Genomic DNA, 85,385 nt, shown 5'->3' with positions numbered 1-85,385 from the left:
ACTGGAACTTCTACCGCGCCCTCGCCGACTTCAAGATCGCCGTCATCGCCGAAGGGATCGCACACCGCGCCCTCACCTCCGACGACGTGGACGGCACCGCCGCGGCAGCCGCCCACGCCACAGCCGAATTCGCCGCAGCCGGGCTGCGCTCACTGGAAGGAGCGACGCTGTGACACGCAGCGCCCTGATCACAGGCGGCTCACGCGGAATCGGACTCGCGATCGGGCGACGCCTCGCGAGTGAGGGCTGGTCCATGCTCATCACCGGGCGCAAGCAGGACACCCTGGACGACGCCGCGCAGACACTCACCGACTCCGGGGCCGCACGGGTGCGCACCGTCGCCTGCGACATGGCCGATCCCGACGTGGCCGAGATCCTCATCAGCGAATACGGGAAGAGCTTCCGCGCAATCGACGCCCTGATCCTCAATGCGGGTGTGGGCACCGCCGGACCCATCGACACCTACCCGATGCGCCGGTTCGACAAGACGATCGACGTGAACCTGCGTGCTCCGTTCGCACTGCTACAGGCCGCGATGCCGTTGCTGCACAATGCAGTTGCCGCGGACCCAGCACACGGCGCGAAAGTGATCGCGCTGGCCTCACTTGCCGGGGTGTACCCGGAAGCCGGCCTCGCCGCTTACGGCGCTACCAAAGCCGCGCTGCTCTCGGTGATCGACACCCTCAACTCCGAACAGAGCGGCTCCGGCATCACGGGCACCGCCATCGCCCCTGGCTACGTCGACACCGACATGAGCGCCTGGATCACCGATCGCATCCCCGCCGACACGATGATCTCGGTCGACGACATCGTCGAACTCGTGGCCGCCCTGACACGCCTGTCGCCGCGGGCCGTCGTCTCCCGCGTCGTCGTCACCCGTGCAGGAGCGGGACTGCAGGCTTGACCGTCCGCCCAGCCCGCGGTGTTCGATACCTGCCGCTCGATCAGCCCTTCGCGAGGTGATCCGACAGGAACCCGAATTCGGTGTCGACGATCTGGGCGATCTCTCCGGACAGCGTCTTCTCCACGTCCGCGCCGAACATCGGTATCGGAACTCTGATGTCGAAGTGCACAGTCACCTTCGATCCGGTCTTGTCCGGCTCGAGGGCCATTCGCCCCTCGATGTCGCCGGGCCCCTTCAATTCGACAGCGGTCTCGCCGCTGTACCCGTTGTCGACCCGGTTCCACCGCTCGGTTCTGATCACCTCGGGCTCTCCACGCACGAAGCCACGAACTGCTTTCGGTAGCTTGCTGCGGGCCACGGTGGTGAACACGGTGATGGTCAGAGAGCCGTCGGAGACCTCGTGCTCACGAAGCTCCTTCGACGTCGCTTCGACTATGGCAAGCCGGTTCTCGACGAACATACGGTCGCAGAAGAGAGCGAAGACCGTGTCCGGATCTGCCGAGAATTTTTGTTCGAGGTCGAGTTGCATCGTGTCGTCCTTCGTCGGTGAAGTCAATAATTATTCGGTTAATATAGACACCGAAGCGATCCGCCGACAAGCTTCCGAAGGAGAACGCATGCACCGGGAGAACACCACTTTCGCCGTCGACGGCGAGACGGTCGACGGATGGTATTTCGTACCTGACGCGGCGCCGCCCCACCCCGTGGTGATCATCGCCGAGGGCCTGGGCGGGGTGAAGGAGATGTCACTCGACCGTGTCGGCCGCTCCTTCGCCGAGGCCGGTTTCGGTGTGCTGGCATTCGACTACCTGAACTTCGGCTCGTCGACCGGCCCGAGTCCCCAACTCGTCGATCCGGAACAACAGGTCCGCACATTTCGCGCCGCGATCGACGTGGCGCGAGCTCGTCCGGACGTCGACCGGTTGCGAGTCGGCGCGTGGGGTGCCAGCTTCGGCGGGGGCCACGTACTGCGCCTCGCCTCCACCGACACGACGATCGCGTCCGCAGTGGCAGTGGTGCCGCACCTGGGCGTCCCGCGTTCGGAGGCGCTGCGCAACGCCGTGAAGCCCACGACCTGGCGAGCAATGGTCACCCGTTCGCTCACGCTGGTGAGCGCGGGGCCCGCCGATCCGGCCCTCCTGCAGGACCGCGACGCGTACGAGTTTCTCACCGGTACGGCCCAGCGTCAGGCGCCGCAGTGGCGCAACGACATTGCGTCCGCATCATTGCCGCGGCTAGGTCGGTACACCCCGGTGGCGAGCGGGAGTCGGTTGCGGGTGCCGACACGAGTGATCGTCGCGACCGACGACACCCTCAATCCTGCATCCAGGACGCGGAAGGCACTCCCGACGACGGACACGATCGAGGTCCCCGGGGGCCACTTCGACATCTACGGCTCCTCGTACGAGTCGATGATCGGCGCCTCGCTCGACTGGTTCCGCACAACCATGCCCGCCTGAGCCGAACCGCCCGTTCAGTCCTCGACGTCGGCCGCGTTGTGCCGTCGGACCGCAGCTGCCGTCGTCTCCGTGTCGCCGGCAGCGATGGCCTCGATGAGGTCTGCGTGGACTCGGACGCGGCGTTCCAAGTAGTCGGGCGCTCGACCTTCTGCTGCGGTGACCGAGGTCGACAGGTCACGTATGCAGCTTACGGATCCGAGGTAGACGGCCTTGGCGACCGCGTTCGGTGTAATGGCGGCAATGCGTTCGTGCAGGGTCCAATTCGCAGCCATGAAGGTGTCTGTCGATCCGACGGAATCCGCCATCCGCTCGACACTGCGACGGAGGGCCGCGATGTCGCGGGCGGTCCGGCAGCGCGCCGCATCCCTACAGATCAGGTCTTCGAGAGCGTCACGGACTGCCATTGCGTCTGCCACGGTCGCAGAATCGTTGGGGACTGCGAGCAGAGTCTGTCGCAGGCGCACCACCGGACTGGGCCGCGCGACGAAAACCCCGCCGTTGCGGCCCGGCCGGATCTCGACAAGGCCGCGCTCGGCCAACAGCCGTAGGGCCTCGGTGATGGTCTGCTTGGCCAGGCCGGTCTGCTCACGCAGATCCGCCACTGTGGTCAGCCTGTCGCCGGGGGCCAGATTCCTGCCGGGCAGCGACGCCTCGAGGCTCCGTGCCAGCGCTTCCACGCGTGAGACGGACACGGCAGAGATGTCGGAAAACATACGAATAGTTTAACTGGTAGTTCTTGACATCGCTCGGCGGCTGAGCCAGACTTCGAATTTAATACCGGGTAGTAATTGAAGGAGTTCGCGTGGACAGTTCGCTGGAGGTGCCGCACGTCGACGTGGCCGTGGTCGGCTTCGGTCCCGGCGGTGAAGTACTCGCCTCACTGCTCGGTCAGCGTGGCCACTCGGTGGTGGTGTTCGAAAAAGCACCCGAGCCGTACGGTCTCCCCCGAATGAGCACACTCGACGGCGAGATCGCCCGTCTGCTGCAGCACACCGGCGATCCGGCGGAGGCGCTCCTCGACGCGATACCTCAGCTCGAGGTCGAGATCTACGGAGCCGACTCGCAGCGGGTAGGAACGCTGGACTGGAGCGAGCGCCACAGCGGATACCCGTCCCGGCTGTCGTTGCACCAGCCGAACATCGAGTCGGCCATGGAACGGCGCATCGCCGAATGTCCGTCGGTCGAAGTCCGTTGGGGCGCAATGGTCACCGCCGTAGAATCCGCGCAGGACGGCGGTATCGAGGTCACCTCCTTCGTGGACGGCACCGAATCCCGACTGCACGCGCGATACCTGGTGGGCATGGATGGGGCGTCCAGCACCGTCCGCTCACTTCTCGGCATCGACGTGGAAGTACTTCACGAACATGACGACCGGTGGGTACTCACCGACTACGAGGTGGTCAAGCCCCTCCCGGACGGGCTGGACCACCGCATCTACATGGACATGAACCTCGTCGAGCCGTACTTCTACGGCCCCAACGGTGCCGGACGGTGCCGCACCGATGTCAAGCTCGCACCCGACGTCGACATCGTTGCCGTTCAGGAGCCGTCGCAAGGCTTCGAGTTCCTCGAGAAGCGAGTCGGCATCCCCCGCGACCACGTGACACAGACGCGACGGGTGATCTATCGCTTCCGATCCCACATGGCGAAAGCCTTCCGGGTGGGTGACGCCTTCATCGGCGGCGACGCCGCGCACGCCATGCCCCCACACATGGGGCAAGGGGCCTGCACAGCGATGCGAGACGCCGTCAACCTCGGCTGGAAACTCGACATGGTTCTGAGCGGCACCGCTGCACCCGACCTACTGGACACCTACGAATCCGAACGCCTCGAGCACGACAGCCAGTTCGTCCACGGGTCCTTGGGGAGTTGGTCGATGGTCGTTCAACCCGACCGGGCATCCGCCGAGCAGCGCGACGAGTTCCTCCGTACCTCCGAGGACGCGTTGGGTTTCTACCTCGATCCACTGCGCGACGGTGTACTCCACCGCACCGCCGACGGGGGCTACGGCCGGGAAGCCGGGGAACTGGCCCCGCAGGGTGTGGTGCGCCGCGGAGGTGAGACCGCGCTGCTCGACCAGTTCACGGGCTTCGGCTTCCAGCTGGTGAGCACGCAGGTTCTCGACGACGCTCTGGGTGTGGACAGGATCCGGGAGCTCGATCGACTGGGTGTCCGACGTGTTGTGGTCGCGATCGACGGTTCCGGCGAGTCGGATTCCGATGCAACAGTATTCGAAGATGCCGAGGGCACGTACGGCGAGTACTTCCGCACGCAGGGTGCCACCGCTTTCATCGGGCGACCGGACTTCTACACGTTCGGTCTCGCAGACGGAGACAGCGCCACGATCGCACTCGTGGACGACCTGCTGGCACAACTCCCCGCCCCCGTTCCCACCGCCTGACGCCGATCACGGCATCCAAGGAGATATCACGTGAAACTGATCGGGATCAGCCGCGGTAACAGCCCGGAGATAGCGCGGACGGACGGGGCAGAAGTATGGCCGATAGCGGAAGTCGGCGACTTCTGGGCGGATCCGCACAGCGCCCTCGAGCGCGCGGACTCCGCGCCCGCCGTTCCGTTGCAGCGGTCGGACGTCATCGAGGTACCCCCCATTCCGTTGTCCGCCAGAGTCTTCTGCATCGGGCTGAACTTCCATGAGCACGCGGCGGAGGGCGGATTCGTAGTTCCGACTCACCCCACAGTGTTCGGCAGATGGACGGCATCCCTCAGCGTCGATGGGCGATCGGTGTCCGTTCCGCGGGATGAGGCAGGGCTGGACTGGGAGGTCGAACTCGCGGTGGTCGCCGGACGACGGGTTCACGACGCCGACGAAGACGAGTGCACCGCAGCAATATTCGGGTACGCCACTTTCAACGACCTCACCGCACGCCGCGCGCAGAAGCTCACCAGTCAGTGGACCCTGGGTAAGAACGCAGACGACAGCGGACCACTCGGGCCTCTGGTGACCGTGGACGAATCGGGGCACCCCGACAAGGGTTGGTCGTTGACGACACACGTCAACGGAAAACTCGCTCAGTCGGGAAACACCCGTGACATGATTTTCGGCCCCGCCGCCCTGCTGTCGTTCCTCAGCCGAACGATGACGATCAACCCCGGCGACATGATCGTCACCGGGACTCCCTCAGGCGTCGGCTACACCCGAACACCACCCTGGCTGCTCTCCGCAGGAGATACCGTCACCGTGGAGGTCGGCGACCTCGGAGCCGTCACCACACCGGTTGTCGCTGCAGCACAGTAGAACCGACGAGCATGCGAGCGACCCCGCCGGCGACCCCGGGCGGGGTCGCCGTCAGTCGAGTGCAGGTCCCCGAGTCAGAACGGTTGCCCGTGACACGAACGCGAGGTGGCGCACCAGCTCGTCGTCACTCAAGTGCGCGGCGGAGGCAAATCGGTCTCCGTACGCGACGTGGATGGTGACCGACGAGGTCACGAGGCGAAAGGTCAGGTCGAGTTTGCGGTCGACATCGTCGATCTGAGCGATTCCCGGGTGCTTCAGCAGTGTCGATGCGAACTGCTGTCCGAGCTTCGTCGTCCAGGCAGATCCTTTCCGTCGTATCTCGGCGTGAGACCCCGCCAGAAGAACGACCGCCTTCATCAGTCCTCGTCGGTCGAGAAAGATTCGAGCCACGACGCCGACCGCCTGATCGACCGCGTCGCCCGCCGACTCGGAATCCCAGCGCACCATCGCCGCCACTTCTACCTGACGGGACTCGATCGACTCCATCGCGTGGTCGTAGACCGCCAGAAGCAACTCGCCCTTCCCGTCGACCCGCGAGTAGATGGACGCGACCGAAATGGATGCGCGGTCGCAGACGGCCCCGATCGTGAACCCTTCCGCCCCGGACTCCTCCAGGACTTCCACGCCGGCAGCAAGTGCCCGTTCCCACGACCGCCGGGATCGCTCCTGAACGGCCGGCCGTATCCGCGGCGATTCGGTCTCGCCGCTGTCCGACTCGGGCGTGGTCACGGGTGTATTCAACCAGACCCACGGCGGGTATGTGGCCATGAACAGAATAAGAATTCTTTTTCTGTTTACCCGGCGAATCGACTCGCATCCGCCGTTCGCAGTGGCAAACTCCGCCACGTCAGCCATTCGACGAACCTCGATGCACAGGGAGCACACGATGAAGATCGACGTCGATTCCACGCGGTGTGAGGGCTACGGATTCTGCGAGGAGCGAGCCGGCGACCTCGTGCGACTCGACGAGGACGGCATCCCCGAGATACTCGTCGACTCGGTGCCCGAAGAACGTTACGATGCCGCACGTTCCGCCGTACGCAGTTGCCCGGTCGCGGCCTTGAGACTGGCGGAGTGACATGCTCACCCACGATGGCACGATCGTCATCGTCGGCGGATCGATAGCAGGCGTCACGGCCGCCGAAGAGCTCCGGTCGGCAGGTCACCTCGGCCCGATTGTGATGATCGACGAGCAGCCGCACCAGCCGTATGCCAGACCCCCACTCTCGAAAGCGGTACTGACCGGGGTGGACTCAGTGGAGTCGGTCGCTCTTTCGCCTCTGCAGGACTCGGCGCTCACGCACATGTCCGACCAACGCGTCGTCGATGTCTCGATCGAAGGATCCGCGGTGATCCTCGCCTCCGGTGACCGCATCAGGTTCGACGGCCTCGTGATCGCGTCGGGAGCACGACCCATCACCATGGCCGACCTCGGACGCAATCCGGACGGCGTTCCGGAGAAGGTACTACGCACCGTCGACGACGCCCGAGCGATTCGTGATGCCCTGGCGACCGCGTCGAGTGTCATCGTGATCGGCGGGGGGATTCTGGGCATGGAACTGGCGTCGGCGGCCGTCGAGGCCGGAGCGCGAACCGTCGTCGTCAGCAACGAACCACCGATGAGACGACAGTGTGGGCCGTTCGTCTCGGCTCTCGTCCAACGCCGAGCTGAAGCCCGTGGGGTCGAATTCCTGATCCACCCCGACGGGGCTCGCCTGGTGACGAACGGTTCGACACCTGGTGTGGACACCGGCGGGTCGACCATCACGGCCGAACTCATCGTCACCGCGGTCGGGGACTCCCCCAACGTCGACTGGCTCATCACGTCCGGGCTTGCGGACCGTCGTGGCGTGCAGGTCGACAGTCGCTGCCGGGTCACGCCGACGATCGTCGCAGCCGGCGACATCACCACTCACGGACCGAGCCGCCGACGGCATCCGCACTGGTCGGCCGCGATCGACCAAGGGAGGACCGCAGCACGCGCGCTCGTTCTCGGCGACGCAGCATCCGGGTTGCACGCTCGTCCGTACTTCTGGACCGACCAGTTCGGACTCGCCCTGAAGATGAGCGGAGACATGCCGTTCGACGGATCCTCCACCGTCATCGAAGGCTCGCTGGACGAGTTCTCCGCGCTGGTGCAATTCAGCTCCGACGACGGGCCCGTGGGCGCGCTCTCCCTCAACCGGCGCGTCCCGATGTCACGCCTACACCGGATAGCCGCCCCCTCCCGTACAACCAGCGAAGAAGTGAGGACATGACAAGCGCCGACCACGACATCGACATCACCGACATCGACCTGTTCAGTGGCGAGAACCTGACCGACCCGTACCCGATCTACCGGCGCCTGCGAGACACGGGAGCATCCGTATGGGTCTCTGCTCTGGAGTGCTGGGCCGTTCCCCGGTACGACGACGTCCGCGCGTCGCTCCAGGATTGGGAAACCTACTCCTCCGCACAGGGTGTCGGAATGAACGACGACATCAACGAACTCTCCGGCGGCACCGTGCTGGCGTCGGATCCCCCACTGCACGATCAACTTCGGGGCGTACTCGCGGACCGTCTGGGGCCGCGTGCCATTCGGTCTCTGTCCGGCCCGATCCGCGAGCAGGCAGACGCACTCGTCGAATCATTGGTCGAGCGAGGCACATTCGATGCCGTCACCGATCTCGCTCGGGTATTTCCCCCTACCATCATCGCCGACCTCGTGGGCCTGCCCGGGGAGATTCGCCCCCAGCTCCTGGAGTGGGGCGACGCCGTCTTCAATACGCTGGGACCGCTGAACGACCGGTCGATGAACGTGATGCCTGTGGTGGGTGACCAATTCCAATGGCTCTACAGCCTGGACGGCAGCGAATTGCGCGAAGGGAGTATGGGACGCGCGATCTTCGATGCTGCGGACGCCGGACTCATCTCTCGGGAATCAGCACCTGCTCTACTCTCCGCCTACACAAGCGCCTCCATGGACACGACCGTGAACGCGCTCGGCTCCGCGGTCGCGCTGTTCGCGCAACACCCCGATCAGTGGTCCGGATTGCGCGTCGACAGAACTCTCGTGCCGTCCGCGTTCGACGAGGTGCTCCGCTTCGAGAGTCCACTGCAGATGTTCACCAGGGTGGCCACGCGAGATCATCGTCTCGGCGAGCACGACATCTCGAGCGGCGATCGCTTGATCATGATGTACGGGTCCGCCAACCGCGACGAGCGCCACTTCGGCGACACGGCGGGATCATTCGACATCACTCGCGACGCGTCGGACCACGTGGCGTTCGGGTCCGGACTGCACGGTTGCGCCGGCCAGGGGTTGGCTCGACTCGAAGCGCACTCGGTGTTGAACGCCCTCGCCGATCGAGTGGTCTCGTTCGCGATCGATGGCGAACCGGTTCGTCATCTGAACAATCTGGTCCGAGGCTTCGGATCTCTCTCCGTCTCCGTCGAGCGTGCCTGACCTTCCTGACTCCGGACCGGAACAAAGTACTTCGACGTCCGCCACGATCGTGTTATAAACAACCTAACTATAGAGATAATAAGGAGACGCCATGCCGTCCGAACTCGATATCGAACATTCCTTCTCTCGACCCGCTCGCGAGGTGTACCAGCTGTTCTGTGACAAGAGCTTCGTCGAGGAGAGGCTTCAGATCCTCGACGCCACCGCAAGAGAAATCCTGTCGCACGACGTGTCCGACGACAAGCTCGAGGTGTCCGTCCGCACCGCGATGTCGCGCGACAAACTGCCCAAGAAGGTCCGGGGATTCGTACGGGGCGAGCCCACGATCACGCGCACCGAGAGTTGGCGCCCGAGCGAGTCGGGATTCATGGGTGAGTCCGACGTCAAGATGAGCGGCCCTGGCGCGATCAAGGGGCGCATGGCACTCGAAGATACCGGCGAAGGAAGCAGTCTGACCGTCCACTTCGATATCGAGGTGCCGATACCGATGTTCGGTGGCGAGGTGGAGCAGATCCTGGTGTCCGAAATCTCCGAGACCATGAACGTCGAGGCGAAGTTCACCGAACAGAGCGTCGCCGACCGGTCCAGCTGAGCTCCAGTTCTGCACTGTCGCAACACCCTTCACGCTCGCCGGACCTCAGGAGCACCATGACCACCTCGATCGACCCACTGGACAAGCTGACCGAGATCGACTTCTTCGACGAACGCCTGCTCGACGGCCGATTGCACGGCGCCCTGGCGGAGCATCGGGAAGCCGACGTCCCGATGGTGGTGGATCAGTTCCGACGCGTACACCTCCTCCGGTACGGCGACGTGCGTACCGCCTACATCGACCAGGCCGGCTACCGGAACATCGGTACCGGTTTCGTCGAGTCCTTCGGCTGCATGAGCGGCCCGCTGCACGACTGGCAGGCGAACGCCCTGCTCGTGCAGGACCCTCCGCGCCACACCGCGATGCGGCGCGCCGTGCGCCACTTCGACGCGCGACTTGCTCGTCGGCTCGAGCCGACGATACGTCGACAAGCACACGATCTCGTCGATCGGTTCCCCGAGGACGGGGTGGTGAACTTCGCGCACGAATTCGGATTTCGGCTCCCTGTGAAGATCATCATGGGGCTTCTCCGTCTGCCCGAAGAGGACGAGGAGATGATCGGCGAGTGGTCACCCCACACGCTGCCCATCGCGTGGGACGACATCGACAGGGCGGACGAAGTCAACGCGCTCTTCCGTGAGTATGTGGAGAGGAAGATTGCGGAACGCCGATCGACCCCGCTGGAGGACGACACACTCTCGGACCTCATCGACGCTGCGGATCGCGAGGGCCTCACCCACGACGAGCTCTGGGCGACGGTACAGACGGTGATTCTCGCAGGACACGAGACGACGTCCAGCGCCTTGAGCATCGGTGTGCACACCCTGCTCACGCAGGGTGACCACTGGCAGAGTCTCCGCGAGGACAGGTCGTTGCTGGCCGGTGCGAGCCATGAGATCTTGCGATACGACCCCGCAGTGATCTCGACCGCGCGAGTACTGACCGCGGACACCGAACTGCATGGTGTCGTACTGTCTGAGGGAACATCACTGGCGTTGTGCATCACCTCGGCCAACCGCGACCCGCGAGTGTTCGACTCACCTGATGTCTTCGACATCTCCCGATCGAACGCGCACGAGAATCTCACGTTCGGCGCCGGCATTCACCGCTGCGTCGGCGCGCCCCTCGCCCAACTCGAGATCCCCACAGCTCTCGACGTCCTCCTCGACCGACTGGTACACGTCGAGGTCGCGACCCCGCCGGAGTACGAGCCGGGCTTCTTCCGTCAGTTCGGCGCACTCCAGCTCGGTGTGACGACACGCCCGCGCCGAACAGGCCTGACCGCACAGGAGTAGAACATGCCCGACGAGTACCCGAACGCGTTCGAGGCTCCACTCACCGCGTCGCGACTGGTGTTCACCGCGATCGGCCTCTTGGATACATTTACCGCCGAACAGCGCAGTGCTGCAGTAATTCCCGACTTCGAAGATCCGCGCCGAACGGACTGGGACATCATCCCCAAGCCGGATCGGACGGGCGTCTCGTTACACCTGCTCGATCGCCACCAGAAGGTGCTGGCGTGGGACCTGGTGCGGATGTGTCTGCCGCTGCGCGCTTTCACCAAGGTTCTCGCGATCACTCAGCTCGAGACGGTCCTCCGTGATTTCGAGCAAGAATTGCTGGGGCCTGCATTACAGGCCTGGCGAACACCGGACTCGTACTTCCTCACGATCTTCGGCCGGCCCGGTTTCGAGGACACCTGGAGTCTCCGGTTCCTGGGCCACCATGTGTGCGTGAACATCACAGTCGTTCGTGAGCGCTGGGTGATCGCCACACCGATGGCGCTCGGAGCCCAACCTGTCCTGTACGACGGTGTTCTGCATCCGCTGCGCGACGACGAGGGCCTGGCATTCGACCTTCTGGGGGAACTGAACGACGCACAGCGATCCACGGCGATCATTCATCCGGTCGCGCCGGCCGACTTCGTGACTCGGCAGGTACCGCACATCGGGGAGGTGGAGTACGGCGACCTCTACGACCTGGGCATGCTGCAGTATCGGATCACCGATGCCGATCGCGAGGCGACGAAGTTCGAACGTGCTCGGCCGCGAGGGCTCTGCGAGACCGAGATGAATTCCGCACAGCGCGACATCCTGCGGTCGCTGCTGTCGTGTTATCTCGACCGACTGCCCGAGGAGTTCCGACCGGCCTCGGAGAACTGGCTGAAGAATCTGGCCACCGACGACGTCCATTTCGCGTGGGCCGGTGCGACAGTCCGCGGGCAGGCCCACTACTTCCGCATCCAGACGCCCCGATTCCTCATCGAGGCAGTGAACTCGGTGAACAACGGAAACCACCTACACACGGTGCTCCGTGACCTCGACAACGACTTCGGCAAGTCGATGCTGGAGCGGCCGGAGTTCGACCGCTCGGTTCTCCGCGAGCACCTGACGACACGCACCACATCCTCGATTCCGTACGAGTCGGACCACTCACAGATCCCGGAATCGTCCACGACCACCTCGAAGGAGACACGTTCATGACCCACGAAAGTCACCTCGTCGCCCGCGCCGACGACCGAGCAATGATCACCGCGGTTCTCCATCGTTACGCCCACCTGGCGCGCGAGGAGGCGGACTTCGCGCTCATCGGAACACTGTTCACACCGTCCGGCACCTTCTCGTTGCAGGACGGCACGACGTGGGGACGGGACGAGATCCACAACGTCGTACGAGGGGAAGAAGCCGCATACATCCGGCATCACGCCACGACCATCGACATCGAGTTCGTCGACGATGACACCGCGCACACGATCACGACCTTCTTCACCATCACCGACGAGGCGTCTCCCGACCACTGGGGCAACTGGGAGGACGTGCTGCGCAAGCAATCGAACGGGACGTGGCTCATCGACACCCGAGTGGTGACCGCAGAGGGCGCCGACCCGGAAGGGTGGTTGATGCGTGTGTACACAGCCGAGGCCGAAAAATCGTGACCGAGGCAGGGCCGCACCTTCTCTCTGCCGTGGAAACCGCCACGGACGACCGGACCGCGGTGACCATCGGCGGAGCGTCCCTCGGCTGGAGCGAGCTTCGCTCGGCAGCTGACGCCTCCACACCCGGGTTGGCCGGGGTGACCAGCGTGGCCGTGCGGGCGACCCCCACCGTCGAGACGGTCGTGGCCGTCGTCGCCGCACTCCGGGCCGGGGTGTCGGTCGTTCCGGTGCCTCCGGACTCCGGTCCTTCGGAATGTGCGCACATCGTGTCCGACTCCGGCGCCGAAGCGTGGTTCGGAGAGCCGGGCGACCCGTTGCTACCCCACATCGGAATCGACGGCAGCCGCACCGGCGAACCGTTGACCGCCCGGACGGGCGACAAGTCCGCCATGGTCCTCTACACCTCGGGTACCACAGGTCCACCCAAGGGAGTGCAACTGAACATGCCTGCCCTGGCGGCGTGCCTCGACGGTCTGGCCGAAGCCTGGGCCTGGACAGCCGACGATGTGGTCGCCCACGGGCTGCCGCTGTACCACGTGCACGGTCTCATCCTCGGTCTGCTCGGGCCGTTGCGCGTGGGCAGCCCGGTGATTCACACCGGCCGCCCCACCCCCGACGCGTACGCGGATGCAAGCGCATCGATGTACTTCGGGGTGCCGACGGTGTGGACGCGCGTCGTGGCAGATCCCGCTGCCGCGCGGCGACTCGGCGACGCTCGACTACTGGTCTCGGGCAGCGCCGCATTGCCGTCGCAGGTTTTCACGCAACTGCACGAACTCACCGGGCATCGACCTGTCGAGCGGTACGGAATGAGCGAAACCCTGATCACCCTCTCGACCCGCGCAGACGACCCGGACCGCATCGCCGGTACGGTCGGCCGGCCTTTACGGGGCCTGCGCACCCGGATCGTCGACCCGGCCGGAGACCGAGTGGCAGCAGACGGCACCACCGTCGGCCGACTGCACGTCCAGGGAGCCACACTCTTCGACGGATACGTGGGCGGAATACCGGGCGAGTGGACGGAGGACGGGTGGTTCGTGACCGGTGACGTTGCCACAGTGGACGCTGACGGGCTCCATCGAATCGTCGGCCGCGAGTCGACCGACCTGATCAAGTCGGGCGGGTACCGCATCGGTGCCGGGGAGATCGAGTCCTGCCTGCTCGGTCACCCGTCGGTGGCGGAGGTCGCTGTGGTCGGTGAAGCCGACGACGACCTCGGGCAACGAATCGTGGCCTTCGTCGTTTCCGAAGGTGACGTTACGAACGACACTGCGAGACAACTCATCGACCACGTGGCCACGGAACTGTCCAATCACAAGCGGCCGAGAGAGATCCGCTTCGTCGACGACTTGCCCCGAAATTCCATGGGAAAGGTCCAGAAGAAGCTTCTGCTCCGGTGAAAGAATGCTCGGCGCGGTCACGGGGCCTGTCAGCTGTAGCAGGCGCGGTTGATCGCGACGAAGAATCTCCCGTCGACAGTGCCGCCTGCCTCGATGTAGTCGCCGATACATGTCATGACGAGGTCGCGACGCTGCGGAACGCGCTCCTTCTCGGCCGCCGCCAGCCAGTGCGGCATGTCCTCACGGGTGCGGTCGGTGCAGTACACGGGCGACCCGGGCTGCTGGCGCCAGGAATCGGCGAGGACTCCGGCGTCGACCGCGTCGAAACCGGTCTCCTCGACCAGCGACATCGCGAGAGCTCGGTGGGCATCGTCGTCGGCCGCCACCGGGATCGCCACGCGATGCGGATCACCGGGCTCGGTAGCCTTGTCATCGAGGGACTGCGAGGTGATCGCATTCCACGCCTTGGCGACAGGTCGACCGAAGAGTTCGGATAGCCATACGCTTTCGGGCTGCCCGTCGTCGAAGGCCTGCATCGCGCCATCACGCACCGGGTAATAGTTGGACGTGTCGATGACGAGTGCGCCCTCGGGAGCCGCCTTCACGTGAGCCGCGATGTCGGAGTTGCGGTTCATCGGTACCGACACGATGAGCACGTCGACGTCGTGTGCAGCGTCGGCGGCGGTGACGGGGTCGGCGCCGGTACTCAGCGCCGCGGCGTCGATGGTCTCGGGGCCGCGGGAGTTCGCGATCTTCACGTCATGGCCTCGTCGGCTCAGCCGCCGGGCGATGGTAGAGCCGATCGAGCCTGCTCCGATGATGCCGATCTTCATGAACTGGTCCCCTCCGAGATGGTGTGTTCCCCCATCATGAACCTTGCCATTAGTGTGAAGGTCAAATAGTCGAGGTGAGGGGCATCATGCGGATCGGCGAGTTGGCTACGAGGACCGGAATTGCGGCGCGCATGCTCCGCTACTACGAGGAGCAAGGGCTCATCAGCCCGCGCAGGCTCGACAACGGGTACCGAGTCTACGACGAGTACCTCGTGGACCGGGTCCACAAGATTCGCGGGCTCATCGATGCGGGCATTCCCACCCGCATCGTCGCCGACATCCTGCCGTGCCTAGGCAAGCCGCAGACGATCGTCGTGGAGAACGCCGATCCGAGTCTGCATTCGAAACTGGCAGCCGAGCGCGATCGCATGAACCAGAAAATCGACTTCCTCACCCACAACCGCGACGCGATCAGCGACTACCTCGACGCACTCGACAAAGCCACCACCAGCCGCGCCGACGAGCCCTCGAACGCCGCGAATACCTGATCACACAGCCCCGGTGAACCCGGGGCGGTTCTCGAGCGCAGTTGTCGGCCATGACCACAACAGACTCTCGATGTGACGTGTACGACGTTCTTTTGCCTTCACACTGATGTGAAGGTCGGATCATCGAGGAGGTGACGACGCACTCGTCGACCAGGTCGTGCCGTTCTCACGTCGACATCTTCCACCGTTTTCACAGAAAGGGAGCCCGACCATGACTATCTCCGATCTGCTTCGCGCGCGCCCTTCGACCCGAGCATTCCTGCCCACGCCCCTACCGATGGCGGACATCACCGACATCCTCGAGGACGCACAGACGTCACCTTCCAACAGCAACACTCAGCCATGGACAGTGCACGTCGTATCCGATCCGAAACGGCGTGTCATCAGTGAGCGCATGTTGGCGCAGTTCGAGGCAGGTAGGCAATCACCCGACTTCACACTCGGGTACGGGGACGGCCGGTACTCGGATCGTGCCGGTGCCCATGGCGCAACTCTTTACGGCGCACTGGGTATCGAACGCGCCGATGCCGAGCGTCGATTGGAGTTGCAGCGCGAGAACCTCCGCTTCTACGGTGCACCTCACGTGGCGTTTTTGTTCATGCCGATGATCGGCGACGGGGTGCGCACCGCCGGCGACATAGGAATGTGCGCCCAGACCTTCTTGCTGTCGCTGGAGTCGCGGGGATACGCCGGAATTCCCCAGACGATGTTGGGAATGTACGCGGACGATGTGCGAGCCGTACTGGACGTGTCGGACGACATGAAACTTCTGTTCGGTATTTCATTCGGTACCGCAGATCCGAGCGAACCGATAAATGACCTCGACATGCACCGCCTTCCGGTGGCGGATACCGTAGTCGTCCACGACGAGAGGTCGCAAACTCGATGACATCACCCGACAACAGCTGACGCTGGCGATTCGCCGATCAGGGGCTACCGACTGCTCATCATGGCGAGAATATCGTTGTAGGAACCGTCGGACACGGCGTTCCTGAGGACGCGGGCACGCTGGACTACCACCTCGTCGGCATTCGGGTCGTTCCGCAGGAGCTCCATCGTTTCGCTGAGGAACTCGTCCAACGGCATCGCGTGGTCGTCGTCCTGTTGACCCAACAAGGTGGTTCGCACGCCCGGCGGGACCACTTCGACTACCTTCAGCGCCGACCCCGCCTCCGCCAGCTGGATGCGCAGAGTCTCGGTGAAAGAGTGCAGCGCAGCCTTCGTCGCGCTGTACGTCGGGGTGACGGGGTAGGGGACGAACGCCAGCGACGACGTGACGTTGATCAGGCTCGCGTCGTCCCGATCCTTCAACAACGGCAGGAACACGTAGGTCATCCGGATCGTACCCAGCAGGTTGGTCTCGACATGACTTTCCGCCACACCGAGGTCGCCGGTGTCGAGGATGTTCTCCCGCAGCATGATTCCCGCATTGTTGATCAGGACGTTCATATCGGGATGACTCGTACGGACGATGTCCTTCGCTCGGGAGATCGAGTCGGGGTCCGCCACGTCGAGTACCAGCGACTCCATCCCCGGATGCTCGGCAGTGATGCGATCGAGCAGGTCCACCCGACGCCCCGCGACGATGACCGTGTTGCCCGCCTCGTGAAAGCGTTCGGCCAGACCCAGGCCGATGCCGGAGGTACCGCCGGTGATCAAGATGGTGTTGCCAGTCGACTTCATTCTGTATGTCTCCACTCGTCGTGCGGTCGGTCGGTGACCCGCATCGACGAACGTAGGACGTCGCGGACGATGTCGGCAGAGAAGATCTGTCCAGGGACCGCCGGTCCCTGGATGAAACGTCGGCGACGGACGAGGATCCAGGTATGGAGAAGATGGAACTCGCGGAGTTCTTGCGTCATCGGCGCGAGGCCATGCAACCGCGTGACGTGGGGCTGATCAGTGGACCACGCAGACGGACGAGCGGGCTGCGGCGCGAGGAAGTCGCTCAGCTCGCCGGAATGTCCACCGACTACTACGCGCGGCTGGAACAACAACGTGCACCCCGGCCGTCCGTCGACATCACGACGGCGCTGGCGCGGGCCCTCCGACTGACACTCGACGAGCGAGACCACCTGTTCGTGCTGATCGGCCACAACGCACCGGCCCGGTTCCAGTGGGACGAGCACGTGAGTCCGACCCTGCTCACCGTGCTCGACCGTCTGCACGACACCCCGGCCCTCGTGCAGACCGACCTCCTGGACACGCTCGCGATGAACCCGTTGGCCATCGCCCTCCTGGGCGATCAGACCCGGCATACCGGCCTGGCCCGCAGCGGCTACTACCGATGGTTCACGGACCCATCCGAACGACTCCGCTTTCCGGAGGAGTTGCATGAACAGCACGGACGAGCGCACGCTGCGCGCCTGCGCGTCACCCTGAACGCCGGTAGCGACGTCCGCCGAGCGGCTGAGATCCTCGCAGCACTGCGACGCGACAGCGCGGAATTCGTGCGCATGTGGGAGCTGCACGAAGTGGCCCAGCGATACGACGACTGCAAGACCGTCGTTCACCCGGAACTCGGCGCCATCGATGTCGACGGACAAGTTCTGTTCACGGAAAATCGCGCCCAGACCCTCGTGGTGCTGGCGACTCGACCGGGCACCGAGAGCCACAGCAAACTGCAGCTGTTGAACGTCGTCGGTGACCAGAAGATGACTCCCGAACGACTGGTGTGACGGGGTTCCCGCCCCCGGCTCAGCCCAGACGAGCCACGATCGCGTCTCCGAGACTCGCGGACGTGGAGGTGCCACCCATGTCGGGTGTGAGGGAGTCGCCTCCGCGTGCGAGGACCTCTTCGACGGCGGTGAGAATCGCTGCGGCAGCATCCTTCTCACCGAGGTGTTCGAGCATCATCGACGCACTCCAGATCTGACCGATCGGATTGGCGATGCCACGGCCGGCGATGTCGGGAGCGGAGCCGTGCACAGGCTCGAACAGACTGGGGAATCGCCGCTCCGGGTTGATGTTTCCGCTGGGCGCGATTCCGATGGTGCCGGTGCACGCTGGTCCGAGGTCGGAGAGGATGTCGCCGAACAGGTTGCTCCCGACCACGACGTCGAACCAGTCCGGGTGGAGCACGAAGTTCGCGGTGAGAATGTCGATGTGGTACTTGTCCACGCGCACATCGTCGTAGTGAGCGGCCATGGCCTCGACCCGCTTGTCCCAGTACGGCATCGAGATCGAGATCCCGTTGCTCTTGGTGGCGGAGGTCAGGTGCTTCTTCGGGCGGGTCCGGGCCAGTTCGAAGGCGTACTTCAGAATTCGGTCGACGCCCACACGGGTCATGACCGTCTCCTGGAGAACGGTCTCCCTGTCGGTGCCCTCGAAGATCGTGCCACCGACGCTCGAGTACTCGCCCTCCGTGTTCTCCCGTACGACGTAGAAGTCGATGTCACCGGGTTCGCGCCCGGCCAGCGGACTGGTGACACCCGGAAGCAGCTTGACCGGGCGGAGACTGACGTACTGGTCGAAGTGCCGGCGGAACTGCAGCAGGCTGCCCCACAGGGAGACGTGATCGGGGACGGTGTCGGGCCATCCGACAGCACCGAAGAAGATCGAGTCGAATCCGACGAGTTCGTCGAACCAGCCGTCGGGCATCATCTTTCCGTGCCGTGTGTAGTAGTCGGCACTGGCGTAGTCGAACTGTTCGTGGTCGAGGGTGAAGTCGAATGCCTTCGCGGCTGCCTCGAGGACCTTGATGCCCTCGGGTACTACTTCCTTGCCGATTCCGTCTCCGGGAATGACGGCGATGCGATGAGTGGAACCCATGGGGTGCGTACCTTTCGGTGTGTGGGAGTCGCTGACGGAGGCGTCAGGCAGAGTCCTGATGGTGGGTGAGCTCGTCACCTTCGAGCGCGTCGATCGCTGCGGCGGTGAGGCTGTTCAGAATGTGCTTGCGTGTCAGCTCTCCCGCCGCGTGGCTGTCACCCGAGACGACGAGTTCGAGGATCTGGAAGTGCTCGTCGAGATCGATGGTGCGGGGTTCCGCGCCCGGCGGCAGTTCCAGGCCCACCCGCCGATACCTGTCGGACTTGTCCCATAGGTCTTCCAGCAGGTGAATGAGTACGTCGTTGTGGGACGCGAGGTACAGGGTGCGGTGGAACTCGCGGTGCGCGATCAGCCCCTCCTCCCCCCACTTCTGAGTCACCGGGACCAGTCGAGACGCCGCGGCCCGCATGTCGACGATGTCCCGTTCGGTGCGCCGCTGTGCAGCCAGTTCCACAGCGGTGGGGTCGAGCGACAGACGCACCTCGAAGAGCTGCCGCGCCTGAGTGGCCGACATCGGTGCGATGCGCACGTTCTTGTGACTGTCGAGTTCGATCAGCCCCTCACTGCTCAGGCGCCGCACCGCCTCCCGTAGAGGGGTGATGCTCATCTGCAGACGATCGGCCAGTTCGTACTGCGCCAGACGCGAGCCCGCGGGCAGTGTTCCCAGCAGGATCCAGCTGCGGAGCTGGGCGTAGGCGACGTCTCCCTTGCTGGAGAAGACATTCTGCGCAACGGCCACGATGGTCCGCCTCTCGACAGGGGGTTGTGCTCTCGGTCACGGCGAGTATAGCTTGGAAACATCTTATAAGACTTACAAGATGCAAGAGAGGCCCCAGCATGAAGATCACCTCCGTCCACGAGGGCACCGTTCCGATCAGCTCCTCCATCCGCAATGCCTGGATCGATTTCAGCAAGATGGACTGCTCCATCGTCGCCATCGTGAGTGACGTGGTGCGCGACGGCGAGCCCGTCGTCGGGTACGGCTTCAACTCCAACGGCCGCTACAGCGCCGGCGAGATCCTGCGGCGCCGCATCATCCCGCGCCTGCTCGACGCGACGCCGGACTCGCTCCTCGACGCAGAGGGCGAACTCGATCCCACCATCGCGTGGGACGCCATGATGAGCAACGAGAAGCCGGGCGGACACGGCGAGCGATCGGTCGCTGTCGGTGTGGTGGACATGGCGCTGTTCGACCTCGCGTCGAAGATCGCCGAGAAGCCGCTCTACCGCTGGCTCTCCGACAAGCACGGTGACGGTGCACCCGACGACTCCGTGTTCGTCTACGCCGCCGGTGGCTACTACGCCCCCGGAAAGACACTCGCGGATCTACAGGACGAGATGCGCGGATTCCTCGACCAGGGTTACCACGTGGTCAAGATGAAGATCGGCGGCGCCGACCTCGCCGAGGACCTGCGCCGCATCGAGGCAGTCCTCGAGGTGCTCGACGGTGACGGTTCACGTCTCGCAGTCGACGTCAACGGTCGTTTCGACCTGGCGACCGCCCTCGAGTACGGCAAGGCCATCGAGCCCTACGGCCTCTTCTGGTACGAAGAGGTCGGCGACCCCCTCGACTACCGACTCAATGCCGTTCTGTCCGAGAACTACTCGGGTCGCATCGCCACCGGCGAGAACCTCTTCTCGCTCCAGGACGCCCGAAACCTCGTGCGGTACGCCGGCATGCGTCCGGACCGCGACATCATCCAGGTCGACCCCGCACTGAGCTACGGCCTGACCGAGTACCTGCGCATCCAGTCGATGCTGAAGGACCACGGCTGGTCCTCCCGCCAGTGCATCCCGCACGGCGGTCACCAGTTCTCCCTGCACATCGCCGCCGCACTCAAGCTGGGCGGCAACGAGTCCTACCCCGGCGAGTTCCAACCCACCGGCGGATTCGCCGACGGCGCCGTCGTCGAACGGAGCCAGGTGGGACTCACCGAGAGCCCCGGCATCGGGTTCGAGGAGAAAGCCGCCTTCTACAAGGTGCTGCGCGAACTGCACTGACCCGCATTCCGCACGTTCTCCAGCTCCACCTGCTCCACCGATCGACAGGGCCACACCTGATGCCGACCATCCGGCGTGGCCCTGTCCGGTGCTGCGCGAACGCGTATCGCGGTCGCCCGGCTCACACCACGGCCCGGCAAGCGCCGGACCGGATCTTTCGCTACTCCTGACTCGAGGAGCACGACCATCATGGCATCCACCCCCGTCCACCCCCATGTCGATTCCCTCACTCCCCCACCGAAACGGTCCCGATTCGGCCGCCTGATCCGAGAACTCTGGTTCCAGGTCGTCATCGGAGCAATCGCCGGCATCGCCGTCGGCATCCTGCTCCCGGACGTCGGATCCGCGCTGAGCCCGCTCAACGACTGGTTCATCTCGCTGGTCAAGATGATCGTCGTCCCGGTGGTCTTCTGCGTCGTCTCGCTGAGCATCGCGTCGATGGACAACCTCCGCAAGGCCGGACGCATCGGCGTCAAGGCCATCGGCTACTTCCTTGTGCTGTCACTTCTTTCGATGCTTTTCGGGCTCGTTGTCGCCAACGTCTTCCGACCCGGCGACGGTATGAACATCGACCCGTCCGCCCTCGACCCCTCCGCGGTACCGGAATCGGCCACCGGCTCGGTGTCGGCCGTAGAGTTCATCAGCAACATCATCCCCGAATCTCTCTTCGGGGCGATCACCGGACACACGATCCTCTCCGCATTGCTCGTGTCGATCGTGTTCGGCGCAGCCCTGAACGTCAGCGGCGAAGCCGGCGTCCCGATCACCCGCGCCATCAATTCTCTCTCGACCGTCGTGTTCAAGATCGTTGCCTGGGTCATGCGGTTGGCCCCCATCGGCACCTTCGGTGCTCTCGCAGCTGTCGTCGCCAATTACGGCGCATCCACGCTCCAGCAGCTCGGGTACCTCATCCTGCTCTTCACCGCCACCTGCATCGTCTACGTCATCGTCATTCTCGGCGGCATCGCCAGGGCTTGCGGGCTGCGGCTGTGGCCACTGATGAAGTACCTCAAAGCCGAGCTTCTCGTCGCACTGAGCACGTGCTCGAGCGAAGCAATTCTGCCGCAACTGATCAAGAAGCTCGAACATCTGGGCGTCGGAAAGCCGGTCGTCGGCATCGTCATCCCCTCGGGGTTCTCGTTCAACCTCGACGGGTCGGCCGTCTACCTGACGATGGCGTCTCTCTTCCTCGCCCAGGCAGTCGGCGTCGACCTGTCCTGGCAGCAGCAGCTGATCATGGTCGGCATCATGATGCTGACGAGCAAGGGCACTGCCGGTATCGCCGGAGGTGCCTTCATCGTGCTCGCCAGCACCATCACGGCTGTCGGACACATCCCACTGGCCGCTCTGGCACTCATCGTGGGTATCGATCGCATCCTCAACGAGGGCCGCGTGTTCATCAACGTCCTCGGCAACGCCATGGCCGCCATCGTCATCGGCAAGTGGGAGAACGACTTCGACGGAGACCGTGCCCGTGACGTCCTCGCTGGGAAGGACGATGTCGATGGTGACCACCCGGTAATCTCGACCGACCAGCGTGAGATGACAGGCGCACACACCACGGCCTGATCCGCATCCACCTGCACCACCGACGAAACGTCGTCAGCACCCGTCCCGTCGGACGGGTGCTCACGACGTACCGCTGCGGTCCGACACAAAAGGAGACGACACTCATGACCACCGTCCTCATCACCACCGACTATCTCCGCCCCGGCGACGACGTCGACACCATGCTCCGCGCGCACGGTCACGAGAGCGTCCACTCCCCCGCGACCGGACCCCGCCCCGACGGTGAGATGGCCGCGCTTCTCGCCGCGTGTGACGCCGCCATCCTCGCCAGCGAACCCGTCACTGCTGCCATGCTCGACAAGTCTCCGACCCTGCGGGTGATCGCCCGCAGCGGAGTCGGATACGACTCCATCGACATCGAGGCCGCTACCCGGAACGGGGTTCTCGTCTGCAACACTCCCGGGGCCAACCGCCACGCGGTGGCCGAGATGACCATCGCTCTACTTCTGATGTGCGCGAGGCGCATCGGCGAGACCACCGACGGCGTGCGGCGCGGAGAGTGGCCACGCCACGACACCCGGCAGCTACGGGGCGCGACACTCGGCATCATCGGTCTCGGGCCCAGCGGACGGGCCGTCGCAGACCTCGCTCACGCGTTCGGCATGACTGTTCTGATCTCCACCGGTCACCCCGACCCCGAGCTCGACGTCACCTACGTCGACAAGACCACCCTGCTTCGGGAGTCCGACTTCGTCAGCCTTCACGCCCGCGCCGGCGGCGCACCCGTCATCGACGCCGCGGCACTGGCCGAGATGAAATCCACCGCCTACCTCGTCAACACCGCCCGCGGATCGATGGTCGACGAGAACGCCCTCGTCGACGCGCTCCGGGGCCACACCATCGCGGGGGCGGCCCTCGACGTCTTCGCCACCGAACCGCCCGACCCGGACAACCCGCTCCTGGCCATACCCAGGGTCGTCGCCACCTCACACCTGGCCGGTCAGACCCGCGAGGCGCGCACCGATGCGGGTACCGCCGCCGCACAGTCCGTCATCGCAGCACTGGCCGGTCGGCCGGCCGCGGGTGCGATCAATGCCGACGCGCTCGCATCGTCGATCGAGTGACGCTCGGCAGTGAGCGGCCTGATCGAGCTGTCGGCGGATGCGCTGAGGCCGGTCGCGTACTCGGAAAGCAGTGCCTCGAAGATCGCTAGAGTTTTCGTGCGCTCACTTCCACGCCTGCCGCCCGCAGTCGGGTGACGAGCGCGTCGCCGATTCCCGTTGCGGGAGTGAGCACTCCTCCGCCGATGCCGGGGAGCTCGTCGCGATTCAGAGCGAGAGCGAGAGCGGACTCGCCGAGCATGACGGCCGTCGCCTTGTATCCCGGGTCACCCTTCGCCTTGACCCGTGAGACGTAATGCTCGCCGGACGTGGTGGTGGTGTAGATGTCTATCGTGAAATGGCCCTTTCGCTGGGTCTTTTCGCTCGGCCCCTGACCCGGCTTCGGCAACAACTTGTCGAGAACGAACCGTGTCGGCTTGAAGGCCAAACCCGCGAAAACGGCCCCCAATCCCACCGCGATCCCCCCCGCCATAATTCGCGACAGCGGCGAGGATCCAACGCTCATCACCTCGCTGTACTTGAACGTCTTCCCGTACGCGTAGCCGAGAAGCGCGTTCGAGCGCCGAACGACACGAGAGTTGTAGGGAGCCATGATGAAGGGCGCCTTGTAACCCTTCAATGACGGATGAATACTCGCCCCCTTCACGATCGGCGCGTCGTTCTGCCGACCGAGATCGGGTTCGATCGAGCGGTCAGGACTCAAGGAGTACGGACTCAGAACGACCGAGCGGGCTTTCTCGTTACCAGCCATGTCATCGATCTGCGTGCGGAACGAGTCGATGGTGCCGCCGCTCATACCCCCCCTCATCGACGTGAGCACGAGAGTGGTGTCGGTGAGTTCACCGGCGCCGTCAGCGTTGACCTTCTCGTACAACGCGTATACACCGATGTCCGACGGGATCGAATCGAAGCCACACGAATGAACGATCCGGGCGCCGGTGAACCGGGCCAGTTCGTCGTTTTCGTCGGCGCTCTCGCGCGCGAACAGCACTTCACCGGTCAGGTCGACATAATCCGTCCCCGCCGCGGCACAGGCATGGGCCAGCGCCTTGCCGTACTTCGCGTAAGGACCGACAGTGGTGATCACCACATGCGCCTGTGCGGCGAGAGCGTCGAGGGCAGCCGAATCGTCCGCCTCTGCAACCAAGATCGGCCAGTCGGCAGCAGTAGCACCAAGAGTAGAACGAACGGCCACCAACTTGCTCTGCGATCGCCCGGCCAGGGCGATCCGTGTATCTGCGGGCCCGGCCACCGATAGGTGTTCGGCGACAAGTGACCCGACGAAGCCGCTGGCTCCGTAGACGATGACGTCGTAGTCACGGACACGCTGTTCTGAAGAGGTCATGCGGCGAACGTTACGTGACTAAGCGTTGTTTTGACACTGGTTCATATTATGAATGATACTTCAAATATGGTGACGGACGCTGCACAGCGTGGTGAGCGACGCCGCATGCGAACGCGTGCGAAGTTGATCGACGCGGCCGAGGAACTGCTCGCGAACGGCCCGTTCGCGGCGGTACGGATCGAGGACATCGCCGACGGCGCCGACATGTCGGTGGGCGCCGTGTACGTGCATTTCGAGAACAAGGACGGCGTGATCGCGGCCGTGGGTGAGCGCATCGCGACTCGGGCGATCGACCAGCTCACCGCCGCTCTCGAGCCCGGACAGTCACCCTACGAGCAGTTCGCCGCCGCCGGCCCGGCCTACATGCGGTTCCTCCTCGACAACCCGGCATTCCTTCGCTACCTCGCGACCGAGTCCGCCGGCCCCGAGTCGCAGGCGCTGCAGGAATCCGCGTCGCGCACCATCTCGGCGTTGCTGTCGCTGTTCGAATCAGCGATCCAGGCGTGTGTCGATGCCGGGGAGATTCGCACTCTGGATGCGCGCTTGATGGCGCACTTCCTCTTCGGCGCCTGGAACGGTGTCGCCGGGCTCGTGCTGGGCCCGACCGGAGCAACCCTCACTGCCGCGGATGTCGAGCAGTGCCTCGAACAGGCCAGACAGATCGTGCTGGCGGGGCTGGCTTCGACGCCGGCTCGAACGGAAGGACAACGCTGATGAGCCTGACCAAAGCCCGCTACCCTCTGGCCCGTTACTGGGAGTCACGACGCGTGTCCGGGGCGGAGGTGCACCGCATGATCGACTCCCTCGATCCGGTCGAGGACGACGTGGAGATCACCCATCTCAGCATGGAGGTGCTCACTCCGCCGCTGTTCGCGTACATGGGGTACGCGTCTGGTTTCGCTCGAACCCTGGGTAACCCGGCGACTGCCGACCGCGCTTGGCGCAACGGGACCGGCGATCAAATTGTGAAGTCGGCGAAGCGCGACCTCGACACCCTGACCTTTTTCGGGGAGTTCATGAGACGGGGACATCGCAGTCCCGAAGCGCAGGCGGTGTTCGACCGCATCCAGCAAATTCACGGGCAGATCGGGAAGGTGTCCAACGAGGGTCAGATCCACGTGCTCGGGATGTTGATCTTCGATCAGGAACGATTCGCCCGGTACCTCGGACACCGATGGTTCTCCGACCGCGAGAACGAAGCTCGATTCAACTTCTGGCTGGGAGTTGGCAACGGTATGCGCCTGCGCGACATGCCGCAGACGCGCGACGACTTCCTGGCATGGATCGACGACTACGAGGAACGCCTCTTCGCACCGTCGGTCGCGGCCACCGAGGTGTTCGGAGGTCAGCTGAAAGGCATCAGTGCCTACGTTCCCGCGCCGATGCGGCGACCGGTCCGCGACATGCTCATCGGCAGTCTCGAACCCCGAGTACGCGAACTCCTCGGCTTCGACAAACCCTCCGTGCCGGTCACGCCGATGGTGAAGGTGGGCACCAAGGCGCTGATGGCCGCTCGCCCCGTCGTTCGGTACCGACTCGACCGCACCTGGGTAGGCAACTTCAGCAGATTCGGCGACGATCCCCCCATCGCCGAGATGGGTTACCAACACAAGCCCCGCTGACTGAGAACACACACCGACCTTCGAAGCGGTGGTACGCCGCGGCGCTTGACGCCGAGGTGGTGAACACCCCCTGGTGGCGTGGCTGCCGCCCATCTCAGCGATGCCTCGTTGTCACCTCGGACGAACATCGATGGAGGACCTGCGAGATCGGTACCGCGCGTGGTTCATTGGTCGTGTGAGATCACCGGACGAAGCGTTCGACGTCAACGACGTTCCCATGACACGAGACTAGATCGACACAACACTCAGCAGGTTCAGACAACAGCCTGCCGGCGGCACCGGGACTCTGCGAGAACGAAAATGGGCAGAAACGGCAGCTGACATCGCGGGCCACCGAATCGCTCCATCAGCCCTTCGACCACATCGTGGTCGAAGGGCTACGGATCGATCACAACGACGTCCTCGCTCGGCGTGGATGTGGCACCGTTTGGCGGTCGCCGTCTGACGCTCACTCCACCACAATCTGCGCCGGGTGGTTCTGTTACACCGCGGCGACAACGCCGGTTCCACGAATTGCGTTGCGGAGCCCATGACCCTGCGATCAGCGCTGTTGATGCCGGCTCCTGCTTCACCAGTAAGCGAGAGATCGTTGGTCCACCCCGGTCCGCATTCGTCCACGCCATCCGCAGACACAGCGTGAAGCGGGTGGAATGCGTCCACTGGAGTCCGCCAAGGTTTATAGGCTGTAGTGGACACTTCGGCGCTCGAGCCCACCCACAGCCACTCACGTCCACCCGAGTCCAGTGAACAAGTTATGGATGAGTTGTGGCAACTCGTCATCGAGCAGAAATCGACTAGTTCTCGCAGTGACCGGACGCACCTGCCCCGTGGCGGACCTGCACGGAAGTACCGGGGGAAGTCGTGAAACGAGAGGTGAGATCAGGCTCTTTCGGAGCATTCGTGCTGGTCAGAGGCATATCGAGAGCCTCCTGTCAGGATTGAACTGACGACCTTTCGCTTACAAGGCGAGTGCTCTACCACTGAGCTAAGGAGGCGTGCCCGGCGAACCGAGCGGCACCATCATAACGAGAGCCCCTCCTGCCGGCGCCCGCCCACCCCGTCGGTTCCGGGGTCGGCGACGCTGACCCTGTTCCCGCCCTGTCGCTTCGCCTGGTACATGGCGGCGTCGGCGCGATCGAGCAGGCTGTTGAGCATCACGGCGGTGTCGCCGCGGGCCTGCGACAGGGGCAGGGAGGCCACCCCGATGGATGCGGAGATCGGTGTCGCGTCGTCGTCTCGATGGATGGCGTGCAGCAACGCGCGGGCGACCGCCGGTCCCCTCGACTCGTCGCCGGCGACGACGACCAGGAACTCCTCGCCGCCGATGCGCGCGGAGACGGCGTCGAAGGACACCCGACCGATCCGGGCGGCGGCGCTGCGGAGGACGTCGTCGCCGATGGTGTGGCCGAAGCGGTCGTTGACGGACTTGAAGGCGTCGAGATCGAGGCAGACGGCGGACACGACGGTGGCGCCGTCGGCGGGTGCGAGTCGCGCGCTGCGGAGCATCGATTCGACGTCGACGAGCAATCCGCGTCTGTTCCGTAGACCGGTCAGCTGGTCGTAGAACGCGCGCGCCGCGTCGTCACGCAGTGCGGTGAAGAACAGGTGATTGAGCGACGACGCGGCGAAGAGGACCACGAGGACGGTGACCAGGGTCGACACGGCAGCGGACACCTCCACCGACGTGGTGGTCACCAGTCGGAGGAACAGCAGCCCGGCGACGCCGATGGCCCAGGCCTCGTGGCAGACGAAGACGCGCACGCCGTGGAACGCATTGGCGTAGTTCCCCACCGTCACCAACAGCGCGGCGGAGATGACGACGATCTGGGACGGCGGTAACGCGAACAGCACCGCGGCGATGATGACGTCGCCGATGATGACGAAGCGCAGCGACCACGTCCGGGACAGGAAGTGGCCGCGACCCCACATCAGACCGAGCGCGATGGAGACGACGGTGGCCACGGCGAACACCCACCCGGATGCGCCGAGTCCGGCGTCACGAGCTGTGACCAGATCCGCGACCGTCTTCACTGCGAGCAGGAAGCAGGCCGCGCTGATGAAGTACGGCGCCGACCTCAGGTAGGCGTGGGTCCGGTGGTAATTGGCGACCCACGCGTAGTCGATGTCGGACGACCACCATTCGCGGAGAACACGCACTCGAGCCAGCCTTGCATCGAAACGGACAACAGTGTCGACGGTGGTCCCCACACCGTCGTCGGCCACAATGGTAGGCACACGATCCCCGGTCGACACGGTCATTGCGGGAACAGAGCCCGAAAAAGACCGACCGAACGAGGTCGACGACGGTTTCCGGTCGTCAGAGGCAGTGCGCGTCGTCGCCCGTCGCGACTGCTGCGCGATGCCCACCGCACCGTTTCGCCTCGTACATGGCTCGATCAGCAGAGGCGAGAACCGTGTCCAGAAGGTCCTGAGTATCGACGCGGCCGTCCGGCAGGGGAACGGTGGCCACACCGATGGACGCAGTGACGGGGGTGGGATCGTCGGGGCGGTGAATGGCGTCGAGAAGGGCGCTCGCCATCAGTGGCCCGGGGTCACCCGCACCGACGACCACGAGGGCGAACTCCTCCCCGCCCGTCCGCGCACTGACGGCGTCCCCGGCGACCGCGGCGATCCGACCGGCCGCGCGTCTGAGCACCTCGTCGCCGGCCGCATGGCCGTGCCGATCGTTGATCGACTTGAACGCGTCGAGATCGATGCACAGGATCGACACCGTGACCGGCGTGCCGGCGGCGTCATGGATCTGCTTCTCCACGTCGACGAGCAGGCCCAGACGATTACGCAGCCCGGTGAGCTGATCGTGATAGGCCCGCACCGCGTCGTCACGGAGCTGCGTGAAGAAGACGTGGTTCAGCGTGGATCCGCCGTACACGACGAACGCGATGACCACTGCGGTCGCGGCCACGACGACCAGGCTCTCGGACCCCACGGCGAGCGCTCGCAGCACCAGCGCCGTCGTCACCCCGAGGACGAGGATGCTGTGCACGAGGTACACGCGCAGGCCGTGGAATGCGCTCGCGTAATTGCCCACCGCGAGCAACAGCACGCTCTGGACGACGATCACCGACGACGGCGGCAGCATCACCAGAGGGACCAGGACGACGATGTCGGCGATCGCAACGAACGCGACCGATCCGAACCGGCGCGGCATTCGTCCGCGGACCCACCACAGCGCGAGAGCGGCGGTGACGGCTGCGCACACCAGAAGGATCGGCGGACGGAACCGGTCGCCTCGGACGGTGGCCAGATCCGCACCGGTCTTCACGAGAAGCAGGACGCATGCGAACGCTATGAGGTACGGCGCTCGCCGGATCGCGGTGCCGTGGCGGTGGTACGCCACGACGCTCTCGTAGTCGACGTCGGCCGCCGAGATTCCGGGGAGCACGCGCACGGTGTGGCCGTCCTTGCAGGGTCGGACGTCGTCGCCCCCCGACGGTCGACGTGGTTCCAGCACTGTGCCACGAGTGGGCGCATCCGGACGCCGAAAACGGTGTGCGGGCGTGAGCCGCCTCGGTCAGGGAACACCCGGGTGGACCCGGTACCTTCGTCGGGACAACCGGACACCAGAGCGGACCGAGAGAAGGAATGACCTACCTGCAGGGCTTCGCGTCGACGTTACGACGCATGACAGGCGAGCGACGCGCCATCGTCGACACCCCGGCGGGTGCACCCAGTCCGCTCCAGCCCATCGACCTCACCGACGACGCCAGCGTGTCGGAGGTGCTCGACCTCGCGGTGCGTGTCGGTGAGGTGACCCTCGCCGCCGGGACCGGTGCCATCGACACCGCCAACCAGGTGCAGTTCATCGCCTCGACGTACGGCCTGGCCCGGTGCGACGTGGACGTCACCTACAACTCGATCGTCATCAGCGCCTACCGCGGCCCGACCCTCCCCCCGGCAAGCACGATGCGCATCGTGCACTACCGGTCCATGGACTTCACGCGCCTGGCCGACGTGGACGCTCTCGCCCGCAAGATCCGCCTGGAGGTGCCGACACCGGCGGTCGCGTTGGCGGAGCTGAAGGAGGTCACCCGGGCACCGCACCCCTACAACCGGTGGATCGCCACCCTGGCGTGGGCGGGCATGGCCGCGGCGATCTCCGTCCTGCTCGGCGGCGGTGTGCTGGTGGCCGCCGTGAGCTTCCTGTCGACGATGGTGATCGACCGCGTCGGCCGAGTGCTGAACCGTGCCGGTCTGCCCTTCTTCTTCCAGCAGGTGGTCGGCGGTTTCATCGCGTCGGCGCCCGCCATCACGCTGTACAACTTCCAGGAACAACTGGGCATCTCGATCCTGCCGTCCCAGGTCATCGCTGCCGGCGTGACAGTGCTGTTGTCGGGGCTGTCGCTGGTCGGCTCGGTGCAGGACGCCATCACGGGCGCCCCGATCACCGCCGCGGCCCGCTTCTTCGAGCTGCTGATGATGACGGGCGGCATCATCGCGGGCGTGGCGACGACCCTGCGACTGGCGGCGCTGCTGGGCGCCGAGCTGCCGGTCATGAGCAACGTCGCGCCTCCGGACCTCGCCCAGGTGCCCACCAAGGTGCTGGCCGGAGCCTTCGCGGCCCTCTTCTACGCACTGGCCTGCTACGCGGAGCGCCGAGGTCTCACGGCGGCGTTCGCCGGGGGTTTCGCCGGTGCGCTGGTGTTCCTCATCGCGCAGCAGGTCGGCTTCGGGCCGGTGCTCTCGTCCGCGATCGCCGCGACGGTGGTCGGCTTCGCCGGTGGTCTCATGGCTCGCCGAGCCCTGATCCCGCCGCTGATCGTCGCCGTCGCCGGTATCACCCCGCTGTTGCCGGGTCTGTCGGTGTACCGCGGCCTTTTCGCCCTGCTCAACGATCAGACGTTGCTGGGCCTCAGCGCACTGCTGGCGGCGGTGGGCACGGGCGGCGCACTGGCCGGCGGCGTCACGCTGGGCGAATGGGGTGCGCGCACACTGCGCCGCCCCCGCATAGTCGAACGCACCGAGTCCCTGCGTCGACCCATCATGAGACTGGGCCGCGCGGACTCGGTGCGCTCGAAGCTTCCGGTCAGGTCGCGGAGACGGTCCGCGGCGCGCTGGAAGTAGAGATCAGGAGGGATTCTCGACGCGGTGACGACCCGCGGCGTCCTCTTCCATGGCCTCGCGGAGACTGCGGGGACGCATGTCGGTCCAGTTCTTCTCGACGTACTCCAGGCACGCTGCCCGGCTCTCCTCGCCGAACACGACGCGCCATCCCTGGGGCACCTCGGCGAAGGTGGGCCACAACGAGTGCTGATCCTCGTCGTTGACCAACACGTAGAAGCGTCCGTCTTCGTCGTCGAACGGGTTGGTGCTCATCTTGCCTCGCTCACTGCAAACGTCGATGCCGGGCGTTCCCGGCGGGCCTTGTCGGTCTCGGCGCGGGTCGCCGCGCCTGTGGAACCGGTGTCGACCCTAGCAAGGACCGCGCCACCGGCACGCCTCGCAACGATGGAGTTCAGGATTTCTCCGGATCTGATCGCGACATTCGAGAGCAACGACGACGTGATGCCGTGCGTGGTCTCGGTGCCGCCCTGCAGGTAGACACCGGGTGCACCGGCGGTGTCGGCCTCCGGTGTCGCCAGCAGGCGATAGTCGCGTGTGACGACGCGGGGGCCGCCGTCCTCGGGCGCCAGTTCGCCGAGGAGCGGGCGCAGAGGCGCGGGCCGGAAGCCGGTCGCGAGCACGAGCGCGTCGCAGTCGAGGGTGTCGGCGATGCCGTCGATGCTGTCCCGGATGGTCACCTCGATGCCGTCGGCCGTCTCGACCACGCCGTCGATGGTGGACGCGCGGCGCATGAACAGCCGGCGGTGACCACTGACGCGCTCCGCGTACTCCGCGCGGTAGAGCTCCTCGATCAGCTCGATGTCGACGACCGAGTAGTTGGTGCTGCGGTGCAGCGCGATGAGCCGCTCCCGCTCGAGGGCCGGTGCCCGGTGCAGTTCGTCGACCGCGGACGGATCGAAGATGCGGTTGGCGTAGGGACTGTCGTCGGCGGGGCTGTAGCCGTACCGCGTGAAGACACTGTGGACCTCGGCGTGCGGGTAGTGACCGTGCAGGTACTGCACCACCTCGGCTGCCGACTGGCCGGCGCCCAGCACCACGAACCGTCCGTGGGTCGGCTTCGGCAGCTCGGCCATACGTGGCAGGAAGTCGTGGTTGTGGAAGCACCGTGCGGACAGCGATGCCCACTCGGGGACCCGCTGGGTCAACCCGGCGCCGACGGAGACGTTGCGGGTGCGCACGACTGTGCCGTCGTCGCACCGGACGGTCAGGACGTCGCCGTCTTGCCTGATGTCCGTGACCGACGTGCCGAAGCGGACGTCGGCGTCGACACGGTCGGCAGCCCAGGACAGGTAGTCGTGGAACTCGTGCCGCGTCGGGAAGAACGTCTGGTGATTGACGAAGTCCACGAGCCGGTCGCGTTCGTACAGATAGTTGAAGAAGGTGAACCCGCTCCGCGGATTGCGGAACGTGACCAGGTCCTTCGGGAACGCGATCTGCATCGTCGCGCCGTCGAGCAGCATGCCGGGATGCCACCCGAAGCTCTCCTGACGTTCCACGAACACCGCCCGGACGCGCTCGTGCTCCGCGCACGTCTCGTTGTGTTCCTCGATCGCGATCGCCAGCGCGAGATTCGCAGGTCCGAAACCGACACCCACGACGTCGAGTACTTCTGGACTGCTCATGCTTCTCCCACCCGTTCCGTCCCGGATCGGATCGTCGCGTGGACGTCGGGACCGTCGGTCAGCTTAGCCTAGCCTTTGCTGGTCCACTAGCCCTCGACGACCGATCGCAGGTGCAGAGTGAGCCGTTCCACGAACCGACCGATCGCCCCGCGATCGGCACCCGCAGCGAACTGCAGCTGCGCGAAAAGCGCAGCGTCGTGGTCCGATTCGCTCTCGTGGACACTCAGCGTCAGGTCGGCCCACGGTCGACCGACGGGTATCGGCAGGAGTGCCGCGCCGGCGTCGCCGAGATCTGCGACGTGGTGGTGCACCACCAGGAACTGCGGACGGTACATCTCCGGCACGCCGGCGCCCTCGACGATGTCGACATAGGAAGGACCGGAACGGCTCAGTGCCGCGACGGTCTCCGCCTGCACCCGACGAGCCACCGTCGCCAGATCGGATCCTGTTCGCGTGCGGATCGGCACGACGTCGGCGAACGCACCCACCATGGCGTGCGTGCTCTCGTCGTCGCGGCCGGCGACCATCGTGGCGATCGCCAGGTCCTCACCCGCACCGAGGTCGGTGAGAGCGAGCGCGAAGGCAGCATGCAGAACCGACACGAGACCCGCACCCTCGATGCTGCGCAGTGCTCGCACCACGTCGACATCGATGTCGATCGCGACGGCGTCGGACCCCGACTCCCCCAGCGCGATCGGAAGACTCACCCGACTCGGCACACCGTCCAGGGTCTCGCGCCATGACGCGATCGCCGAGTCGTCGGCGTCCCGTCGGGCGACGGCCCAGCGCGCGACGTCGCTGTACCGCAGCGATAGCGGCGTGAACTCCGGCGCCTCGGCACCGGAGCGCGCCTGCGCAGCGTGCATCAGATCGGTGAGCAACGGGACGACCGACCACTCGTCGACGGCCCAGTAGTGCATGACCAGGAGAACTATTGTTTCCCTGGAATCGTTCTGTAAGAGCATGATTCGCAGACCCGGTCGCTGCGTGAGATCCAGGGGTTCCTGTGCGATCTCGTAGGCGCGGCGGCGAATGTCGTCTGCCCCGACGTCGACGGTCTCGAGCGCCACCGGGTCGCCGAGGGCGGACCCCTCGCCCGGCACCAGAACCGAGTGCAGCGGTTCGTGCCGCTCTGCGACATCGCGGACCGCGGCGGCGAGCACCGCCGCGTCCACGTCGGGCAGCTCGAGAACCAGAGCGTGGTCGGCCTGCACCACGTGCCCGTTCTGCAGCCTGGTCTCCTGCATCGGACTCAGCGGCACCACGTCGGGCCTGTCCGGGTGCGCGGTCAGGTGCGGTCCCTCGTGTCCACCGCGATCGGCGAGTCGCTCCGCCAAGGCGCGGACGGTCGACGCCTCGAAGACGTCGCGCACCGAGATGTCGACGTCGAGTTCGGCGCGGACGGCCGACACCCACTGCATCGCGGCCATCGAATGACCGCCGAGAGCGAAGAAGTCGTCGTCCGTCCCCAGCTCGTCCAGGCCCAGAACCGCTGCGGCACTGCGCACCAGCGCACGCTCGACGTCCGTGGTGGGAGCGCGGCCGCCGACCACCGACGACCACTCCGGCTGCGGCAACGCAGCTCGGTCCAACTTGCCGTTGGGTGTCAACGGCAACGTCCCGTCGACCACCACGACGAGAGTGGGCACCATGTAGTCCGGCAGCACCGTCGCCGCGTGCGTCCGCACCGCGGCCCCCGTGAGATCGTCACGCCCGGTGACGTATCCGACGAGTCGGCTCACCTCGGACGACTCGTGCACGACGACAGCGGTCTGATCGACACCGTCGAACGACGCCATCGCGGCCATGATCTCGCCCGGCTCGATCCGGAACCCCCGCACCTTGATCTGGTCGTCGACGCGCCCCAGGAAGTCGAGATTGCCGTCGGCACGCCAGCGTGCCCGGTCGCCGGTGCGGTACATCCTGCCGCCGGGAGCGGCGACATCGGGCACGAATCGGTGGGCACTGAGCCCCCGCTGCCCGAGATAGCCGCGCGCCAGCCCGCGGCCGGCGATGTACAGCTCCCCCGACACCCCGACCGGGACGGGCCGCAGCCGATCGTCGAGCACGTACGCGCGCTCGTTGGGATCGGGTACGCCGATGGGCACGGAGGACGTCCAGCCCGGACGGGCCTGCCACAGAGTGTTGTTGACCGTCGCCTCGGTCAGTCCGTACGCCGCGAGCAGGTTCAGATGCTCGGACCAGGCGGAGATCACCGCGGGCGGCACCGTCTCGGTACCGACGAGCACGGTGCACCCCTCGGGCAGTGCGCATCCCGGCGGGAGCGCCGCCATGAGCGACGGCGGGATGATCGCGTGGGTCACCCCGTGCTCGGCGCAGAAGTCGGTGAGCTCGGGACCCGCCACACGCGAGTCGTCGGGCACGATCACCAGCCGCGATCCCGTGCACAGGGCCATGGCGAGTTCGAAGACCGCGACGTCGAAGCCGACGGACGCGAACTGCAGGACCACCGATCCGGTGGTGAGTCGCATGCGGTCCTCCGCCGTGGCCACGAGTGACGAGATGCCCTCGTGCGGCACCACGACACCCTTGGGGCGGCCGGTCGAACCGGACGTGTAGATGACGTACGCCGCGAGTTCGAGCGAAGCCGGTCGCGCGAGCTCGGCACCGGTCGACGGCGGGATGTCCTCCACGAGGACGTGTTCGGCCGCCGACGGCACCTGCGCGGTGGCCGCGGCCGACGTCAGGGCGAGGGTCGCCCCGGAATCGGTGACCATGTACTCGAGCCGGTCCGCAGGATGCTTCAGGTCGAGCGGGAGATACGCCGCGCCCACCGCGAGGACCCCCATGGTCGCCGCGATGGTCCACACCGACCGCGGCACCGCGACCGCGACCACGGCCTCGGGGCCGACACCGCGCCGCTGCAACTCCGCGGCGATGTCGAGGACGTGCTCGTGCAGATCCGCGTATGTCCACGTCGTGATCTCGTCGACCACAGCGATCGCGTCCGGAGTGGTATCGACCCACCGCAGGTACGACTCGAACAGCGACTCCTCGGGCACCGCACGGGCGGTGTCGTTGAAGCGCCGGAGGACGTCGTCGCGCTCGGTGGGCAGGAAGATGTCGACGTCGTCGACCACCGCCGTGGCGTCGGTCGCCAGTGCGTCGAGCACCGCGAGCTGACGTGCTGTGACGGCCTCGGCGGTCGACGCGTCGAACAGATCCTCGGCGTACTCGAGCTCGAGCACCAGGCGGTCCGAGGTGAGATCCTCGGTGTAGTTGAACACCAGGTCGAACTTCGCCGGTGTCATCAGCGCCGCGTCACCGTCGCCGAGCGGACCGGTGTGATGGCTGATCATGACCTGGAACAGCGGGTTCCGCGACATGCTGCGCTCGGGAGCGACCCGCGCGACCACCGCGTCGAACGGCACATCCGCGTGCGCGAAGGCCTCGAGGTCGACGCTGCGCGCCTCCTCCACCGCCCGCTGCAGCGTGGAGCGGCCGTCGACCGCGGTGCGCAGAACCAGCGTGTTGACGAAGAACCCGACGAGCTGGTCGAGCCCCTCCTCACCGCGCCCGGCCACCGGGGCGCCGAGCACGATGTCGTCGGACCCGGTGATCCGGTGCAGCAGCACCGCAGACGCCGCGTGCAGGGTCATGAAGACACTCGCGTCGAGACTCCGCGCGAGTGTCCGCAGGGCGCGCACGGTCTCGGGATCGACGGTGCGACGCACCACCGATCCGCGATGACTCGGCCGCGGCGGACGCGGTCGGTCGGTCGCGAGTTCGATCTCGTCGGGAGCGCCGGCCAGGGCGGACTGCCAGTAGGCGAGCTGACGCCCCGCGAGCGACTCCGGATCTGCGGCGTCGCCGAGCAGGTCGGCCTGCCACAGCGTGTAGTCCGCGTACTGCACGGGCAGCGGAGGGCGGGCATCCGTGTCACCAGACAGTCGCGCGGCGTAGGCCGCCATCAGGTCGGCCAGCAGCGGCCGGTCCGACCACTCGTCGGTCGTGATGTGGTGTAGGACGAGCACGACGACGCACGAGGTGTCCTCGTTCCGGATCAGCGCCGCGCGGACAGGAATCTCCCGGCGCAGATCGAACGGCCGCGCCGTCATCTCGGCGACCACGGCGGCGGCATCGCCTTCGTGAACGAACAACTCCGGTGACGCTGTCGTCAGGACATGCTGCGCCAGAACGCCGTCCGCATCGCCGAAGACGGTGCGGAGCGACTCGTGCCGTTCGACGACGTCGGCGAGCGCGAGCCGGAACGCATCCTCGTCCACCTGCTCGGGGAGCGGCAGGACGATCGGAAAGTTGTAGGCGGCCGAGTCCGGATCCAGCTGATGCAGAAGCCAGAGCCGTTGCTGCGCAGCCGACATGGGCACGACATCCGGCCGGTCGTACCGACGCAGAGCCGGCCGCGCGTCATCGCCTCGCGATCCGACTAGCGCGGCGAGACCCGCCACGGTCGGCGCGGCGAACAAGTCGCGCACACTCAGCTCGGTGCCGAGCGCGGTCCGCGCACGGCCGACGACGCGAGTGGCCAGGAGTGAGTGGCCACCGAGATCGAAGAAGTCGTCGTGAATCCCGGTGCCGCGGCGGCCGAGCACGTCGTCGAACACGCTGCACAGCACGCGTTCGACCTCGGTCCGCGGCGGCACAGCGTCGACGGCACTCTCGTCCGGCGCCGGCAGTGCGGCGACGTCGAGCTTGCCGTTGACGGTCATCGGGAAGGACGAGACGAGCACGACGGTGGGCACCATGTAGTCCGGCAGGACCACGGCACAGGCCGCCCGTACCGATTCGGCATCCGCATCGGTGTCGACGTAGGCGATCAACCGAGCCAGCCCGCCCGGCCCGGTCGAGGTGACGACCGCGGCGCGGCGCACGCCGGCCACCGACGACACGACCGAGGCGACCTCACCGAGTTCCACCCGGTGACCGCGGATCTTGACCTGATCGTCGGTGCGGCCGAGGTAGTCGATCAGTCCCGTTCCGACGCGGCAACGCACGAGGTCACCCGTGCGGTACATGCGCTCCCCCGCCCCAGAGGGGTCGGCGACGAAGCGGTCCGCCGTGAGGCCGAACCGTCCCGCGTAGCCACGGGCGAGTCCGGCTCCGGCGATGTACAACTCGCCGGCCACGCCGTCCGGTACGGGCCGCAGCCAGCCGTCCAGCACGTGCGCCTCGGTGGCGCGGATCGGCAACCCGACCGTCGGCGTCTCGCTCTCGTCGGTACCCGCACCGAGAGTGTTGATCGTGTACTCGGTGGGGCCGTACAGGTTGTAGCCGAGCACGCCGTCGGTGGATCGCAGTGCGGACCACACGTCGTCGCCGACGGCTTCACCGCCCAGCAGGACGAGCGCCGGTCGATGCCCGTCGAGCAGACCTGTCTCGAGGAGGAGGGATGCGTACGTGGGGGTCACATTGATGACGTCGATGCGCTCCTCGTCGATGTAGCGGACCAGGGCATCGGCGTCACGGCGCAGCACCTCGTCGGCGACGTGCACCTCGTGACCCTCGACGAGCCACAGGAGTTCTTCCCAGGACATGTCGAACGCGAACGACACCGTGTGCGCGATCCGCACTGTCCGACCGTGTGCCGCATCCACCACCGGGTCGAAGATGGCGGACCGGTGATTCAGCTGCATGTTGGTCAGTCCGCGGTACGGCGTGACGACACCCTTGGGCGTCCCGGTCGACCCGGACGTGTAGATCACGTAGGCCGGGTGGTCGAGCCGATGCGGCGTTCCGGGCGCGAACGCCCCCAGTTCGGCTGCGGTGAGCGGTGACTCGTCGTCGAGCGGCTCGAGCACGACGATGCCGTCGCGTCCGCTCAGTCGGCGACCGACCGCCTCCGTGGTCACGGTGCACAGCGGACGAGCGTCGTCGAGCAGAGCACGGATGCGGGCATCGGGGTGATCGAGTTCGAGGGGCAGATAGGCCGCGCCGGTGCGCAACACGGCGAACAGCGCGACCACCATGTCGAGACCGCGAGGCAACGCGAGAGCCACCACGGTCTCCGGTCCCGCACCGCGGCTCAGCAGGACGCGCGCCAGACCTTCCACCCGGCCGGCCAACCCGGCGTAGGTGAGGTGCTCGGACCCGGCGACGAGTGCGATCGCGTCGGGATCCTTCTGCGCTGTGCGGAGCAGCATCTCGGTCACGGTGAGATCGGGAACCTCGTCGACCTGTCGGTCGAGGCGTGGCAGCGCCGGCAGAACCGAACGCGACCCCTCGGTCGCGAATCCGGCCACCAGGCGGGTGAACTCGTCCGCGATCAGGTCGACGCGCTCGACGTCGATCGCCTCCGGCCGGTACTCGACCGTCACGGCGATCCGAGCACCCGGCGTGACGACGACGGTGAGCGGATAGTTCGTGTGGTCGATGCTGTCGGTGCCCGCGACACCGTGCGCCGCGTTCAGGGACGCCGCCGAGTCCTCGGAGACGAAGTTCTGCACCACGCAGAGCGTGTCGAACAGAGTGCGGTGCGGCGACACCTCGATGATCTCGGCGAGACCGAGGTGATCGAACTCCATCGCCTCCACGCGGTCGCCCTGGACACGGCGGACCAGGGCGTCGACGCTCTCACGGGGATCGAGCACGGTACGGACGGGCACCGTCGACAGGAACATCCCTGGTGCGGTGTCGAGTCCCTCGACCTCGGGCGGTCGGCCCGCGACCGTGATGCCGAAGACCACGTCGGTGCGGCCGGTGGCCGACGAGATCGCCAGTGCCAGAGCGGCCGTGACCACGGCGTTGAGCGTGACACCGCGCTGACGGGTGGCGGCGACGAGCGCGGCCGTCGTCGACGCATCGAGCTCGTCGCGTCGGCGCAACGGGATACCGACCGGCGGCGCGGCGCGGTGCGCCACCAGCGTCGGCTCGTCGAGACCGGCCATCGCCGTCGCCCACGCGGTGCGGGCCGCGACGCGGTCGCGTTCCGCGAGCCACGTCAGGTACCGCTCGAACGCGGTGTCCGCCGGCGCGGGCAGCCCCGGATTCTCGTAGCGGGCGAGCAACTCTCCCACCACCACACCGTTGGACCAGCCGTCCCAGACGAGGAACTGCCGGTTGATCACCAGGCGATCGCGCCCACCGTCGAGATGCAGCACGAGCACCCGCCACAGCGGTGGTGTCGACAGGTCGAACGGGGTGTCGCGGTCCTCCCGCATCCACCGCTCGGCCTCGTCGTCGTCTCCGGCGTGTGCCTCGCGGACGGGCACCTCGCACGACGACGACACGACCTGCACCGGCACACCGGCGGCCGTCTGCGTGAACCCTGCGCGCAGCTGTGGGTGGCGGCGCTGCAGCCCGGCGAGGGCACTACGCAGCCGATCGAGATCGAGGCGCTGATCGAAGTCCAGCGCGAACTGCGCCGTGTAGATGTCGCGCTCCCCCGCGGACAGACTCTCGAAGACCAGCCCCTCCTGCAGAGGAGTCAACGGCCACACGGTCTCGACGGATCCCTGTGCGGTCAGCGCCGTCAGCTCGTCGGGAGTGAGGTCGACGAGAGGGACGTCCGACGGCGTGAGGATCGGCGGCCCGTCGTGTGTGCGGGCGGCCTCCGCGAGATCTCCGAGCGCCGTGCGGAACTCGTCGGTGAGCGAGGTGACCGCCTCGGACGACAGGTGCGCGGACGACCAGGCGAACTGGGCCGAGAGAGTCGGCTGTGCACCGTCCGTCACGTGCGCGTTGATCACCAGACGGTAGGGACCGCCCATGTCGGCATCGGGATCGGTACGCACGGTCTCCGGAGCCCTGTCGAACGGGGCCGACCCGGCGGCCGGCACCCGGCCCAGGTAGTTCAGCAGGATCTGCGACTGCTCACCGCGCGCGAGAAGGGCTGCGGTGCGGGCGTTCCCGTAGCGCAGGAGCCCGTATCCGAGGCCACCGTCGGGCGCCGCACGCAGGGCCTCCTTCGTCTCCGCGAGCACCGTGACGGGATCGGTTCCCGGCCGCAGCCGGACCGGAGCGATGGACGTGAACCACCCCGTGGTGCGCGAGAGATCCGCCGCGTCCGACCGACCGTGGCGCTCGAGGTCGACCAGTACGTCGCGGTCGACAGACCACCGGGTGAGGGCGAGCCGGAGCGCTGCGGCGACGACGTCGGTGACGTCGCCGCGCACGAGAGAGGGCACACTGCCGAGCACCTCGGCGGTGACCTCGGACGACACGTCGACGGTGCGGACGTCGCCCTGACCGACCACGGCGTGGTCGGTGTCTCCCGGTGTGAGCGCGCCGCCCGGCGCGGTGACGGCGGTCCAGTGGTCCAGTTCCGCGAGACGAGCGGGGCTGTGGGCACTCTCGTCGAGCAGGCGCCCGTACTCCCGCAGTGAGGTCCGCACGCGGTCCAACGTCGGGGTCTGGCCGCTGTCGTGCGCGATCCACGCCAGTGCGAGGTCCTCGACGAGGATGCCCCACGAGACCCCGTCGACGACGAGGTGATGCGCGACGAGCAGCAGCCGGCCGGGCTCGGAGCCACGGTCGAACCACACGACCTCGAGCACGGCGCCGGCCTCGGGAGCCAGACGGTCGGTGGCGGCATCGGATTCGCGCGCGACGAGGTCGGCGAACGCAGACTCGTCGAGATCGACCGCGTGGACGCGGTGCACGGTGACCGAGGCCTCGGGGCGCACCGCGGTGGTCCAGACACCGCGGAGGTGACGGGTCAGGACGAGGCGCAGGCTGTCGTGATGTTGGACCAGCGCATCGACGGTGCGCTGCGGCGTGGTCTCCTCGACCGGAGCCGGAACCACCAGCAGCAGTGACTGGTTGAAGCGATCGGTGCTACCGGACCACTCGGACAGTCGGTGCACCACGGGGAGCGGGCGCACCTCCCCGACACCGGACTCCGCGACCGTGGCGGCCTGCGGAGTCTCGACCCGTGCGACCTCCGCGAGCGCACGCGGAGTGCGCTTCTCGAAGACGTCGCGGGCGCTGATCTCGAGACCGCTGCCCCGCGCCAGGTTCACGAGCCGGATGGCCAGGATGCTGTCGCCGCCGCGGGCGAAGAAGTCGTCGTCCTCACCGACCGCCGCTCCACCGAGAACGGTGTGGAAGTGGGTGCACAGCAGCGCGACCGGACCCGACCCCGTCTCCGTGGTGGTGGGAGTGTCCGCGCGAACGGCGGCCAGCAGCGCTGCCCGGTCGAGCTTGCCGCTGGGGCCGGTCGGCAGATCAGCCACCACGGACAGCGTCGTCGGCACCATGTGCTCGGGCAGACGGTCGGCCAGGTACGACCGCAGTGCGGCCTCGTCCACCGACCCCACCACGAACGCGGCGATCTGCGCGGTCCCGCGGTCGGTGCGCACCACCGTGGCGGCCCGGTCGACGGACGGATGCGAGCGCAGCGCCGCGTCGATCTCACCGAGCTCGATACGGAAGCCCCGCACTTTGACCTGGGTGTCGGCGCGACCGAGGTAGTCCAGCGCCCCGTCGCGCCACCGCACGATGTCGCCGGTGCGGTAGAGCCTCTCCCCGTCCGGCCCGGCGATGAACCTGGTGGAGGTGAGACCGGGGCGGCGAAGATACCCGCGCGCCAGCTGCGGACCCGCCAGGTACAGCTCGCCCGGCACGTCCGGTCCCACCGGCGACAGCCACCCGTCGAGTACGCGGAACCCGACGGCGGGCAGCGCAGATCCAATGGGCACCGCGTCGCCGGGGTGGTTCTGCACGCCCTGCGCGGCGGTGACGTCGACGGCCGCCTCGGTCGGGCCGTAGAGGTTGTCCAGGCGCACGTGTGGAAGCAGCTCGCCGACGCGGCGCGCGGACTCTGCGGACAATGCCTCACCGCTGCAGACGATCACGCGCAGCGACGTGCACGTCGCGACGTCCGGATCGGTGAGGAACGCGTCGAGCATCGAGGGGACGAAGTGCACCCAGGTGATCTGCTGCGCGCGGATCACCTCGACGAGACGGGCGGTGTCGCGGTGCGCATCCGGGTCCGCGAGCACGAGCGTCGCTCCGGACACCAGCGGTCCGAAGAACTCGCTGACCGAGACGTCGAAACTGGAGGGCGTCTTCTGCAGCACTCGGGTGCCCACGGCGAGCGGAGTGTGATCGCGCATCCACTCGAGGCGGGGCACGATGGCGCTGTGCGGCACCACCACTCCCTTGGGACGGCCGGTCGATCCCGAGGTGTAGATGACGTACGCGGCGTCGGCTGGGGCGGGCCCGGGTGCTGCCGTCGGCTCGGCCTCGAACGGTGCGAGATCGCCGTCGATCACCGCGGCGGGATGCGCGTCCTCGATCATGAAGGCCAGACGCTCGGCCGGGTACCCCGGATCGAGCGGCAGGTACGCCGCGCCCGACCGGACGACCGCGAGCAGTGCGACCACCAGATCGATCGAGCGCGGAAGTGCCACCGCCACCACCGATCCCGGACCGGCGCCACGCTCGCGAAGACCGGCGGCGACCCGCTCGGCGCGCAAGTGCAGCTCGGCGTAGGTGAGGGACTCCTCGCCGTGGACGAGGGCGACGCCGTTCGGGGTGGTCCGGCGCTGCACCTCGAGGAGATCCACCAGGGTGGTCGAACTGTCGGACGAGGGCGCGTCGACGACCGCCGGACGGTCCGTCGGCATCACGGCGGACACCAGGGTGTCGGCCGGTGCGGTCGCGACGGCGACGACGGTGTCCAGCATCGACTGCGCCGTCGCTGCCGAGACCAGCGCCGCGTCGTACTTCAGCTCCAGAGTCAACCGATCGCCGGGGATCACCATCAGCGTCAACGGGTACGGCGAGTTCTCCTCCACCCGAATGCCCGTCAACGCGATGGTGCCGGACGGATCGGCGATGGCGGTGTCGCCCAACGGGTAGTTCTCCACCACGACCAGCGAGTCGAACAACGAGTCCACGCCCGCGACACGACGCAGTGTCGGCACGCCGACATGGTGGTGATCGAGCAGATCGGCCTGCTCCTGCTGCCAGCGCTGTACCGCGGAGGCGACGGTGTCGTCCGCTCGCACTCTCCATCGTGCCGGGATGGTGTCGATGAAGAGCCCCACCATGGACTCGATACCCGCGACCGGTGCCGACCGTCCGGACACCGTCGACCCGAACACGACGTCACGTCGACCGGTGGCGCGTGCGAGCGCGAGACCCCAGGCTCCGTGCAGCAGGGAACCCTGCGTCACCGCGGCATCGCGCGCACGTCCCGACACCACGGCGGTGACGTCGGAGGAGAGGTCGACCCGCACGGATGCGGTACCGCTGCCGGCGGCGCCGAACGCCGGGACGGGTACCGACTCGCGGACACCCTCGAGTGCGGCGCGCCAGACCCGCGCCGACGCGTCGATGTCGCGCTCGGCGAGGTGGCGGACCCACGCCGCGGGTGCCGTGACCGCCGGAAGAACCGGAGTGTCCCCGTAGTGAGCGAGCATCTCGCGCAGCATGATCGGGATCGACCACCCGTCCGCGACGATGTGGTGGATCGACTGCACGAGAGACGAGCGGGTCTCGTCGTGGCGGACGAGGGTGTAGCGCACCAGCGGCGCGGAGCCCAGATCCATGCCGGCGCCGGCGTGCTCGGCCAGCACCACGTCGACGGTGCCGTCGGACACGGTGAACGGGACATCGACGGTGCGGTGCACCACCTGGACCACGCGCCCGTCGGCGAGGGGTCGGAAGCTGGTGCGCAGCGATGCGTGTCGAGCCACCACGTGCTCGAGCGCGGTGCGGAGCACGGCACTGTCGACGGGGCCACCGATGTCCACCACCTGGCCCACGACGTACGGGTCCACACGACGACCGGCCTCCGGCCTACCCGCGTCCCCGAAGGTGCTGTGGAAGTAGATGCCGTCCTGCACCGCGGTGAGGGGCAGGACGTCCTCGACGTCGTCCGGGAGCGCCGCGACGTCGTCCGCGCCGAGAGCGGCGAGCGGGAAGTCTGCGGGGGTTCGGCGAGCGCTCGACGCAGATCCGGCGACGCGGTCGAGTGCGGCGGTCCACGCATCCACGATGCTGTCGTCCACCACACCGGGCACCCAGCGCAGGGTCGAGACGAGCTGTCCCCCGGTCTCGATCACGTCGATCGTCAGCGCGTGCGCCGCAGGCTGATCGGGGTCGGAGCCGCCGGTGACGGACACCCCCACGTCGGTACTGCGGCCGAGGTAGTTGAGCAGGACGCTCGGCGCCGCGGGCTCCGCCAGGGCGGGCTCGCGGCGCAGGTACCGCAACGCGCCGTACCCGACGCCCGACGCGGGCGCCGAGCGCAGCGATTCCCGGATCTGCAGCAGGACATCGGCATCCGGGTCCGGACCGGTCGGCAGTGCAACGGGACGGACGGTCGTGAACCACCCGACGGTGCGCGTCAGATCGACCCCAGCAGCCTCGACCCCCGCAGCCTCGACGACCTCGACGTCCCGGCCGTGTCCCTCCACGTCCACGACGACCGACGGCGCCGAGTACCCGTCCCACGACGCGAGGGTGCGGGCGAGCGCCGCGAGGAGCACCTCGGTGGGCCCGGTGCGGTAGGCGGTGGCGACGTCGATCAGCAGAGCCGCCGTGACGTCGGCGGGGGTGGTGACCGTGTGCGTCGCCGACAGTCGATCGGCCGCGGTGAGTGCGCGAGCACCGACGGTGTCGCTCGAGGTCGTCAGAACCTCACGCCACCAGGGTAGTTCGTGATCGAAGTGGCCGGCGTCCGCAGCATCGGCGACCAGGCTCGCCCAGCGGCGGATCGACGTGGTGACCGGTGGCAGCGTGGGCGTGCGGCCCTCGCTCAGCGCACCCAGTGCCGTCAGTAGATCCCCGAGCAGGATGCGCCACGACACCCCGTCGACGACGAGGTGGTGCACCGACAGAATCAGCGTGTCGGCCTCGAGAGACACGGCCACCATGCCGCCCGGCCGCATCGGATCGAGGCGGGCCACGGTGTCCGCCACGGAGCCCGTGCCGAACTCGGGGGACACGGTGTCGGCCGGCACGGTAAGACCCTCGCTCCACACAGCACGCAGCGCCGGGTGGTGGGCGACGACGAGCTCGACGGCCGCACGCACGAGTACAGGGTCGGCGCCCGGAGGCAGTGCCACGGAGGCGGTCTGGTGGAACGCGGTGCCGACGCCGCCGTGCTCGAGTGTCCGCGCGACGATGGGCGTGGCCACCACCTCACCGACAGGATCGTCGTCGACGGTCACCAGCTCCGCCGGAGCCGCGCCGGCGATCGCCTCGGCGGTACGCAGGGTGAAGACGTCGCGCGGGCCGATCGCCAGCCCTCGTTCGCGGGCCTGCGCGACCACCGTGATCGCCACGATGCTGTCGCCGCCCAGGGCGAAGAAGTCGTCCGTGACACCCACATTCTCCACACCGAGCGCCGACGCCATCACCTCGCACAGCACGCGCTCCCGCTCGGTCCGCGGGGCCACGGCGTCGCCGCGCACCTGCTCCGGATCGGGCAGAGCCCGCCGATCGACCTTGCCGTTCGCGGTGGTGGGGAAGGCATCGAGCACCACGTAGGTGGACGGCACCATGTACTCGGGGAGGACGCGTGCACAGTGCGTGCGCAGCACCTCGGGTGTCAGCGCGGCGCCGTCCGGCACGATCCAGGCGGCAAGAAACGCCGCGCCCGCCCCGGTTCGGCGCACGTCGACGGCGGCGCGTCGCACACCGGGGCACGAGCCGAGCGCGGCTTCCACCTCCTCGAGCTCGAGGCGCATGCCGCGGATCTTGACCTGGTTGTCCACCCGGCCGAGGAAGTCGAGGGTGCCGTCCTCCGCCCAACGTGCGCGGTCGCCGGTGCGGTACAGCCGGGCGCCGGCGGGGCCGAACGGATCGGCCACGAAACGCGACGCGGTCATGTCCGGTGCGCCCACGTAGCCACGACCGAGGAGGAACCCGCCCGCGTAGAGCTCTCCCCCGACGCCGACCGGCACCGGGCGCAGCAACGAATCGAGCACGTAGAGGCGCGTGTTCGGGTTGGGGCGGCCGATCGACGTGGCGATGCGAGGAGCGTCGCCCGTGTAGATCACATGGGACACACCGATGGTGGCCTCCGCGGGCCCGTACCCGTGATACAGCGTGGTGCCGAGTCGAGAGCGGAAGCGCGCGAACAGCTCCGGAGTGAGCACCTCACCGCCGCACCACACGTGCCGCAGGCCGGACAACGATCCGTCCGTGTCGAGGGCCAGCAGCGCGTCGAGCATGGAGGACACCAGGTAGACGAAGGTGACGTGGCGACGCGAGATGACATCCAGGAGGTACAGACCGTCCCGCTCGCCCCCCGGTTCGGCGATCACGAGGGTGCCACCCGACAGCAACGGGAGCAGGATCTCGTTCACCGAGATGTCGAAGGACAACGGCGCCTTGAACAACGACGCGTCACCCGGTCCGAAACCGAGCACCCGATCGCGCTGCCACACCATGCGGGCACAGATGGCCTCGTGGCGGATCATGGCGCCCTTGGGCGTCCCGGTACTGCCGGAGGTGAAGATGACGTAGGCGAGCTGCGAGCCGTGCACCACGATGTCCGGTGCGGACGTCGGCCTGTCGCCGAACTGCCAGTCGTCGAGATCGACCGTCCACCGGCCCTTCTCGTGGTCCGCACCGGTGAGAACGACGCGGGTGTCCGCATCCTGCTGCACCCGCTCGCGGCGATCCGCCGGCCAGTCCGGATCGAGCGGGACGAACGCGCCGCCCGCCACCATCGCCGCCAGCACTCCCACGACCATCTCGATCGAGCGCGGCATCGACACGGCCACGACACCCTCACGGGGGAGGCCCGCGTCGAGAAGTGCATGAGCGAGCTGGTGCACCCGCTGCGAGAGCTCGGTGAACGTGAGCGTCCGCTCGCCCAGTACCACGGCCACCGCATCGGGGGTGGCGGCGACCTGCGCCGCGAACAGAGCGGGCACCGACGTCGACACGGACGGTTCCGCGGTGTCGTTGAAGGTGTGCAGTAGGCGATCGAGATCGGGCTCCGACATCGTCGACAGGGAGGACAACGTCCGATCCGGCTGCGCGAGAACCTGATCGAGCACCCACTCGAAGCGGTCCCAGTGGCCGATCAGCGCGTCGTGCGCACCGGGGCGCGAGCGCAGGTCGAAGACCAGCGGCTCGTCGTCCCGGCCGCCGGTGACGGTGACGTCGAGATCGCGCACCGGTCCGGTCTCGAGGCTGTGCATGTGCGCCGGCGAACCACCGATGTCGATGCCGTGCTCCACCATGAGGACGTTGATGCCCGGCCCGTGCACCATGCGGTCGCCGGAGTCCCGCAGCTCCCGAGCGATGTCCTCCCCGCGGAAGCGCCCGTGCCGGACCGCGCCGATCGATGCCCGCTGCAGTTCCCGCGCGACGTCGGCCACCGTCATCGACGGCGAGAGTCGCAGTCGCACGGGAAGGATGGTCGACGCCATGAACGGTGTCGTCCGCGCACGACGGCCCACGCGGGCGGTCGACGGTAAAGAGACGACGAGATCGTGACGGCCGGTGACCGCGGACAGGTACGCGATCCACACCGCCGGCGCGAGGCGGGTGCGTCGGACGTCCTCCGTCTCGGCGACGTCGTACAGCGAGGCGAGGCGGTCGATCGGCACCGAGACCCGCTCGGTGACCGCAGCCCCCGTGTCGGGCACGTCGGGCAGCAGCACCGGCGGCTCGGGGGCGTCGGCCATCTGGTCGAGCCAGTAGTCGCGGTCGCGACGGAAACCCTCGGACGCGCGGTACTCCGCATCGGCCAACACCAGCGGCTCGAGAGCCCACGCACCTCCGTTCGAACGACCGGCCTCCGGCCCTCCCGCGGGTGCGATTCCCCGCTCGGGATCCGCATAGCGCGCGCGGACCTCGTTGAAGATGATCGACATGCCGAAGCCGTCGACGATGCCGTGGTGATAGCGCTGGTGCCAGAGCACGTGCTCGTCCCCCAGGCGGAGGAGCGCCGTCGCGAACAGATCGCGGGCGCCGCTGGTGTCCGCCGACGCGATGTCGGCCGCGATCCAGGCCTTCGCCTCGGCCATCGGGTCGGCAGCCGTGCGTAGGTCGACGACCCCGACCGACCACTCGTCGTCACTGCGGTACTGCACGGGCTCGGGACCGGAGAAGTCGAATCGCACGTGCAGCGCGTCCGCGTCGGCGATGACCGACCGGATGACGTCACACGCACGGTCGAGGTCGAGCGGGCCGGTGATCTCGACGAGCAGCGAGATGACGAAGTCGGTGCGGTCACCCAGAAGGTGCTGCGCCGTCCAGACCTCCGTCTGAGCAGCGGTCAACGGCAGCACAGCGGTGGTGACGACAGATCCCCGAGACATGAACGTAGGCTAACCTAACGCTCGCCCGGCGTTACTCGCGGAGGAACGTGAGAATCGCCTGATTGACCTCGTCGGGCTTCTCCAGGTATCCGTAGTGCCCCGCGTCGGCGATCTCGACGTAACGACCGCCCGGAACCAGGTCGGCCACCTCACGCGAGAGGTAGGCGGGAATCATCCGGTCGTCGGCGAAGCCCATCGCCAGGCACGGCACCGTGATGTCGCGGTAGGCGGACCGGCGGTCGAACGACTCGTCCAGAGAGAGCTGGGCACGCTGGCCCGGGGTCAGCGGCTGCACGGAGAACTCGAACAGGTCGAGCCAGTCCCGTGCCTTCGCGGGGTCGGCGAGCGACGCGGGAGAGAGGTTCAGGGCCGCCGTCACCGCGGCCGCGTACTTCGGCGGCAGCGCCGCCGAGCTGTCCGCCAGCTCGCGCTCGCCGGCGCCGAGCACCTTCTGGAACTCGTCGAGCCGGGCGTGACCGGCCGCGAAGATCGCTCGCGACACCAGGTCGGGCCTGGTCAAGGCCAGTTCCTGCGCCACGCGCGCACCCATCGACGTGCCCACGACGGCTGCCTTCTCGTCGGGGCCGGACCGCAGGTACTCGATGAGCGCCGCGGTGTCCGCGACCAGATCGTCCATCGTCATGCCGCCCGCGCACTCGTCGGTCGGGGCGATGCCCCGGTTGTCGAAGGTGCACACCCGGAATCCCGCGGCCGTGAGCGCCGGCACCTGATGCAGCTGCCACACCCGGCCGGGGCTGCCCGTCCCCATGACCATCACGACGAGCGGACCCTTGCCCGTCACGGTGTAGTTGAGGCGGATGCCGTTGATGGTGCCGATGGGCATGGCGGATGTCCTTCTTCCGATACGACAGCTGTTCGGGGCAGACGCTACCGGTCACGGTGCGCGTCCGGTTTTGCCGGGAACGAGCGCGAACTCGTAGAGTTCAGGTACGCGAGTGCGCCCCACCGGGCTGCACCACCACATCGTTCGACCCCAGGGAGACCCGCATGGCCACCGAGCCCGCCGATACCGACATCGCCGACGAAGAGATCGAGACCCTGTCCGACGAGACCGCGCGCATGGCGCGTCGCGTCGTCGCCGCCTACGCGACGGACGCCGACGAGTGCCGCATGCTGCTGTCCATGCTGGGGATCAACCCGCCCGTCCGCGCCTGAGTGCCGCTCGCTCCCGCACTCCGATTGGCGTTCGGCGAGTGGGGTAAGCACGTGCTGACACCGTCGCGGCAGGCTGCCGGCCTCACCGCGCGCCCCGACGTCGAGACAGAGGATCAGCAGTGACCGCATCAGGTTCGGACTTCGTCGTCGTCGCCAACAGGTTGCCTGTCGACCTCGACACGGCGCCCGACGGTTCCCGAGTCTGGAAGCGCAGCCCCGGTGGTCTCGTCACCGCGCTCGAGCCGATCCTGCGGAGCAACAACGGCGCCTGGGTCGGATGGGCCGGTGTCCCCGACGTCGACGTCGATCCGTTCGAGGACGACGGCCTCGAGCTGGTCCCGGTCCCGCTCTCGCAGCAGGAGGTCGCCGACTACTACGAGGGCTTCTCCAACGCCACCCTGTGGCCGCTCTATCACGACGTCATCGTCCGGCCCGTCTACGACCGGAGCTGGTGGGACGCCTACGTCGAGGTGAACCGACGCTTCGCCGAGGCCACGTCCAAGGCGGCCGCCGAGAACGCCACCGTGTGGATCCAGGACTACCAACTCCAGCTGGTCCCGAAGATGCTGCGCATGCTGCGCCCCGATCTGACGATCGGCTTCTTCCTGCACATCCCGTTCCCGCCCGTCGAGCTGTTCATGCAGATGCCGTGGCGCACCGAGATCGTCGAGGGCCTGCTGGGCGCCGATCTCATCGGCTTCCATCTGCCCGGTGGCGCGCAGAACTTCCTCTACCTCGCACGGCGTCTCGCCGGCCAGCCGACCTCGCGCGGCAACATCGGAGTCCGCTCCAAACTCGGTGTGGTGCAGGTGGGTTTCCGGTCCGTGCGCGTGGGCGCATTCCCCATCTCCATCGACTCGGGCGATCTCGACGAGAAGTCGCGGCGTAAGCCGGTGCGCGATCGTGCACGAGAGATGCGCGAAGAGCTGGGCAATCCGAAGACGATCATGCTGGGCGTCGACCGACTCGACTACACCAAGGGCATCGACGTCCGTCTCGAGGCGTTCCTGGAACTGCTGACCGAGGGCCGGGTGGATCCCGAGGACGTCGTGATGATCCAGCTGGCCACACCGAGCCGCGAGCGCGTCGAGAGCTACAAGCAGATGCGCGGTGAGATCGAGGGCATGGTCGGGCGCATCAACGGCGAGTTCAGCCGCGTCGGGCATCCGGTGGTGCACTACCTGCACCGCCCCATTCCGCGCGAGGAGCTCATCGCCTACTACGTGGCTGCCGACGTCATGCTGGTGACGCCCATCCGCGACGGCATGAACCTCGTCGCCAAGGAGTACGTGGCGTGCCGCAGCGACCTGGGTGGTTCCCTCGTGCTCAGCGAGTTCACCGGCGCCGCAGCCGAACTGCGCCAGGCGTACCAGTGCAACCCGCACGATCTGAACAGCGTCAAGGACGCGATGATGGCCGCGATCGAGCAGACGCCGGAATCGGGCCGACGCCACATCCGGGCGATGCGGCGGCAGGTCCTCGCGCACGACGTCGATCGCTGGGCGCGGTCGTTCCTCGCCGCGCTGGGACGCACCGGCGACGAGGAGCCCAACCAGATGATCTCCAACCGGGACATCGGTCAGGCGACGATGTGATGCGCGAAGACCGGTGACCGTGGTCGAAGCGCAAGTGGTGCAGTGCCATCGGCTGCGCCGTGATCTTCTGATCGTCCGCCTCGTCGGCGAGCTGGTTCCGTTCGCCGCGGGGCAGTCCGTCGCCGTGACGGTGCCCACCTCGCCGCACCTGCCTCGTCGGTACTCCCCCGCCCTACCCCCGTCGCGAGACGGCAAGTACGAGTTCCACATTCGCGAGGTACCGGCAGGCTGGGTCAGTCGCAGCATCGTCCGCGAGACCCGGGAGGGCGACGTCTGGACTCTCGACGACCCGGCGGGCGACCTGCGTGTCGACGACACCGACGACGACGTCGTGATGGTGGCGGGCGGAACAGGTCTCGCACCGATGCGCGCACTGCTGCTGGGCCTGGCACGTCGGCCACGACCTCCGCGGGTGCGGCTCTACGTGGGAGGCAGGCACCCCCGCGATCTCTATGCCGCCGACATGCTGTCCCTGATGGCGCGATCAGCGCCATGGCTCACGGTGATCCCGGTGGTGGACGAGCCCGTGGACCCGCCGTACCGCGACGAGTTCTTCGATGCCGCCGAGGCCGTGCGGCTGCAGACGGCACCCGACTCCGGCTTCGCACCTCACGAGTACCTCGTCGGCCGCGTCGGCGAGGTGGTGGCGCGGCGCGGGCCGTACCTGTCGCAGCGCGTGCTGGTGTGCGGATCACCGGCGATGTCGAGCTTCACGACGCGTGCCCTGGTGACGACGGGAACCCCGGCGGAGAACATCCGCACGGGGTGAGGGTCAGGTCTGCTTCGGGTTGCGCGGCGTCCACACGACGAGCGCGTTACTGCGTTGCACCGGAACGAGATCGCGTCGGTACCCGGCGTGAACCTTGGCCAGCTCGGTCGCCATCTCGGTGACGCGGGCCTGCAGCGCCTCCACCTGATTGGTGAGTTCGATGATGCGCTTGATACCCGCCAGATTGACGCCCTCGTCCTGCGAGAGACGCTGCACCTCGCGAAGCAGCGCGACGTCGCGCGGAGAGTACCGTCGCCCACCGCCGGTGGTGCGGAACGGCGTCACCAGTCCGAGACGGTCGTAGGTGCGCAGTGTCTGGGCGTGCATGCCGGCGAGCTCGGCGGCGACGGAGATGACGAAGATCCGGGCATCCGGGTCCGCGCCTGCGTCGCGCGCATCCTGCGGATCGCTGGGCGTCCGAGTCATCTCATCTCTCCTCTCGCATCAGAACCGTCAGGCTCCGGGCCACCCGGAGCGGGGATCGAAACCACTCGCCTTCTCCGCCGCAGCGTAGGCCTCGAGGGCATCACGTGCCGCGTCGTCCAACTCGGACGGCACGGCCACCTTCACCGTGACCAACAGGTCACCGATCTTCGACTTCTTGGGAATGCCGCGACCCTTCACCCGGAAGGTGCGGCCGTCCACCGTGCCTGCCGGAACCTTCAGACCGACTCGGCCGTCGAGCGTCGGCACCGACAACGTCGTGCCGAGCACCAGTTCGCTGTACGCGACGGGAACCGTGAGGGTGAGATCGTCACCCGTGCGGCCGAACACGGCGTCGCTCTTCACGTGCACCGTCACCAGCAGATCGCCGGCGGCAGCGCCGCGCAGACCGGCCTCGCCTCGGCCGGCCACTCGGACACGTTGCCCGTCACTGACACCGGCAGGAACCCGCACCGTCACCGACCGGGTGCGGTTCTGCACCCCGGTGCCGCGGCAGTCGGTGCACGGATCGTCGATGATCGAGCCGGTGCCCCGGCAGTCGTCGCACGGCTCGCTGAAGCCGAACGCGCCCTGGTTGCGGCTGACCACACCGGCACCGTTGCACCGCGGGCAGACCCGCGGGCTCGTGCCGGGCTTCGCGCCACTCCCGTGGCAGGTGGTGCAGGACGACGGGCTCGTGATGGACAGCGGGACAGACGTTCCCACCGCCGCGTCACGGAAGTCGAGTGTCACCTCGGCAGCGAGATCACTCCCACGCCGGGGACGTGACGACGCGGCCTGGGTACGACCACCGGCCGCGCCACGGTTGAACAACCCGCCGAACAGATCACCGAGATCGGCTCCGCCACCGGCACCTCCGAAGAGGTCACCGACGTCGAACCCGCCGGCCGTACCCCCGCCGCCGAAGTTGGTTCCGCCGCCCGGCGAGAATCCGCCGCGTCCGAAACCACCACTGGCGAACAGTGATCGGGCCTCGTCGTACTCCTTGCGCTTCGCGGGGTCGGAGAGCACCGCATTGGCCTCGCTGACCGCCTTGAAGCGCTCCTCCGCTTTCGCGTCCCCCGGATTGGAGTCCGGATGGTTGTCGCGCGCGAGCTTGCGGTACGCCTTCTTGATCTCGTCCTGCGACGCGGAGGAGGAGACGCCCAGCTCCTTGTAGAAGTCCTTCTCTATCCACTCCCGTTGGCTCACCGGTCGCCTCCTCCTCTCACATCACATCTTCGTTGTAGTCGAACTATGCCTGGTCGGATGCCGCGTCGGCGCCCGAACCGTCGACGACGGCGACCATGGCGGTGCGCAGAACTCGATCACGCACCTTGTACCCCTTGCGGAACACGCTGCCGACGACAGGATCGTTGCCGTCGCCCTCGTGCTGCACGGCCTCGTGCAGCGCAGGGTCGAACGCGTCGCCCTCGTCACCGAAGGCGACGAGACCCTGTGCGGTGATGACGGATTCGAGCTTGTCCGCCACCGACTTCAGCGGCCCCGTCTCGAGGTCACCGTGCTTGCGCGCCCGATCGAGATCGTCGAGCACACCCAGCAACTCGGCCAACACCGACGCCTTGGCGTTGTCGATGTCCACCTGCTTGTCCCGAGCGACGCGTCGCCGGTAGTTGGCGAACTCGGCGCTGAGGCGCTGCAGGTCGGCCGTCCGCTCGGACAGCTCGTCCTTCTCGGGTGCAGTCTCGGAATCCACGGAACCCTCGGACATCTCTGCCTCGAGAACCTCTGCTTCGTCCTCCACGTCACCGGGCTGGGGCGCCGTGGCGGAGCCCGCGAGGGACTCCTCCACGGCGGGGTCGACGTCGGGTGCGTCTACCTTCCCGGTGTCCTCAGCACTCACTTCTTGTCCGTGTCGACCGGCTCGTCCACGACCTCGGCGTCGACGACATCGTCGCTACCGTCGGTCGGGGCTGCGCCGTCGGCACCTGCTCCGTCGGCTGCTGCCGACTCGTACAGTGCCTGACCCAGAGCCTGCGACTCCGTGCTCAGCTTCTCCACCGCTGCCTTGATGGCGGCGATGTCGGTGCCGTTCAAGGCAGTGCGAGCCTCCGCGATGGCCGACTCGACCTTTTCCTTGGTCTCCGCAGGAACCTTGTCCTCGTTGTCCTTGACGAACTTCTCCGTCTGGTAGACGAGCGACTCGGCCTGGTTGCGGGTCTCGGCCTCCTCGCGACGGGTCTTGTCCTCCTCGGCGTGAGCCTCGGCGTCCTTGACCATGCGCTCGATCTCCTCCTTGGAGAGGCCGGAGCCCTCCTGGATCTTGATCGTGTTCTCCTTGCCGGTGCCCTTGTCCTTCGCCGTCACGTGCACGATGCCGTTGGCGTCGATGTCGAACGTGACCTCGATCTGGGGCACACCGCGCGGTGCGGGAGGCAGCTCCGTCAGCTCGAACGAGCCGAGAAGCTTGTTGTGCGACGCGATCTCGCGCTCACCCTGGAAGACCTGGATCTGCACCGACGGCTGATTGTCGTCCGCCGTGGTGAAGGTCTCGGACCGCTTGGTGGGGATGGTGGTGTTGCGCTCGATGAGCTTGGTCATCACGCCACCCTTGGTCTCGATGCCGAGGGACAGCGGCGTGACGTCGAGGAGCAGAACGTCCTTGACCTCACCCTTGAGCACACCGGCCTGCAGTGCGGCGCCGACGGCCACGACCTCGTCCGGGTTGACGCCCTTGTTGGGCTCGCGTCCACCGGAGAGCTCCTTGACCAGCTCGGAGACTGCCGGCATACGGGTGGAGCCACCGACGAGCACGACGTGGTCGATGTCCTTGACCGCGATGCCCGAGTCCTTGACCACGGCCTGGAACGGCGCGCGGGTGCGGTCGAGCAGGTCGGCGGTGATCTTCTGGAACTCGGAGCGGCTGAGCTGCTCGTCGAGGAAGAGCGGGTTCTTGTCCGAGTCCACCGTGATGTACGGCAGGTTGATGGACGTGCTCTGGCTCGAGGACAGCTCGATCTTGGCCTTCTCCGCAGCCTCACGCAGGCGCTGGAGAGCCATCTTGTCCTTGGTCAGATCGATGCCGTTCTGAGCCTTGAACTTGTCGACGAGCCAGGTGACGATGCGCTCGTCCCAGTCGTCGCCACCGAGGTGGTTGTCGCCGGACGTGGCGCGGACCTCGACGACACCGTCGCCGATCTCGAGCAGGGACACGTCGAACGTGCCGCCACCGAGGTCGAACACGAGAATGGTCTGTTCCTTCTCGCCCTTGTCCAGGCCGTACGCCAGAGCGGCGGCGGTGGGCTCGTTGACGATGCGCAGGACGTTGAGGCCGGCGATCTGGCCGGCTTCCTTCGTGGCCTGACGCTGTGCGTCCTCGAAGTACGCGGGCACCGTGATGACCGCGTCGGTGATCTCTTCGCCCAGGTACGCCTCGGCGTCACGCTTGAGCTTCATGAGCGTGCGCGCGCTGATCTCCTGCGACGTGTACTTCTTGTCGTCGATGCCGACGGTCCAGTCAGTGCCGATGTGGCGCTTGACGGAGCGAATGGTCCGGTCGACGTTCGTGACGGCCTGGTTCTTCGCGGACTGGCCGACGAGAACCTCTCCGTTCTTGGCGAACGCGACGATGGACGGGGTGGTGCGTGCACCCTCGGAGTTGGCCACCACGACCGGTTCGCCGCCCTCCAGGACGGACACGACCGAGTTGGTGGTCCCGAGGTCGATTCCGACCGCACGAGCCATGTGAAGACCTCCTGATAGATGCTGCTGTGATCGTTCGAGCGTCTGCCTGAGCGAACTGCGCTCAAGTCTGCCTGTCGGATTCTCGCTCCGTCAAGTCGTACTTGAGTGACCCACGCTCAATGGCAGTCGTACGGCTCAACGGAGGGGTGTGCGAGTTTGTTCCCGGAGTGGTCGGCCGGCTGTGGTCCGCGCGTCTGGACCCACCCGATCGCGAGGCTTTCTGCGGATCGGCAGCATTCCACGCGAAAATGTGGCAAAACCTGCACTCGGCCGTGCCTCAGCATCCACAGGTCGACCGGATCGACGGGATCCCGCCTCCGGCAGCGAGTTGAGGGCACTCACGCATGGTCGGCGCGTGTGAACCCACCCGATCGCGAGGCTTTCTGCAGATCCGCGGAATTCGACGCGAGAGTGTGGCTGAACACGCGCGTCCGACGGTTAGGGTCCACGGCATGTCACCGGTTCCCGGCACGACCCTGACGGCACGCGGCCTCACCCGAACCTTCGGCGGACACACTGCCGTCGCCCACGCCGACGTGACGCTCGCTCCCGGCGCGGTCACCGGCCTTGTCGGGCCCAATGGCGCCGGCAAGACGACGCTGCTGCTGATGCTCGCAGGGCTGCTGGCTCCCGACTCCGGGACCCTCGAGCTGGACGGGTCTCCGGTCGAGACGGTCGCACTCCGGCAGGCCGTGGGGTGGATGCCGGATGTGTTCGGCACCTGGGACAGCCTGACCGCGTCCGAGATCCTGTCGACGTTCGGACGGCTGCACGGGCTGTCGTCGAAGGACGCCCGGGCCCGCGCCGCCGAACTGCTGCAGCAGGTCCACCTCGACGATCGCGCCGACCGACCCGCGCACGAGTTGTCCCGCGGCCAGAAACAGCGGCTCGGGTTCGCCCGCGCTCTGGTCCACCGACCGCGCATCCTGCTGCTCGACGAGCCGGCGTCCGGCATGGACCCGCGCTCGCGAATCGAACTGCGCGACGAGGTCCGCCGGCTCGCCGACAACGGATGCGCAGTGCTGGTGTCGAGCCACATCCTCACCGAACTGTCGGAGATGGTGGACGACGTGCTCGTGATGACGGACGGGCGCACGCGAGAGTCGGCACCCGCCACCGAACGATCCTGGCGACTACGCGCGGTGGGCCGGCCTGCATCGTCGGCCGACATCCTGCACTTCCCCGACGAGGAGGCCGCGGCGCGACACCTGCGCACGGTCGTCGACTCGGGAGTGCTCGTCGCCGAGTTCGCCCGGGTGGACTCGCAGCTCGAGGACACCTACCTCGCACTCGACGCGGACAGGACCTGACGTGGCGGCACGGATGAGCAGCTGGTGGTCGGTGGTCGGCGTACTCATCGGCCTCGAACTCCGGCAGCGACTGCGCACCACGCGGTGGCGCGTCACCCTGGCGGTGACCTTCACGGTGATCTCGCTGGCCGTGTTCGGATCGATGTATCTGGCACTGTCCGTCGACGAAGCCGATGCGAACTACGACGGCTGGGCGCGCAATCTCTACGCGGTCGTGCTGGGAGTCGAGCTGTTCCTCGGCGTGGTCCTCGCCCCCACCCTCACGGCGACGTCGATCAACGGTGACCGCAAGGACGCGACGCTCGCCGTGGTGCAGGCGACGCCGATCAGCCACTGGCAGTTGGCCGTCGGCAAACTTCTCGGGTCGTGGGTGTCCTGCCTTGCCCTCGTCGCCGTGGCGTCGCCGTACCTGGTATGGGGCATCGTCGCCGCGCCCTACGGCATCGGCACCTCGGTGCTGGGCGTGATCGTTCTCTGCCTGATCTTCCTGTGCTACTGCGGGATCGGGCTGGGGTACTCCGCCCTGACCGCTCGGCCGGCAGGTTCGGCCGTATTGACGCAGGCCACCGTGTTCTTCCTGGTGTTGGGCCTCCCGGCACTGTTCGGCCTGCTCTACTCGACCACGGCGGAGGACCACGAGGTGGTGGGCGCCGAGTACACGTACGTGGACGATTCGTTCGACACCGTTCCGGACTGTCGCGACGTGGCCACGGTGCGCTCCTACGAGCACACCGAGCGTATCTGGTGGCTGTTGGCGCCCAACCCGTTTCTCATTCTCCCGGATGTGGTGGCCGCACATGACAATCCGAGCGTACGTGTCTGGACGTCGGACGAGCGGCCACCCGATCCCAGCGTGGCGCGCCCGATAGCCGAGACGCTCTCGACGGCGCGCACGGGCCCGTACCTGACGGAGCCGACCTGCGCGGACACCGTGTCGACCTACCGCGTGAGCGCCTCGAACCGCAGCTTCTACGACGAGCAGGTCGCGTTCGAATCCGGAAAGGTCGGCGACAGTTGGTACCTCGGGCTGGCCGTCAATGTCATCCTGGGAGCTCTCGGACTCACGGTCGCCGCGCGCCGACTCCGCGTTCCGGCCCGCACCTTGCCGAGGGGCGTGCGGATCGCCTGAGGCGCTCAGCTCAGCCGTCCACCCCCGTCGACGTGGAGGGTGGTTCCGGTGACGAAGGTGTTGGTCAGGGCGAGCAGCACCGCTGCCGACACGTCCTCCGGGCGGCCCACGCGCCGTGCGGGATTGGAGGCAGCCGTCGCGTCGAACATCTTCTGCTTCCCGTCTCCCATGCCGTCCCACGCACCCGAGTCGACGATGCCGGGCGACACGGCGTTGACCCGCAACGGTGCCAGTTCGACGGCCAACGCTTCCGCGAGGAATGCGACAGCACCGTTGGTCGTGGCCATGACGGCGAGGCCCGGCGCCGGCTTCCATGCGGCGACACCGCAGAAGAACACGAACGAGCCGCCGTCCCGCAGCGTGGGCGCGAAGTGCTTGGCCAGCAGGATCGGTCCGACGACCTTGGCAGCGAACGCGCCCTCGACGGCGGCGCGGTCGAGGTCTGCGACCGGGCCGTTGGCGTGGTTCGCCGCGAGCGACACGACGTGATCGAGAGGTCCGAGCGTGGTGACGGCGGCGGCGATGGACGATTCGTCGTCGAGGTCGAGGTGCACCGCCGATGCGCCCGAGCCGAGCTCGGCGACCCTGTCGGCCAGGGCCTCCGGGCGTCGACTGCCGAGGACGACTTCCGCGCCGGCGGCGAGCGCGTCCTCGGCGATGCGCCGCGCGATGCCCGACGAGCCGCCGACGAGAAGGATGCGGGTGTTCTGCAGAGTGCTCATGACGGTGTGTCCCTTCCGCGGCCCCGTCTCTCGCGGCCACGGAAGGTTCAGCGCACCGGGCCCGCAGCATCATCCCATCGCGCTATCGATAGTTCCGGGACTTGCCATTCATACTCTCTATGGCCACAGCGTGGCGGCATAATCGACCAGCATGACGTTCGACGAGGTGGCCGACGAGCTGTACGGGCTGGACCCGTCCGACTTCGTCGCCGCGCGCACGGACCGGCAGAAGCAGGCGCGTTCCGACGGCGACAAGGACCTGGCCAAGCAGATCGGTGCGCTGCGCAAACCGACGATCGTCGGGTGGGTGCTGAACGTGACGGTGCGCGACGCGGAGGACGACGTCACAGACCTGCTCGACCTCGGCGAAGCACTTCGTGAGGCGCAGCAACATCTGCGGGAAGGCCGGAGGCCGGCCGGTCGACCGTCGGGCGCCACCCTCCGCACGCTGACGAAGCAGCGGCAGCGCGCCGTGCGTGCACTGGCGAACCGCGCCGCGAAGATCGCAGAAGACCGCGGTCACCCGATCGGCGAGGACGTCGGGCGCGAGGTGACCCAGAGCCTGAATGCGGCGCTGTCCGATGCGGACATCGCCGACGAGGTGCGGCGCGGCCGGATGCTGGGGGCCACCGAGTACAGCGGGTTCGGCCCGATGGGGCTGGTGTCCGTCGATCCCGAACCCGCGAAAGAACCGGAACCCGCACCCGACGACACGGCCGAACGGGAGAAGCAAGAGCAGCGAGCCCGCGCACAGGCCGAACTCGACGACGCCGAGGCTGCGCTGCAGGATGCGACCGAGGCGCTGGAGCACGCCGACCATCGCGTCGACGAGCTGCAGGAGTCGGTCGACGCCCTCACCGAGCAACTCGAGAAGGCACGCGAGGACCTGGAGGCGACGCAGGACGCGCGTTCCGAGGCGGCGTCGGAGAAGGACGCGTCGACCTCGAGGGTCCGGAACGCGACGAAGCGCCTCGATCGACTGTGATCGAGGCGCTTCGGCGGTGACGGGTCAGGCGCAGTTGCCCGCTGTGGGGACGTCGCGGAACCGGGCGTCGAGCCAGTTGGTGCCGGCGCCGAGTCCGATGAAGTCGGGCAGGACGTGGCCGAGCGCGAGCCCGGGGAGGAAGAACGGCAACTGCTGCGTGTTCAGCTGGACGTTCGAGCCCTTCCCGCACCAGGTTGCGGCGAGATCGACGGCCTGGCCGTGCGGCACGATGTCGTCGCCCGTGCCGGTGTCGATGTAGACCGGCGTGGTGGGTGTGCGGTTACCGATCTTGTTCTCGGCGAGAACCGTCTGCGCCTCGGGAATCCGCTTCAGGTAGTCCGACAGCGACTCGCCGGTGGTGATCCACTCGTTGGTGCGGTGGAAGCCCACGGTGAGTGCACTTTCCACGACGCACTGATTCTCGAGTGCCGCCAGCGCAGCCTTGCCGGCCGGGTTGGTCGACGCGTCGATGATCGGGCCCAACTCGGGGTTGGACCGGCGCAGACCGTTCAGGGTGTAGCCGATGACACCGGTGAGGATGGTGCCGTCGACCTGGGCCAGCGTCGCTGCCAGATCGGCGACGGGGGCACCGGCGTAGGTGCCCTTGATGTCCAGCTCCGGTGCGTACTCGGGAGCGAGCTCCACGGCTGCTGCCACGGCGCCGCCGCCCTGGGAGTAACCCCAGAGGCCGACCGGGGATTCGGGTCCGACCTTGGTGTTGCCGAGTTGCTGCGCGGCGCGCGCCGCGTCGAGCACCGCGTGCGCTTCGGCGGCGCGGTTGACGTAGGTGTGCGCGCCCGGCGTGCCCAGCCCGTCGTAGTCGGTGATGACGACGCCGTAGCCGCGGGCCAGCAACGCGTAGGTGGAGAGCAGCTCGTACTCGACCATGAGTCCGAGCACGGGGGTGTAGGTGAGGACGTTGTTCAACTGGTGCGACGGCGCGCACTGGTCGCCCTGGCCGTGGGTGCCGGGGGCGATCACCACGAGCGGGCGCGGACCGGGGCCGGTCCACTCGGCCGACGGGTCGATGTACGTCCCGGTGACGGCCACCGGCGCGTCGTTGGCGTCCTGCGACCGGTACATCAGGCGCGTCGCGGTGCCGGGGATCGGTCCCTGCGGCAAGGGAAGCGACAGAGCGAGATTCGACGGCCCGGTACGGATGAGGTCACCGTCGTTCCCGGCGGGAAGCGGTGAGGGGGGCGTGTAGAAGCTCGACGCCGGGCCGGGGGGTTCGGCGGTCGCCGTGGGCACCACCGCGCCGAACAGACCGAGACACATCACCAGACCGACGCCGGCAGACCGCAGTTTCCGCACATTCATCCCATCGACAACGGGGCCCTGGCGGGCCCACTACCGCCCTGACCGTAAGTGATGAGGCCCACTTCCGAGACGGCCGTGTGACCCCGACCGCGGACTTCGTGCTCGATCACTTTCCGAGCCCGAGCGGACGGGGCCGGACCACAACAGGGTCCGGCGGAAACAGACCCTCTAGCCTGAAGCCATGAACGCGTCGGACAGTGTCGAAGGCTCGCAACCCCCGAAGCCGCCCCGCCCGTCGGTGCACGTGACGCCCATGCGGGAGCCGGTTCCCGACGAGCGCCCACGCGCCGTCGATGCCGCCGTGATCCTGTGGAGTCTGTGCCTCGTCGTCCTGGCGGCCACCGGCGCGCTGCTGGGACTCGACCACCAGGGACTACGGTCGCGCCTCGCCGACGTCCTCTCGGCCGACGCCCCCGGCACCTCGGCGGAGGACATCGACTCGACGGTCCTCATCACGCTCGTCGCCGGTGCTGCCGTCGGCGCCGTCGTTCTCCTGGTGGGACTGGCCGGCATCCTGCAGATCCGCGGCCGACGCCCCACCGGACGATCCACGCTCACCGTGGTCGGCATCGTCGCGGCCGCGGGATCGATCGCGTTCTGGATCGCGACCTCCGATGCGCTGGAGCAGCCCACGACGTATGCGCCGTTCGTCGTCGCGGCCCTCGCTCTGCTGGGTACCGCTCCGCTGTTCGTCCCCGCCGTCGGGCGATGGCTCGCGGCCGCTCCCGTCCGGCGCTGATCTCAGCGCCGGTCGAGCTCCGCGAGGATGCCTTCGGCGCTGCGCGCGGCGATGTCGCACGCCCGCGCCGTGAACCGGTCGAGCAGCGGATGGGACGCGCGGGAGCGCCAACTGCGGACCGCGTCGAAGGCCGTCTTGCGCTGCAGTTCCACCGAGTCGTCGGGATCGAGCCCCAACCGCGTCGTCGTCTCGGTGCCCTGCGCACCCACCAGTCGAGCGAGCTCCGCCTTCTCCGGCTCGGGCAGCCGCACCTCGCGTGCCCGTAGCTGACCGAGCAGACGCAGTTCCTTGAACCCGTGGACGTCGGCGAGGGTGGCTCCCACCTCGTCGATGATGGCGCGCGATCCCGCGGCCGGGGAGGCGCGCAGCACGCGATCGAGAGCGACGAGGGCCGAGTGCGCCTTGAGCTGGTCGGCTCGCTCACCGAACTGCACGTCGATGATGTGCCGTAGCTCCTCGAGTCCACTGCGCTCGACGAGTTCCCTTGCGAGCGAGGGCGAATCGCGCGTGCCCATGCGGATGAGCGTGACGGCCATCCGGATGCCGAAGAGCCCGAAACGGTCGACGAGTCCGGCGCGCGTCTCCGCATCGACGGGGAGTGGCATGTCCGGGCGGGAGAAGCGGTCGGCCGACAGCATCGCCAGTTGGAGGTCGTCGGGCGGAGCGTCGGCCAACGCGACGAGCGCGCCGAACTCGCTCTGCCGCAACGTCCGTGCCCCGAGGGCGAGCAGGCCGGCGACGGGCACGACGGCCTGGCACAGACCGGTCTTCTCGAGCTCCACCGCGAAGCGGGACGCCACTTCCTTGGCCGACATCATCGCGTCCATGCGACCGGCGCCCACCTCGTCGGCACGCGAGACGACGCCGACCACGCCGAGGGGGCCGGAGTCGCCACCGACCGCGTCGTTGATGCGGGTGAGGAACGACGTGTCGGACGCGCTCAGGGTGCGCAGGAGATAGACCACGGCGTCGGCGCCGGACGCGGAGTCCTCGGGCGTCAACATCGACAACGTCCGCTCGGACACGTCCAGGGACAGCGACGACGTGCCGGGGGTGTCGATGATGGTGTTGCGGGCCAGGGTTCGCGCCGGCCACTCGACGTCGAGGCGGTCCACGCGGTCGGCGGTGAGATCGCCGAAGTCGAACGACAGTCGACCACCCCGTCGCAGCACCGGGATGCTCATCGAGCGGTCCCCGTCGTACCGGGCCGTCACCGAGGGAGACGTCCCGCGGCGGTACCACGTGACGACGCGGGTGCACTCGGTCGCGTCGGTGGGGGCGATGTCCTGTCCGACGAGCGCGTTGAGGAGCGTCGACTTGCCGGCCTTGAGTGATCCGGCGAGCGCGACGCGCAGCGGCTCGTCGAGCCGGTCCGCGCAGACGCGCAACGCATCCCGGACGACCGGCTCCCGCACGTACTCCGCCTGCGCCGCCGCGACGAGTTCCCGCGCACGGTCGAGCGTGACACTCACGAGCCGGTACCGATCTGCGTGCGGTCCGCACGAGCCGCCTCGACGACCTTGTCTGCCTCGGCGGCCTCGACGGCCTCCGGGTCGAGCTTCTGCGCGATGCTGCGCAGTGCAGAGATCTTCTTCAGTGACTGCTCCAGTTCGGCTGTGCGCGCGGCACGCTCGGACGAGGCGCCGGTCGCCGCCTCCTGCGCGGCCCGCAGCGAGTCGCTCACCGAGCGCACCGTCTGATCGGCCATATCGGTGAAGTGGTCACGGAGCTGGCGCTGGACGAGCCGCAGGCGGTCCTTGGACTCCTTGCCCACCTGGAAGCTGACGTCGTCGGTGAACTTGCGGATGGCGACCTTCGCGTCGGCCCGCCGCTTGAGCACCCGCGCCTCCTTGTCGTCCTTGTAGGCCTTGCTGCCCAACAGGACTCCGGCGCCGAGCGAGATCGGATTGAGCAGCGCCAGTCCCATCATCGTCGTGATGAGTCCGAACATGAGCACGCCGCCGTAGGAGCCGCGCATGCCCACGAGCACCTTCGAGGTGATGCCCATCCGGCCGGACTCGAGGTCCCCCAGTGAGGTCACCGGGTCCATGACGCCGTCGACGTTCGCGATGTTCATCGCCGGGATGTGCGCATCGGCCGTCTCGGCGAAGTGCCGAGCGACCGTCTCGGCGAGCCACAGGGACCGCTCGTGTGCCCAGACGAAGTTGTCCCCCACGGCGGAGGCGATCTGGTCCTCGAGCCACTCACCGATGCGCGGCCAGTCCTTGCCCGGGTCCCCCCCGTCGACCGCCTCCTCCGCCTCACGGGTGATGACGCGCAGCCGGTCTCGCAGGTCGTGGTCGATGTCGGCGGCCAGATCGGTGATGCCGTCGTTGAGTGTCTGCTGCCACCGACTGCTGCGCTTCTGCATGTCCTCGGCGTTGGCCCGCGCCTGTTGCAGACCGGCCACCGCCGCGGCGGCGGTCTCCGGATCGCGAAGCGCCGCGAGTTCACTGCCCAGGGCGAGGGCGAGGTGCTCGGACACCGAGCGGACGTCGAGAGCGACGGCCTTGCGAGTGGTGGCGTCGGCACGCTGCACCACACCGCGGAGGAAGTCGTAGAGAGCCGGGAAGCCGGCCTCCTTGTCGAGCGAATCGTCCTTCAGCCGCAGCGCGTGCGAGCGGAGCATCGACGAGATCGGCATCAGCGGGACGTCGATGCCCTGCCGCGCGAGGTGCCCGCGATCGGCGTCGACGATGCGCCGCCAGTGCGGGTACAGGTCGGTCTTGGTCACCAGGCACGCGACCGCCGGGCACAGAGTCACCACCTGGCGCAGGAAGGCCACCTCGGGCTCGGTGAACTCCTGACTCGAATCGGACAGCACCAGAACGGCATCCGCCGACGTGACCAGACCCAGGGTGCTGTTGGCGTGCGGGTTGCCGTGGCCGCCGACGCCGGGGGTGTCGATGACGACGAGCCCGTCCTTCAGCAGCGGGCTGGGCACGGAGATCTCGAGGCGCAGGATCTCGCGACCCTCCGCGCGCGGGTCGGTCGGTGTGACGGCATGGATGTCCGCCATGGGGATGTCGATGCGCACCGGGTCGGCGCCGATCTCGCCGACCACCAGCTCCGCCCGCTCGGTCTCCGCGTACGCGACCATCGTGGGCACCGCGGTGGTCTCGTCGTCGCCCACCGAACACACGTCGAGGCCCAGCAGCGAGTTCACGAACTGGCTCTTGCCCTGCTTGAGCGGTCCGACCACGACGATGCGCAGGCGCGGATCGAGCACCCGCTCACGCGCCGCCGTCAACCGGTCGAGAAGGTCGCGGCGACCGGCACCGGACGCCACCTCGCCCATCCGGGACAGGAGCTCGGCCAGTTGCGTCGCCTGCGTCGGCGCGGGGGTCTTCCCGGCGCCGGTCTGCACGGCGGGTGGTGCGTCGTTCTGCATGTGGTCCCGATCTGTCTGCGGTGGCAACGGGTCGAGCGCGTCTGTGAGCATTCACCATCTGCGGCGGTGTGACCCTCACGGTAAGCGCCGACGACCCCGTACGCATAAGCGCGTACGGGGTCGTCGGTGTTACAGAGCGCGGGTGATCAGTTGGCGTCTCCCGCGTCGGCCGCGTTGTCATCGGCCACAGCGCCGGTGTCGAGGCCGTCGTCCGCGGAGCTCAGTCCACCGCCGAGGGTGTTCGACAGGCCGTCGGTCAGGCCACCGGTGAGTCCGCCGCCGAGCCCGGAGACGGTGTCGGTGAGGCCGTCGCCGACTCCGTCGACCGCCGCCGCGGGGCCGTCGAAGGCACCCTCGGCGTCGACGTCCTGCCAGGAGGTGGCCTCGCCGGCGATGTCGCCGCCGAGTCCGCCGTCCGTGGTCACTGCGCCGAGCGCGTCGCCGGTGACGTCGGTGACCGCGCTCAGGCCCAGTCCGTCGGTCGCTCCGGTGACGCCGCCGAGCACGGCGTCGGTGGAGTTCTGGAACTGGCCCACCGCGTCGGCGGTGGCGTCGATGCCGCCGTCGAGTGCGCCGGTGAACTCGGACGTGTTGTCCAGTCCGCCGGTGACCTCGCCGTCGGGCGAGATCTCGAAGCCGCCGAAGACGCCGCCCGCGCCGGTCGCAGCGCCGGTCAGGCCGCCCTGCAGCTCCGAGCCCAGCTCGAGCCCGCCCTGCGTGACGCTGTTCAGGCCCAGCCCGAGGCCGCTGGCGAGGCCGCCGCCCAGGCTCGCCACCGCACCGGTGACCGCGTCGGGATCGGTGACCGCGCCGCCGACACCGGTGAGGGTGCCGTCCAGTCCGCCGGCGACCGCACCCACGGCGCCGAGGCCACCGGTCAGGGTGGTCAGTGCGCTGAGGCTGCCGTCGAGGCCGGTGTTCGCGTCGAGCAGTCCGCTGATCGGCAGACCCTCGGCGTCGAGCGCGCCGCCGGCGGAGACCGCCGTGTCGAGTGCGGCGTCGAGCATCGTGGTGAGGTCACCCGTGGCTCCGAGTGCCGTTCCCAGGGACGCCACCGGATCGCCGCCGCCGGCGATGTCGAGCAGAGCGCCGAAGGCTCCGCCGAGCTCCGCACCCGCCGTGCCGCCGACGCCGAAAGCTGCGGTCAGCGTCGCGGGCAGGTCGCCCAGGGCGCCGGTGTCCACGCCGCCGACGAGGCCGAGCGCCCCGTTGAGCGCGGTGCCGAACTGGCCGACCGGGTCGGTCTCCAGGTCGAGGACACCGCCGACGTTCAGTGCGTCGCCGAGTGCGGCGGAGACGATGCCGCCGAGGTCACCCTCGAGCAGTCCGTTCGCATCCAGATCGGCGAGCACCGTGCCGCCGAGCACCGTGCCCAGTGCGGTTCCCAGTCCTGCTGCGGCTGCGCCGCCCAGTCCCAGTGCCGCGGCCAGGCTGCCCGTGAGGTCCGGCAGGTCCGTGTCGGGCAGGCCGACTCCCGCGACCAGGCCGAGGCCGGTCGAGACAGCGCCGCCGAGCAGGCCGGCGAGGTCGGCGTCCAGATCGAGATCCGGAGCCGCACCGAGCACCGTGCCGAGCGCGGCGTCGAGGTCCAGCCCACCGGCCAGCAGTGCACCGAGCTGGGCCTGCAGATCGGCGGTCAGGGAGCCCCCGAGAGCGGCACCGAGGGTGGCGCCGACCGTGGCGGCGACGTCGCCGCCGGCGGCCAGAGCACCGCCGAGTGCAGCGCCGACCGTGGCGGCCAGATCTCCGCCGACCAGGCCGTCGAGATCGAGCGCCCCGCCGAGTCCGAGCGCCGTGTTCAGGGCGCCGGCCAGGGTGGCCGCACCCTCACCGGTGATGCCGAGAGCGGCGGTGACGGCGGCACCCAGATCGGCACCCGCGTCCAGGTCGGTGACGCCGGCGAGGACGCCGCCGAGGGCGAGTCCGAGTTCACCGGCAGCGTCGCCGCCGAGGCCGAGAGCCACGCCGAGGGCGGTGGACAGCTGCGCCGCCACATCGCCGCCGAGCAGTGCCTGCAGGTCACCGGTGAGCAGCCCGCCGGCGCCGAGGGCAGCGCCGAGCGAACCGGCGAGCGCACCGACGATGTCGGTGTCCAGTGCGCCGGTCAGGCCGCCCAGCAGGTCGGCGTCGAGCAGACCGCCGACGGCTCCGAGCCCGTCCAGATTCGCGAGCCCGTCGAGATCGACCAGCCCGCCGAGTCCGAGTGCGCCGCCGAGGACCGTGCCGAGTGCGGCGTCCAGATCGACGCCGCCGCCCAGCAGACCTGCGAGCTGTGCGCCGAGGTCGCCCGACAGGGCGGTCCCGAGCACGCCGCCGAGGGCGGCGCCCACGTTCGCGGCCAGCGGGCCACCGGCCGACAGTGCTGCGCTGAGCGCGGCTCCGACGGTGGCGGCGACGTCCGCGTCGGCACCGAGGATCGCGGTGAGGTCGAGACCGCCCGCAGCTCCCAGCATCGCGTCGAGTGCGCCCGAGAGCGTGGCGGCGGCATCGCCGGTGACACCGAGTGCACCGGCGAGGACCAGTCCGAGATCGGCGCCGGCCGTCAGGTCGGTGGCAGCACCGACGAGCCCGCCCAGTGCCAGGCCGAGGTCGCCACCCAGTGCGCCGCCGGCGCCCAGGGCGCCGGAGAGTGCGGCACCCAGAACGGCGGTGAGGTCGCCGCCGAGCAGTGCGGTGAGGTCGACGTCGGTCAGGCCGCCGACGTTCAGTGCGGCGGCGAGCGTGGTGCCGAGCGTGCCGACCAGGCCGGCGGCCGCGTCGGCACCGATGCCGAAGACCCCGTCGAGGTCGAGAGCGCCGCCCAGGACGGCGGTCAGTGCGGTACCGAGATCGGCGCCGCCTGCCAGCAGCCCGGTGAGCTGGGCGCCGAGGTCGGCGCCGAGCACGGCAGCGAGGGTGGTGCCGAGTGTCGCGCCCAGTCCTGCGGCGACGTCGCCACCGGCGGCGAGTGCGCCCGAGAGCGCAGCCGTGATGTCGGCGCCTCCGACCACACCGAGTGCGGCGTCGAGCGCGCCGGCGAGCTGCGCGGTGAGTCCACCGGTCAGGTCGCCGTCGAGGCCGAGGGCCGCGGTGAGCGCCGCCGCGAGGTCGGCGCCGAGGACGCCGTCCAGGTCCAGACCCGCGGTGACCGTGCCGAGCACGTCGCCCAGGGCCAGGCCCACGTTCGCCGCCACGTCGCCGCCGGCCGCGAGAGCCGTCGCGAGTGCGGCGGAGAGCTGCGCGGCGAGGCCGCCGGTCAGCAGGCCCGCGAGATCGGCGTCGAGCAGACCGCCCGCACCGAGCACGGCTGCGAGCGAGGTGCCGAGCGTGGCGACGAGGTCGCCGCCGAGGCCGAGGGCACCGGACGGATCGAGGACACCGCCCAGCAGGGTGGTGAGGCCGGCACCGAGGTCCAGACCACCGGCGAGCAGGCCGACGAGCTCGGCGCCGAGGTCGCCGGACAGGACACCGCCGAGGGCCGCGCCGAGCGTGGCACCGAGGTTGGCTGCCACCGCGCCGCCGGCGGCGAGAGCGCCGGAGAGTGCGGTACCGAGGGTGGCCGCGAGGTCCAGGTCGCCGAGGACGCTGAGGTCGTTCAGCACGTTCAGGTCGCCCAGCACGCCGAGTCCGCCGAGCAGGTCGAGATCGCCGGCCAGGCCGAGGACACCGTCGAGAGCGGCACCGAGCTGAGCGGTGAGGCCCGCTGCGAGTCCACCGGTAAGTCCTGCGCCGACACCGAGTGCGCCGGTGAGGGCTGCGGCGAGGGTGGCACCGAGTCCGGCCACCGCGTCGACGTCGAGACCGCCCGCGACGTCCACGAGTCCGGCGAGCACGCCGCCGAGGGCGAGTCCGAGGTCGCCGCCCAGGTCGCCGCCGACGGCGAGAGCGCCGGCCAGCGCGGCAGCGAGCTGAGCACCGAGATCGGCACCGAGCAGTGCGGTCAGATCGCCACCGAGCAGGCCGCCCGCGCCGAGGAGAGCCTCGAGGGAACCGCCGAGCGTGGCCAGGACACCGGCACCGAGGCCGAGTGCGCCGTCGACGTCGAGCAGGGCACCGAGGTCGGCGAGAGCGCCGATGTCCAGGAGGCCGCCGAGGCCGAGAGCGCCGTCGAGGATGGTGGCCAGTGCCGCACCGAGGTCCAGCTCACCGGCCAGCAGTCCGACCAGCTGAGCACCGAGGTCGGCCCCCAGGACGCCGCCGAGGGCGGCACCGAAGGCCGCGCCGAGCGTGCCGGCGACGGTACCGCCGGCGACCAGCACGCCGCTGAGGGCAGTGGAGAGAGTGGCGCCGAGCGTGGCCGCGATGTCGGCTCCGCCGGCCAGGGCGGCCGCGAGGTCCAGGCCACCGGCCAACTCCAGGACACCGTCGAGCGCGGCGCCGAGCTGCGCACCGATACCGCCGCCGAGGCCGAGCACACCGGCGAGGGTCGCGCCGAGGGTGCCGCCGACGCCGAGAAGAGCGTCGAGGTCGAGTGCGCCGGACAGGCCGGTGACGGCTCCGAGGAGCGCGCCGAGGGAGGCGCCGAACTCACCGGCGACGTCTCCGCCGGCAGCGAGGGCTGCGCCGAGAGCCGCGGAGAGCTCGGTGGTCAGCGTGCCTGCCAGCGCGGCGACGACGTTCGCGTCGAGGATGGTGGTCAGCGTCGCGCCGAGATCACCGGCGACGTCGACGGCAGCGGCGAGTGCACCCGAGAGAGCAGCGGTGATGTCGGTGGTCACACCGAGCGCGCCACCGACGACGACACCGAGCGATCCGGCGACATCGAGTCCGGCGGTGAGGGCGGCGGCCAGATCGGCGCCGAGCGAGCCACCGGCGGTGACCGCTGCGCCGAGCACGCCACCGAGTGCGGCGCCGACATTCGCGCCGAGCACACCGCCTACCGAGAGTGCGTTGGAGAGAACGCCGGACAGACCGACGACGGCGTCGAGGTCGAGACCGGCGACGGTGCCGAGCACGGCGTCGAGGGCGGCCGTGAGCTGGGCTCCGGCACCCACGCCGAGGCCGAGCGCTGCGGTGAGCGCACCGGCCAGGGTGGCGCTGAGGTCGACCAGCGTGTCGAGGTCGAGGACGCCGCCGAGGGCGAGGAAGGCGTCGAACGCCGCGCCCAGTGCGGCACCGAACTCGGCGGCGAGGTCGCCACCGAGGGAGAGTCCGTTGGCCAGGACGAGGGCGAGGACCGTGGTGAACTGGCCCGCGATGTCGAGGTCGCCCAGGTCGATGAGGCTGAGGTCGAGTCCGCCGAGCAGGTCGATGTCGCCGATCCCGCCGAGGTCCAGCGAGGCCAGGTTCAGGCCGCTGAGGTCGAGCGAGGCCAGGTTCAGGCCGCTCAGATCCAGGTCACCGAGGTTCAGGTTGCCGATGTTGCCGATGCTGCCGATCGCCAGGCCGCCACCGATGAGGGTCGGGCTGAAGGTGAAGCCGCCCAGGTCGAAGCCCCCGAAGTTGTTGTTGCTGAAATTTCCGTTGTTGTTGTTGTTTCCGAAGTTCACCGCGTTGCTGCCGAACGTGGGGCCGCCGACAGCGACGTTGTTGCCGCCGAAGACGGTGCTGTTGTTCACGCTGCCCGCATTCACGACGGTCGAGTTCACGACGGTGGAGGAGCTGCCCGCGTTCACGATCGAGGCGAGGCGCGATCCGCCGGCGAACAGTCCGGACTCGGCGACCATGGGCGCCACGGCCACGATGTCGGCGTGGCACACGTCGGGCAGGCCGGCAGCGTCCAGCGAGGCCTGGGGGTTCGCGCAGTAGGCGGCGGCGGCCTTGTCGTCGCGAAGAAGGCTGAGGATGAAGTCGAGTACGGCGTTCGTGGCCATCGGGATCTCCTGGGTGTGTGTGAACCGGTGTCGGCAGACGGTGTGTGTGCAGGCGTCGAGGTGGTCGGGCCGACTGTCTCGGCACGTTGAGATCAAAACTAGGTCGACTAGTGAGGTGTCCCAACGGGGCGCAGCCCCCTTCCTGCACCCCGGGGGTCGCCCCGGGGCAGATCGGGGTGACTAGGGGGCATAGGGGATAGGACCGCTCTACTCTTGTGACCTGTAACGAAACGGACCATCGGGACGACAGTGCCGGTGGACAGCTACGGCGTCACGGCGACGTGCCCGACAGCAGGTCCGACACAGCCTTGACGAGCACGAATATCGACGAGCACGGAAACGGAGTCGGCGCCATGGCAACGGATCAGGGACGGTCATCAGGTCTGGGACTGGACGTCGGCTCGAGCACCTCGACGGCGGTCGCCGTGGACGGTCCGGGACACCTCGGTGACGCCGTCACCGTCGTTCGATCCACCGCACTGTCGGTCACGCCCGACCGTGAACCCGCCCTGGCCGCGCCGGGCACCGTCGACACCACGGCCCTGACCGGCTTCGCCGGCCGCGTCGGCGATCCGGTCGCGCTGGTCACCGAGGACGGACGCAGCTACACCGGCGACGAGCTCTACGCGACGACGCTGGACTGCCTCGTCCGCGAGGCACGCACGGCCGGCGCCGACGACGATGCCGCAATCGTGGTGACCTACCCGACGTCGTGGCCCGAGTACACGGTGGACCGGCTCCGCAACGCGGCTGCCCGCCACGGCCTCACCGACGTCACCTTCGTTCCCGACGCTCTCGCCGCGACGGCATGGATGCAGCAGTCGCCGGACGCGGTGGCGGACGGCGTCGTGCTGGTCGCGGACCTGGGTGCGAGCGCCCTGACCGTGTCGGTCGTGCGCACAGGTGCCGATTCGGCGATCCTCGGACGCGGTGCGCGCAGCGAGGACGTCAGCGGCGCTCACATCGACCAGGTCGTGTTGGCGCACGTGCTCGACAACGTCGACTCCTCGTCGCTCGATCCCTTCGATCCCGCGACGGTCGAAGCCCTCACGACCCTGCGCACGCACTGCGCGACGGCCAAGGAAGCACTGTCCTCCGACACCGAGACGGTCGTGCCGGTGCACCTGCCCGGCATCGACACCGACGTGCGACTGGTGCGGTCGGAGATCGAGGAACTACTGCGCGAGACGTTCGACGACGTCACCCGGGTACTCGGCGAGGCGCTGCGCACCGCGGGTGTCGACGGCGACGCGGTGGACCGTGTGCTGCTGGTCGGCGGCGGCGCGTCGATCCCTATGCTCACCGAGACCGTGTCCTCCGCGCTGCGCAAGCCGGTGACCGTCGGCGAACAGCCCGCGGCCACCGCCGCGACCGGAGCCGCACTGCTCGCCGCCGACATCGCTTCTGCCGGAGCAGAACTGAACCGCCCGGGCGCAGCGGCACTCGCTGCCGTCGCCGCCGGTTCCACCGTCGACGACGACGAGACCGACCTGCTCCCTCCGGTCACCGAGCGTCCCGCCTCGGCCCGAACCTCCACCCCCGCACCGGTGTCGCGCTCGGCACACGCCAAGGACGCCCCGTCGCGCGGTAAGCGCACCGCCGTCATCGGTGGCGTCGCCGCTGCCGTGATCCTGCTGGCCGCGGGTGGCCTCTCCGTCGGCACCGGCCTCGTCGGCGGATCATCGGAGAACACCGGCCCCTCCACCAGCAGCGCGGTGGCCCCGGCCGCCGCGGACGGTTCCGTGAGCGCGACCCCGACCACCGCCGCCGCCGGCGTCGACCCCGTGACGGGACAGCCGCGCACCACCGGAGCCGCCGGAGCGCCGACCAGCGGCGCCGCAGCAGCACCGGGGGCTGCGGCGCCCGGCGCGACCGCGCCCGGCTCGACCGGATCGGCCGCGGTACCGGGCGCCACCGCGCCGAACGCTGCTGTGCCGAACGCACCGGCGCCCCAGTTCACCGCTCCGAGCGTCCCGACGGTCCAGGTACCGCAGGTGCCCCAGGCTCCGGCATACACCGCACCCTCGCTGCCGCAGTACACACCGCCGAACGTCATCGGCGGAGTCACGGACGGCCTCGGCGGTGTCGTCGGAGGCGTGGGTGACACCTTGGGCGGTGTCGGCGCCGGTCTGGGCGGTGCAGTCGGAACGCTGACGAGTCCCCTCGGACTGTGACTTCGCCCGACGAGCGATCGGCCCTCGACGCTCTGCTGTCCGCGCACGATCACACCGCCCTCGTGGTGGTGACGCTCGCGTCGGTCGGTGTGGCCCCGGATCCGTATCTCGTCGCCGATGTCGCCAACGTCCCGATGCCCGATGCCGCCGCCGCCGTGGAGCGCGCCCGGGGCTGCGGGGTCCTGTCCGACGAGGGCCTGCTGTCGGACTCCGCGCGCGGTGCCCTGCGCGTGGTGATGGGCGAGCACGGAATGCTCGGCGTGCTGCGTCGCCTGGCACGGGTGCACCTCGACAGTGGCGGTCTCGGTGGTGATCTCGCGGTCTCGCTCGCGGATGCGGGTCTGCGCGATCCGGATCTCGCACAGCACCTGGTCGAATTGGCCTCCGCCGCAGACCGTCTCGCCGCACGACGACTGTGGGACGCGGCCGCCGCGGCGGGCGCACAGGGCACCGACATCTCCGTGCCCTACGCCGACGCCCTGCTCGCGAGCGGCGATCTCGACACCGCGGCGCTCACAGTGGACGCGGTGCTGTCCGCCGAGGCGCCGTCACCCGACGGAGTACGCGGAGCCGTTCGCGTCGCGTCCACGGTCGCACTGATGCGCGGCACCGCGTCGCACGCCGCCGACCTCTACCGGTGGCTCGGGCCGGACCGCATCGGACCGGATGCGGCGTACGCGGTGACGACGCTTCTCGCCGTGGGGGACGCCGACTGCGCCGCGACGTTCGTCCGCGCGCACGGCGGCCTCCGCCCCGTCCCGCCCACGTCGGCGAACGCCCGCTCGACGCTGGTGGCCCGCGGGCTCCTCGACTCACTGACCGAACCCGCCACTGTGGCAACGGGTTCGCTGCTGCGCGCCGCTTCGATGGCCGACACCGCGGTGGGCGCCCGGGCCGAGCCGGAACATCCCGCGGTGATCGCGGCACTGATCGCTCTGCACACCGGCGACCCCGCCACCGCCCGAGCGGTGCTGACCGAGACCATTGCCGCGGATCCGGGATGCGCGGTGTCCACGCGGTGCCGTCTGCTGCTCGCCTGGTCGGCACTCGTGGCCGGCGACACGGGTGTCGATCCCACCTCGGGCGTCGACCCGGCCACGCTCCCCCAACGGGACGCCCTGTCCTACTTCGCACTTCGCGTCGCCACCGCCCGCCGACGCGGAGATACCGGCGCCCTCATGTCCGCGTGGCAGGAGGCCCGGCGCACCGTCGCGGAGGCCGAACCCGATCTCTTCTCCCTCATCCCGCTCGGTGAACTGTGGCTCGCCGCAGTGCGCCTCGGGGACACGGCACGCATCGCGCACTCCGTCTCCGCGGCCACCGCACTGGTCGCCTCGCTCGGCGAACCACCGACCTGGGCGGCCACGTGGCACTGGTACGGCGTGCAGGCCGCCATCCTCGGCGGCGCCCCGGCCGACCTGCTCCCCCACGCTCGTGCGCTCGGCTCGTTCGCCGACCGCAGTCCCCACGCCGCAGCACTCGCCTCCGCCGGCAAGGCATGGCTCCGCGTCCTGCAGGGCGAGCCCGACGTCGCCGAGGTCGAGACGTCCGCTCGCACCCTGGAGAAGTTCGGGCACGCCTGGGACGCGGCGCGGCTCGCCAGTGACGCCGCCCTGCGTGTCGCCGACACCCGCGACGCCACCGCCCTGCTGCAGATCGCCCGCGACATCGGTGCCGTCGCGGCGACGGCCGAGCCCACCGAGCCCGGTTCCGCGTCGCTGGGGGCGCTGACCGAGCGCGAGGCGGAGGTGGCGCATCATCTCGTACTGGGCCTGACGTACCGCGAGATCGGCGCCCAGATGTACATCTCGGCCAAGACGGTCGAGCACCACGTCGCACGGATCCGTCGACGTCTGGGAGCGCAGTCGCGCTCGCAGATGCTGTCGATGCTCCGCGCGGCCGGCTACGCACAGGACAAGGAACGACGGGTACACGCATGAACACCGGGCACGACGCCGCACCGATCACCCGAGCCACCGGGATCCACATCACCGATCTGACGTCGACGGCCGTCGTGGTGTCGACGACCTCGGGTGAACTGGTCCGCGTGCCGGTGACGGCCGAGACGGTCCTCTACCTCCTGCCCGACGGCACGACGACACTGCACCGACCCGACGCGCTGACGGCGGACATCGACGTCGTCGATCGCTTCATGGCTCGCGTCGGTGACCCGTCCGGCGTGGTCTCGTCCCGCGGCGTACCCATGCGCGCCGAGGACCTCGTCGCGACCATGATGTTCCTGCTGCTCAGTGAGACCGTCGACGCCGGCGAGGACGTCCGCGTCCTCACGGCCGGAGCTGCCCATCCCGCCGACTGGTCACCCGAGCGCATCGCCGCGCTGCGGGAGGCGCTCGACTTCGTCGGACTCACCGCGCTGACGCTGCATCCCGAGTCGGCCGATCCCCACGCCACCCTCGGCGCGTCGGAGGAACGGCTGGCGGCCGCCGCGGCTGCCGCGCGTGCCGCCGCCGGGCTCGCGCCGACGACAGGGGCACCGCTGCTCGCGACCGCTGCCGCCTCGACAGCCACCGACAGCGGTGCATCGAGGTCGACACCGCGCGGGCCCCTCGCCCTCCTCGTGGCGGCCGCGGTGGCGACCCTGCTGATCGTCGGCGGCGGCATCGCCTACCTCGCGTCCGATCGGACGGTCAGCACCGCGGTTCCGGCCGTCGAGGACGCCGCCGGTGTCACCGCGCGGTCGACGACGACTCGTCCCGCTCCGTCCACCAGCATCGGCTTCCCGACCGTCGTCCCCGGCGCACCCGCGCCCGTCGAGGCCACACGTGCACCTGCTCGGATCTCCACGACGGTGCCCCCGCGCGCACCGGACCCCGTGCCCGCACCCGCGCCCGCGCCCGCTCCTGCTCCCGCCCCGGCTCCGGCACCCGAGCCGGCACCCGAACCCGTGCCGAGCGACCCGCCCGTCGTCGTGGAGCCCTCGCCCACCAGTCCGTCGCCGTCACCGTCGCCCGATGCACCGATCGAAGACTCGGACGAGACCGCGGACGACCCGCCGACCGGCGGCTGAGTGCTTCCCGTGCGTGTTGTGCGTACCGCGGGATGCGCGAAGCGCGCACGGGGGGCGGAGCCCATCGGGTACCCCCTCACCGTGACGACCGGTACGGTGATCGGACGGGTGCTCGCGGTCGACGTGGCACCGTGTCTGCAACTCGCCGAGGGGGTCGAGTCCGAATGAGCGCGCGCAGCCAGGGGTTCGACGGACCCCGGGTCGACAAGACGATCCACCTCGTCATGGCGGTGACCGATGCCGAGACGGCCGTGTCGGTCGACATCGACGGTGGTACCGAGCTGTTCGAGTGCCCGACGGCGGTGGGCCTGGACCCCGATGGACGCGTGCGCCTCGATGACTCCGACCAGGGCGTTCGCGGTTTTCTCGTCGCGGTGGGCGACCCTCGCGGACTCGGCCTGGCCGACGGTCGCGTGGTGCGCGCCGAGGATCTCGTCGCCGGATTCGTCCACGCTCTGACGGGCACGCTGTCGGAGCTCTACTCTCTGCCCGCCGACGCTCGATGCACGCTGCTCCACCCAGCAGGACTGTCCGCCGACTCGGTAGCCGCGTTGCGGGACGCCCTCGATTACGTCGGTCTGCAGGACTGCTCGCTGACTCCTGCGACGTCGGAGAACCCGGCGGCGGCCGTTCGCGCCGCAGCCTCACGTCGGTCGTCGCCGCTCACCTCGGCGGCCTCGAACAAGGCATTCGCGGCGATGGTGTCCGACTCGGCCACCGGTAAGACCGCTCACACTCGACCACATAGGAGAACACCCACGCGCGCGGCGGTCTCGGTCGCCGCGGTGGCTCTCGCGTTCCTCGCCGTCGGCGGCGCCGTGGGCACCCACGACCTCGACTCCAGCTCGGTCGCGCCCCTGAACTCGCAGCAGGCCATCACGCCCGCCGCTCCCGTCGTGACGTCGTCGTTGGACAGCACCACGACGTCCGCCGCGCCGCTGCCCGTCCAGGAGCAGGCACCGGCTCCGGTGCAGGAGGCCCCGGCTCCGGAGATCGACACGCTCGACCCTGTCACGGAGACGATGCCGCCCTCGCTGCCGGAACCCAGCGGCCTCACCGACATCGTGGAGCCGCTCGATCTGTTTCCTGATGGTGGGATATTCGGTGGAGTCGGGTCCCCACCCCCTCCAGACACCACCACCACCACCACCACGACGGCACCGTCCACGACAATCGCCACCACGACACCGGAAACCTCGGCCTCGGAGACCACTGCCCCGGCCCGGTCCGTCTCGCGTACCTCTCCCGGTTCTGTGAACCGTCCCTGACGCTCGTCGGGCGCCGGAAACGCTCAGGATGATGCCCTATGCTCGTGCGCTGGCATCGGTACCTCTGCGAACCATGTGCGGACCCGACGGGCCACGGACTGTCACCACTGCGAAGGGAACTTCTTGCGTAACTCGGCGGCCACAGCGGCCACGGGCCAGAGTCACTCCGAGTCGAGCGGCGCATCTCGCAGCGCACGGGTGATGGGGGTGGTGGGCGCGTCGCTGCTGATGCTGAGCCTCGGCACCGCCACTGCCGGCGCAGCACCCGCGTCGGCGGCTCCCGAGCAGCTGTCCGCGGATCGCCTCCCGTCCGAGTTGGTCGACGCCGTGCAGCGCGATCTGCACATGTCGCCGCAGGAGTACCTCGACCGCGCTGCCGAGGCGCAGAAGCTTCGTACCTACGCCGACGACTTCCGTCAGCAGCGCCCGGCGGACTTCGCGGGTGCCTGGATCGGCGACGACGGCGTTCCCGTCGTCGCGGTCACCACCTCGGAGGCCGCGAGCCAGGTGGCGCAGGACGGCTACCGCAGCCGCCAGTCGCCCGTGTCGGCGGACACGCTCGAGCAGTCCCTCGACGACTTCGGTCGCTGGGTGTCGGGTCTGCCCCGCGAGGTCTCGTCACAGATCAATTCAGCGGCTGTCGACGTGCTCGGCGGACGGGTGATCGTCGACATCGCCAACAGTCCGATCGGGCGCGCACTGAATCTGCCGACCGCCATCGCCAACCTCCAGGTGCAGCTGTCCCCACCCGCTCCCGGTCCGACGCCTCCGCCTGCCGTGATGGGCGGCGACGACTACGTGACGTCCGCCGGCGACATCACCACCGCGCCGCTCGAGGGCATCGAGATCTGCTCGTTCGGGTTCAGCGCCACCGACGGGGCCGGCACGCCGGTCAGTCTGTCTGCGGGACACTGTGATCCGGGCAACTCCGCCTCGGTGTACCTGCCCAATCGTGACGACATCCGCGCCAGTACTCCCGTCGGCGACTTCACCACGTCGAATGTCGGCGGCAGCGACGGACTCGACTACTCCGTCATCGCGCTGAACGACGCCGGCGTGGCCGCCGGGCTCGACCAGCCCACCGTGCGGGGAGCCAACGGCACCGCCCTCACGATCACCGGAACGGCCTCGCCCGTCATCGGCGCCCCGGTGTGCAAGTCCGGTCAGGCGTCGTCCTTCACATGTGGTCTCGTCGCTGCGGACCGCGTCGAGACGCAGCTCTTCCTGGGTGACGGCGACAGCCGCACGGTGCGTGGATTCGCCAGTACCGCCTGCACTCTCGCGGGTGACAGCGGCGGCGCCATCGTCACAGGGACACTCGCACTGGGCATCACCAGCGGATCCAACAGCGGCGCTGCTCCGAGCTGCGGCGAGGCGAACCTGGCCTTGGCTCAGTACGGCGGAACCGCCAGCCTGGGCATCCCTGTCGACGCCGTCACCGCGGCCACCGGAACGACCGTCCGCACATCGTGAGATAGCACAACGTTCGGTCTCCTTGGTGCGGTAATGTCACGTGTCGAGGCGAGGCGCCTCCGCGCCTCGAGTGGGTGCGTTTCATTCATGAAAGGCCCGACATGGATTTCTTCGAACTTGCTTTCACGGTGATCGGTTACATCGTGCAGATCGTCTCGAATGCCGGCGTTCTGAGCTGACCGACTGCGCAGTGATCGCAGCCCGTCGTCTTCGGACGGCGGGCTGTCGCCATTTCTGGAGGGAACCAATATGACACGGGCGCATCACTTTTCGGGTTCCGTCGCGTAACGCACTCTGGTCACAGTGGTATCGTGGGACACGCGCAGTCCACTCCGTCACCAGCGTCGGTGACGTCCGAGTGTCGACCGTTCCGTTCATCCCACGAGGAGGTGTACCGCTGTGCTGCGCTGCGTTCGATACCCGATGACCTTCGGCCGTTCCCCGAAGGAGGTATCGCTGTGACCGACATCGCCGATTCGTCACTCCCCCGCGAGACTCAGTCCCCCGCCGCGATCTACACGGCGGCAAAGATGTCGTCTGCTCGGGCGGCCCTGAGTTCCGTTGCCCGCGATCCCCGACTCGCCGACGCTTCCGTGCTGTTGGGCGCGCTGTCGGTGGTGGCGTTCTGGAGCTTCGGCTTCGGTGTTCTGCTGGGCATCGCCGCGCTCGTCGCCGGCGTCCTGGCCACCCGCGTTCCCGATGCCGATCGCGCAGACACCGTCATCGGACTGCTCACCGGAGCCGTCGGTGTGATCGCGGGTGGCGTATTCCTCGCCGCCGCCGTTCCCTGGCTCTGATCCACTCCGCCTGAAACGAGAAGGCCGCCACCCGATGGGTGGCGGCCTTCGTCGTGTTCCGAGTCTTACTGAGCGAACTTCGAGGTTCCCGGAGCCGCGTTGTACGTGTTGAGCAGATCGATACCGGCGACGACCAGGGTCGGTCCACCCGCAGTGATCGTGCCGATGACACCACCCAGTCCGGCACCCACTACTGCCCCACCCAGGCAAGTCGCGAGAGCAACCGGGATCGCGAGCGCGATCGGAGCCCCGCCGATGATGCAACCAATACCTGCACCGGTGATGGTGCCGGTCAGTCCGCCGATGGAGGTGGCGAGACCGAGCTGCGAGGCGAAGGACTGCTCGGCAGCGGTGTTCTCGGCGGGCGATGCCACCGTGTTCTCGAGCGCGTTCGGGGCGAGGCCCATCGGTGCTGCGAGGTTCGGGATGAGCTTCACGGTGCGGCCCTCGTCGGTGTACTCGACACCGTAGGGGAACTCGACGCCGTTGAGGTTGAACGACAGCGGAAGGCTCAGGATCGTGTTGCCCTCCTCGTCCACCAGGTCGACGGTCTTGCCGTCGTCGGACGCACGGAACATGCCGGCGTCGACGGTGGTGACGACGCCACCAGCCTCGACGCGCGATGCCCAGTTCAGCTCGGAGTTCTCCGCGGGAGCACTCTCGGTGGTCGTCGCGGAGGGGGTGGTGGTGGCCGGCTGCGCGTACGCAGTACCGGTGGCCACGCCCAGGGAGGCGATCGCGATCGCAGAGGTTGCGACGAGTCGACGCAGTGTCATCTAGATGTTCCGTTCGTTCAGGTTCGTGGTGTCGGACCCCGACACGAGCACTGTAGCGGTTGACAGGGACACAACCGAATATCAGGTCCGTTTCCAGTGCTCGATCCGGGAATTGTCCGTGTGAACAGCCACGATGTGACCTCATTCACGGACGAGGTGGCTCGTGAAGGGTAACAAAATGGTCGCGATGAGGGGCGACTTCCTCGGCGGCCCGAAGTTACCCACGAGGCAAGTTAGGAATACCTGTGCGGGAGGCCTGTCGCTGTGCCGTAATACGGTAGGGCTCATCGCGTGTGCGGGACGGACCAGCCCTCCGTCCGACCTGCGGTGATGTCGACCGAAATGCTAAGTTACCGATCGGTAGAACCCTTGTGGTTACCGGCTGGTAACTTCGAGTGGGACAGATGCATCCGGGCTGACCGTCGGACCGCCCCCTGTGGCCGGCCGGAAGCGTAGGGCGACGGAATGGCCGTCGCCGAAGAAAGGCAGCGTCATGAATGCCCTGACGATCACCCTCGGCACCGTCGGTGCCCTGCTCAGCATCGTGTGTTGGGCCTACTTCTTCCGCGGTGCCGCGATGATGGTGCGATCCATCGCGCTGGGACAGCCGGACAGGACACGTCTGCGACCGTTCGTTCCGCGGTTCAAGCAGATGTGCATCGAGTTCGCTGCGCACACCCGGATGAACAAGTTCCGCTCCGTCGGCTGGGCGCACTGGTTGGTGATGGTCGGCTTCATGCTCGGCGCCATCCTGTGGTTCGAGGCCTACGGGCAGACGTTCAATCCCGAGTTCCACTGGCCACTCATCGGTGACCTCGCGATCTACCACCTCATGGACGAGATCCTGGGCCTGGGCACCGTCATCGGCATCGTGACGCTGATGATCATCCGGCAGCGGAACCACCCTCGCTCCCCCGAGCGCCTCTCCCGCTTCTCCGGCTCCAACTTCCGTGCCGCCTACTTCGTCGAGTTCGTGGTGCTGCTCGAGGGCCTCGGCATGATCTTCGTGAAGGCCGGCAAGATCGCCACCTACGGACACGCCAACCCGTGGACCGACTTCTTCACCATGAACCTGGCCAAGCTGCTCCCCGCGAGCGCGGTGCTGGTCTCGATCTTCGCCTTCGTCAAGCTCATGTCCGGCATGGTCTGGCTGCTGATCGTCGGCCGCAACATCACGTGGGGTGTCGCATGGCACCGGTTCAGCGCGTTCTTCAACATCTACTTCAAGCGTGAGGACGACGGCGGAGTCGCGCTCGGCGCGGCCAAGCCGATGATGTCCGGCGGCAAGGTCCTCGAGATGGAGGAGGCCGACCCCGACGTCGACGCGTTCGGTGCCGGCAAGATCGAGGACTTCACCTGGAAGGGCTGGCTCGACTTCACCACGTGCACCGAGTGCGGCCGCTGCCAGTCGCAGTGCCCGGCGTGGAACACGGGGAAGCCGCTCTCACCCAAGCTGCTCATCACCTCGCTCCGCGACCACGGCAACGCCAAGGCGCCGTACCTGCTCGCCGGCGGCCGCAAGGACATGGCGGGCGACGAGGTCGGCCTGGTCGACGCGGACGGCAAGCCGGACGAGGCCAAGCTCGCGAAGATCCCGCAGGCCGCCCGTGACGAGGCCGAGCGCCCGCTGGTCGGCGAGACCACTCTCGACGGCGGTCTCGGCGGAATCATCGATCCCGAGGTGCTGTGGAGCTGCACCAACTGCGGCGCCTGCGTCGAGCAGTGCCCCGTCGACATCGAGCACGTCGACCACATTCTCGACATGCGTCGCTACCAGGTGCTCATCGAGTCGGAGTTCCCCTCCGAGCTGGCCGGCCTGTTCAAGAACCTGGAGAACAAGGGCAACCCCTGGGGCCAGAACGCCAAGGACCGCACCAACTGGATCTCGGAGCTCGACTTCGACGTGCCGGTCTTCGGCCAGGACGCCGACAGCTTCGAGGACTTCGAGTACCTCTTCTGGGTCGGCTGCGCCGGCGCCTACGAGGACCGCGCGAAGAAGACCACCAAGGCCGTCGCGGAACTGCTCGCCACCGCCGGCGTGAAGTTCATGGTGCTCGGCGCCGAGGAGACCTGCACCGGCGACTCCGCTCGCCGCGCGGGCAACGAGTTCCTGTTCCAGCAGCTCGCGATGCAGAACATCGAGACCCTGAACTCCGTGTTCGAGGGTGTCGACGAGAGCCGTCGCAAGATCGTCGTCACGTGCGCGCACTGCTTCAACGCACTCGGCAACGAGTACCCGCAGGTGGGCGGCAAGTACGAGGTCGTGCACCACACCCAGCTGCTCAACCGCCTCGTGCGGGCCAAGAAGCTGGTGCCGGTGGCGTCGGTGCAAGAGGACGTCACGTACCACGACCCGTGCTTCCTGGGACGCCACAACAAGGTGTACGACGCACCCCGCGAGCTGATGGCGGCGTCGGGCTCCACACTCAAGGAGATGCCGCGTCACGGCGAGCGCTCCATGTGCTGCGGCGCCGGTGGTGCCCGCATGTGGATGGAAGAGAAGATCGGCAAGCGGATCAACATCGACCGCGTCGACGAAGCGCTCGACACCCTGGGTGGCAGCACCACCGCGACGCAGAAGATCGCGACCGGCTGCCCCTTCTGCCGGGTCATGCTCAACGACGGTGTCACCGCACGCCAGGAGGCCGGTGGCAACGACAACGTCGAGGTCATCGACGTCTCGCAGATGCTGCTCAGCTCGATCACGCGCCTGGACTCCGCACAACTCGGCGAGAACATCAAGGTGGTGCCGCGGGCCAAGCCCGTGGTCGTCCCTGCCGAGGAGCCCGTCGACACCCCCAAGGCCGAGTCCGTCGCCACCGAGGACGTCGCCGCCGAGGAGGAGAAGGGTCGCGTCGAGGAGATCGAGACGGCTGCTGCGGGTGGCGATCCCGCTGCCCCCGCGCCCGGCAAGGGTCTGAAGATGAAGGGCCTGGCCAAGGCTCCGGGCGCCAAGGCACCCGGCGCGAAGGCTCCGGCCGAGCCCGCCGAGTCGCCCAACGCCGACGGTGACGACGCAGCCGACGCGTCCAAGCCGAAGGGCCTCGGCATGGCCGGCAAGGCGAAGGCACCGGGCGGCAAGGGGCTGCAGCTCAAGGGTCGTCCTCCGGGCGCGAAGGCACCGGGATCTGCCGCAGCTGCTCCGGCCGAGAAGCCGGAACCGACCGACGCTCCCGCCGAGACGGCCAGTGAGGCATCGGAGTCGTTGCCGACGGTCAAGCCCAAGGGTCTCGCCGTGAAGTCCGGGTTCAAGAAGCCCGGCGCCAAGGCACCGGG

Annotated in this window: 59 protein-coding genes and 1 tRNA gene; 35 read left to right on the top strand and 25 right to left on the bottom strand. The window is 68.2% G+C overall.

Features of this window, described 5'->3' with window-relative positions; genetic code table 11:
* Window positions 1-169: 169 nt before the first annotated feature.
* Window positions 170-904, top strand: coding sequence for an SDR family NAD(P)-dependent oxidoreductase (locus tag QRN16_RS20125; protein WP_285189443.1), 735 nt, complete (start codon window positions 170-172; stop codon window positions 902-904).
* 40 nt (window positions 905-944) lie between these two features.
* Here QRN16_RS20125 and QRN16_RS20120 read toward each other — a convergent pair whose 3' ends face one another.
* Window positions 945-1,433 (bottom strand): DUF2505 domain-containing protein, encoded by a 489-nt coding sequence (locus tag QRN16_RS20120; protein WP_285189442.1) that lies wholly within the window; start codon window positions 1,431-1,433, stop codon window positions 945-947.
* 88 nt (window positions 1,434-1,521) lie between these two features.
* On the opposite strand from QRN16_RS20120, the gene QRN16_RS20115 reads away from it, so the two are divergent.
* A complete protein-coding gene (locus QRN16_RS20115) occupies window positions 1,522-2,364 on the top strand; it encodes an alpha/beta hydrolase (protein ID WP_285189440.1) in 843 nt (280 codons plus the stop codon).
* A gap of 14 nt (window positions 2,365-2,378) precedes the next feature.
* Here QRN16_RS20115 and QRN16_RS20110 read toward each other — a convergent pair whose 3' ends face one another.
* Window positions 2,379-3,077: a FadR/GntR family transcriptional regulator gene (locus tag QRN16_RS20110; RefSeq protein ID WP_285189439.1), complete on the bottom strand. Its 699-nt coding sequence runs from the start codon at window positions 3,075-3,077 to the stop codon at window positions 2,379-2,381.
* An 89-nt stretch (window positions 3,078-3,166) separates the two neighbouring features.
* Between QRN16_RS20110 and QRN16_RS20105 the strand changes: the two genes are divergently transcribed.
* Together QRN16_RS20105 and QRN16_RS20100 are read left to right on the top strand one after the other, a co-directional pair.
* Window positions 3,167-4,765: an FAD-dependent monooxygenase gene (locus QRN16_RS20105; protein ID WP_285189437.1), complete on the top strand. Its 1,599-nt coding sequence runs from the start codon at window positions 3,167-3,169 to the stop codon at window positions 4,763-4,765.
* A gap of 30 nt (window positions 4,766-4,795) precedes the next feature.
* Complete coding sequence (locus QRN16_RS20100; protein ID WP_285189436.1) at window positions 4,796-5,623, top strand: fumarylacetoacetate hydrolase family protein; 828 nt, start codon at window positions 4,796-4,798, stop codon at window positions 5,621-5,623.
* Between the two features lie 51 nt (window positions 5,624-5,674).
* On the opposite strand, the gene QRN16_RS20095 is transcribed toward QRN16_RS20100, so the two are convergent.
* The gene (locus tag QRN16_RS20095; protein WP_285189433.1) at window positions 5,675-6,478 is read right to left on the bottom strand and encodes a TetR/AcrR family transcriptional regulator; all 804 of its coding nucleotides are present in this window, start codon (window positions 6,476-6,478) and stop codon (window positions 5,675-5,677) included.
* Between the two features lie 31 nt (window positions 6,479-6,509).
* Between QRN16_RS20095 and QRN16_RS20090 the strand changes: the two genes are divergently transcribed.
* The 8 genes from QRN16_RS20090 (at window position 6,510) to QRN16_RS20055 (ending at window position 13,995) form a co-directional block, all read left to right on the top strand.
* Entirely contained in the window at window positions 6,510-6,701 is a 192-nt protein-coding gene (locus tag QRN16_RS20090) for a ferredoxin (protein WP_285189431.1), read from the top strand.
* A gap of 1 nt (window position 6,702) precedes the next feature.
* A complete protein-coding gene (locus QRN16_RS20085; RefSeq protein ID WP_285189429.1) occupies window positions 6,703-7,881 on the top strand; it encodes an NAD(P)/FAD-dependent oxidoreductase in 1,179 nt (392 codons plus the stop codon).
* A complete protein-coding gene (locus QRN16_RS20080) occupies window positions 7,878-9,068 on the top strand; it encodes a cytochrome P450 (protein WP_285189427.1) in 1,191 nt (396 codons plus the stop codon). The genes QRN16_RS20085 and QRN16_RS20080 overlap by 4 nt, the downstream gene beginning before the upstream one ends.
* Window positions 9,069-9,159: 91 nt before the next feature.
* A complete protein-coding gene (locus QRN16_RS20075) occupies window positions 9,160-9,660 on the top strand; it encodes a DUF2505 domain-containing protein (protein WP_082544379.1) in 501 nt (166 codons plus the stop codon).
* A gap of 56 nt (window positions 9,661-9,716) precedes the next feature.
* Window positions 9,717-10,955 carry a cytochrome P450 gene (locus QRN16_RS20070; RefSeq protein ID WP_285189424.1) on the top strand — a complete coding sequence of 413 codons (1,239 nt, stop codon included), beginning with the start codon at window positions 9,717-9,719 and terminating at the stop codon, window positions 10,953-10,955.
* A 3-nt stretch (window positions 10,956-10,958) separates the two neighbouring features.
* Window positions 10,959-12,143 carry a DUF3500 domain-containing protein gene (locus QRN16_RS20065; RefSeq protein WP_285189422.1) on the top strand — a complete coding sequence of 395 codons (1,185 nt, stop codon included), beginning with the start codon at window positions 10,959-10,961 and terminating at the stop codon, window positions 12,141-12,143.
* On the top strand, window positions 12,140-12,595 hold the full coding sequence (locus QRN16_RS20060) for a nuclear transport factor 2 family protein (protein ID WP_285189419.1): 456 nt from the start codon (window positions 12,140-12,142) through the stop codon (window positions 12,593-12,595). Before QRN16_RS20065 ends, QRN16_RS20060 begins: the two co-directional genes overlap by 4 nt.
* A 29-nt stretch (window positions 12,596-12,624) precedes the next feature.
* Window positions 12,625-13,995: an AMP-binding protein gene (locus QRN16_RS20055; RefSeq protein WP_285189417.1), complete on the top strand. Its 1,371-nt coding sequence runs from the start codon at window positions 12,625-12,627 to the stop codon at window positions 13,993-13,995.
* Window positions 13,996-14,024: 29 nt separating this feature from the next.
* Here QRN16_RS20055 and QRN16_RS20050 read toward each other — a convergent pair whose 3' ends face one another.
* The gene (locus QRN16_RS20050) at window positions 14,025-14,768 is read right to left on the bottom strand and encodes an NADPH-dependent F420 reductase (protein WP_285189415.1); all 744 of its coding nucleotides are present in this window, start codon (window positions 14,766-14,768) and stop codon (window positions 14,025-14,027) included.
* A gap of 86 nt (window positions 14,769-14,854) precedes the next feature.
* On the opposite strand from QRN16_RS20050, the gene QRN16_RS20045 reads away from it, so the two are divergent.
* Window positions 14,855-15,256 carry a MerR family transcriptional regulator gene (locus tag QRN16_RS20045; RefSeq protein ID WP_285189413.1) on the top strand — a complete coding sequence of 134 codons (402 nt, stop codon included), beginning with the start codon at window positions 14,855-14,857 and terminating at the stop codon, window positions 15,254-15,256.
* 211 nt (window positions 15,257-15,467) lie between these two features.
* Window positions 15,468-16,145: a nitroreductase gene (locus QRN16_RS20040; protein ID WP_285189411.1), complete on the top strand. Its 678-nt coding sequence runs from the start codon at window positions 15,468-15,470 to the stop codon at window positions 16,143-16,145.
* Window positions 16,146-16,189: 44 nt separating this feature from the next.
* Here the strand turns inward: QRN16_RS20040 and QRN16_RS20035 are convergent, their stop codons facing one another.
* Window positions 16,190-16,939 (bottom strand): SDR family oxidoreductase, encoded by a 750-nt coding sequence (locus tag QRN16_RS20035; RefSeq protein WP_285189408.1) that lies wholly within the window; start codon window positions 16,937-16,939, stop codon window positions 16,190-16,192.
* A gap of 143 nt (window positions 16,940-17,082) precedes the next feature.
* On the opposite strand from QRN16_RS20035, the gene QRN16_RS20030 reads away from it, so the two are divergent.
* Window positions 17,083-17,934: a helix-turn-helix transcriptional regulator gene (locus tag QRN16_RS20030; RefSeq protein ID WP_285189407.1), complete on the top strand. Its 852-nt coding sequence runs from the start codon at window positions 17,083-17,085 to the stop codon at window positions 17,932-17,934.
* A gap of 19 nt (window positions 17,935-17,953) precedes the next feature.
* On the opposite strand, the gene QRN16_RS20025 is transcribed toward QRN16_RS20030, so the two are convergent.
* Together QRN16_RS20025 and QRN16_RS20020 are read right to left on the bottom strand one after the other, a co-directional pair.
* Window positions 17,954-19,027 carry a tartrate dehydrogenase gene (locus QRN16_RS20025; protein ID WP_056443057.1) on the bottom strand — a complete coding sequence of 358 codons (1,074 nt, stop codon included), beginning with the start codon at window positions 19,025-19,027 and terminating at the stop codon, window positions 17,954-17,956.
* A gap of 43 nt (window positions 19,028-19,070) precedes the next feature.
* Window positions 19,071-19,766, bottom strand: coding sequence for a GntR family transcriptional regulator (locus QRN16_RS20020; RefSeq protein ID WP_056443060.1), 696 nt, complete (start codon window positions 19,764-19,766; stop codon window positions 19,071-19,073).
* Between the two features lie 98 nt (window positions 19,767-19,864).
* Between QRN16_RS20020 and QRN16_RS20015 the strand changes: the two genes are divergently transcribed.
* The 3 genes from QRN16_RS20015 to QRN16_RS20005 all read left to right on the top strand — a co-directional run bounded on the left by QRN16_RS20015 (window position 19,865) and on the right by QRN16_RS20005 (window position 23,661).
* Window positions 19,865-21,028 carry a mandelate racemase/muconate lactonizing enzyme family protein gene (locus tag QRN16_RS20015; protein WP_285189404.1) on the top strand — a complete coding sequence of 388 codons (1,164 nt, stop codon included), beginning with the start codon at window positions 19,865-19,867 and terminating at the stop codon, window positions 21,026-21,028.
* Window positions 21,029-21,217: 189 nt separating this feature from the next.
* A complete protein-coding gene (locus QRN16_RS20010; protein WP_082544380.1) occupies window positions 21,218-22,597 on the top strand; it encodes a cation:dicarboxylate symporter family transporter in 1,380 nt (459 codons plus the stop codon).
* 104 nt (window positions 22,598-22,701) lie between these two features.
* Window positions 22,702-23,661, top strand: a complete 960-nt coding sequence (locus QRN16_RS20005) for a phosphoglycerate dehydrogenase (protein ID WP_056443065.1) — start codon at window positions 22,702-22,704, stop codon at window positions 23,659-23,661.
* 85 nt (window positions 23,662-23,746) lie between these two features.
* On the opposite strand, the gene QRN16_RS20000 is transcribed toward QRN16_RS20005, so the two are convergent.
* Complete coding sequence (locus tag QRN16_RS20000; protein WP_285189400.1) at window positions 23,747-25,003, bottom strand: saccharopine dehydrogenase family protein; 1,257 nt, start codon at window positions 25,001-25,003, stop codon at window positions 23,747-23,749.
* A 105-nt stretch (window positions 25,004-25,108) separates the two neighbouring features.
* Here QRN16_RS20000 and QRN16_RS19995 point away from each other — a divergent pair, with 105 nt between their 5' ends.
* Window positions 25,109-25,717 carry a TetR/AcrR family transcriptional regulator gene (locus QRN16_RS19995; RefSeq protein ID WP_056443070.1) on the top strand — a complete coding sequence of 203 codons (609 nt, stop codon included), beginning with the start codon at window positions 25,109-25,111 and terminating at the stop codon, window positions 25,715-25,717.
* A complete protein-coding gene (locus QRN16_RS19990; RefSeq protein WP_056443073.1) occupies window positions 25,717-26,625 on the top strand; it encodes an oxygenase MpaB family protein in 909 nt (302 codons plus the stop codon). Before QRN16_RS19995 ends, QRN16_RS19990 begins: the two co-directional genes overlap by 1 nt.
* Before the next feature lie 923 nt (window positions 26,626-27,548).
* Here the strand turns inward: QRN16_RS19990 and QRN16_RS19985 are convergent.
* The 3 genes from QRN16_RS19985 to QRN16_RS19975 all read right to left on the bottom strand — a co-directional run bounded on the left by QRN16_RS19985 (window position 27,549) and on the right by QRN16_RS19975 (window position 30,034).
* A tRNA-Thr gene (locus QRN16_RS19985) sits at window positions 27,549-27,620 on the bottom strand.
* A 25-nt stretch (window positions 27,621-27,645) separates the two neighbouring features.
* Window positions 27,646-28,782, bottom strand: coding sequence for a GGDEF domain-containing protein (locus tag QRN16_RS19980; RefSeq protein WP_285189396.1), 1,137 nt, complete (start codon window positions 28,780-28,782; stop codon window positions 27,646-27,648).
* A 160-nt stretch (window positions 28,783-28,942) separates the two neighbouring features.
* Window positions 28,943-30,034: a GGDEF domain-containing protein gene (locus QRN16_RS19975; protein ID WP_285189394.1), complete on the bottom strand. Its 1,092-nt coding sequence runs from the start codon at window positions 30,032-30,034 to the stop codon at window positions 28,943-28,945.
* Between the two features lie 203 nt (window positions 30,035-30,237).
* On the opposite strand from QRN16_RS19975, the gene QRN16_RS19970 reads away from it, so the two are divergent.
* Entirely contained in the window at window positions 30,238-31,707 is a 1,470-nt protein-coding gene (locus QRN16_RS19970; protein WP_373425300.1) for a threonine/serine exporter family protein, read from the top strand.
* 3 nt (window positions 31,708-31,710) lie between these two features.
* Here QRN16_RS19970 and QRN16_RS19965 read toward each other — a convergent pair whose 3' ends face one another.
* The 4 genes from QRN16_RS19965 to QRN16_RS19950 all read right to left on the bottom strand — a co-directional run bounded on the left by QRN16_RS19965 (window position 31,711) and on the right by QRN16_RS19950 (window position 50,381).
* Entirely contained in the window at window positions 31,711-31,959 is a 249-nt protein-coding gene (locus QRN16_RS19965) for an MbtH family protein (protein ID WP_027506921.1), read from the bottom strand.
* Window positions 31,956-33,329, bottom strand: a complete 1,374-nt coding sequence (locus QRN16_RS19960; RefSeq protein WP_222633547.1) for a lysine N(6)-hydroxylase/L-ornithine N(5)-oxygenase family protein — start codon at window positions 33,327-33,329, stop codon at window positions 31,956-31,958. The genes QRN16_RS19965 and QRN16_RS19960 overlap by 4 nt, the downstream gene beginning before the upstream one ends.
* Before the next feature lie 86 nt (window positions 33,330-33,415).
* Window positions 33,416-49,537 (bottom strand): non-ribosomal peptide synthetase, encoded by a 16,122-nt coding sequence (locus tag QRN16_RS19955; protein ID WP_285189384.1) that lies wholly within the window; start codon window positions 49,535-49,537, stop codon window positions 33,416-33,418.
* Window positions 49,538-49,568: 31 nt separating this feature from the next.
* Entirely contained in the window at window positions 49,569-50,381 is an 813-nt protein-coding gene (locus QRN16_RS19950) for an alpha/beta fold hydrolase (protein WP_285189382.1), read from the bottom strand.
* 164 nt (window positions 50,382-50,545) lie between these two features.
* Here QRN16_RS19950 and QRN16_RS19945 point away from each other — a divergent pair, with 164 nt between their 5' ends.
* The 3 genes from QRN16_RS19945 to QRN16_RS19935 all read left to right on the top strand — a co-directional run bounded on the left by QRN16_RS19945 (window position 50,546) and on the right by QRN16_RS19935 (window position 53,077).
* A complete protein-coding gene (locus QRN16_RS19945) occupies window positions 50,546-50,713 on the top strand; it encodes a hypothetical protein (protein WP_285189379.1) in 168 nt (55 codons plus the stop codon).
* Window positions 50,714-50,832: 119 nt separating this feature from the next.
* Window positions 50,833-52,308 carry an alpha,alpha-trehalose-phosphate synthase (UDP-forming) gene (locus QRN16_RS19940; RefSeq protein WP_027506923.1) on the top strand — a complete coding sequence of 492 codons (1,476 nt, stop codon included), beginning with the start codon at window positions 50,833-50,835 and terminating at the stop codon, window positions 52,306-52,308.
* Window positions 52,309-52,321: 13 nt separating this feature from the next.
* Window positions 52,322-53,077 (top strand): FAD-binding oxidoreductase, encoded by a 756-nt coding sequence (locus QRN16_RS19935; protein ID WP_222633008.1) that lies wholly within the window; start codon window positions 52,322-52,324, stop codon window positions 53,075-53,077.
* Between the two features lie 3 nt (window positions 53,078-53,080).
* Here QRN16_RS19935 and QRN16_RS19930 read toward each other — a convergent pair whose 3' ends face one another.
* From QRN16_RS19930 to dnaK, 4 genes are read right to left on the bottom strand one after another with little or no spacing between them, the layout of a single operon-like run.
* The gene (locus QRN16_RS19930; protein WP_027506925.1) at window positions 53,081-53,503 is read right to left on the bottom strand and encodes a heat shock protein transcriptional repressor HspR; all 423 of its coding nucleotides are present in this window, start codon (window positions 53,501-53,503) and stop codon (window positions 53,081-53,083) included.
* Window positions 53,504-53,530: 27 nt separating this feature from the next.
* Window positions 53,531-54,712, bottom strand: coding sequence for a molecular chaperone DnaJ (gene dnaJ / locus QRN16_RS19925; RefSeq protein WP_027506926.1), 1,182 nt, complete (start codon window positions 54,710-54,712; stop codon window positions 53,531-53,533).
* A 43-nt stretch (window positions 54,713-54,755) separates the two neighbouring features.
* Entirely contained in the window at window positions 54,756-55,364 is a 609-nt protein-coding gene (gene grpE, locus QRN16_RS19920; RefSeq protein ID WP_051613622.1) for a nucleotide exchange factor GrpE, read from the bottom strand.
* Window positions 55,361-57,205 (bottom strand): molecular chaperone DnaK, encoded by a 1,845-nt coding sequence (gene dnaK / locus QRN16_RS19915; RefSeq protein WP_027506927.1) that lies wholly within the window; start codon window positions 57,203-57,205, stop codon window positions 55,361-55,363. Before dnaK ends, grpE begins: the two co-directional genes overlap by 4 nt.
* A 452-nt stretch (window positions 57,206-57,657) precedes the next feature.
* Here dnaK and QRN16_RS19910 point away from each other — a divergent pair, with 452 nt between their 5' ends.
* Together QRN16_RS19910 and QRN16_RS19905 are read left to right on the top strand one after the other, a co-directional pair.
* Window positions 57,658-58,515, top strand: a complete 858-nt coding sequence (locus QRN16_RS19910) for an ABC transporter ATP-binding protein (protein ID WP_285189370.1) — start codon at window positions 57,658-57,660, stop codon at window positions 58,513-58,515.
* Window position 58,516: 1 nt separating this feature from the next.
* A complete protein-coding gene (locus tag QRN16_RS19905) occupies window positions 58,517-59,644 on the top strand; it encodes an ABC transporter permease (protein ID WP_285189367.1) in 1,128 nt (375 codons plus the stop codon).
* A 5-nt stretch (window positions 59,645-59,649) separates the two neighbouring features.
* Here the strand turns inward: QRN16_RS19905 and QRN16_RS19900 are convergent, their stop codons facing one another.
* Window positions 59,650-60,366, bottom strand: coding sequence for an SDR family oxidoreductase (locus QRN16_RS19900; protein ID WP_285189364.1), 717 nt, complete (start codon window positions 60,364-60,366; stop codon window positions 59,650-59,652).
* A gap of 151 nt (window positions 60,367-60,517) precedes the next feature.
* On the opposite strand from QRN16_RS19900, the gene QRN16_RS19895 reads away from it, so the two are divergent.
* Window positions 60,518-61,351: a hypothetical protein gene (locus QRN16_RS19895; protein WP_285189362.1), complete on the top strand. Its 834-nt coding sequence runs from the start codon at window positions 60,518-60,520 to the stop codon at window positions 61,349-61,351.
* A 24-nt stretch (window positions 61,352-61,375) separates the two neighbouring features.
* Here the strand turns inward: QRN16_RS19895 and QRN16_RS19890 are convergent, their stop codons facing one another.
* Window positions 61,376-62,671 carry a lipase family protein gene (locus QRN16_RS19890; protein WP_231476455.1) on the bottom strand — a complete coding sequence of 432 codons (1,296 nt, stop codon included), beginning with the start codon at window positions 62,669-62,671 and terminating at the stop codon, window positions 61,376-61,378.
* Between the two features lie 181 nt (window positions 62,672-62,852).
* Between QRN16_RS19890 and QRN16_RS19885 the strand changes: the two genes are divergently transcribed.
* Window positions 62,853-63,410: a hypothetical protein gene (locus QRN16_RS19885; protein WP_222633014.1), complete on the top strand. Its 558-nt coding sequence runs from the start codon at window positions 62,853-62,855 to the stop codon at window positions 63,408-63,410.
* Between the two features lie 2 nt (window positions 63,411-63,412).
* Here the strand turns inward: QRN16_RS19885 and QRN16_RS19880 are convergent, their stop codons facing one another.
* The 3 genes from QRN16_RS19880 to QRN16_RS19870 form a co-directional block, all read right to left on the bottom strand.
* Window positions 63,413-64,882, bottom strand: coding sequence for a dynamin family protein (locus QRN16_RS19880; protein WP_285189352.1), 1,470 nt, complete (start codon window positions 64,880-64,882; stop codon window positions 63,413-63,415).
* On the bottom strand, window positions 64,879-66,801 hold the full coding sequence (locus QRN16_RS19875; protein WP_502944026.1) for a dynamin family protein: 1,923 nt from the start codon (window positions 66,799-66,801) through the stop codon (window positions 64,879-64,881). Before QRN16_RS19875 ends, QRN16_RS19880 begins: the two co-directional genes overlap by 4 nt.
* 146 nt (window positions 66,802-66,947) lie before the next feature.
* Window positions 66,948-72,593 carry an IniB N-terminal domain-containing protein gene (locus QRN16_RS19870; protein ID WP_285189350.1) on the bottom strand — a complete coding sequence of 1,882 codons (5,646 nt, stop codon included), beginning with the start codon at window positions 72,591-72,593 and terminating at the stop codon, window positions 66,948-66,950.
* 353 nt (window positions 72,594-72,946) lie between these two features.
* Here QRN16_RS19870 and QRN16_RS19865 point away from each other — a divergent pair, with 353 nt between their 5' ends.
* The 6 genes from QRN16_RS19865 (at window position 72,947) to QRN16_RS19840 (ending at window position 81,333) form a co-directional block, all read left to right on the top strand.
* Entirely contained in the window at window positions 72,947-74,767 is a 1,821-nt protein-coding gene (locus QRN16_RS19865) for an Hsp70 family protein (protein ID WP_285189349.1), read from the top strand.
* Complete coding sequence (locus QRN16_RS19860; RefSeq protein ID WP_285189347.1) at window positions 74,764-76,707, top strand: LuxR C-terminal-related transcriptional regulator; 1,944 nt, start codon at window positions 74,764-74,766, stop codon at window positions 76,705-76,707. The genes QRN16_RS19865 and QRN16_RS19860 overlap by 4 nt, the downstream gene beginning before the upstream one ends.
* Window positions 76,704-77,795 (top strand): hypothetical protein, encoded by a 1,092-nt coding sequence (locus tag QRN16_RS19855; protein WP_285189345.1) that lies wholly within the window; start codon window positions 76,704-76,706, stop codon window positions 77,793-77,795. The genes QRN16_RS19860 and QRN16_RS19855 overlap by 4 nt, the downstream gene beginning before the upstream one ends.
* A 164-nt stretch (window positions 77,796-77,959) precedes the next feature.
* On the top strand, window positions 77,960-79,063 hold the full coding sequence (locus QRN16_RS19850) for a hypothetical protein (protein ID WP_285189343.1): 1,104 nt from the start codon (window positions 77,960-77,962) through the stop codon (window positions 79,061-79,063).
* Window positions 79,064-79,264: 201 nt separating this feature from the next.
* Window positions 79,265-80,536 carry a S1 family peptidase gene (locus QRN16_RS19845; protein WP_502944027.1) on the top strand — a complete coding sequence of 424 codons (1,272 nt, stop codon included), beginning with the start codon at window positions 79,265-79,267 and terminating at the stop codon, window positions 80,534-80,536.
* Window positions 80,537-80,994: 458 nt separating this feature from the next.
* Window positions 80,995-81,333 carry a hypothetical protein gene (locus tag QRN16_RS19840; RefSeq protein WP_285189341.1) on the top strand — a complete coding sequence of 113 codons (339 nt, stop codon included), beginning with the start codon at window positions 80,995-80,997 and terminating at the stop codon, window positions 81,331-81,333.
* Window positions 81,334-81,398: 65 nt separating this feature from the next.
* Here the strand turns inward: QRN16_RS19840 and QRN16_RS19835 are convergent, their stop codons facing one another.
* Window positions 81,399-82,109: a DUF8020 domain-containing protein gene (locus QRN16_RS19835; RefSeq protein ID WP_285189338.1), complete on the bottom strand. Its 711-nt coding sequence runs from the start codon at window positions 82,107-82,109 to the stop codon at window positions 81,399-81,401.
* A gap of 493 nt (window positions 82,110-82,602) precedes the next feature.
* Here QRN16_RS19835 and QRN16_RS19830 point away from each other — a divergent pair.
* A partial coding sequence (locus QRN16_RS19830) for a (Fe-S)-binding protein (RefSeq protein ID WP_285189337.1) occupies window positions 82,603-85,385 on the top strand: 2,783 nt, incomplete at its 3' end.

The sequence above is a fragment of the Rhodococcus sp. MEB041 genome (assembly GCF_030208955.1).
Lineage (GTDB): Bacteria > Actinomycetota > Actinomycetes > Mycobacteriales > Mycobacteriaceae > Rhodococcoides.
The sequence above is the reverse complement of the archived record's forward strand: the minus strand, read 5'-3'. Positions and strand labels throughout refer to the sequence as shown.

Bases quoted from the DNA above. Each gene is read 5' to 3' on its own strand.
- QRN16_RS20120 (WP_285189442.1), bottom strand. From the start codon at position 1,433: ATGCAACTCGACCTCGAACAAAAATTCTCGGCAGATCCGGACACGGTC.
- QRN16_RS20115 (WP_285189440.1), top strand. From the start codon at position 1,522: ATGCACCGGGAGAACACCACTTTCGCCGTCGACGGCGAGACGGTCGAC.
- QRN16_RS20110 (WP_285189439.1), bottom strand. From the start codon at position 3,077: ATGTTTTCCGACATCTCTGCCGTGTCCGTCTCACGCGTGGAAGCGCTG.
- QRN16_RS20095 (WP_285189433.1), bottom strand. From the start codon at position 6,478: ATGGCTGACGTGGCGGAGTTTGCCACTGCGAACGGCGGATGCGAGTCG.
- QRN16_RS20090 (WP_285189431.1), top strand. From the start codon at position 6,510: ATGAAGATCGACGTCGATTCCACGCGGTGTGAGGGCTACGGATTCTGC.
- QRN16_RS20085 (WP_285189429.1), top strand. From the start codon at position 6,703: ATGCTCACCCACGATGGCACGATCGTCATCGTCGGCGGATCGATAGCA.
- QRN16_RS20080 (WP_285189427.1), top strand. From the start codon at position 7,878: ATGACAAGCGCCGACCACGACATCGACATCACCGACATCGACCTGTTC.
- QRN16_RS20075 (WP_082544379.1), top strand. From the start codon at position 9,160: ATGCCGTCCGAACTCGATATCGAACATTCCTTCTCTCGACCCGCTCGC.
- QRN16_RS20070 (WP_285189424.1), top strand. From the start codon at position 9,717: ATGACCACCTCGATCGACCCACTGGACAAGCTGACCGAGATCGACTTC.
- QRN16_RS20065 (WP_285189422.1), top strand. From the start codon at position 10,959: ATGCCCGACGAGTACCCGAACGCGTTCGAGGCTCCACTCACCGCGTCG.
- QRN16_RS20060 (WP_285189419.1), top strand. From the start codon at position 12,140: ATGACCCACGAAAGTCACCTCGTCGCCCGCGCCGACGACCGAGCAATG.
- QRN16_RS20050 (WP_285189415.1), bottom strand. From the start codon at position 14,768: ATGAAGATCGGCATCATCGGAGCAGGCTCGATCGGCTCTACCATCGCC.
- QRN16_RS20045 (WP_285189413.1), top strand. From the start codon at position 14,855: ATGCGGATCGGCGAGTTGGCTACGAGGACCGGAATTGCGGCGCGCATG.
- QRN16_RS20040 (WP_285189411.1), top strand. From the start codon at position 15,468: ATGACTATCTCCGATCTGCTTCGCGCGCGCCCTTCGACCCGAGCATTC.
- QRN16_RS20035 (WP_285189408.1), bottom strand. From the start codon at position 16,939: ATGAAGTCGACTGGCAACACCATCTTGATCACCGGCGGTACCTCCGGC.
- QRN16_RS20030 (WP_285189407.1), top strand. From the start codon at position 17,083: ATGGAGAAGATGGAACTCGCGGAGTTCTTGCGTCATCGGCGCGAGGCC.
- QRN16_RS20025 (WP_056443057.1), bottom strand. From the start codon at position 19,027: ATGGGTTCCACTCATCGCATCGCCGTCATTCCCGGAGACGGAATCGGC.
- QRN16_RS20015 (WP_285189404.1), top strand. From the start codon at position 19,865: ATGAAGATCACCTCCGTCCACGAGGGCACCGTTCCGATCAGCTCCTCC.
- QRN16_RS20010 (WP_082544380.1), top strand. From the start codon at position 21,218: ATGGCATCCACCCCCGTCCACCCCCATGTCGATTCCCTCACTCCCCCA.
- QRN16_RS20005 (WP_056443065.1), top strand. From the start codon at position 22,702: ATGACCACCGTCCTCATCACCACCGACTATCTCCGCCCCGGCGACGAC.
- QRN16_RS20000 (WP_285189400.1), bottom strand. From the start codon at position 25,003: ATGACCTCTTCAGAACAGCGTGTCCGTGACTACGACGTCATCGTCTAC.
- QRN16_RS19995 (WP_056443070.1), top strand. From the start codon at position 25,109: ATGCGAACGCGTGCGAAGTTGATCGACGCGGCCGAGGAACTGCTCGCG.
- QRN16_RS19990 (WP_056443073.1), top strand. From the start codon at position 25,717: ATGAGCCTGACCAAAGCCCGCTACCCTCTGGCCCGTTACTGGGAGTCA.
- QRN16_RS19965 (WP_027506921.1), bottom strand. From the start codon at position 31,959: ATGAGCACCAACCCGTTCGACGACGAAGACGGACGCTTCTACGTGTTG.
- QRN16_RS19960 (WP_222633547.1), bottom strand. From the start codon at position 33,329: ATGAGCAGTCCAGAAGTACTCGACGTCGTGGGTGTCGGTTTCGGACCT.
- QRN16_RS19955 (WP_285189384.1), bottom strand. From the start codon at position 49,537: ATGTCTCGGGGATCTGTCGTCACCACCGCTGTGCTGCCGTTGACCGCT.
- QRN16_RS19950 (WP_285189382.1), bottom strand. From the start codon at position 50,381: ATGCCCATCGGCACCATCAACGGCATCCGCCTCAACTACACCGTGACG.
- QRN16_RS19945 (WP_285189379.1), top strand. From the start codon at position 50,546: ATGGCCACCGAGCCCGCCGATACCGACATCGCCGACGAAGAGATCGAG.
- QRN16_RS19930 (WP_027506925.1), bottom strand. From the start codon at position 53,503: ATGACTCGGACGCCCAGCGATCCGCAGGATGCGCGCGACGCAGGCGCG.
- dnaK (WP_027506927.1), bottom strand. From the start codon at position 57,205: ATGGCTCGTGCGGTCGGAATCGACCTCGGGACCACCAACTCGGTCGTG.
- QRN16_RS19910 (WP_285189370.1), top strand. From the start codon at position 57,658: ATGTCACCGGTTCCCGGCACGACCCTGACGGCACGCGGCCTCACCCGA.
- QRN16_RS19900 (WP_285189364.1), bottom strand. From the start codon at position 60,366: ATGAGCACTCTGCAGAACACCCGCATCCTTCTCGTCGGCGGCTCGTCG.
- QRN16_RS19895 (WP_285189362.1), top strand. From the start codon at position 60,518: ATGACGTTCGACGAGGTGGCCGACGAGCTGTACGGGCTGGACCCGTCC.
- QRN16_RS19890 (WP_231476455.1), bottom strand. From the start codon at position 62,671: ATGAATGTGCGGAAACTGCGGTCTGCCGGCGTCGGTCTGGTGATGTGT.
- QRN16_RS19885 (WP_222633014.1), top strand. From the start codon at position 62,853: ATGAACGCGTCGGACAGTGTCGAAGGCTCGCAACCCCCGAAGCCGCCC.
- QRN16_RS19875 (WP_502944026.1), bottom strand. From the start codon at position 66,801: ATGCAGAACGACGCACCACCCGCCGTGCAGACCGGCGCCGGGAAGACC.
- QRN16_RS19870 (WP_285189350.1), bottom strand. From the start codon at position 72,593: ATGGCCACGAACGCCGTACTCGACTTCATCCTCAGCCTTCTTCGCGAC.
- QRN16_RS19865 (WP_285189349.1), top strand. From the start codon at position 72,947: ATGGCAACGGATCAGGGACGGTCATCAGGTCTGGGACTGGACGTCGGC.
- QRN16_RS19855 (WP_285189345.1), top strand. From the start codon at position 76,704: ATGAACACCGGGCACGACGCCGCACCGATCACCCGAGCCACCGGGATC.
- QRN16_RS19850 (WP_285189343.1), top strand. From the start codon at position 77,960: ATGAGCGCGCGCAGCCAGGGGTTCGACGGACCCCGGGTCGACAAGACG.
- QRN16_RS19845 (WP_502944027.1), top strand. From the start codon at position 79,265: ATGGGGGTGGTGGGCGCGTCGCTGCTGATGCTGAGCCTCGGCACCGCC.
- QRN16_RS19835 (WP_285189338.1), bottom strand. From the start codon at position 82,109: ATGACACTGCGTCGACTCGTCGCAACCTCTGCGATCGCGATCGCCTCC.